At 47.0% G+C, this 115,343-nt stretch carries 112 protein-coding genes, 3 tRNA genes and 7 pseudogenes (1 of these 122 running past the window's edge); 86 read left to right on the top strand and 36 right to left on the bottom strand.

The window, feature by feature from the left end:
* The 5 genes from mnmG to BLS58_RS04355 form a co-directional block, all read left to right on the top strand.
* Positions 1-405, top strand: the end of a protein-coding gene (gene mnmG / locus BLS58_RS04375) for a tRNA uridine-5-carboxymethylaminomethyl(34) synthesis enzyme MnmG (RefSeq protein WP_090396357.1). Its footprint begins 1,494 nt before the window's first position; only the last 405 of its 1,899 coding nucleotides appear in the window; its start codon lies beyond the left edge, outside the window; its stop codon occupies positions 403-405.
* 165 nt (positions 406-570) lie between these two features.
* Entirely contained in the window at positions 571-1,278 is a 708-nt protein-coding gene (gene rsmG, locus BLS58_RS04370; RefSeq protein WP_090396355.1) for a 16S rRNA (guanine(527)-N(7))-methyltransferase RsmG, read from the top strand.
* Between the two features lie 78 nt (positions 1,279-1,356).
* Complete coding sequence (noc, locus tag BLS58_RS04365; RefSeq protein ID WP_090396353.1) at positions 1,357-2,214, top strand: nucleoid occlusion protein; 858 nt, start codon at positions 1,357-1,359, stop codon at positions 2,212-2,214.
* A 183-nt stretch (positions 2,215-2,397) separates the two neighbouring features.
* Positions 2,398-3,159: a ParA family protein gene (locus BLS58_RS04360; RefSeq protein WP_090396351.1), complete on the top strand. Its 762-nt coding sequence runs from the start codon at positions 2,398-2,400 to the stop codon at positions 3,157-3,159.
* Positions 3,152-4,006, top strand: a complete 855-nt coding sequence (locus BLS58_RS04355; RefSeq protein WP_090396349.1) for a ParB/RepB/Spo0J family partition protein — start codon at positions 3,152-3,154, stop codon at positions 4,004-4,006. The genes BLS58_RS04360 and BLS58_RS04355 overlap by 8 nt, the downstream gene beginning before the upstream one ends.
* A gap of 199 nt (positions 4,007-4,205) precedes the next feature.
* On the opposite strand, the gene BLS58_RS04350 is transcribed toward BLS58_RS04355, so the two are convergent.
* Positions 4,206-4,985 carry an enoyl-CoA hydratase/isomerase family protein gene (locus BLS58_RS04350; protein ID WP_245723045.1) on the bottom strand — a complete coding sequence of 260 codons (780 nt, stop codon included), beginning with the start codon at positions 4,983-4,985 and terminating at the stop codon, positions 4,206-4,208.
* A 20-nt stretch (positions 4,986-5,005) separates the two neighbouring features.
* Complete coding sequence (fadH, locus tag BLS58_RS04345) at positions 5,006-5,773, bottom strand: 2,4-dienoyl-CoA reductase (RefSeq protein ID WP_425433666.1); 768 nt, start codon at positions 5,771-5,773, stop codon at positions 5,006-5,008.
* Between the two features lie 131 nt (positions 5,774-5,904).
* On the opposite strand from fadH, the gene BLS58_RS04340 reads away from it, so the two are divergent.
* Positions 5,905-6,609, top strand: coding sequence for a DUF554 domain-containing protein (locus tag BLS58_RS04340; protein ID WP_090396344.1), 705 nt, complete (start codon positions 5,905-5,907; stop codon positions 6,607-6,609).
* A 12-nt stretch (positions 6,610-6,621) separates the two neighbouring features.
* On the opposite strand, the gene yyaC is transcribed toward BLS58_RS04340, so the two are convergent.
* A complete protein-coding gene (yyaC, locus tag BLS58_RS04335) occupies positions 6,622-7,278 on the bottom strand; it encodes a spore protease YyaC (RefSeq protein WP_090396343.1) in 657 nt (218 codons plus the stop codon).
* Between the two features lie 123 nt (positions 7,279-7,401).
* On the opposite strand from yyaC, the gene BLS58_RS04330 reads away from it, so the two are divergent.
* The 14 genes from BLS58_RS04330 (at position 7,402) to BLS58_RS04265 (ending at position 21,577) form a co-directional block, all read left to right on the top strand.
* Positions 7,402-8,418 carry a YkvI family membrane protein gene (locus BLS58_RS04330; protein WP_090396342.1) on the top strand — a complete coding sequence of 339 codons (1,017 nt, stop codon included), beginning with the start codon at positions 7,402-7,404 and terminating at the stop codon, positions 8,416-8,418.
* 102 nt (positions 8,419-8,520) lie between these two features.
* Positions 8,521-8,718, top strand: coding sequence for a DUF951 domain-containing protein (locus tag BLS58_RS04325; RefSeq protein WP_090396341.1), 198 nt, complete (start codon positions 8,521-8,523; stop codon positions 8,716-8,718).
* Between the two features lie 15 nt (positions 8,719-8,733).
* Complete coding sequence (ychF, locus tag BLS58_RS04320) at positions 8,734-9,834, top strand: redox-regulated ATPase YchF (protein ID WP_090396340.1); 1,101 nt, start codon at positions 8,734-8,736, stop codon at positions 9,832-9,834.
* A 536-nt stretch (positions 9,835-10,370) separates the two neighbouring features.
* Positions 10,371-11,510 carry a ParM/StbA family protein gene (locus BLS58_RS04315; RefSeq protein ID WP_090396338.1) on the top strand — a complete coding sequence of 380 codons (1,140 nt, stop codon included), beginning with the start codon at positions 10,371-10,373 and terminating at the stop codon, positions 11,508-11,510.
* Positions 11,511-11,518: 8 nt separating this feature from the next.
* The gene (locus tag BLS58_RS04310) at positions 11,519-11,884 is read left to right on the top strand and encodes a hypothetical protein (protein ID WP_090396336.1); all 366 of its coding nucleotides are present in this window, start codon (positions 11,519-11,521) and stop codon (positions 11,882-11,884) included.
* Positions 11,885-12,453: 569 nt separating this feature from the next.
* Positions 12,454-12,741 carry a 30S ribosomal protein S6 gene (gene rpsF, locus BLS58_RS04305; RefSeq protein ID WP_090396334.1) on the top strand — a complete coding sequence of 96 codons (288 nt, stop codon included), beginning with the start codon at positions 12,454-12,456 and terminating at the stop codon, positions 12,739-12,741.
* 31 nt (positions 12,742-12,772) lie between these two features.
* On the top strand, positions 12,773-13,279 hold the full coding sequence (ssb, locus tag BLS58_RS04300) for a single-stranded DNA-binding protein (RefSeq protein ID WP_090396332.1): 507 nt from the start codon (positions 12,773-12,775) through the stop codon (positions 13,277-13,279).
* Between the two features lie 36 nt (positions 13,280-13,315).
* Positions 13,316-13,543 carry a 30S ribosomal protein S18 gene (gene rpsR, locus BLS58_RS04295; protein WP_090396331.1) on the top strand — a complete coding sequence of 76 codons (228 nt, stop codon included), beginning with the start codon at positions 13,316-13,318 and terminating at the stop codon, positions 13,541-13,543.
* A 137-nt stretch (positions 13,544-13,680) separates the two neighbouring features.
* Positions 13,681-14,625 carry a YybS family protein gene (locus BLS58_RS04290; RefSeq protein WP_090396329.1) on the top strand — a complete coding sequence of 315 codons (945 nt, stop codon included), beginning with the start codon at positions 13,681-13,683 and terminating at the stop codon, positions 14,623-14,625.
* An 11-nt stretch (positions 14,626-14,636) separates the two neighbouring features.
* Positions 14,637-16,607 (top strand): DHH family phosphoesterase, encoded by a 1,971-nt coding sequence (locus BLS58_RS04285; protein ID WP_090396327.1) that lies wholly within the window; start codon positions 14,637-14,639, stop codon positions 16,605-16,607.
* Positions 16,604-17,050, top strand: a complete 447-nt coding sequence (rplI, locus tag BLS58_RS04280) for a 50S ribosomal protein L9 (RefSeq protein ID WP_090396325.1) — start codon at positions 16,604-16,606, stop codon at positions 17,048-17,050. Before BLS58_RS04285 ends, rplI begins: the two co-directional genes overlap by 4 nt.
* Positions 17,051-17,077: 27 nt before the next feature.
* The gene (gene dnaB, locus BLS58_RS04275; protein WP_090396323.1) at positions 17,078-18,439 is read left to right on the top strand and encodes a replicative DNA helicase; all 1,362 of its coding nucleotides are present in this window, start codon (positions 17,078-17,080) and stop codon (positions 18,437-18,439) included.
* 130 nt (positions 18,440-18,569) lie between these two features.
* The gene (locus BLS58_RS04270; protein ID WP_090396321.1) at positions 18,570-19,859 is read left to right on the top strand and encodes an adenylosuccinate synthase; all 1,290 of its coding nucleotides are present in this window, start codon (positions 18,570-18,572) and stop codon (positions 19,857-19,859) included.
* 308 nt (positions 19,860-20,167) lie between these two features.
* Positions 20,168-21,577 carry an NAD-dependent succinate-semialdehyde dehydrogenase gene (locus BLS58_RS04265; RefSeq protein ID WP_090396319.1) on the top strand — a complete coding sequence of 470 codons (1,410 nt, stop codon included), beginning with the start codon at positions 20,168-20,170 and terminating at the stop codon, positions 21,575-21,577.
* Positions 21,578-21,620: 43 nt separating this feature from the next.
* Here BLS58_RS04265 and BLS58_RS04260 read toward each other — a convergent pair whose 3' ends face one another.
* The 3 genes from BLS58_RS04260 to BLS58_RS04250 are packed head-to-tail and all read right to left on the bottom strand — an operon-like array spanning position 21,621 to position 23,790.
* Complete coding sequence (locus tag BLS58_RS04260; RefSeq protein ID WP_425433663.1) at positions 21,621-22,508, bottom strand: aldo/keto reductase; 888 nt, start codon at positions 22,506-22,508, stop codon at positions 21,621-21,623.
* A 1-nt stretch (position 22,509) separates the two neighbouring features.
* Positions 22,510-23,028 (bottom strand): GNAT family N-acetyltransferase, encoded by a 519-nt coding sequence (locus BLS58_RS04255; protein WP_090396315.1) that lies wholly within the window; start codon positions 23,026-23,028, stop codon positions 22,510-22,512.
* 42 nt (positions 23,029-23,070) lie between these two features.
* Complete coding sequence (locus BLS58_RS04250; RefSeq protein ID WP_090396313.1) at positions 23,071-23,790, bottom strand: YqjF family protein; 720 nt, start codon at positions 23,788-23,790, stop codon at positions 23,071-23,073.
* A gap of 118 nt (positions 23,791-23,908) precedes the next feature.
* On the opposite strand from BLS58_RS04250, the gene BLS58_RS04245 reads away from it, so the two are divergent.
* The 11 genes from BLS58_RS04245 to BLS58_RS04195 all read left to right on the top strand — a co-directional run bounded on the left by BLS58_RS04245 (position 23,909) and on the right by BLS58_RS04195 (position 32,584).
* Positions 23,909-23,984 (top strand) — tRNA-Lys (locus BLS58_RS04245).
* Positions 23,985-23,991: 7 nt separating this feature from the next.
* Positions 23,992-24,067 (top strand) — tRNA-Asp (locus tag BLS58_RS04240).
* A 10-nt stretch (positions 24,068-24,077) separates the two neighbouring features.
* Positions 24,078-24,153 (top strand) — tRNA-Phe (locus BLS58_RS04235).
* A 111-nt stretch (positions 24,154-24,264) separates the two neighbouring features.
* On the top strand, positions 24,265-24,969 hold the full coding sequence (gene yycF, locus BLS58_RS04230) for a response regulator YycF (RefSeq protein WP_090396310.1): 705 nt from the start codon (positions 24,265-24,267) through the stop codon (positions 24,967-24,969).
* Between the two features lie 6 nt (positions 24,970-24,975).
* The gene (walK, locus tag BLS58_RS04225) at positions 24,976-26,826 is read left to right on the top strand and encodes a cell wall metabolism sensor histidine kinase WalK (protein ID WP_090396309.1); all 1,851 of its coding nucleotides are present in this window, start codon (positions 24,976-24,978) and stop codon (positions 26,824-26,826) included.
* Positions 26,819-28,171: a YycH family regulatory protein gene (locus BLS58_RS04220; RefSeq protein WP_176764597.1), complete on the top strand. Its 1,353-nt coding sequence runs from the start codon at positions 26,819-26,821 to the stop codon at positions 28,169-28,171. The genes walK and BLS58_RS04220 overlap by 8 nt, the downstream gene beginning before the upstream one ends.
* Complete coding sequence (yycI, locus tag BLS58_RS04215) at positions 28,158-28,964, top strand: two-component system regulatory protein YycI (protein WP_090396306.1); 807 nt, start codon at positions 28,158-28,160, stop codon at positions 28,962-28,964. The genes BLS58_RS04220 and yycI overlap by 14 nt, the downstream gene beginning before the upstream one ends.
* An 11-nt stretch (positions 28,965-28,975) precedes the next feature.
* Positions 28,976-29,776: an MBL fold metallo-hydrolase gene (locus BLS58_RS04210; RefSeq protein WP_090396304.1), complete on the top strand. Its 801-nt coding sequence runs from the start codon at positions 28,976-28,978 to the stop codon at positions 29,774-29,776.
* Positions 29,777-29,950: 174 nt separating this feature from the next.
* A complete protein-coding gene (locus BLS58_RS04205) occupies positions 29,951-31,213 on the top strand; it encodes a S1C family serine protease (protein ID WP_090396302.1) in 1,263 nt (420 codons plus the stop codon).
* A gap of 162 nt (positions 31,214-31,375) precedes the next feature.
* Positions 31,376-31,855, top strand: coding sequence for a 23S rRNA (pseudouridine(1915)-N(3))-methyltransferase RlmH (gene rlmH / locus BLS58_RS04200; RefSeq protein ID WP_090396300.1), 480 nt, complete (start codon positions 31,376-31,378; stop codon positions 31,853-31,855).
* A gap of 36 nt (positions 31,856-31,891) precedes the next feature.
* Positions 31,892-32,584 carry a uracil-DNA glycosylase gene (locus BLS58_RS04195; RefSeq protein ID WP_090396298.1) on the top strand — a complete coding sequence of 231 codons (693 nt, stop codon included), beginning with the start codon at positions 31,892-31,894 and terminating at the stop codon, positions 32,582-32,584.
* Positions 32,585-32,589: 5 nt separating this feature from the next.
* Here BLS58_RS04195 and BLS58_RS04190 read toward each other — a convergent pair whose 3' ends face one another.
* A complete protein-coding gene (locus BLS58_RS04190; protein ID WP_090396296.1) occupies positions 32,590-33,084 on the bottom strand; it encodes a glutathione peroxidase in 495 nt (164 codons plus the stop codon).
* 139 nt (positions 33,085-33,223) lie between these two features.
* On the opposite strand from BLS58_RS04190, the gene BLS58_RS04185 reads away from it, so the two are divergent.
* The 4 genes from BLS58_RS04185 (at position 33,224) to BLS58_RS04170 (ending at position 36,146) form a co-directional block, all read left to right on the top strand.
* Positions 33,224-33,406 carry a hypothetical protein gene (locus BLS58_RS04185; protein WP_090396294.1) on the top strand — a complete coding sequence of 61 codons (183 nt, stop codon included), beginning with the start codon at positions 33,224-33,226 and terminating at the stop codon, positions 33,404-33,406.
* Between the two features lie 74 nt (positions 33,407-33,480).
* Positions 33,481-35,226 (top strand): M3 family oligoendopeptidase, encoded by a 1,746-nt coding sequence (locus BLS58_RS04180; RefSeq protein WP_090396292.1) that lies wholly within the window; start codon positions 33,481-33,483, stop codon positions 35,224-35,226.
* Positions 35,227-35,251: 25 nt separating this feature from the next.
* Positions 35,252-35,512: a DUF5327 family protein gene (locus BLS58_RS04175; protein ID WP_090396290.1), complete on the top strand. Its 261-nt coding sequence runs from the start codon at positions 35,252-35,254 to the stop codon at positions 35,510-35,512.
* Positions 35,513-35,774: 262 nt separating this feature from the next.
* Positions 35,775-36,146, top strand: coding sequence for a DUF423 domain-containing protein (locus BLS58_RS04170; RefSeq protein ID WP_090396288.1), 372 nt, complete (start codon positions 35,775-35,777; stop codon positions 36,144-36,146).
* 1 nt (position 36,147) lies between these two features.
* Here BLS58_RS04170 and BLS58_RS04165 read toward each other — a convergent pair whose 3' ends face one another.
* From BLS58_RS04165 to BLS58_RS04150, 4 genes are all read right to left on the bottom strand, one after another.
* A complete protein-coding gene (locus BLS58_RS04165; RefSeq protein WP_090396287.1) occupies positions 36,148-36,690 on the bottom strand; it encodes a small multi-drug export protein in 543 nt (180 codons plus the stop codon).
* 8 nt (positions 36,691-36,698) lie between these two features.
* Complete coding sequence (locus BLS58_RS04160; RefSeq protein WP_090396286.1) at positions 36,699-37,529, bottom strand: DUF368 domain-containing protein; 831 nt, start codon at positions 37,527-37,529, stop codon at positions 36,699-36,701.
* Between the two features lie 123 nt (positions 37,530-37,652).
* Positions 37,653-37,889: a ferredoxin family protein gene (locus BLS58_RS04155; protein WP_090396285.1), complete on the bottom strand. Its 237-nt coding sequence runs from the start codon at positions 37,887-37,889 to the stop codon at positions 37,653-37,655.
* Between the two features lie 168 nt (positions 37,890-38,057).
* The gene (locus BLS58_RS04150; protein WP_090396284.1) at positions 38,058-39,833 is read right to left on the bottom strand and encodes an ABC transporter ATP-binding protein; all 1,776 of its coding nucleotides are present in this window, start codon (positions 39,831-39,833) and stop codon (positions 38,058-38,060) included.
* A gap of 126 nt (positions 39,834-39,959) precedes the next feature.
* Here BLS58_RS04150 and BLS58_RS04145 point away from each other — a divergent pair, with 126 nt between their 5' ends.
* The 5 genes from BLS58_RS04145 to BLS58_RS04125 all read left to right on the top strand — a co-directional run bounded on the left by BLS58_RS04145 (position 39,960) and on the right by BLS58_RS04125 (position 43,506).
* The gene (locus BLS58_RS04145) at positions 39,960-40,409 is read left to right on the top strand and encodes a DUF2188 domain-containing protein (protein ID WP_090396283.1); all 450 of its coding nucleotides are present in this window, start codon (positions 39,960-39,962) and stop codon (positions 40,407-40,409) included.
* 137 nt (positions 40,410-40,546) lie between these two features.
* Positions 40,547-40,930 (top strand): GntR family transcriptional regulator, encoded by a 384-nt coding sequence (locus BLS58_RS04140; protein WP_090396282.1) that lies wholly within the window; start codon positions 40,547-40,549, stop codon positions 40,928-40,930.
* Positions 40,927-41,805, top strand: coding sequence for an ABC transporter ATP-binding protein (locus BLS58_RS04135; protein WP_090396281.1), 879 nt, complete (start codon positions 40,927-40,929; stop codon positions 41,803-41,805). Before BLS58_RS04140 ends, BLS58_RS04135 begins: the two co-directional genes overlap by 4 nt.
* On the top strand, positions 41,795-42,814 hold the full coding sequence (locus BLS58_RS04130) for a hypothetical protein (protein WP_090396280.1): 1,020 nt from the start codon (positions 41,795-41,797) through the stop codon (positions 42,812-42,814). Before BLS58_RS04135 ends, BLS58_RS04130 begins: the two co-directional genes overlap by 11 nt.
* 440 nt (positions 42,815-43,254) lie before the next feature.
* On the top strand, positions 43,255-43,506 hold the full coding sequence (locus tag BLS58_RS04125; protein ID WP_090396279.1) for a hypothetical protein: 252 nt from the start codon (positions 43,255-43,257) through the stop codon (positions 43,504-43,506).
* A gap of 334 nt (positions 43,507-43,840) precedes the next feature.
* Here the strand turns inward: BLS58_RS04125 and metE are convergent, their stop codons facing one another.
* Together metE and hemQ are read right to left on the bottom strand one after the other, a co-directional pair.
* Positions 43,841-46,105, bottom strand: coding sequence for a 5-methyltetrahydropteroyltriglutamate--homocysteine S-methyltransferase (gene metE / locus BLS58_RS04120; RefSeq protein WP_090396278.1), 2,265 nt, complete (start codon positions 46,103-46,105; stop codon positions 43,841-43,843).
* A 140-nt stretch (positions 46,106-46,245) separates the two neighbouring features.
* Positions 46,246-46,992, bottom strand: a complete 747-nt coding sequence (gene hemQ, locus BLS58_RS04115; protein ID WP_090396277.1) for a hydrogen peroxide-dependent heme synthase — start codon at positions 46,990-46,992, stop codon at positions 46,246-46,248.
* 219 nt (positions 46,993-47,211) lie between these two features.
* Here hemQ and BLS58_RS04110 point away from each other — a divergent pair, with 219 nt between their 5' ends.
* Complete coding sequence (locus BLS58_RS04110; protein WP_090396276.1) at positions 47,212-48,363, top strand: AimR family lysis-lysogeny pheromone receptor; 1,152 nt, start codon at positions 47,212-47,214, stop codon at positions 48,361-48,363.
* Between the two features lie 174 nt (positions 48,364-48,537).
* On the opposite strand, the gene BLS58_RS04105 is transcribed toward BLS58_RS04110, so the two are convergent.
* Entirely contained in the window at positions 48,538-49,365 is an 828-nt protein-coding gene (locus BLS58_RS04105; protein ID WP_090396275.1) for a lipoate--protein ligase family protein, read from the bottom strand.
* A 173-nt stretch (positions 49,366-49,538) separates the two neighbouring features.
* Here BLS58_RS04105 and BLS58_RS04100 point away from each other — a divergent pair, with 173 nt between their 5' ends.
* From BLS58_RS04100 to BLS58_RS04070, 7 genes are all read left to right on the top strand, one after another.
* Entirely contained in the window at positions 49,539-50,831 is a 1,293-nt protein-coding gene (locus BLS58_RS04100; protein ID WP_090396417.1) for an HD domain-containing protein, read from the top strand.
* 14 nt (positions 50,832-50,845) lie between these two features.
* Positions 50,846-51,355 carry a YwgA family protein gene (locus BLS58_RS04095; protein ID WP_090396274.1) on the top strand — a complete coding sequence of 170 codons (510 nt, stop codon included), beginning with the start codon at positions 50,846-50,848 and terminating at the stop codon, positions 51,353-51,355.
* Positions 51,356-51,779: 424 nt separating this feature from the next.
* Positions 51,780-52,913, top strand: coding sequence for a C40 family peptidase (locus tag BLS58_RS04090; RefSeq protein WP_090396273.1), 1,134 nt, complete (start codon positions 51,780-51,782; stop codon positions 52,911-52,913).
* Between the two features lie 170 nt (positions 52,914-53,083).
* Positions 53,084-53,641, top strand: coding sequence for a YwhD family protein (locus BLS58_RS04085; protein WP_090396272.1), 558 nt, complete (start codon positions 53,084-53,086; stop codon positions 53,639-53,641).
* Between the two features lie 235 nt (positions 53,642-53,876).
* Entirely contained in the window at positions 53,877-55,964 is a 2,088-nt protein-coding gene (locus BLS58_RS04080) for a glycoside hydrolase family 3 protein (protein ID WP_090396271.1), read from the top strand.
* A gap of 93 nt (positions 55,965-56,057) precedes the next feature.
* Positions 56,058-56,954 carry an N-acetylmuramic acid 6-phosphate etherase gene (gene murQ, locus BLS58_RS04075; RefSeq protein WP_090396270.1) on the top strand — a complete coding sequence of 299 codons (897 nt, stop codon included), beginning with the start codon at positions 56,058-56,060 and terminating at the stop codon, positions 56,952-56,954.
* The gene (locus BLS58_RS04070) at positions 56,955-58,316 is read left to right on the top strand and encodes a PTS transporter subunit EIIC (protein ID WP_090396269.1); all 1,362 of its coding nucleotides are present in this window, start codon (positions 56,955-56,957) and stop codon (positions 58,314-58,316) included.
* 119 nt (positions 58,317-58,435) lie between these two features.
* Here the strand turns inward: BLS58_RS04070 and nagE are convergent, their stop codons facing one another.
* A complete protein-coding gene (gene nagE, locus BLS58_RS04065) occupies positions 58,436-59,914 on the bottom strand; it encodes an N-acetylglucosamine-specific PTS transporter subunit IIBC (RefSeq protein WP_090396268.1) in 1,479 nt (492 codons plus the stop codon).
* A gap of 318 nt (positions 59,915-60,232) precedes the next feature.
* Positions 60,233-62,326: a transglycosylase domain-containing protein gene (locus tag BLS58_RS04060; RefSeq protein ID WP_090396267.1), complete on the bottom strand. Its 2,094-nt coding sequence runs from the start codon at positions 62,324-62,326 to the stop codon at positions 60,233-60,235.
* A 199-nt stretch (positions 62,327-62,525) separates the two neighbouring features.
* Here BLS58_RS04060 and BLS58_RS04055 point away from each other — a divergent pair, with 199 nt between their 5' ends.
* Positions 62,526-63,032 carry a DUF6773 family protein gene (locus BLS58_RS04055; RefSeq protein ID WP_090396266.1) on the top strand — a complete coding sequence of 169 codons (507 nt, stop codon included), beginning with the start codon at positions 62,526-62,528 and terminating at the stop codon, positions 63,030-63,032.
* Entirely contained in the window at positions 63,033-63,227 is a 195-nt protein-coding gene (locus tag BLS58_RS04050; RefSeq protein WP_090396265.1) for a helix-turn-helix transcriptional regulator, read from the top strand.
* A 49-nt stretch (positions 63,228-63,276) separates the two neighbouring features.
* On the opposite strand, the gene BLS58_RS04045 is transcribed toward BLS58_RS04050, so the two are convergent.
* Positions 63,277-63,792, bottom strand: coding sequence for a shikimate kinase (locus tag BLS58_RS04045; protein ID WP_090396264.1), 516 nt, complete (start codon positions 63,790-63,792; stop codon positions 63,277-63,279).
* A gap of 79 nt (positions 63,793-63,871) precedes the next feature.
* On the opposite strand from BLS58_RS04045, the gene aroD reads away from it, so the two are divergent.
* A complete protein-coding gene (gene aroD, locus BLS58_RS04040; RefSeq protein ID WP_090396263.1) occupies positions 63,872-64,636 on the top strand; it encodes a type I 3-dehydroquinate dehydratase in 765 nt (254 codons plus the stop codon).
* Positions 64,637-64,676: 40 nt separating this feature from the next.
* On the top strand, positions 64,677-66,044 hold the full coding sequence (locus BLS58_RS04035) for a hypothetical protein (RefSeq protein WP_090396262.1): 1,368 nt from the start codon (positions 64,677-64,679) through the stop codon (positions 66,042-66,044).
* Positions 66,045-66,686: 642 nt separating this feature from the next.
* On the opposite strand, the gene htpX is transcribed toward BLS58_RS04035, so the two are convergent.
* The 5 genes from htpX to BLS58_RS04010 form a co-directional block, all read right to left on the bottom strand.
* A complete protein-coding gene (htpX, locus tag BLS58_RS04030; RefSeq protein ID WP_090396261.1) occupies positions 66,687-67,601 on the bottom strand; it encodes a protease HtpX in 915 nt (304 codons plus the stop codon).
* Between the two features lie 501 nt (positions 67,602-68,102).
* The gene (locus BLS58_RS04025) at positions 68,103-69,143 is read right to left on the bottom strand and encodes a ribonucleotide-diphosphate reductase subunit beta (RefSeq protein ID WP_090396260.1); all 1,041 of its coding nucleotides are present in this window, start codon (positions 69,141-69,143) and stop codon (positions 68,103-68,105) included.
* Positions 69,136-69,600, bottom strand: coding sequence for a flavodoxin domain-containing protein (locus tag BLS58_RS04020; RefSeq protein ID WP_090396259.1), 465 nt, complete (start codon positions 69,598-69,600; stop codon positions 69,136-69,138). The genes BLS58_RS04025 and BLS58_RS04020 overlap by 8 nt, the downstream gene beginning before the upstream one ends.
* Positions 69,579-71,897: a ribonucleoside-diphosphate reductase subunit alpha gene (locus BLS58_RS04015; protein ID WP_090396258.1), complete on the bottom strand. Its 2,319-nt coding sequence runs from the start codon at positions 71,895-71,897 to the stop codon at positions 69,579-69,581. Before BLS58_RS04015 ends, BLS58_RS04020 begins: the two co-directional genes overlap by 22 nt.
* A 113-nt stretch (positions 71,898-72,010) precedes the next feature.
* Positions 72,011-72,217 (bottom strand): hypothetical protein, encoded by a 207-nt coding sequence (locus BLS58_RS04010; protein WP_090396257.1) that lies wholly within the window; start codon positions 72,215-72,217, stop codon positions 72,011-72,013.
* Positions 72,218-72,414: 197 nt separating this feature from the next.
* On the opposite strand from BLS58_RS04010, the gene BLS58_RS04005 reads away from it, so the two are divergent.
* From BLS58_RS04005 to BLS58_RS03935, 16 genes and pseudogenes are all read left to right on the top strand, one after another.
* Entirely contained in the window at positions 72,415-72,846 is a 432-nt protein-coding gene (locus BLS58_RS04005; RefSeq protein WP_090396256.1) for a YwiB family protein, read from the top strand.
* Positions 72,847-72,852: 6 nt separating this feature from the next.
* Entirely contained in the window at positions 72,853-74,529 is a 1,677-nt protein-coding gene (gene argS, locus BLS58_RS04000) for an arginine--tRNA ligase (RefSeq protein WP_090396255.1), read from the top strand.
* Between the two features lie 431 nt (positions 74,530-74,960).
* A complete protein-coding gene (locus tag BLS58_RS03995) occupies positions 74,961-75,410 on the top strand; it encodes a hypothetical protein (protein WP_090396254.1) in 450 nt (149 codons plus the stop codon).
* Positions 75,411-75,572: 162 nt separating this feature from the next.
* Positions 75,573-76,102: pseudogene (locus tag BLS58_RS03990) on the top strand (aminoglycoside 6-adenylyltransferase); the annotation flags it as partial.
* 274 nt (positions 76,103-76,376) lie between these two features.
* The gene (locus BLS58_RS03985) at positions 76,377-77,618 is read left to right on the top strand and encodes an Nramp family divalent metal transporter (protein WP_090396253.1); all 1,242 of its coding nucleotides are present in this window, start codon (positions 76,377-76,379) and stop codon (positions 77,616-77,618) included.
* Positions 77,619-77,669: 51 nt separating this feature from the next.
* Positions 77,670-78,437, top strand: coding sequence for an alpha/beta fold hydrolase (locus BLS58_RS03980; protein WP_176764595.1), 768 nt, complete (start codon positions 77,670-77,672; stop codon positions 78,435-78,437).
* Between the two features lie 190 nt (positions 78,438-78,627).
* Entirely contained in the window at positions 78,628-79,416 is a 789-nt protein-coding gene (locus BLS58_RS03975) for an ABC transporter ATP-binding protein (RefSeq protein ID WP_090396251.1), read from the top strand.
* A pseudogene (locus tag BLS58_RS03970) lies at positions 79,413-80,323 on the top strand (zinc-dependent alcohol dehydrogenase). Before BLS58_RS03975 ends, BLS58_RS03970 begins: the two are co-directional and overlap by 4 nt.
* Positions 80,324-80,392: 69 nt before the next feature.
* Entirely contained in the window at positions 80,393-80,650 is a 258-nt protein-coding gene (locus BLS58_RS03965) for a hypothetical protein (protein WP_090396250.1), read from the top strand.
* The gene (locus BLS58_RS03960; RefSeq protein WP_090396249.1) at positions 80,647-81,030 is read left to right on the top strand and encodes a retropepsin-like aspartic protease; all 384 of its coding nucleotides are present in this window, start codon (positions 80,647-80,649) and stop codon (positions 81,028-81,030) included. Before BLS58_RS03965 ends, BLS58_RS03960 begins: the two co-directional genes overlap by 4 nt.
* Before the next feature lie 263 nt (positions 81,031-81,293).
* Positions 81,294-81,464: a hypothetical protein gene (locus BLS58_RS17425; RefSeq protein WP_176764594.1), complete on the top strand. Its 171-nt coding sequence runs from the start codon at positions 81,294-81,296 to the stop codon at positions 81,462-81,464.
* Positions 81,465-81,506: 42 nt separating this feature from the next.
* Positions 81,507-81,785 (top strand): annotated as a pseudogene (locus tag BLS58_RS03955) (type II toxin-antitoxin system PemK/MazF family toxin); the annotation flags it as partial.
* Between the two features lie 42 nt (positions 81,786-81,827).
* A complete protein-coding gene (locus BLS58_RS03950) occupies positions 81,828-82,025 on the top strand; it encodes a hypothetical protein (RefSeq protein ID WP_090396248.1) in 198 nt (65 codons plus the stop codon).
* A 163-nt stretch (positions 82,026-82,188) separates the two neighbouring features.
* Positions 82,189-82,542: a DUF4870 domain-containing protein gene (locus BLS58_RS03945; protein WP_090396247.1), complete on the top strand. Its 354-nt coding sequence runs from the start codon at positions 82,189-82,191 to the stop codon at positions 82,540-82,542.
* A gap of 21 nt (positions 82,543-82,563) precedes the next feature.
* Positions 82,564-83,304, top strand: coding sequence for a MerR family transcriptional regulator (locus BLS58_RS03940; protein WP_090396246.1), 741 nt, complete (start codon positions 82,564-82,566; stop codon positions 83,302-83,304).
* Positions 83,305-83,547: 243 nt separating this feature from the next.
* Entirely contained in the window at positions 83,548-83,997 is a 450-nt protein-coding gene (locus BLS58_RS03935; RefSeq protein ID WP_090396245.1) for a DinB family protein, read from the top strand.
* Here BLS58_RS03935 and BLS58_RS03930 read toward each other — a convergent pair.
* Complete coding sequence (locus tag BLS58_RS03930) at positions 83,961-84,758, bottom strand: transposase (RefSeq protein WP_090396244.1); 798 nt, start codon at positions 84,756-84,758, stop codon at positions 83,961-83,963. The genes BLS58_RS03935 and BLS58_RS03930 overlap by 37 nt on opposite strands.
* 220 nt (positions 84,759-84,978) lie before the next feature.
* Complete coding sequence (locus BLS58_RS03925; protein ID WP_090396243.1) at positions 84,979-85,566, bottom strand: CHRD domain-containing protein; 588 nt, start codon at positions 85,564-85,566, stop codon at positions 84,979-84,981.
* Positions 85,567-85,904: 338 nt separating this feature from the next.
* On the opposite strand from BLS58_RS03925, the gene BLS58_RS03920 reads away from it, so the two are divergent.
* From BLS58_RS03920 to BLS58_RS03910, 3 genes and pseudogenes are all read left to right on the top strand, one after another.
* Positions 85,905-87,269 (top strand): copper amine oxidase, encoded by a 1,365-nt coding sequence (locus BLS58_RS03920; protein ID WP_176764593.1) that lies wholly within the window; start codon positions 85,905-85,907, stop codon positions 87,267-87,269.
* A 77-nt stretch (positions 87,270-87,346) separates the two neighbouring features.
* On the top strand, positions 87,347-88,330 hold the full coding sequence (locus tag BLS58_RS03915) for a class F sortase (RefSeq protein WP_176764592.1): 984 nt from the start codon (positions 87,347-87,349) through the stop codon (positions 88,328-88,330).
* A gap of 48 nt (positions 88,331-88,378) precedes the next feature.
* A pseudogene (locus BLS58_RS03910) lies at positions 88,379-88,564 on the top strand (hypothetical protein); the annotation flags it as partial.
* Positions 88,565-88,635: 71 nt separating this feature from the next.
* On the opposite strand, the gene BLS58_RS03905 reads toward BLS58_RS03910, so the two are convergent.
* From BLS58_RS03905 to BLS58_RS03895, 3 genes are all read right to left on the bottom strand, one after another.
* Positions 88,636-89,496, bottom strand: a complete 861-nt coding sequence (locus BLS58_RS03905) for an anti-sigma factor (RefSeq protein ID WP_090396416.1) — start codon at positions 89,494-89,496, stop codon at positions 88,636-88,638.
* Positions 89,493-90,077, bottom strand: coding sequence for an RNA polymerase sigma factor (locus tag BLS58_RS03900; RefSeq protein ID WP_090396241.1), 585 nt, complete (start codon positions 90,075-90,077; stop codon positions 89,493-89,495). Before BLS58_RS03900 ends, BLS58_RS03905 begins: the two co-directional genes overlap by 4 nt.
* Positions 90,078-90,619: 542 nt before the next feature.
* Positions 90,620-91,357, bottom strand: coding sequence for a Fic family protein (locus BLS58_RS03895; RefSeq protein WP_090396240.1), 738 nt, complete (start codon positions 91,355-91,357; stop codon positions 90,620-90,622).
* Between the two features lie 207 nt (positions 91,358-91,564).
* Between BLS58_RS03895 and BLS58_RS03890 the strand changes: the two genes are divergently transcribed.
* The gene (locus tag BLS58_RS03890) at positions 91,565-91,975 is read left to right on the top strand and encodes a GNAT family N-acetyltransferase (protein WP_090396239.1); all 411 of its coding nucleotides are present in this window, start codon (positions 91,565-91,567) and stop codon (positions 91,973-91,975) included.
* A 130-nt stretch (positions 91,976-92,105) separates the two neighbouring features.
* Here BLS58_RS03890 and BLS58_RS03885 read toward each other — a convergent pair.
* Together BLS58_RS03885 and BLS58_RS03880 are read right to left on the bottom strand one after the other, a co-directional pair.
* A pseudogene (locus tag BLS58_RS03885) lies at positions 92,106-92,231 on the bottom strand (MerR family DNA-binding transcriptional regulator); the annotation flags it as partial.
* Positions 92,232-92,480: 249 nt separating this feature from the next.
* Complete coding sequence (locus tag BLS58_RS03880; protein ID WP_090396238.1) at positions 92,481-93,572, bottom strand: RNA-guided endonuclease InsQ/TnpB family protein; 1,092 nt, start codon at positions 93,570-93,572, stop codon at positions 92,481-92,483.
* Positions 93,573-93,804: 232 nt separating this feature from the next.
* Here BLS58_RS03880 and BLS58_RS03875 point away from each other — a divergent pair, with 232 nt between their 5' ends.
* From BLS58_RS03875 to BLS58_RS03865, 3 genes are all read left to right on the top strand, one after another.
* Complete coding sequence (locus tag BLS58_RS03875; RefSeq protein WP_090396237.1) at positions 93,805-94,146, top strand: hypothetical protein; 342 nt, start codon at positions 93,805-93,807, stop codon at positions 94,144-94,146.
* Between the two features lie 130 nt (positions 94,147-94,276).
* Positions 94,277-94,675, top strand: coding sequence for an MOSC domain-containing protein (locus tag BLS58_RS03870; protein WP_245723044.1), 399 nt, complete (start codon positions 94,277-94,279; stop codon positions 94,673-94,675).
* Between the two features lie 2 nt (positions 94,676-94,677).
* A complete protein-coding gene (locus BLS58_RS03865) occupies positions 94,678-95,106 on the top strand; it encodes a GNAT family N-acetyltransferase (protein ID WP_425433662.1) in 429 nt (142 codons plus the stop codon).
* A 133-nt stretch (positions 95,107-95,239) separates the two neighbouring features.
* Here the strand turns inward: BLS58_RS03865 and BLS58_RS18315 are convergent.
* Together BLS58_RS18315 and BLS58_RS03850 are read right to left on the bottom strand one after the other, a co-directional pair.
* Positions 95,240-95,422: pseudogene (locus BLS58_RS18315) on the bottom strand (Uma2 family endonuclease); the annotation flags it as partial.
* Positions 95,423-95,827: 405 nt separating this feature from the next.
* Positions 95,828-96,763, bottom strand: a complete 936-nt coding sequence (locus BLS58_RS03850) for a S66 peptidase family protein (protein WP_090396233.1) — start codon at positions 96,761-96,763, stop codon at positions 95,828-95,830.
* 110 nt (positions 96,764-96,873) lie between these two features.
* Here BLS58_RS03850 and BLS58_RS03845 point away from each other — a divergent pair, with 110 nt between their 5' ends.
* The gene (locus tag BLS58_RS03845; protein WP_176764591.1) at positions 96,874-97,299 is read left to right on the top strand and encodes a pyridoxamine 5'-phosphate oxidase family protein; all 426 of its coding nucleotides are present in this window, start codon (positions 96,874-96,876) and stop codon (positions 97,297-97,299) included.
* 43 nt (positions 97,300-97,342) lie between these two features.
* Here BLS58_RS03845 and BLS58_RS03840 read toward each other — a convergent pair whose 3' ends face one another.
* The 4 genes and pseudogenes from BLS58_RS03840 to BLS58_RS03825 all read right to left on the bottom strand — a co-directional run bounded on the left by BLS58_RS03840 (position 97,343) and on the right by BLS58_RS03825 (position 102,562).
* Entirely contained in the window at positions 97,343-99,316 is a 1,974-nt protein-coding gene (locus tag BLS58_RS03840; protein WP_090396231.1) for a TRAP transporter permease, read from the bottom strand.
* A gap of 21 nt (positions 99,317-99,337) precedes the next feature.
* Complete coding sequence (locus BLS58_RS03835) at positions 99,338-99,862, bottom strand: DUF1850 domain-containing protein (RefSeq protein ID WP_090396230.1); 525 nt, start codon at positions 99,860-99,862, stop codon at positions 99,338-99,340.
* Positions 99,863-99,878: 16 nt separating this feature from the next.
* Positions 99,879-100,856 (bottom strand): annotated as a pseudogene (locus tag BLS58_RS03830) (TAXI family TRAP transporter solute-binding subunit).
* Between the two features lie 503 nt (positions 100,857-101,359).
* Positions 101,360-102,562, bottom strand: a complete 1,203-nt coding sequence (locus BLS58_RS03825; protein WP_090396229.1) for a phospholipase D-like domain-containing protein — start codon at positions 102,560-102,562, stop codon at positions 101,360-101,362.
* Positions 102,563-102,752: 190 nt separating this feature from the next.
* Here BLS58_RS03825 and BLS58_RS03820 point away from each other — a divergent pair, with 190 nt between their 5' ends.
* The 5 genes from BLS58_RS03820 to BLS58_RS03800 all read left to right on the top strand — a co-directional run bounded on the left by BLS58_RS03820 (position 102,753) and on the right by BLS58_RS03800 (position 109,593).
* Positions 102,753-104,870, top strand: coding sequence for a heterodisulfide reductase-related iron-sulfur binding cluster (locus BLS58_RS03820; RefSeq protein WP_245723042.1), 2,118 nt, complete (start codon positions 102,753-102,755; stop codon positions 104,868-104,870).
* A gap of 20 nt (positions 104,871-104,890) precedes the next feature.
* Complete coding sequence (locus tag BLS58_RS03815; protein WP_090396227.1) at positions 104,891-106,069, top strand: acetyl-CoA C-acetyltransferase; 1,179 nt, start codon at positions 104,891-104,893, stop codon at positions 106,067-106,069.
* A gap of 36 nt (positions 106,070-106,105) precedes the next feature.
* Positions 106,106-106,732 carry a TetR/AcrR family transcriptional regulator gene (locus BLS58_RS03810; RefSeq protein WP_090396226.1) on the top strand — a complete coding sequence of 209 codons (627 nt, stop codon included), beginning with the start codon at positions 106,106-106,108 and terminating at the stop codon, positions 106,730-106,732.
* A gap of 113 nt (positions 106,733-106,845) precedes the next feature.
* The gene (rpoE, locus tag BLS58_RS03805; protein WP_245723049.1) at positions 106,846-107,316 is read left to right on the top strand and encodes a DNA-directed RNA polymerase subunit delta; all 471 of its coding nucleotides are present in this window, start codon (positions 106,846-106,848) and stop codon (positions 107,314-107,316) included.
* 669 nt (positions 107,317-107,985) lie between these two features.
* Complete coding sequence (locus BLS58_RS03800) at positions 107,986-109,593, top strand: CTP synthase (RefSeq protein ID WP_090396224.1); 1,608 nt, start codon at positions 107,986-107,988, stop codon at positions 109,591-109,593.
* A gap of 1 nt (position 109,594) precedes the next feature.
* Here the strand turns inward: BLS58_RS03800 and BLS58_RS03795 are convergent, their stop codons facing one another.
* Positions 109,595-110,107 carry a DUF2529 family protein gene (locus BLS58_RS03795; RefSeq protein WP_176764589.1) on the bottom strand — a complete coding sequence of 171 codons (513 nt, stop codon included), beginning with the start codon at positions 110,105-110,107 and terminating at the stop codon, positions 109,595-109,597.
* Between the two features lie 107 nt (positions 110,108-110,214).
* Between BLS58_RS03795 and BLS58_RS03790 the strand changes: the two genes are divergently transcribed.
* From BLS58_RS03790 to rho, 5 genes are all read left to right on the top strand, one after another.
* The gene (locus tag BLS58_RS03790; protein WP_090396222.1) at positions 110,215-110,580 is read left to right on the top strand and encodes a response regulator; all 366 of its coding nucleotides are present in this window, start codon (positions 110,215-110,217) and stop codon (positions 110,578-110,580) included.
* A gap of 122 nt (positions 110,581-110,702) precedes the next feature.
* Positions 110,703-111,350, top strand: a complete 648-nt coding sequence (gene fsa, locus BLS58_RS03785; RefSeq protein ID WP_090396221.1) for a fructose-6-phosphate aldolase — start codon at positions 110,703-110,705, stop codon at positions 111,348-111,350.
* Between the two features lie 93 nt (positions 111,351-111,443).
* Complete coding sequence (locus BLS58_RS03780; RefSeq protein ID WP_090396220.1) at positions 111,444-112,730, top strand: UDP-N-acetylglucosamine 1-carboxyvinyltransferase; 1,287 nt, start codon at positions 111,444-111,446, stop codon at positions 112,728-112,730.
* A gap of 14 nt (positions 112,731-112,744) precedes the next feature.
* On the top strand, positions 112,745-113,713 hold the full coding sequence (gene glpX, locus BLS58_RS03775; RefSeq protein ID WP_090396219.1) for a class II fructose-bisphosphatase: 969 nt from the start codon (positions 112,745-112,747) through the stop codon (positions 113,711-113,713).
* A 207-nt stretch (positions 113,714-113,920) separates the two neighbouring features.
* On the top strand, positions 113,921-115,216 hold the full coding sequence (rho, locus tag BLS58_RS03770; RefSeq protein ID WP_090396218.1) for a transcription termination factor Rho: 1,296 nt from the start codon (positions 113,921-113,923) through the stop codon (positions 115,214-115,216).
* Positions 115,217-115,343 lie beyond the last annotated feature (127 nt).

Here is a 115,343-nt window from a genome sequence, read left to right as displayed (position 1 = left end):
GCCTCCGCCCCGTTAAAAGAAGCGGTTTCCGGCACGCAACTCCTTAAAAGACCGGAAATAACGTATGCGGATATCGAAGCGATTATCCCACCGGAGCGTGAGTTGCCGGCTGATGTTAAGGAACAGGTCGACATCCAGACAAAATACGAAGGCTATATCGCCAAACAGATGGAACAGGTGGATAAAAGGAAGAAAATGGAGAATAAGTGGATTCCGGAATGGATCGATTATAGTCAAATTACCGGTCTTGCCATGGAAGCCCGTCAAAAGCTCGAGGAAGTGCGGCCTTTATCCGTGGGGCAAGCATCTCGCGTGGCAGGTGTGAATCCTGCGGACATCTCGATTTTGCTCGTGTATATTGAGCAAGGGCGACAGATGTCGCAAAAAGAGGCGGCAACGTCATAAGGGCAAAAGGATGAAAAGCAGGCTGAACCTTTGGAACGGCCTGCTTTCCTAGGCAGATAAGGAAGTATAACTTTCTTATCATGCATAAGTACAGCTAAGGCTTTCGCCAGGCTTGGCGATAAGCCAAGTTTTCTTTACCCGGGAAACGGAAAGGCGGTCACCCTTATGAAGGAATGGGAAAAATGGTTAAAGGATATTGACCTTTCCCTGGCGGACAGGCAAAAAGAACAGTTTAAACGTTATTATGAGCTCCTCGTGGACTGGAATAAGCACATGAATTTAACAGCGATCAGCGATGAGCATGAGGTGTATGAAAAGCATTTTTACGATTCGCTCCTGGCGACTTGTTGCTATCCGTTTGAGGCCGTTTCATCGCTGGCTGATATCGGCGGGGGCGCGGGTTTTCCCGGCATCCCCCTAAAGATTTGCTTTCCTCATTTGCATCTGACCGTCATCGAGGCGACGAAAAAACGGGTGCAATTTCTCGAAGAGCTTACGAAGGCATTGTCGCTGGAAGATGTGCATCTTATACATACACGCGCCGAGGATGCGGCCAGAGAAGAACACCATCGCGATCGGTACGACATCGTCATCGCGCGGGCGGTGGCCAAAATGCCGGTATTGGCAGAACTTTGTCTCCCGTTCGTTCACAAACACGAGGTATGGATGGCCTTAAAGGGGAAGAGCGGGGAAGAGGAGCTGGCAACGGCCCGGGAAGCGATCCGTGTGCTCAATGGCGGAGACATCGACCGGCATTATTTTGAGCTGCCGACAGAAGCAAGCGAGCGATCTATTTATGTGATCGGCAAGAAGGAAAGCACACCGAAAAGTTATCCCCGCAACGCCGGAATCATTAAGAAAAAACCTTTGTAATAAGCAACAGCGTAGACAAATGTGACAGTCATGATAAAATAAAGAAAAGAGCCATGACTTAAAAAAGGGGGGGAGACGGTGAGAAATTCCATCCAACGTTTTTTCGGTCTAGGCGATGAAGTAAAAAGAGAAAATCCCGAGGAAGGCGCAGGTCACAGTGAGGAAGTTCGCTTATTACCCATCACTGCCATCGTACCGAATCCGTTCCAACCCCGTACCATTTTTTCAGAAGAAACCATTGATGAGTTGGCAAGGACGATCCAGACACACGGAATGCTGCAACCGATTATCGTCAGAGAGCGAGAAAACAATTACGAACTCATTGCCGGAGAACGCAGGTGGCGTGCCGCCCAAAAATTGGAATGGTCGGAAGTCCCTTCGATCGTTAAGGAATTCAACGATGCCCAGACAGCATCTCTGGCTCTCATAGAGAATTTACAACGAGAAGAATTAACGGTTATCGAAGAAGCCAGAGCTTACGAGCAGTTGATTCATTGGCACAAGCTTACGCAGGAGAGCCTGGCACAGCGACTGGGCAAAGGGCAGTCCACCATTGCCAACAAGCTCAGATTGTTGTCCTTGCCTGAAGAGGTGCAAACCGCGCTTCTGCAGCGGGATATATCCGAACGCCACGCACGAACGCTCATTCGACTTAAGGATGAATCCTTGCAAATACAATTGCTGCGCGCGATTATCGATCATTCCCTGAGTGTAAAAGAAACGGAAGCATACGCGGAGCGCTGGCTGGAGAATACGGAAAAACCCGAAGAGAAGAAACGTACAAAGAAACAGCACTTTCCAAAAGATCTGCGTATCGCCATGAATACGATTCGACAATCACTGGAAATGGTCGAAAAATCCGGGATGCAAGTCGAACGTCAGGAAGAAGAACTCGATGATTATTATCAATTTACCATTCGCATCCCCAAAAAATAATCTATCATTCTTTCATGGTAGATTATTTTTTGCAGATAAGTAAGTATAACTTTCTTATCATGCATAAGTGCAACTAAGGCTTTCGCCAGGATTGGCGAAAAGCCAAGTTTACTAATCTGGAAAACGTGCTAAAATATAATTACATATATTCGAGCAACCGCAAGGGAAAGGTTGTGAACGATTTTGGCTAAAGTGATTACGATCGCCAATCAAAAAGGCGGTGTTGGAAAAACGACAAGCGCCGTTAATCTAAGCGCTTGTTTATCCTATATCGGTCATCGGGTTTTACTCGTTGATATCGACCCACAAGGGAACGCAACAAGCGGGGCCGGCATTGAAAAAGGTGATGTCGACGCCTGTATCTATAATTTACTCGTAGAAGACGTTAACGCCCGCGATATCATTTATTCTTCCCCGGTGGAAAACCTCTCTGTCCTACCGGCGACGATACAGTTATCCGGAGCGGAAATCGAGCTTGTCCCGACGATTTCCCGGGAAGTCCGTTTGAAAAAAGGATTGAGCAGTGTCCAGGACGACTATGATTATATTATTATTGATTGTCCGCCATCGCTCGGTCTTTTGACGATCAATGCCCTTACGGCGGCAGAGGCGGTGTTAATTCCGGTTCAATGCGAGTATTACGCCCTCGAGGGGTTAAGCCAGCTCCTCAATACGATCCGACTTGTCCAAAAGCATTTAAACACAGACTTGCGAATTGAAGGTGTCTTACTCACGATGTTGGATGCCCGTACCAATTTAGGGGTACAAGTCATCGAAGAAGTGAAGAAATACTTTCAGGATAAAGTGTTCGGAACAATTGTACCGAGAAATGTACGGCTTGGAGAAGCCCCCAGTTACGGAATGCCTATCGTCTTGTATGCCCCCAAATCGAGGGGAGCCAACGTATACCTAGAACTTGCAAAGGAAGTGGTTGCGGGTGCCTAAAGGATTAGGAAGAGGCCTCAATGCTCTTTTTCCGGATGAACTGGAGACGAGCGAGGAAGCGGTGCATAATATTGCTCTTGAGGATTTGCGCGTCAACCCCTATCAGCCGAGGAAGCAGTTTAATGAACAAGCGATCGACGATTTAAGTGCCTCCATCAAACGCCATGGAATTCTGCAACCGCTCATCGTACGAAAGAGCATTAAAGGTTACGAGATTGTGGCGGGGGAACGTCGTTTTCGGGCGGCACAGAACAGTCAGCTTGAAGCCGTTCCTGCCATCGTCAAGGATTTGACGGATGATCGGATGATGGAAATTGCGTTGATTGAAAACTTACAACGGGAAGATCTCAATCCGCTGGAAGAATCACGGGCGTACGCGAAGCTAATGGATCATTTTGACTTCACGCAAGAACAACTGGCCAAACAGCTTGGCAAAAGCCGTCCTCATATCGCTAATCACCTGCGGCTGCTGCAATTGCCCAAAACGATTCAACAAGCGATTGGCGACGGGGAATTATCGATGGGGCATGGACGTGCCCTTCTCGGCATCAAGCAGGAAAAAGAAGTACCGGATGCCGTGAAAGCCGTCAAGGAGCAAGCACTCAATGTCCGCCAGACGGAAGAACTTGTGCAGCGGGTCAACAACCGGGGTCCTACCAGCAAGCCAAAGAAAAAAGAGAAACAGCCATCGGCTTATATCCGCGAACAGGAACACACGCTTCAGACGTATTTTGGCACATCCGTCCATATTAAAAAGGGCAAAAAGCGAGGCAAAATAGAAATAGAATTTTTAACGGATGAAGACTTGGAACGCATCCTCGAATTGTTGGACCACGATAAAGCATAACCGTTGTAAAAGGGGCCGATCGGCCCCTTTTTCTTATCCATTCTTTACAAACATTTCTCCGGTTGCAAGTTTAGTGCATATGAGCATCCTATTCGGACAATTTTTAACGTTTGATACTGTTTGTGTCCGAATGAATGATCGATAAGGACATTTTTCACCGATCATCCAGTGGATTTGTCCGAATAGACGGTTGTCCAAGTTATTCCCCCTGAAAGTTGGGTTTACGCTTTTCCAAAAAGGCCTGGATGCCTTCTTCGACATCTTTCGTCGCGAAACAACGTTTAATATAGGCATATTCCTGTTTTAATAGCGCCGAAAGTTCAGCGTCCGCGTCTGCGGTCAGAAGCCTTTTGGAGAAGGTTAGGGCGATCGGGGGGCCTGCGGTTATTTCCCGGGAAATGTCCATGACACGATCATGAAATGCCTCATCGGGAAAGACTTCGTTGACCAGTCCCGTGCGCTCAGCTTCGTCAGGGTAAATATCTCGGCCTGTAAAAATCATTTGCGCGGCTTTGGCTTGACCGATCAAGCGAGGTAAAAAATAACTCATGCCGGCATCGGGACTTAGGCCGCGCCGGACATAACCGGTCGTGACCCGTGTCTGGTCCGACATGAAGCGCATATCACAAGCCAGGGCAAGTGATAACCCAGCCCCCGCGGCAATGCCGTTCACGGCAGCAATAACGGGTTTGTCACAGTGGACGATACTGAGCGCCTGCCGCCCGACCCAGCCCAGTTCATCCAACTGTTCATGCCGACTGCCAAACGCATCCGACATTTCCGAAAGATCGAGTCCTGAGCAAAACGCTCGGCCTTTACCGGTGATAACGACGACTCGAACGTCATCATCGGCGGAAGCGTCAGCAAACGCTTGCTCGATTTGCAAACTGATATCATCATTAATCGCATTCATACGTTCGGGACGGTTGATCGTGATCGTTCGTATGCCTTCCTGTGTATCGATCATAAGTGGTTCCATTCTTTTACCCTCCCCCGGAATCATAAATATCGGCTCTGAGCAAGCCATTGACCGCCATCTACGGTCATGCAGTCTCCGTTGACAAAACGGGATTGACTGGAGACGAGAAATTCCGCAGCATCAGCAACGTCATCCAGCTTGCCGATATCAGTGAGAGGATTGATCTTTTTCATTTGTTTAACGGCGTCTTCCGAAGCAAATAGCTTGTCTGCGCCGCCGGTATTTTCGATGGGTCCCGGTGCCATCGCGTTAACACGAATGTCATATTCCCCCCACTCCACGGCCAGGGATTTGGTTAAAGCGAGGATTCCCCCTTTAGCGGCTGCCGAGTGAACGACGCCGGCCGAACCGGTCCAGGCGTATGTAGCGATCATGTTGAGAATGGCTCCACCTCGTTTGTGAGCGATCATTTCCCGGCCGATAAGCTGAGTACAATTCCAAGTTCCATTCAAGCAAATGTCAATGACCGCTTTCCAGCCATTTTCGGATAAATCTTCTGCCGGTGAAATGAAATTGCCCGCAGCGTTATTAACGAGAATGTCGATGGGGCCGAAGGTATCTTTTGTTTCATCGATGGTTCGCTGTACATCCTCACGGTCTCGGACATCCATTTGCACGGTTAGAACGCCTGCATTGCTTTCGCCTAGAATGTCTGTTTTCGCCTCTTGAAGTCGCTCTTCGCTGCGCCCGGTAATGACGACATGAGCGCCTTGAGAAGCAAAACGCGTAGCCATCGCCTTCCCCATACCATTGCTGCCTCCGGTTATAATGGCCGTTTTTCCTGCCAGTGACATAATCATCACCCTTTCTGAAACTGAATGAATATTCATTTTGTATTATAGCATGATATTAAGTGAAGTGTTAATATAGAATAATATTGTTTTTCGTTCACAGTAGATAAAAGGGGATCAAAAGAAGAATGGTTTTACTCGGGACATTGGTGAATGGCGTTGCGATTATCATCGGTTCGCTGCTGGGCTTAATTTTTAAACGTATTCCGGAAAGAGTGAAAACGACAGTTATGCAGGCCATCGCGTTGGCTGTTATTTTGCTGGGGATCGGTATGGGGCTGGAAAGCGAGCAATTTCTGATTACCATTGGCAGCCTTGTTATCGGAGGCGCCCTCGGGGAATGGTGGCGCATTGAGGATCATTTGAACGCGTTTGGGCGCTGGATTGAAAAAAGGGTAGGAAGTCGTGACGGAGAAGGGTTATTCGCCAAGGGTTTTGTCACCGCCTCCCTCGTCTACGTCGTCGGTGCCATGGCGGTGCTCGGTGCGCTTGATAGCGGGCTCCGCCTGGACCACAGTTTACTCTATACCAAAGCGATGCTTGATGGCTTTTCATCGCTGTTTTTTGCATCCATGCTGGGGGTCGGTGTGTTGTTTTCAGTTATTCCGGTTGTGCTGTATCAGGGAACGATTGCTTTGTTAGCCGGCCTGATCAATCGCGTCATTCCCGGCCCGCTGCTGGAAATGTTCATCACGGAGATGACGGCGGCAGGAGGCGTGATGATCGTCGCTATTGGGCTGCGGCTGCTCGGTATTGTCGATATTAAGGTTGCCAACCTTTTGCCGGCGATTCTCGTCGTGTTCGTTATCACATCCTTGCTATATGCCTTCTGATTGATGTCCGCCTTATTCATTGGATGGGGCGGACAACTCCTGTGCAGACGGGTGGATGATGGAGTGGTGGCGCCGCGAGGGTGTGGCAGTGCTCGGCGGTTGATACAACCAGCGATCCGCTTTTAATATAGCCTCTGACGTTCGTTCGGCGAGTTTCATGACGAGGTTTAGACGTGTATTCTGCAGGACGAAGTATTCCATCATTCCTCCGACATTGACGGTAGCTGTGATGTGCATATGGCCGATGTCCGGAAGCTGCTTGTTAACGGCACTTCCCGGGCTTACCGGCCCTGATGCAAAAGTGATCCGACCAACGTTTTGCGGTTTTCCCATGCTGGCATCTATGGCAATGATCAATGGCTGCCTGTATTCAGCCATGATATGATTTATTGTTTCCTGCAAATTCAATGCATGGACAGGATGGTGGAGGGTTCCATAGACGTCCAGACTGCGTGGACTGTTCTCAGTGATCATCGTTCCTGTTAACGGGCCGAAAGAATCTCCTGTGGAACGATCCGTCCCGATACAGACGATAACGATATCGGTATGTAAAGAAAGATGTTTTATTTTTTGAAAAAATTGATCCGCGAAAGGGTGCACCATCTCATCATCGACATGATACTGACATTGAAAGGTGCGTTCTTTTGAAAAAGATCTTTTATAAGACATACCCAGCTCTCCTTTTTCATACTAGTCCCAGTATAAGGGAATCTTGACCGTTCTATACGTCTTGGATCAGAACAATGATGTCCAGGCAATAACGAACGTTCTAAGACAAGGGAGAGACATTGAATGATCGGACGTGGGTTAAAATGGATGTTTCTGCTGACGGGAACGATGATTGGTGCCGGTTATGCGTCCGGACGGGAAATATGGCAATTCTTTGGTGAAGATAGCGTGGTTGCCATTATACTGTTTAGCATTCTTTTTACGATCAGTTCTGCTATCATTTTAAAACTGAGTATTCAGCAGGGGGCGGAAAATTATGTGAGCGTGTTGGAGACGTTGTTGGGCAAGCGTGTGTCTAAATTTTATGATGCAATGATTATTATATATTTATTTACGACTACAGGAATCATGATATCCGGTGGGGGAGCGACGCTGGAAACGTTTGAATTTCCTTATTGGAGCGGCGTGATGCTCATGTGTGGTTTGCTGGTCGTGTTGTTCATCTGGGACCTGAACGGATTAACTTCTGTCAATAATATACTTACGCCGGCGCTGATTGCTGCTTTAATCGGGATTCTGGTTTTATTTCAAATGTCCAATGATGGTGGCTTTGTACTCGAATGGGGAGCGCAAACCAACTGGCCTTCGGCACTTATGTTTATGGGACTGAATTTGTTGCCTATCGTTGCCGTTCTCGCGGTGATCGGAACGAGAATTCAGCATGAAGGGGAAATCTGGATTGCCACCGTAGGCAGCGGCTTGATGCTCGGTGGGGTTTCTTATTTGTACAACCAGTCGTTACTCGTTGTAGCTGATGATATTTTACTTTATGAAATCCCATTGTTTTCGATATTGAGCACTTATCCGTCTATCCTTATTCTGGCTATGACTGTCCTTTTATTCACTGCGATATTTACGACTGCGGCCGCGAATATCATCGGTTTAATCAGTCGTTTTCGCCGTGTGCTCAATGGGCCGGCCTGGATACTCGCGTTAGTGATCATTTTTCCTCTTCTGCCGATGACAATTTTTGGATTTTCTACGCTTGTAGGGTTTCTTTACCCGCTTTACGGTGTTGTCAATCTCTATTTACTCGGGGCGGTTCTCCTGCACCCGTTTATATCTGACAATCTGGAATGATCACGTTCATAGCTTGCAGCGGTAATCCCTCCCTATTCTGCGAAAAGTATGATATAATACACACTGTCCTTTTAGCCAGCCATTGTGAAAGGAGCGGGAACGTTGTCGGACAAAACCTTTCAACTCAATGATATCGTCGAAATGAAAAAACCACATCCGTGCGGAGAAAATCGCTGGAAAATTATTCGCATGGGCATGGATATCCGCATCAAATGTCAGGGATGTGGACACAGTGTTTTGATCCCGCGCAAGACGTTCACCCGTAAAATGAAAAAAGTACTGGAAACAGCTGAAGAATAGGAAGGGAAAAAGACTATGGCGTTAACAACAGGCATCGTGGGGTTGCCCAATGTAGGCAAGTCCACGTTATTTAATGCAATTACACAGGCCGGAGCTGAAGCGGCCAATTATCCGTTTGCCACGATTGATCCGAATGTGGGGATCGTTGATGTACCTGATGAACGTTTACACGTTTTAACCGACTTGGTGAATCCAAAAAAAACGATTCCGACGGGCTTCGAATTTACGGACATTGCCGGCATCGTAAAGGGTGCAAACCGTGGCGAAGGGTTGGGAAATCAATTTCTCTCGAATATTCGGGAAGTAGATGCGATATCACATGTCGTCCGCTGTTTCGACGATGGAGATATTACGCACGTATCCGGTAGTGTGGATCCGGTGAGAGATATCGAAGTGATTAATTTGGAGCTGATTTTGGCCGATTTGGAAACGGTAAGCAAGCGCCTGGACAAAGTCGGCAAACAGGCAAAATCAAAGGATAAAGAAGCGATCGCCGAACAGGCGGTATTGGAAAAGATAATGACAGCGCTGGAAGCGGAAAAGCCCGCGCGCAGTGTAAGTTTAAATCAAGATGAAGAAAAGATTGCAAAAGGATTCCAACTGCTCACGAAAAAACCGATTTTATACGTGGCGAACGTGAATGAAGAGAGCCTGCTCGAAGAAGAAGAAAACGACTACGTTAAGCAGGTTAGGGCAGTGGCGGCTGAAGAAGGAGCAGAAGTGATTACCATCTGTGCGGATATTGAAGCAGAGATCGCAGAGCTTGATGGAGAAGATCGTCAATCATTTCTAGACGATCTTGGCCTGACTGAGCCTGGCTTAAACCGTTTAATTAGAACATCTTATGAATTACTCGGGTTGAATACGTATTTTACCGCCGGTGAACCCGAGGTGCGTGCCTGGACGATCAAAGAGGGGACGAAAGCGCCGCAGGCAGCCGGAGTGATCCATTCTGATTTTGAACGAGGGTTTATCCGTGCCGAGGTTGTGTCATTTACTGACCTGCAATATTATGGCTCAACGGCTCGGGCAAAAGAAGCAGGTAAGGTTCGCCTGGAGGGTAAGGACTATATCGTCCAGGACGGCGATGTCATCCATTTTCGATTCAACGTTTAAGAGCGGATCAACACCCGCTCTTTTTTTGCAGATAAGAAAGTATAACTTTTGTATGAAAACAACCATTATTGGAGCAGCGCAAACCAATCAGTATAACCAACATATGTCACGATTATACTTTTTGCGCTAAATCAGTTGTTTTCATGATAGATGGTGGCGGTATGCTCAGCCGCCATGATGGTTTCTTATCATGCATAAGTGCAACTAAGGCTTTCGCAGGCTTGGCGATAAGCCAAGTTTTCTTTATGGATAAAGCGATAGGGGAGGGGGAGCTTTTTACGATAACTTTTTGCTAATCTATTTTTTGCATAGTATAATCTATTTAATCAAGCAAACTAGTGTTAAAATAAGAGGAAGGCTTAAAGAAACCTAAAAGAATTAAAAATGGACCCACAAAGAATTCTTTCGGGTGTTTTAGCGGAAACTCAGCGAGGGATCTGCCTCTATATCTGCAAAAAGAACCCGCAAAGAATTCTTCAGGAATCCTTTAAGAACCCACAAAGAATCCAATCTTTAAAAACGGGAGAGGGTATACAATGTTAATGGCAGCGGATATCGGAAATTCAGAGACGAAGATGTACATAGAGGATCGCTTTTTAACGCAACCTTCCGTCGTAAAGAGAGTCAACCAAATTCCGGAAACAGCAGATACCAATCTTGCGCAAAGCATCGCTCGCATCGAAGAGGATTTGCTTATCCACGTAACGAGCGATGCGATCAAAAAAAACGGCGCATATTTTGTCGGACAACGCGCGAGCCGCATTAACGATATGGTGGAAAATATCAATATTAAACTCGGAAACAAGTATAAACATGATATTCCTGTTATCGTTTGTCTCGGTATGATCGCAGGTCATGAGGTTAAAAACTATTATGAATCACATGAAGAACTTCCGCAGGTGTTGGAGGTGGACGCTAATCTGTCAACGGCGATCCCGGCTTCAGAGCATACAAATGAGAGAGCCAAACATCTGCAACAACGCCTGGAAGGACGTACCCACACCGTTATTATTTATGTCGCGGATCAACTGGTCACTGTGATGGTCAAATTTAATGAGGTGAACGTAACGACGGAAGGCGTACCCGCGCTCTATACGCTCTTAACCGCAAAAGAGGATATTTTAAAAAATCACGATGCAGAATATGAGTCGAAAATGAAACCGAAGGATATGGCGAACCAGAATATTTTACACGCCGATATCGGGGATGGGACGACCGAATATATCTATACGGAAGAGAAAAATGCCGTTCTTGACCTCTGTGACGGAAAAAGACACGGTGTAGGTCATGCGACGGAAGAAGCGATTAAACTTCTTAAAGACGAGGTAGGAGGCCATCTGTCCCTGAACCGCCAACAATTTATGAACATCTATCAAGATGAAACGAACAATTTACACGAAACAGCTGTTCAATCCCTGGATGAAGCAAGATATTTACAGGCACAACTCATATTGGAAGATTTACAGGAAAGAGCGATGAACACGGCCGGGCGAGTGGATAAAATCATGGTCTACGGCGGCGGAAGCATTCAATTTCGCGATGATATGTATGAAGATCTGCTGGATTATGCCAATGAAGCGAAGATAGAAATCATCTGGGTACCGGAAGCCTATGCGGTGAATATGAATATTGAGGGTTTGAAAGTTCTTAACGAAAAACTTCTATATACTGAATAGGTGATACCATGACGAAGCAGCGAGTGACGTATACGTGGAAAATTAATACCGAACGAAATCCGGAATCGATCAATGAGTGGTTGGATGCGCAATCGAATATCCGGGATTCACTTTCGTTTCTCGTCCAGGTGATGCAGGAGCGTTTCGGAAATGTTGACGTACGCGATATCGAGGCATCGAAGGAACTGCTGCAATTCATGCATCATCAGGAGACGAAAAACGAAGAAAAAGACCCGGTGACGGAAAGGGAGCAATCCGCACCAGAGCGAGATACACAAGAGAACATGTCTACTGAAGAGGATTTCGAACAGGAAACGGGAGGAGATGACATATTTTCAGGAATCGACGATAAAGCGATATTTACGAGGCGCTAAAGATATGGTTTCCTCTGGAAGCAGGTATAGTCTAACCGAGGCTATGCCTGTTTCGCTGTTATAATTTCGATCATATTTTAGAAGAATTTGGTGGAATTGGATCGGTCATGACGACCTAAAGCCCGTGTATACTGTGGGTTAAGTCATCAAAAGTGGGTTATGATGACCTAGCGCCCGTGCATGCTTCGAGTTAGGTCATCAAAAGTGGTTTATGACGACCTAAAGCCCGTGTATACCTTGGGTTAAGGCATCAAATTGGCTCATGGGCCAACCTCGGGTTAGGCTACAGAGTTCACGTGAAATTGCGTGGTCGTTGCAATTTCGTTTTTTTATAATTTTTGCTTGCCTTTCTTGCTGACCATGATATACTGTATTTAACAGAAGCAAACATGTGATCGTCAATATCAAATTACAGCGAAACTCACAACAAAATACGTCCAGGCTATTGTCTATAGGAGGTGTACCTGTTACAATACTATGATGTGAGTAAATAGAGGGCAAACGCCCGGTTTTTGCTCCTTGCTCCCGTCATGGATGGGGGCCGCTTAGACCAAAAGGAGGTGACACGCGTGCGTAATTACGAGATTCTGTATATCGTTAAACCGACATTGGACGAGGATGCGATCAAAGCGTTGATCGAACGTTTGAACCAAATCCTTTCCGATAATGGAGCGGAAGTCACGGATGTCGATGAAAAAGGGAGACGTCGTCTCGCTTATGAAATCAATGATTTCCGTGAAGGTTACTATGTCGTTTTAAAGCTACAGGCAACACCCGATGCCATCAATGAGTTTGACCGCCGGGTTAAACTTTCCGATGATGTCATCCGAACGCTCGTTGTTCGAGATGATGACTAGTGGAATCTTCAAATAAATGGGAGGGGTTGGAATGATTAATCGCGTCGTACTTGTCGGACGTCTCACCCGTGACCCTGAATTGCGGTACACCCCAAACGGTATAGCAGTGGCGAACTTCGGCATCGCCGTTAATCGGCCGTTTACCAACCAGCACGGAGAACGGGAAGCTGATTTTTTAAACTGCGTCGTTTGGAGAAAACAGGCGGAAAATGTCGCCAATTATTTAAAAAAAGGAAGTTTGGCGGGCATTGACGGCCGCGTACAAAGTCGTAGTTTTGAAAATCAGGAGGGGCGCCGTGTGAACATGGTGGAAGTTCAGGCGGAAAGCGTGCAATTTTTAGAGCCCCGTAATGTTACCGCGAACCGGGGTGGTTCCGAGCAAGGCATGGGTCAAGGCTCTGCTCCCGCTAGTTCCGGGTCGTACAATCAACAAGGTTATGGTCAGGAATCGCGGGGAAACACGTCTAACTTGAATGACGATCCTATCTCCAATGACGGAGAACCGATCGATATTTCCGACGACGATTTACCTTTCTAGCCTCTTTGCCGAAAACTGACAGAAGGAGGGAGACCAATGGCACGTCGTAGAGGCAAGCGTAGAAAAGTATGTTACTTTACCGTTAATAAAATCGAAAAAATCGATTATAAAGATGTGGATCTTCTCCGTAAGTTCATCTCTGATCGAGGAAAGATTTTGCCTAGACGGGTAACAGGAACATCCGCAAAGTATCAACGCAAATTGACGACAGCGATTAAACGTGCTCGTCAAGCTGCATTGCTCCCATATGCCAAAGAGGATTAATGGGTATCACGAACACTGCCGAACCGATGGCAGTGTTCTTCTTTCATTTTAAAGATGTATGGGCTACAATAGACCAGTAAAACATAAAGTGAAATGGCTGGTTGAACCTGAATGGCCAAGTTTCAAGGGGTGGCTGCATGAATCAATCACGAAAATTAACTGAGGGAGCCGTAATGACTGCCCTTTTCGCAGTTTTGACGGCGGCAACCGTTTACATCCCTGTGTTGGGGATCATATTCGTCTGGATCCTTCCCCTTCCCCTTCTGATTTACACGATCCGTTTTGGGCCGAAGCCCGGAGCGATGGTTCTTGCTGTCAGTTTTGTTGTCAGCTTATTAATTGCTTCGGCGTTTGCCATTCCACTCGTGCTTCTTTTTGCCGTCGGCGGTTATGTCGTCGGGATCAGTTACTATCGTAAACGCTCAGCCTTTCAGACCCTCTACGCAGGCAGTATCAGCTACATTTTTACACTTGTACTTCTATTCGTCGGTTCGGTTGTGATTCTGGATATCCATCCTTTTGAAGCGTTGCAAAGCGGGATGGAAGATTCGGTTGATTCGGCTGAACAAGTATTAACGTCCCTTGATCAGGAAGTAGATGAGGAACAGCTGGATATGTATCGCGATAATATCGGACAAATCCCGCAAGTGGCCCCATTAATTATGGTTATGACAGGCATTGGGTATGCTTTTTTGACACAGGTTATTTCCCATCAATTTTTGCGAAGGTTCACCTCTCGCGCTTATCGGTTTCCGCCACTGCGTGAATGGTCTCTGCCAAGGTTTTTTCTTTGGTTCTACCTGGCCGGCATTATTATGAGCCTGGCGGTCATCGAAGATCAGGGTACAACGATGCATATGATTGTATCCAATATTTTTCCATTACTGGAATTTGCCATGATCATTCAGGGTGCATCGGTCATGTTCCAGTTTGTCTATATGCGAAATATAACAAGAGCGCTTCCAATCCTGATCCTTTTTCCGGGATTAATGCTTCCGCTCGTCCAAGTGTTCGTACGAATTCTTGGGATATTGGATATCGGCCTTGATTTAAAAAACCGGATCAAATCTGAAAAGAAGTAGGGGTTGTACAGATGCCCAATCTTTTAAAAAAGCATTGGTATTATTATCCGATTGTGTTCGTTTTCGTCATAGCGGTTGTTATGAACACGATACTTGCTTTCTTTCAATGGCAACTGGCATTGGTAGGGTTTGCTATTCTCATCGGTTTTGGGTGGCTTGCCTACTATGTGCTCAAACAAGTGCAGGCGGATTTGGCAAAATACATTTCAACGTTAAGCCATCGTGTCAATCGTGCGGGAGAGAAGGCTGTCACAAATTTGCCTGTCGGTATTTTATTGTATGATCAAAACGAACACATTCAATGGGTTAATCCATATCTGCATGCTTATCTACCGGATGAATATTTGGGAAAATCCATTACCGCCCTTTCCAGCGATTTGCCCGGCTTACTTCAAAACAAGCAGACAGAACATCACCTGCAAATGAATGATCGTGAGTATTATGTGTATCAACGGGCGGAAGAGCGGCTTTTATATTTTTTTGATATGACGGAAACGGTTCAAACACAGGAATTATACGACCAGGAACAAATGGTTATCGCTCATATTTTGTTGGACAATTATGATGACGTGACACAGGGATTGGATGATCAGGTGACGAGTCGTCTGCGGGGAGGGGTGCTTTCCCTGCTCAATCAATGGGCGAATGAGCATAATATCTTCTTAAGAAGTGTGGCTGATGACCGGTTTATCGCGCTGCTGGATTATCAAATCCTTACCGATATTGAGACGAATCGTTTTCAAATCATCGACGATATCCGCGAGCGGACGTCAAAGGAAAATGTCGCGCTCACACTCAGCATCGGCATCGGCAGTGGCGAAAAGACCCCCCGAGAACTCGGGGCACTTGCCCAGTCCAGCCTGGACCTCGCCCTCGGACGAGGCGGAGATCAGGTGGTTATTAAAGAAAGGAACGGGCAAGTCCGTTTTTACGGCGGCAAATCAAATGCGATCGAAAAAAGAACCCGCGTGCGTGCCCGTGTCATTTCCCACGCGCTTCGCGATTTCGTGCTTGAAAGTGACCAGGTGATCGTCATGGGCCACAAAAACCCTGATATGGACGCGATCGGCGCCGGCATTGGCGTATTGAAAGTCGCGGAAGTGAATGAAAAAGATGCCTATATCGTCGTTGATCCCGATGAAGTCAGTCCGGATGTGCAAAAGCTTATGGATGAAGTGGAACAACACGAATATCTCTGGTCGCGATTTATAACGCCAAGCGAATCTCTGGAGCATTTAACAAGGCAAACGCTCCTCGTCGTCGTGGACACCCATAAACCGTCGCTCGTGATTGAACCGAAGCTGCTTAATCGTGTTCATCGTGTCGTCGTGCTCGACCATCACCGCCGGGGCGAGGAGTTCATCGATGACCCTGCCCTCGTCTATATGGAACCCTATGCCTCTTCGGCGTCGGAGCTGGTCACGGAACTTTTGGAGTATCAGCCGAAGCGGGTATCGATGGATGCCCTGGAAGCAACCGCCATGCTCGCCGGGATGATGGTGGACACGAAAAATTTCAGTATCCGCACCGGGTCCCGCACCTTTGATGCCGCCTCCTATCTTAAGGCCAACGGCGCCGACACGACAGCTGTGCAACTGCTGTTAAAAGAAGACCTTGATCAATATATACAGCGCTCCCGACTGATTGAGAAAGCCTATATCTATCATGACGGCATGGCGATTGCGCGTAACGAAGATGAGGCATATTACCATCAAGTACTCATCGCGCAGACGGCGGATACGTTGCTCACGATGAACGGTATCAAGGGATCTTTTGTGATTTCAAAGCTGAAAGATCAACGTGTCAGCATCAGCGCCCGTTCGTTGGGAGATGTAAATGTTCAGATCATTATGGAAAAATTAGGCGGTGGCGGTCATCTTACCAATGCCGCTGTCCAATTGGATACGGTTTCTTTATCGGAAGCTGAGAACCGTTTGCAAACGGCCATCGATGAATATTTGGAAGGAGGAAGTACAGATTGAAAGTCATTTTTCAAAAAGATGTTAAAGGCAAAGGGAAAAAAGGCGAAGTTAAAGACGTATCCGAAGGTTATGCCCGTAATTATCTATTTAAGAATGACCTTGCTGTCGAAGCCACAAAAAGCAATCTCAAACAACTGGAAAAGAAAAAAGAACAGGATGAACGAAAAGCCCAACAGGAGCTCGAAAATGCGCAGCTGAAAAAGATGGAACTGGAAGAGACGACCGTGGAGATTTCCGCGAAGGCAGGCGAAGCAGGCCGTCTCTTCGGAGCGGTATCTACCAAGCAAATTACAGAGGCGCTCAAACAAAAAGGGTTCGATATAGATAAGCGCAAAATCGATTTGAAAGAGCCCATCCGTACGCTTGGGGTAACAAAAGTCGGGATCAAGATTCATCCGCAAATCATCGCTACGGTTGATGTTCATGTTAAAGCGCAAAACTAGACATGAGTGGGGAAAGGAGGCTGTGTGTTGAGTGATTTATTGACCGGGGACAGGACCCCGCCACAAAATATAGCAGCTGAACAAGCCGTATTAGGTGCGATTTTCCTTGAAGCCGAATCCCTTGCCAGCGCTCTTGATCGTCTAAAGCCCGATGATTTTTACCGGGCTGCCCACCAACGGATTTTCCGGACCATGAGCGATCTTTCCGAAAAGGGAGAGCCTATTGATCTTGTAACGGTCACCTCGCAATTACAGGATTATGAATGGCTGGAAGAAGCGGGTGGAATCTCTTATCTCACCGATCTCGCCAATGCTGTTCCCACGGCCGCCAATGTCGGTTATTACGCACGGATCATTGAGGAAAAAGCGCTATTACGTCGGCTCATCCGCGCGGCAACGTCTATCGTTTCCGAAGGGTACACGGAAGAACAAGAAGTGGAAGATGTGCTCGGGGATGCGGAACGAAAGATTCTGGAGGTGTCGAACCGCCGAGCTCCGGGGGCGTTTCAATCCATCAAGGAAGTGCTCATGGAGACCTATGACAACCTGGAAATGCTGCAGAGTCGCAGTGATGCCCTCACGGGGGTCGCCAGTGGTTTCCAGGAGCTGGACCGCATGACCGCGGGTTTTCAGAACAGTGATTTAATCATCGTTGCCGCCCGGCCTTCCATGGGAAAAACAGCCTTTGCCCTCAATATCACACAAAATATCGCGACGAAAACCGATGAGAATGTGGCGATCTTCAGCCTGGAAATGGGGGCGTCACAGCTCGTACAACGCATGCTTTGCGCAGAAGGAAATATCGACGGTTCCCGTCTGCGCACGGGCCAACTGCTGGAAGAAGATTGGGAAAAACTGACGATGGCGATGGGCACACTTTCGCGTGCCGGTGTTTATATCGATGATTCTCCCGGGATTAAAGTCGCGGATATCCGTGCCAAGTGTCGGCGTTTGCAGCAGGAGAAAGGGCTTGGCATGGTTTTAATCGATTACCTGCAACTTATTCAGGGACGGGGGTCGGAAAGCCGTCAACAAGAAGTGTCGGAAATCTCACGTAACCTTAAAGCGATCGCCCGCGAGTTGAATGTGCCGGTCATTGCTCTGTCGCAGCTTTCCAGGGGCGTGGAGTCACGCCAGGATAAACGCCCGATGATGTCGGATTTGCGGGAGTCCGGGAGCATTGAGCAAGACGCGGATATCGTTGCTTTTTTATACAGGGAAGATTATTACGATCAGGAAGCCGAAAATCAAAACATCATTGAAATTATTATTTCCAAGCAAAGAAACGGCCCCGTAGGAAACGTCGAGCTTGCGTTTATTAAGGAATACAACAAATTTGTGAACCTCGATCGCAAATACGACGAAAATGTAGCGCCGCCCGGAGCATAATGACGAACGAAAGAGTGGACGATGGTTGAAACCGTTCGGAAATTTTGACGGCATTTACTCATTTTGATACAATAAAGTCCGGTTTTATGATAAAACATGAACAATAGTCATACGGGAAGAGGTGAGTCTTTTGCCATCCATCGTTATCGTAGGAACACAGTGGGGGGACGAAGGCAAAGGGAAGATCACGGATTATCTATCGGAAAACGCGGAAGTGATTGCCCGTTATCAAGGGGGCAATAACGCGGGGCATACGATCAAGTTCGACGGTGAAACGTACAAATTGCATCTCGTGCCCTCCGGGATATTTTCTGAGCAAAAGATCTGTGTCATCGGTAACGGGATGGTGATTGACCCGAAGGCATTGGTCGAAGAGCTGGAAGGGCTTCAGGCTCGCGGCATTGATACGAGCAATTTGCGCATCAGCAACCGGGCGCACGTCATTCTGCCCTATCACATTAAACTCGATATCGTCGAAGAGGAAAGCAAGGGCGCGAGCAAGATCGGGACGACGAAAAAGGGTATTGGGCCCGCCTATATGGATAAAGCCGCCCGTGTCGGCATTCGCATCGCCGACCTTATGGAAAAAGGAGAATTCGCCGACAAACTCGCGCGTAATCTGCGTGAAAAAAACCGTCTACTGGAAAAAATCTATGAAACGGAAGGGTTTCAGGTGGATGATATTCTCGATGAATATTATGATTACGGCCAACGTCTCGCCGAATATGTCTGCGACACGTCCGTCGTTTTGAATGATGCCATCGACCAGGGGCGGCGTGTCCTGTTCGAAGGGGCACAAGGTGTGATGCTGGATATCGATCAAGGCACATACCCGTTTGTGACGTCTTCGAACCCGATTGCCGGTGGTGTCACGATCGGCTCCGGGGTCGGTCCGTCAAAAATCCAGCACGTTGTCGGCGTATCAAAGGCATATACGACGAGAGTAGGCGACGGTCCGTTTCCAACCGAATTGACCGATGAAACGGGCGAATGGATTCGCGAAAGAGGCCATGAATACGGGACAACGACCGGACGCCCCCGCCGCGTCGGCTGGTTTGATTCCGTCGTCGTTCGGCATGCGCGTCGGGTAAGCGGAATCACTGACTTGTCCCTGAATTGTCTCGATGTCCTATCGGGGCTGGAGACGGTGAGAATTTGTGTCGCTTACGAATACAGGGGCGAACGTCTCGAAGAGTTCCCGGCGAGTTTGAACGTGCTGGCAGAGTGCACACCGATCTACGAGGAAATGCCGGGATGGAGCGAAGATATTACCAACGCGCGGAGTCTCGGTGATCTCCCGCCGCGCGCCCGCCATTACGCAGAGCGCGTCGCCCAGCTTACGAATATCCCTTTATCCATTTTCTCCGTCGGACCCGACCGCGCGCAAACGAACGAAGTGCGCGGGGTGTGGGGTGTATAGGTGAAGAGCTAGTGCAGGTTGGGGTAAATGACCCGGTCCCACCGGGCTCAAGCAAGAACGCACTCCCGCGACCCTTAAAATGAAAAAGTGATCAAAATGGGGGGTGCTGGCGCTTGCTGCGCCCCCCAAAATGCAAGAATGATCCAAATGGGGGGCGCTGGCAGTTCCAGCGCCCCTTAAAATGACGGAATGGTCCATTTGGGGTGCGCGGCTCTCGCCCTGCCCTCTGCCATCATTTGCGGCCGATGTTTCAACTTTTGCTCATTTGGGGATAGATAAGAAAAAGCAAAAGGAGGAGACGCACGACGATGCAATTACTTATCAATGGCCAATGGACAGGCGAGAGCCTTGAACAAACCGATGTGACCAATCCTGCAACGGGAGACGTTCTTGATACCGTTCCGAAAGGGAGCAAAAATGAGGCAGAGAAAGCGGCTAACGCGGCATATGAAGCATTTCCGGGTTGGTCTAAACTTACGGCGCAGGATCGAAGCGACAAACTGGAGAAATGGTTTCAGCTGATCGGCGAGAACCATGAGGAACTCGCGCGCACGATGACAAAAGAACAGGGGAAATCAATTAAGGAAGCGCGCGGAGAGATTAGTTACGCGAATTCATTTATCAAATGGTACGCGGAAGAAGGAAAACGTGCCTACGGGGAGACAATCCCGGCTTCAGCACCGGACAAGCGCTTGTTTGTCACACAGCAACCTGTCGGTGTCGTCGCCGCCATCACCCCGTGGAACTTTCCGGCAGCCATGATCACGCGAAAAATAGCGCCGGCACTCGCGGTCGGATGTACAGCCGTCATCAAGCCTGCCGGACAAACGCCGCTCACAGCCCTCAAACTTGCGGAATTGGCGGGTGAGGCAGGCATCCCCGAAGGTGTCATCAATGTTGTGACCGGTTCAGCCAGCGAAATTTCCGAGGCTTGGCAAAAAGACAAACGCGTGCGTAAGCTCACCTTCACCGGCTCCACAGAAGTCGGAAAAACATTGATGAGCGGTGCTGCCGAAACGATGAAGAAAATTTCCCTTGAACTCGGCGGCCATGCGCCTTTAATCGTGCTTGAAGACGCGGACATCGATAACGCGGTTGAACAGGCGGTCACATCCAAATTCCGCAACGGCGGGCAAACGTGTGTCTGCGCGAACCGTATTTATGTTGCCGAGTCCATTGAAGAAACATTTACGAGCAAATTCAAAAAAGCGGTTGAAGATCTAAATGTCGGAAACGGACTGGACGAAGCCACCGATATCGGTCCGATGATCGATGGGGATGCGGTCGACAAGGTGCTTTCGCATATTGAAGATGCCGAGAAGCAAGGCGCAAAAGTCGTTACCGGTGGTAAAAAGTCCGACGGTCTATTCCTCACCCCCACAGTGATGAATGGGATAACCGAGGACATGGCCTGTATGAATGAAGAAACGTTCGGCCCTCTCGCCCCGATCTCCACGTTTAAAACCGAGGAGGAAGCCATTGAACGGGCGAACAATACGATCTATGGCCTGGCTTCGTATCTGTTTACGAGCGATGTATCCAAAGCGATCCGCTTGAGCGAACAACTCGAATACGGCATCGTCGGCTTAAACGACGGCGGCCCTTCCACGGCGCAAGCCCCCTTCGGTGGCTGGAAAGAAAGCGGTATCGGCCGTGAGGGCGGTCACCAGGGAATGGATGAGTTTCTGGAGACGAAATATATTTCCCTTAAACTATAAAGTGCACGACCCCGGTGCTTGCAAGCATGCCGGGGTCGTTCTTTTAAATGATATCCAGGGGCATTTTTTGCTCCGGTTTTGGGAAAACCTCGTCGATCTTTTCCAGGTCAGCCGCTGACAACTCGATCGTGGCGGCTTCGGCATTTTCAATCACATGAGTGGGGCTCGTCCCTTTCGGTATGGCGATGACGTCATTGGTCCGAATCGTCCATGCCAGTGCGATTTGCAGTGGTTTTGCCTCATGCTTTTCAGCTATTTCCTTAATGGTCAGGTTGTTCGTCAGTTGGCTGATGAGTGAACCGCCCTGTCCAAGCGGGCTGTAGGCCATCATCGGCATCTGCTGTTCCCGGTGCCATGGGCGTAAATCATAATCAATGCCCCGTGATCCTAAATGATACAACACTTGATTCGTGGCACAATGACTGCCATTTTTGATCTCCAGCAGTTCTTTCATATCCGGAGTGTCAAAGTTGGATACCCCCCACCTTGAAATTTTGCCTTCCTCGCGGAGAGCTTCCAATCCCTCGACGGTGTCCTCAAGGGACCCTGAAAATCCTCGCCAGTGCAAAAGGTACATGTCCAGATAATCAGTTCTCAAGCGACGCAAACTGTTTTCACAAGCCGTGCGGATGTTTCCTGAACCTGCATTGTGGGGATACACTTTCGAGACGAGAAAAGCTTCATCCCTGCGTTGGTGGAGGGCCTCGCCGATGACTCGTTCAGACTGTCCATCTCCATACATTTCCGCTGTGTCAATGACATTCATCCCTAAATCAAGGCCGATCTGCAAGGCTTTGATTTCATCAGCCTTTTTGTCGGGGTGCTCTCCCATTTTCCATGTGCCTTGCCCAATGCTGGGAAGTAAAGTGCCATCGGGCAATGGAACCGTGCGATTGTGCAAGGCGTTTCTGATACGTTCTGAACGTTCCATGTTATCCTGCCTCCTCATCGGTTAATACTTTCTCATAATAATAAAACGGTTGCGTTCTGTCGGTCCCTCCACGCGAATATCCGACGAGGTTGTAACCGAGACGTTCGAATAGATGGCGCGCTTTTTTGTTAAGGGCGTACGTATCAATTTTCATCGCTTTTAAGCCTTCATCCTGACATTTAGCTTCGGCAAAACGGATAAGCTCTGCGGCCACGCCGATATTGCGAACAGCCGGATCGACGGCAAGCCGGTGAAACGTTCCGGCTTCATGATCAGGATAGCTCCATGATAGATGTTCAAAGCGCTGAGGTATATCCTGGTCAATCGTGATAAAACCGACCGTACGCTGGTCGTTTTCCATTACGAACAATGTGTGCTCCTCGATGTCCTGCAAAAAATGCTCCACTGTTGGATACGACTCGTTCCATTGATCGCTTCCCTCCGCGTTCATCACCTGGACAGCTTTGGATGCGATGGCCATTATTGCTTCTATGTCTTCATTGCTCGCTTGTCGTATCATTTGTGTTAAGGCTCCTATCGTCAAAAGGTCACTATCAGCATATCAGGTGCAACGGTGCAGAGGCCAGAAGAACACTTTTTGCTTTCTGGCATAATGGAGCAACGGTTTTGTATCGGGTAAGGACAGCCCCTGGCCGGCGGCGATGGTATTTACGTGAATATTGGCTTCGGCTTGTTGCAGCGGCCAGGGGACGTGATGGATATCGAGAGCGTATAACTTGTTTTTATGGGTTGTGTACAAACGATAGCGTTCCGTAAGCCAGTGATCCAGCGTTTGCTTTCCGGCTGTATAAATGGGTGAAGCCGGTTGATAAGTAGCTTCAAAACCATTATCTTCTCGTACGCTGCGATAATCGGTGGTTTCTTTATTCTTTTTCACCTTTATATCGGCATAATCATAAGGAAGGTGGAAAAATGTGCGTGCCGCAAAGACCGCGGGGCGATGAGCAGCACTCAGGCTGAAAAAATAGACCCCCGGTTGGCCATTAAAGGTGACGTACGTTCTAACATTAATTTCGGGAAACGAATGAGCAAAGGGCACGGGTGGCAGAAAATGAGCCCGTAATTGCACGAGGTCAAACGGGATAATCCCGATCCAGGCTTGCCGATCAAAAGTATCAATCTCCAGGGGATCCGGAATTTTAGTTTGCAGATATTCCGGAGAAACGGGCCAATGGGCGAATAATACCTCTTTCCATGTCTGCGTCATTAACCAGGGCTCATCAGGGAGCGGGAAAGGCCGGTGTAAGGTTCTTTTGAACATCGTTATCCTCCTCGTCATTGGGTTGCTGTTGAATAGGATTTTCTAACGATCAAGCTTTCATGCCCCATTGCATTTAAAGCCTGTACATGCTAAGATAAGTTTTGTCTTTAGGTGTTATGAGCCATTAGCTCAGTTGGCAGAGCATCTGACTTTTAATCAGAGGGTCGGAGGTTCGAATCCTCCATGGCTCACCACTTTCACGGGCCTGTGGTGTAGCGGTTAACATGCCTGCCTGTCACGCAGGAGATCGCGGGTTCGATTCCCGTCAGGCCCGCCATTTACATATTGGCTCGATAGCTCAGTCGGTAGAGCAGTAGACTGAAAATCTACGTGTCGGCGGTTCGATTCCGCCTCGAGCCACCACTTTATAAATGACGCCCCGGAGTGATCCGGGGTTTTTTGTAGTGATAAATCATTTCTTGTGCCACTATGTTACAATAAACGAGAATAAAGCAGAAATGGGGAGAGTAGAACATGAATGAAAAAATACTCGTTGTTGATGACGAACAACCGATCGCTGATATTCTTGAGTTTTCCCTGCAAAAAGAGGGCTTTAAAATAGAAGTGGCATATGATGGCACAGAAGCGCTGGAAAAAGTCCATGAATTTGTTCCTGACCTCATTTTACTGGATATTATGCTGCCGAATAAAGACGGCATGGAAGTTTGTCGTGAAGTTCGCAAAAAATATGATATGCCGATTATCATGCTTACGGCGAAAGACTCGGAGATCGACAAAGTGCTCGGCCTTGAACTCGGAGCCGATGACTATGTCACGAAACCGTTCAGCACCCGTGAACTGCTGGCGCGCGTAAAGGCAAATATCCGCAGGCTACAGGTCGTACCCGAAACCGAACGACAAAACACGGACATTAAACACATCGGCGATTTAACGATTGACCCTGAGGCCTATCTCGTTCGTAAGCGTGGGGACCCGATTGAATTGACGCATCGGGAATTTGAGCTCATTCATTATTTAGGACGTCATATTGGACAAGTGATGTCCAGGGAACACCTTTTGCAAGCCGTCTGGGGATATGATTATTTTGGCGATGTACGAACCGTTGACGTAACGATACGTCGGTTGCGGGAGAAGGTGGAAGATAACCCGAGTTATCCGGCCTGGATTGTGACGAGGAGAGGCGTAGGCTATTATTTACGACATCCCGAACAGGAGTAATCGCCCATGGAGAAATTAAAGGGTTTCTTCAAATCTTTTCAATTTAAGCTCATCTTTATATATGTCATGCTCTTGTTTATCGCGCTGCAAGTGATCGGCGTATTCTTTATGGATCGCCTCGAGGAGCAGTTTGTTGAAAATCATCGGGAAGCCCTTGAAGATCAGATGAGCTTGCTTTCATACAATACGGAGCAAGTGTTGATGCAGGCCGATGGAGATGATGAGAATGAGACGGATATCAGCGAAGAGCTTAACGATCTATTCTCCCGTTATGCCGTAAACGAGGTAAGCGGGACGGGCACGACGATTCAAGTCGTGGATAGCCAACAGAATATCTTGGCCCACAACCAACCCGGCACGCAAAATGATGGCTTGCTCAATACGGAAATACGCGTCTCCCAGGCATTGCTCGATGAAGATACGAATGAAATCATGTTGGACTCCGATACCGGTCATCGGATCCGCGTCATCACGGAACCATTGCATGACAACGATGATCAGGTTATCGGCGCCATTCATTTGGAAGCTTCCATGGAAGATATGTACGGCGAAGTAGCCCAAATTAATAACATTCTTATGACGAGTGGAGGCGTAGCGCTGGCTATAACAGCTGCGCTCGGCATTCTTTTGTCCAGAACGGTTACCCGGCCCATTAAGGATATGCAGAAACAGTCGGCGGTCATGAGTGAAGGGGACTATAGTCGTCGCGTCCGGGTTTACGGGAATGATGAGATCGGTGAGCTTGCTTCCTCCTTTAATACGTTAGCGATGAATCTGAAAGAAGCAAATGCAACGACAGAAGGTGAACGTCGAAAACTCAGTTCTGTTCTTTCCAATATGACAGATGGCGTCATCGCGACCAATGAACTCGGCCATATCATCCTTCTCAACAAACGAGCCGAGATTTTGTTGTCATTGAACAGCGAAGAAGCGAAAGGAAAACCGCTTCCCGAAATCCTGCACCTATCCGAACGGCTTTCGCCGAGCGATCTCTACGATTATTCGGAACCGGTCGTCCTTGATTTCAGTGATGAAGGCGAGGATTTCGTATTGGAAGCCAGTTTTTCGGAAATTCGAAACAAAAACGGGGCGATCACCGGATTGATCAGCGTGCTCCATGATATTACCGAACAGGAAAAGTTGGATCGAGACAGACGGGAATTCGTGGCCAATGTTTCCCATGAGTTGCGGACGCCGTTAACAACGTTGAAAAGTTATATGGAAGCATTGGAAGAAGGTGCCATGGCGGATGAAAATCTTGCTCCCCGTTTTCTGGGCGTCATACAAGTAGAGACGGATCGAATGATTCGACTCGTTAATGACCTATTACAACTTTCCAGGATGGATGTGCAGGGTCATTCCATTCAAACGCTCGAGTATGATTTGGTGAGCTGGTTGCACGATGTCGTTGATCGATTCGAAATGTTGACCAGGGACCGGAATATGACTTTGGTTAGAGATTTTATACAAATGCCTTTACAGGTGAATATTGACAGTGACAAAATGACACAAGTCCTTGATAACATCATTTCCAATGCGCTTAAGTTCTCCCCTGAGGGCGGCACGATTACAGTCGGAGCCGATCTAACAGGGGAAAAGGCTCTCGTTTATATCGAGGATGAAGGACAGGGCATTCCCAAAAAGGATGAGCACAAAATCTTTGAGCGCTTCTATCGCCTGGACAAGGCTCGTGCCAGGAGCCTGGGCGGCACCGGGCTCGGGCTTGCCATCGCGAAAGAGTTGGTTGAAGCTCACGGCGGCTCGATCTGGGCGTCCGGGGCCTCCGGGCAAGGGACGAGAATCACGCTATCCTTGCCCTACAATTCCTATCCGGAGGTAGGTGAGAGCAGTGATTGAACAAATCAAATCAGTGATTCTGTCGATATTGATTATCTCCAGTCTCATTCTCACCTGGCAAGTATGGACTTACCAGCCTGATTTAGAGGCCCTGGAGGATGAAAGTGTGGAAGAGAGTGAGCCTCTCGCTGATCAAGTGGAAATGAACGAGGTTATCGCTCCGGTGGCTATGACCTTTCATCGCAACAATGAACCCTGGATGAGTACCGCTGACGATGAAGATTTTATCGATGAGGTTATGGAAGACCTTCTTTCCTCTTCATGGGGTGATTTCGAAATGCTTGAAGATATTGATCAAGAGCAGATTTATGAAGGTCAAGAGGATAAAATAGAGCTTATTTTGCCGACGGAGATTCCCTTGCAGCTGATCGATGACTTTCTGGAAGATGATGAAGTCCTCCTCGAGGAGTATGAAGATACGTTTACATTTGAACGGGTGCTGATCGCAGAAGAAGGAGAAAATGTGCGTGTTCAGTTCGTTTCTTTTGAAGAGCAGCAGGTGCTGGAAGGTTATGTAGATATGGCAACGGTCCAGTTTCAGGAGTACATGGACCATATGGACGACAGTAGTGTCTATTATGCCGTTGAAGAACATGTCGGAGACTACGACGGGCCTTTACAAAAACCGGTGTATTTGCCCTCTGAGTCTGTCACATATCCTTCCCTTCAGTACAGATCCATTGATATTAATGAAGAAATGCTTCTTCCCTATTTATTTGGGGATCCGGAATCTTTGCTCAATGCGGAAGAGGAAACCGTCGGAGAAGAAGAGCTCTATTACTCCAGTGATCGACAAATGAGAGTCAGTAGCCTCGGTAATTTCATTGAGTATGATTACCCGCAAAATCAGACGTCCGCAAATAGTGACGATGATATTATTCGCTCTGCTTATGAATTCGTTAATGCGCACGGCGGGTTTACAAATAGCTATCAGCTTTATGATTGGAATGTATCCGGAGAAAGCGAATTCGCTCAATTCCGAATGATGGTGGAGGGTCTGCCTGTGTTGGATACGGGATCCTCTCCCCATGACTATGCCTCGATCGACGTCGTGCAGGAAAATAGTGAGATCTCCGGATATGATCGGCCTGCTTTTAGTTTTAACGATCAGGAACCTTACGACGAGAATACGGAAGAACTTCCTGATGGTGAAACCGTACTGGCGGCCGTTGATGAAAACGATCATCTGCAGATGAGTGATATCCAGGATATACGGATCGGCTATGATATGGAAAGAGTCGACACTTTTGTTGAGATTACTCCCCATTGGTATGCAAGAAGTGATGACAGTTGGTATCGATTGGATGCTGATGATCGGGAGGAAGAGATAAATGGACTGGAATAGAACAAAGACGATTTTTATTTTCACTTTTTTGCTGTTGAACACGTTCCTGATCTTTCAACTGATGGATAATATGGAAAATCACGCGATGAACGAGGAGACCGGAGAAAGCTTACAGGAGCACATTGACCGCCAGAATATCGAGATTGATACCGACCTTCCTGATGACGACGAGTCTCTGTCTGTCGTTCGTAGCAGCATACTTGATGACCTTCCTGCTGAATTCGACATCTATGAGGAACAGGATGTATTCAGCGATGCGGAATTTGAGGAAGGAGAAATCACGGTTTGGCTGGAGGAACCTTACGATATCGAGGAGGATAATGCCTGGGCCGAACGGCGGGATTTCATCGATAACTACGTGTATGAAGGCGAAGAGTATCGCTTCGCCAACAGAGATGAATCGCAAGTGAATTACTACTACCATCATGAAGGGAGAACCCTTATCGCTCCGGGGAATACCCATCTTTCCCTTTATGAAAATGAAAACGGAGAGATTGAGTCCTTTTCCCAACAATTGATTTACACGGAAAACATGGCAGAACAGCCAACGGACTCCGCAATGGAAGCGATTGACATCTTGATTGAGGAAAACGAAATGACGAACAATTCAACGGTGGTAAACGTTGACCATGTGTATTACAGCGCGTTGTCTGAAGAATTCGCGAGTGATGAGGTTATGTTTTCTCCTTACTATCGGATTGTCGTCCGTGAACAGTATGAGAACGAAGAGCAGCTTCCGGATGTCTATCTCGTTTCGGCCGTTGAAGGGGAAGTGAGAATACAAGAGCCGTAGGAGGAATCGGTATGGGGATGGCCTTTAGTGTTTTAGCCAGTGGCAGCACGGGAAACGCCATGTATGTGGAGACGAGTAAGACCCGGCTTTTAATCGACGCCGGACTCACCGGCAAAAAAATAGAGAAAATGTTTGCGCAGATCGATCGTTCGATTGCCGATATTGACGGCGTGCTTGTAACCCATGAACATAGCGATCATGTCAAAGGGGTCGGTGTCCTGGCCCGCAAATACCAAATCCCGGTCTATGCGAATGAAAAAACCTGGAAGCGGATGGCTGAAGATCTCGGGCCTGTCGACACCTCCCAATGCTTTCATATCGAAACGGGAGGTGTTTATCCTTTTTCCGATCTGGATGTAGAGACTTTCGCAGTATCGCACGACGCTGTCGACCCGATGTTTTTTGTCTTCCATCATGAAAATAAAAAAATAGCCCTGGCCACCGACATGGGTTATGTCAGTCAGCATATCAAGGGGGTACTCGCGGATGCCGATGCCCTTATCTTCGAAGCGAACCACGACATGAATATGCTGAGAATGGGGCGGTACCCCTGGAATGTTAAACGCAGAATTCTCGGAGATACCGGGCACGTATCAAATGATGACGCGGCGAAAGCCTTAACATCGATCATCGGGGATCGGACAAGGTACGTTTATCTGGCCCACTTGAGCCAGGATAATAATTTGAAGCAACTGGCAAGAATGACCGTTGAACAAACGTTGGGAACATATGAATTTGATTGTACGACAAACGGCGTACAAATTCGTGACACAGACCCCTATATGCCGACACCCATCCAGAAATTAATGTGAAATTATGAGTGAAAATCGTTCATTTCGGGTAGATTAAAATAGGTGCTAATATAACTGGAAACGACAGTTTTTTTCTGCAGATAAGTGCAACTAAGGCTTTCGCCAGGCTTGGCGATAAGCCAAGTTTTCTTTAATTTCATTAGAGAAACAGAAAAAGAAAGGTGGAGGGAGTAGATGGGCTACTATGACGATCACGTGGACAATAAAAGCAAAGAGAATCAAAAACGTCGCCGTGGCATGGGGCTATCCGGTTTTGTCGGGGCCATCCTTGGCGCGCTTGTCGTGGGCGCGTCCGTTGCTCTCATGCAAACCGATGACGCAGCAGACCCGGGGGCTCAAGACTCTGCTGAAGAAGGTTCTACAAATGACGATTACTTTGCCGGTGATACGGAGCAGGTAGACTTTGATATTAACACGGATGTTACAGAAGCCGTGGAAGGCGTTTCTGATGCCGTTGTCGGCGTCTTTAATATGCAGGAAGAAAACTTTTGGGGTGGCGGCGGCGGTCCCCAGGGAGAACCTGGCGGTGAAGGCGAAGGCATCGAGGCCGGCACCGGTTCCGGGGTGATTTACAATGTGGCAGATGGCCAGGCTTTTATCGTGACGAATGAGCACGTGATACGGGAATCCGATCAAGTGGAAGTCAGTTTGAGCGAAGGCCAGCGCGTGGAAGCTGAAATTGTCGGCGAGGACATATGGACGGATCTCGCTGTATTAAGTATTTCTACCGAGGATGTTGAGGATGACATTGATACCGTCGCCGACTTTGGCGATTCGGATAATCTGACGCCCGGGGAGCCGGCGATCGCGATCGGGAATCCTTTGGGGCCGACGTTTGCTCGTACCGTTACGCAAGGCATTGTTAGTGGGGTAGACCGTTCCATTCCGGTTGACCTGACAGGCGATGGCCAGATTGACTGGAATTCGGAAGTCATTCAGACAGATGCTGCGATTAACCAGGGCAATAGCGGCGGCCCGTTGCTGAACGCTCAAGGTGAAGTCGTCGGCATTAATTCCATGGAAATCGCCCAGGGAGAAGGGATGGGTTTCGCGATTCCATCATCCATTGCCCTGCCTGTCATTGAAGATATCGAGAACGTGGGTGAAGTGCAGCGGCCTGAGTTAGGGGTCGAGATGGGCTCCATCAGTGATATTCCAAGTTATCATTGGCAGGAAACGCTTAATTTACCGGAGGATGTCACCGCAGGTGTCTTTATTACGAACGTGATTCAAGGCTCTTCGGCTGATAACGGCGGCCTACAGGAATATGATGTGATCGTGGCCATGGATGAACAAGAGATCGAGTTTGCCCACGATCTGCGTATGTATCTCTATACGGAACTCTCCGTAGGCGATGAAGTCACGATATCTTTCTATCGCGATGGTGAATTACAGGAAACAACGATCGAACTCGAAGAACAACAAGACAGTATTTAAGGGCAGCTGATAAAGGAGTCCTCAAGGTTTTGGGGATTCCTTTGCACGTTTCTGTCCACACGCAAGGTAACATATAAGCCGAAGATTCACAGGAAACAGAAGAAAAACCAACAGGTTTTTGTTAATATGTGGATAACTTTTGTGGATAAGGGGTCTGGCAGGATGAACATTCAGTTGCTCGTCGTTGGGAAATGCAAGGAAAAATACTTACTGGCAGGCATCGAGGAATATGAAAAGCGTCTGAAAAAAGACGTGAAATTCTCGATGACCGAGGTTGCAGATGAACGTGCGCCGGAACGTTTCAGCGAGAAAGAAGCGCAGCAGGTGATGAAAAAAGAAGGAGAACGCCTATGGCAACATGTAAAGCCGCAATCGTATGTCATTGCCCTGGATCGTAAAGGCAAAATGTTCAGCTCGGAAGAAATGGCGTCTCATATCGATCAACTTGCCTTGCACGGACGAAGCCATCTTACGTTTATCATCGGCGGTTCACTTGGTCTCAGCGATGACGTTTTACAGCAAGCCGATTTACGTTGGTCATTTTCAACGCTCACTTTTCCTCATCAGCTCATGCGCTTAATGGTTGTAGAACAAATTTATCGAGCACTGCAAATTCAAAAAGGCACGCCTTATCATAAATAGACCAGGCATGTTTCACGTGAAACAAGGGGAGGAGGAATGAACACATTGAAGGTGCCTCTGGACAACGATTGGTCCGAACATTTGCATGAAGAGTTTACAAAAGATTATTACCAACAACTTCGCGCCTTTTTAAAAAAAGAGTACGCGGAAAAATCGATTTATCCGGATATGTTTGATATTTTTAACGCGCTGCATTATACATCCTATGAAAATACGAAAGTCGTGATTCTGGGCCAGGACCCTTATCACGGACCGATGCAAGCACATGGTTTAAGCTTTTCCGTGCAGCCGGGGGTGAAACTTCCTCCGTCCCTTCGGAACATATTCCAGGAACTGGTCAGCGATATAGGGTGTGAAATGCCGGAAAACGGGGATTTGCGCGGGTGGGCCCGACAAGGGGTATTGCTTTTGAACACGGTTTTGACCGTTCGAGCCCATGAAGCGGCTTCCCATCAAGGCAAAGGCTGGGAAACGTTTACGGATCAAGTGATTAAATGCGTGAGCGCAAAAACAGATCCGGTCGTTTTTATTCTATGGGGGCGGCATGCCCAAAAAAAAGTGACCTTCATCGAAAGTCAGCATGCCGTTTTGCGATCTCCTCATCCGAGTCCTTTAGCTGCTCATAATGGCTTTTTTGGCAGCCGACCGTTTTCCAAAACCAACGCGTTTCTGGAACGGTCCGGCCGAGAGACGATTCAATGGTGTGCGAGCGGGGTAGAAGAAGGCTAACGCCTTCATTCCTGTTCGAGGCCCCGTTCGATCATTTGCTTGATCTGTGGGTCATCCGGGCGGGTGGCGCTTTTAAAACTGCCGAGGATTTCGCCGTTTCTGGAGATAATGAACTTCTCAAAATTCCAGTCGATTTGGCCGCCGGGGTTTGACTTGTCGAGCAACCATTGGTAGAGGGGATGCTGAGCCTGCCCGCGTGCATGAACCTTGTCAAACACTTCGAACTCGACACCATAATTTTCTTCGCAAAACGCCGCGATGTCTTCATTGCTCCCGGGCTCTTGCCCGCCGAAATCGTTGGACGGAAAAGCGAGGACTTCAAACCCCCGGTCCCGATATTCTTCGTAGATGTCTTCCAGTTGTTCATATTGAGGCGTGAATCCGCACTCGGAGGCAACATTCACGATCAGCAATACGTTTCCCTGGTAGTCACCGAGACTTATCTCTTCTCCGTTGGCTTTTTTCACGTTCATTCGGAAAAGACCTGAATCTGAGCTCATGATTGACAACTCCTTCTAGGGTGATGGTTCCTATCAGAATGATACCCACAAATGGATATGTAAAAACGTTCATTTAGCCTGTTTATCGTTTTCCGATTACGGGAAAACCTAAATACACCATATGTCCGGAGGTGAAACGATGATTAAAATCGATGATATGCAAATCCCGGCAGAGCGATACGAAGATGTTGATCGCGCTCGGGAGGCATTGCAACAAGATGAAGTGATCGTCAAGGATAATGAAGGCAGCTATTGGATCGTGGATAATGAAAATTTCCCCAAAATCGAACCTTATGGATATGAGCGAGTGCAACCACGTTGACACTTTAACCGGGAATAGGACCTTATGGGAAGGTCCTTTTTATCGGTGAATTTTTTATATGGGATGGTGTAGAGATGTCAAAACTACAGTGGGATTTATCGTCCATTTTTGACGGAGGAAGCGTAGATTCTTCGGAGTTCACATCTTTTGTTGAACAGTTGGAAACGGATATTAAGGGTTTGCAGCAACGAGTGGAATCGCTCGCAAAAGGGGATGTCGAGACGTTTGCAGACCACTTTCTTGAATTGGAGAAGCTGATGGCAAAGCTGCAGGAAGCATTTGCCTTTACCACATGTCTTGTCAGTGCCAATGTGAAGGATCAAAGGGCAAAACAGTGGAAGGCAGATCTTAAGCCATTGCGCACACAATTGCAAGCTCATCTTTTACATATATCGGACAAAGACTGGCAGAAGCTTTTGGCACGTCCGGACATGGCGAAGCGTTCCTTTCCGCTTACCGAACGCCGGGAACGAATCAAGAAAAAGATGAAACCGGAACAGGAACAACTTGCCGAGGCATTAGGCCAGGATGGCTATCACGGTTGGAACGACATGTACAGTACGCTGGTGGCGCAAATGCGTGTAACCGTAGATGGGGAAACACTTTCTGTCGGCCAGGCGAATAATAAAACGGGGAGTAGCGATCGTGCAATACGGGAAAAGTGGTCGCGAGCCCTCGCTGACAAATGGGAAGAGCATGAAGATTTATTCGCCGAAACGATCAATCATTTAGCGGGTTTCCGTCTCGGCCTTTATGAACAAAGGGGTTGGGAGGATCCTTTGAAAGAACCATTGATGATTAACCGTATGCAAAAAGAAACGCTGGACGCCATGTGGAGCGCGATTGAAGAGGTGAAACCGACGATTGTTGATTTTATCCGCCGTAAAAAAGCCTGGCTCGGCATTGAGTCGTTAAACATGCATGATATTTCGGCGCCGATAGAGACAGACGTCGGAAGCGAAGAGATTCCATATGATGAAGCTGCGAACGAGATCGAAACACGTTTTCGCAACGTCAGTCCGGCCATGGCTGATTTTGCCCGGAAAGCATTTGACAAACAATGGATCGAAGCCGAAGACCGTGACAACAAAGGCCCGGGCGGCTTTTGTACATCCTTTCCCGTCTCCGGCGAGAGTCGTATTTTTATGACGTATGACGGGTCGCCGGGCAGTGTACAGACATTGGCACACGAGCTGGGTCATGCTTTTCATCAACACGCGATGGAGGAGTTGCCGCACTTTACGACGAAATACGCGATGAATGTCGCCGAAACCGCTTCAACCTTCGCCGAGCAAATCATTGCTGAGGCCGCCGTTCAGGAGGCCGAAACCAGAGAAGAAAAAATCAAGCTCCTCGATACAAAAATCAATCGCAGTTGTGCCTTTTTCATGAATATCCACGCCCGGTTTTTATTTGAAAAACGTTTTTATGAACAGCGAAAACAGGGGTGGTTAAGCGCGGATGACTTGAAAGCGCTCATGGTAGAGGCTCAAAAAGAAGCGTATCGTGAAGAGTTGGATGAATATGATCCCCACTTTTGGGCGTCGAAACTGCATTTTTTTATCACGCAAACGCCGTTTTATAATTTTCCTTATACGTTCGGGTATTTGTTCAGTTTAGGGGTTTACCAACGCCTGCGGGAAGATCAGGATGACTTTGAGGCGGCCTATATTTCTTTGTTAAAAGATACGGCGGCTATGCCCGTTGAAAAATTGGCCGAGAAACACTTGAATGCAGATATTACGAAAAAAGACTTCTGGCTTGAAGCCACGCGTCCGATTGTGGATGATATTGAACAATTTCTCGAGTTAACCGAATAGCCGGGGAACGATGAGGGGGGATTTGATGCACGTCTCTGCAGAAACGTTGATAGCGAAAATCAAGCGGGAAACAGAGCAACTTGAGCGTACGGTTGCCGATGGGGCTTCAGCTGAAAAGATACGGGAACATGCGCGGCTGCTGCGTGCATACAGCGAGTTGCTGGCAGAGGGCAGTGAGACTTCGGTAAAAGCGGAACCAGCGGATGCGGATGGCCCCGTGTCCATTCATCGCCCGCGGGAGGAGCAAGAAGGATCGAATAACAGCAGGAATTTACTGGAATTTTGATCATGAAAACGCGTTAGGGTGTCAATAATGGCAGATGACGTCCTAACGTATCGTGTCATCTGCCGTTAGGTCGTCAACGTTGGCCAATGGTGCCCTAACGCGTTGTATCGTAAGGCGTAAGGTCGTCAACCCTGGCTAATGAAGCCCTAACGTATTGTATCGTAAGCCTTTAGGTCCTCAACGTTGCTGTATGCACCCTTAACGTATCATTGTGGTAGGGCAGAACGAAAAAACATGCTCGCGAAAGTGTGGTGAAAATAAAATGGCAAGAATTATATTGGCCATCGGAACCATAATGGCAGCGCTCGCGGTAGCCATAGGCGCATTCGGTGCCCACGGCCTGGAAGGAAGGGTCAGCGAGCGAATGCTGGAAAACTACCAAACCGGCGTCCAGTATCATATGTTTCACGCGTTGGGAATGATCGCTGCTGGGCTGACAGCAGCGCTGGCTGGGGGTAATGCCCTCCTCGGTTGGTCGGGAGGATTGATGTTTTTCGGCATCATTGTCTTTTCCGGGAGCCTTTACACGATGGCATTGACCGGAATGACCTGGCTCGGCGCGATTACACCGATCGGCGGCGTAGCTTTTATCGTCGGGTGGATTTTGTTAACGGTGGCTGTATTTAAGATTTGAACTAACGAAAAAACGCATCCATCCCCAGGTGAACCGCAACACCGGTAACGATCGACCAAATGGCAAGACTAATGATCATCCATATCGATACGTAGGCGCGGTTGCCTCCAAAAGTACAAGCCATAAGGGCTGTTAAATGGCTGCTGAGCAAGCCGGTCCCAAGGATCGCGAGCCCTGGCAATCCATATTTGTCCCATAATTTATAGGCTTTTTGGGTTTGTTTGCTTGAGTACTTTTCATACGCGGAGGTTTCGGCGGTATCGTCGGCTTCCGTTTCCATGTGCTCAACACTATCTTCTTCAGCAGCTTCAGCAGGCTCGGGAACAGGAGCCTTTTCCCTTCTTCTTTTCCTTATGAGCTCGCGCACCTTGTCCACGAGTAAGATGAGCAGAAGCACGGTGGCTAAATTTCCGAGAAAGGCGATTATAATAATTGGTATGGTCGGTAACCCGACAATAATACCGATGGGAATAACGACCATATATTCGATAAGAGGGATCGCAGCTCCCACGAATACGATAAGCAGATAGATCAAATAGTCCATAAGTCACCTCATTGCTTGTGTTCGACTCTTCCGAGAAAAAAGGCAACAGAAAAGCCCAGGATAAAGGCGATCAATGAAGCCAATAGTCCACTAACGCCGGCAGGTATCCCCTGAAATATCACCGACACAGACCCTAATACCATGCCGGTGACCACCGCGTATGTCCCCACCGGAAATTGTTTCAAAAAGAAATGCACGATTTTACTTGTAATCAGGACACCGATACCGATGCCTGCGATCAGGGTCAGCAAAATCGGGAAATGAAAGTTTTCCAGTGCATCAATAATCGTCCTGTAATAGCCGAACAACAGTAAAATCAGGGAGCCGCTTAATCCCGGCAGAATCATGGCCGAACTGGCGACCCAGCCGAGAAAAAAGATGGCTATATAATTCTGGGTAGTGAGCGAATCAAGCATACTCATTTGTCCGCCGGGATTCTGTACAAACCCAAACCAAACGATCAAGGCAAAGGAAATAAATAAGATAAAATAATGAATACCTGAAAAGGACCGTTTATAATCAATACTTTTCAAAAGAAAAGGCACAACCCCGATGATTAATCCGAGAAAAAAAAATGAAAGTTGATTCGGGTAATTTTCAAAAAGCCAACTAATCGCCTGGGCGCTTGAAAAGACAGCCAATAAAATGCCGGCTATAAGCGGCACAAGAAAAGCGAGACTATCTTTCCATTGTCGTGTCGACAATCCATTAATCGAGGCGATTAAACGTTCATAAATGCCGAGAACGATGGCGATGGTCCCGCTGCTGACCCCGGGAACCGTTTCAAATCCCCCCATGATTAATCCGCGCCAGAGGTTATGCAAATCAACCTTCCCCATATGTATGAATCCCCCTCACTTTAACTGTTATACCACGCCAGCCCTAAAAAAATCCACCGGGAAAAAAAGCAGATGCTGACAACCTGTAAGGTTGCCCGCACCTGTACCGAAAAAAGTATCTGACTATCCTTCATAAAAAGCGCGGTTTATTTCGATGTATTGAGCTTCTTCTTCCGGTACTTCATCGTCTGGATAAATAGCTTCCACCGGACATACGGGCTCACATGCACCGCAATCTATACAGATATCCGGATCAATGTAGAACATGTCCTTACCTTCTTCGATGCAATCAACCGGACATACTTCTACACAAGATCCGTTTTTTTCTCCTATACAGGGTGAAGTAATGACGAATGGCATCTGTATCTCACCTCCCTAACGTGATTATAACGGATAAATGAAAGTGAATAAAACACTTTATAGCAAAAAATCCTATATTGATAACCATCAATCAGACGTTGCCCCGTATTGTAACATATCTGTGTCCCTAAAAGGGCAAATACATGTCAAAATCGTTGATCTCGATGTTCAGCTAAACACTTGCTGCTGAAACTGCGACTGATACAGACGTCGATAATGGCCGTTTTTTTCCAGCAATTCCCTATGCGTTCCTTGTTCGATCATACGCCCTTCATCAAGGACGATAATGTGATCGGCATTTTGGATCGTTGAAAGACGGTGGGCGATAACAAGCGTTGTGCGATCCTGAAGCAATTCCGCCAGGCCAGCCTGAATCGTCTTTTCCGCTTCGGTATCAAGGGCAGAGGTGGCTTCATCGAGCAAAATGATGCTCGGGTCTTTTAGCAGGGCGCGGGCAATGGAGATCCGCTGTTTCTGCCCCCCGGAGAGCTTCACGCCCCGTTCGCCGACAGTGGCTTCATATCCATCCGCCAGCTCTTCGATAAAACTATCCGCGTAAGCCACGCGCGCGGCTTGCCTGATGTCGTCAAAACTGGCTTGTGTCTGGCCGTAGGCAATGTTGTCATAAATCGTGCCATTGAACAGGACGACATCCTGGCTGACGACACCGATTTGCGAGCGCAGAGACGAAAGCGTGACCTCGTCAATGCGCGTGCCATCTATAGTAATGTGACCGTCTGTAGGATCGTAAAACCGACTGATCAGCTGCGTAAGGGTAGTTTTTCCCGAACCCGAAGGACCGACGATTGCGGTTGTTTTTCCGGCATGAAAGTGGGCATCGACCTCTTTGAGCACAAGGTTATCTTCATAAGCGAAAGAGACATGATGAAAATGAATATCCCCGTGGCGAATGTCTAACGGTTTAGCGTGGGCGGGATCCTGTATGACCGGTTTCGTCTCCAGGACCGCCATAATCCGGTCATAGGCTGCCGCCGCCTGTTGAATCGTGTTCATCAAGCGACTCACCCGTCTGATGGGGTTTTGTAAAAGACGCACATACACGATAAAGGTGGCGATCATGCCGACGGTCATTTCCCCGCCGATCGTTTGCCAGGCGCCAACGACAATCACGATGGCCATGCCTAGGTAATTGACAAAATTCACGAGAGGTCCAAACAACGAGAAGTTTTTGGCAGCATGAATGTTCGCCTTACGGTTTGATTCGTTGCGTCTGGAAAATTGCTCCTCTTCATGGCCTTCCATGGCAAACGATTTGACGAGGCGAATGCCCGAAAAGGTGTCCTGCAAATGATTATTCATGTCAGCCAGGGTTCCCTGGACCTCCCAATAAGCCCTTCGTATCCGTTTGGCAAAATAACGGGTGAGAAAAAAGAGAAGGGGAAACGTCAACAAAATAAGCGTGGCCAGCTGCCAATTGACATAAAACATATACGTGGAAATCGCGATAAAGATGAAAATATCCGTCATCAAATTTAAAAGGCCCGAAGACAGCAACTGCTGCAACATATTGACGTCGTTCGTCATCCGCGACATTAAATCCCCGGTGCGGTTACGGTCAAAAAAGGAAACATCCGCGTGCTGCATATGGCTATAAAGATCATTTCGCAGCGTATAAAGAGCCCGTTGACCGACGATCGCCATCAGATAGCTCCCCGTAAACTGAAAACCTATGAGAAGGGTGGCCCCGCCAATGACACCGACGATAATCCAGATGAGCATATCCAGCTGCTGTTCAGGAATGACGACATCAATCGTGTATTGTATAAATTGCGGAAGAGCAAACTCAATCAACGCCACAAACAGTACGGCGATCAGCGCGATCAAAGTCAAGCGCCAATGCGGCCGAACCCTGGAAAATAAATCAGCAAACATTTGACGCACACTTTGTTTCCGCGGTTTTTCTTCCAAAGCACTTCCCTTCATCGACGGGACTCCTCCTTTGACGTACAAAGAGCGTATCGGAAAATAAGTCAGCTTGTCAAAGCTATAGCTTGCGTTTAACATATATAGCTTTCGGAAATAGTCATTAAAAACGAAAGGTGGATTACCATGGCCTGGAATATGAATGACTATCCCTCTTCATTGAAGAACCTTGATAAAGCAGTTAAAAAGAAGGCCATTGAAATCGGGAATGCCATGCTCGAGGATGGATATGATGAGGGAAGGGCGATACCGATCGCTACTGAACAAGCGAAGGAGTGGCATGAGAATGCTACCGATAAGGAGATTCAGCAATTTTTAAAAGAAGGAGATACGAGTGTGGAAGGCGATCGGGATAACAGCCGTCCCGAATTGCTCGAGCGCCCGCAGTTTGTGACTCCGCATCAAGACGGCGGTTGGGCTGTCCAGGCGGAAGGCGCTTATCAGCCATCCGAAGTGTTTGCCAATAAAAAAGAAGCGGTTAAACGTGGCCGCGAGATCGCGCGTAATAAGGGAACACAACTGGTGATCCATCGCCAGGATGAAAGTGTGGAAGAAAAACAGAATTATGAACGATAATCAGGATTGTTGAAGTATATTATGCAAATCTCAGCCGAAATGGCTGAGATTTTTAATTGACAACTTTAGAGGCCTTTTTTATACTAATTGTATTAGTTTAACTAATACATATAGATGACCCCCAGAGGAGGGCATATATGCTTACCATTGATGCGAGGAGTACGGAGCCGATCTATCGTCAGATTATCAATCAAATTAAGGAACAAGTGGCCCGGGGGATTTTAAAAGTTGATGATAAAATTCCTTCTGTTCGGGAATTATCTTCACAAATCGTCGTCAACCCGAACACGGTCAGCAAAGCGTATCAAGAGTTGGAAAGGGAAGGGATTATTGTCACGATGCGCGGGAGGGGCACATTTATTAACGAGTATATCCCAGACGAAATTCCTACTAAAGCTATCGAACATGTCAGAACACAAATCAAACAAATCGTTCTGGAAGGATACTACGCCGGAATTGAAAAAGAAGTCATGCAGGACTGGGTTGCATGTTACTACAATCAGCTTGGGGGAAAGTCATGATACAGGTGCAAAACGTTTCCAAAACGATAGGACAACAACAAGTTTTAACGGATGTAACATTTACTGTGGGGAAAGGAACTATTACCGGAATCGTAGGTCGAAATGGAGCCGGCAAAACGACATTATTACGGACGATGGTTACCATTGTAGATCCCGACCAAGGAACAATTTCTGTGAATGGCAAGGATGTGCTTGCACATCCTGAAACAAAAGGACCTATTATGTACGTGGAGGATAGTGTTGAGGCTTTAAAAAATTATTCAGTTTCCGGCATTGTGTCATTATACGCTGATATTTATCCGAAATTTGACCATGCTTATTTTCAGGAATTGATGGATCGGTTTCAAATGACGAGAGCGAAAAAGGTGAAACAATACTCGAAAGGTCGAAAAGCGTTGTTCTCTCTCATTCTCGCTTTTGCGACTAAGCCTCAATACGTACTCCTTGATGAGCCAACCGATGGCCTTGATGTCATCGCAAAAAAAGAGCTTATGCGTTTCATGCTTTATGAAGTGGCGAAAGAAGAGATTTCTATCATAATCGCCACCCATCGACTCGATGAATTGGAAAGCTTGGCTGATCAACTGTTGGTCATCAAGGAAGGGGAGATCGCTGAAACGTTCCTATTGGATGACTTGCGTGACACTTATAAAAAATGGCAGGTTGTTTACCGTGAAAAAATGCCGGATTCGCTTTGGGATCAACTTTATATCTTGCAACAATCAGGGCGAGCGTATACGTGTCTGGCAGTCGGGAATCTTCAAGAGTTGGAAACCGAGTTGCAGAAAACTGACCCCTTGTTATACGAAGAACTTCCTTTAACCCTCGAAGATCTATTCGTGGCTAAGTTAGGGGGCGAAGAGATTGCTGAATAAAGCTTTACTTAAAAAAGACTTCAAGCTCTCAGCGATGGTGATATTGGTTTTAACGATGATTTTCGTGATTGCATATCCTTTGAGAACAATCATGGAACTGAACCAACTAAGGGTGTTCGATGATTATCAAACGCAAACGCATATGTTTGAGCAATCTTATCATGGTTTTGTAGAAAACATTTTCATGAACAATCCGCTAACGATGTTCAGTGTTATTGGCGTTGTCGTATTGGGAGGGGTGTTGATCGGTTTAGAACGCAACACACGCCGTCATGTTTTTAACCTTTCTCTCCCGTTTGCCCGCCGAAAACTATTCGGTACGAAGGCCATTATTGGCTTGGTGTCTATAACAACTATGATGACGTTAAGTGTTTTGGCCGCCTATAGTATTATCTGGTCATCCGAATATAGCGAGCTCCTTACTGAATTCCATTTAGTGGATATGCTCGTCATTCCATTACTTACGTATTTAGCGATTTTCGCCTTCACTCTATTTACGGGAACTGTTGCAGGGGAGATGATTTCCCAGATCGTCTTAAGCTTCATCTTTTTGATTTTTCCGTATGGGTTTCTGATTTTGACCAGCCTTTTTCTAAGGACACATGGGATGGTCTCGCCCCCGATCCACACAAACGAATGGATTAATGATATGGTTATGAGTTTAGTCTTGCCATTACAGTTAGGGGAGAGCGGATATATACACGAATATCAATGGCTGATAACGTTAATCTTTCTCGTAGTCTCCTTATTTCTTGGAAACGCTCTATATAAAAAAGGGAAAAGTGAACGCAACGGTGAGTTTTTGTTATTTCCATCATTAAAACCTTTCTTTATGATTGGTATTGTCGGTTGTTCCGCATTGTTAGGAGGCATGATTTTTAGTGCCTTCGGACAGCCCGCAGGAGCAGCGATTCCTTTTTATTGGCTAGGTGCGATTGTTGTTGGTGGGTTAGCTTTTTGGATCACAAGGCGCTTGTTGCAGATGAATGTCACAATGAAAAATAATTAAGAAAAAGAAAACGAAAAAGAAAAAGCTCTTCACCAAAATCTATCGTTGATATCTGTGAATATTTATGGTAATAACACTAGCTAGCGGAGGAAAAACACGGAGACTCCTGTGGGAAAGCGCAGTGGGAAGACCCCGCAGAAAAAAGCGAATTTCTTTTTTCGAGGAGGCTGAGCGCAAGCCCACGGAAAGCGTAGTGTTTTTCCGTAGCTGTTACCATCGTTCATGATTATATCTTTTTTTAACCATAGATTTTAGTGTTGACCCTCAATTTATTATTGAAAACGAGCATGTGGAAATAAGGAACATACAAATCACGGCTGGATTTGGAAGTACGGTTGCTTTAATTGTGTATGAGCGCATTTAAATATAAAGAATAGCGCATACGTTGAGCCAATATTTTATGGCAAGGGACATATGATGAAGAGGGAGGGTGATAGCGAATGATTCATAAAACACATGTCACATGGACGAAAAAGGAAACCAAAGAAGAATCGGAGGCTACCAAGCACGCACTTAAAAATGATTATCTTCTTAATCAATCTATACAAGCGGTGAAAGATGACCTTGTAAAGAAAGGTGTGATCTCAAAAAGCAGCCAGGATGTCCGCGTCAGTTTCGAAGTGGACGGGGAGATATACAGCGAGAAAGAGGAGGACGAATTGACGTTCAACTTGAAGTTAAACTCACGCTAATCCCCTTCACCAACGAATAATAGCTACCCAGAGTTTTTATACTTTAGGGTAGCTATTAGTTAATCATCCCCCAAAAGCGAAGAGAGCCATGGCGGGAGGTACGATAAAGGGATAATCATACCCCAAAAGCGAAGAGAGCCATGGCGGGAGGTATGATAAAGGGATAATCATACCCCAAAAGCGGAACGTGCCCTCGCGCGAGGTATGATAAAATCATAATCGTACCCCGAATTAGCTGAGGAATCTACAGACGGTGTTTTTGCTAATGCTCCTGACGAAACCGAGGAAGAACGAAAATAGCCGCAGTCTCCAAATTGAAGACTGCGGCTATTCGTTAACCGGTTATTTCTGCTCTTGCCTTTTGGGCGGCATTTACCATTTTTTTCAGTGCCGCGATCGTTTCTTCCTCGCCGCGCGTCTTCAGGCCGCAATCCGGATTGACCCAGAAAAGGTCGGCCGGGAGGACGTTGAGGGCGCGATGAAGGATATGGAGCATTTCGTCTTCGGATGGTACGCGCGGACTGTGAATGTCATAGACGCCCAGGCCAATGCCTTTGTCATACACGTTGTCTTCAAACGTTTCCAGGATGTCTCCCTGGCTGCGAGAAGTTTCAATGGAAATGACGTCGGCGTCCAGGGCGCTGATCGTCGTAATAATGTCCTGGAATTCACTGTAGCACATGTGCGTGTGAATCTGGGTGGTATTTTTCACATGGGAAGAGCTGAGTCTAAACGCATGCACGGCCCAATCCAAATACGTCTGCCAATCTTCGCGTTTCAGAGGCAACCCCTCGCGTAAGGCAGGTTCATCGATTTGGATCATCTCAATACCCGCTTCTTCGAGCGCGCTTACTTCCTCTTTAATCGCTTCGGCAATTTGAAAAGCGACTTGCTGTTTCGGTAAATCGTCACGTTCGAAAGACCAGTTAAGAATCGTCACGGGACCGGTGAGCATGCCTTTTACAGGTTTATCGGTCAACGATTGCGCATAGACGGTTTCTTCAACGGTCATGGGTTCCTTGAAGCGAACATCGCCGTAAATAATCGGAGGCTTGACCCCGCGGGAGCCATATGATTGCACCCAGGCATGTTTCGTAAAGGCGAAACCTTCCAAACGTTCCCCGAAAAATTCCACCATATCGTTACGTTCGAATTCGCCGTGAACAAGTACGTCCAGGCCGATGTCTTCCTGGTGCTCGATCCATGTCCTGATATGGGACTGAATGGCCGATTGATATTCCTCCTGAGACAGTTCTCCTTTTTTATACCGCGCCCGCAGGCGACGAACATCTCTCGTTTGCGGGAAGCTGCCGATCGTTGTCGTCGGAAGCGTGGGCAATGGCCACTTCTCAAGTTGTTTTTCCCGCCGTTCTTCATAGCTTAACGGACGGCTGACTTCCTGGAAGGCAGAGTTATCAGGCTCTTCCTTGCGCCAACCCTTTGTTTTAAGGTCTGCAAAAATCTGTTCATTGTCTTCCAGTATTTTGGCATTCGCTTCAGATTCGCCTGCAGCTAAATTGTGCAATGTAATAAGCTCTTCCATTTTCTCATCCGCGAATGAAAGGGCGCGTTTTAAAGTTTCGTCAAGGTCGGGCTCATTTTCCACGGTGACAGGTGTGTGTAATAAACTCGCGGAAGGCTGCAGCCACACGTTATCTTCATCTACAACGATTTGAATCTCCTGCAATAATACGCGTTTATCCCGCAATTTTGCTTTCCAGATATTGCGCCCGTCAATGATGCCCGCCGCGAGCACTTTATCTTCCGGGAAGCCGTGTGTTTGCAGGGCGTGAAGGTTTTTGCCCTGATCATGGACGAAGTCCAGGCCGAACCCGGCTACGGGAAGTTGAATGACTTTTTCATAATGACTGACTGCATCAAAGTACGTTTGCAAAAGAAGGTTGAGCTGCGGCACTTCTTTTTGCAAAGTTTCATAAGCTTTGGCGACGAGAGTGAGGTCTTCCTCCGGAATCGTTGTGACAAGGGATGGTTCGTCCACCTGCACCCATTGCACCCCTGCATCAGCCAGCTCCGTAAAGAGTTGCGTGTACACGTTGGTCAACTGCTCAAGCAGTTCGGGAAAGGCTTCGCTCTCGTAATGTTTTGCCAATTTAAGAAAGGAATAAGGCCCGATAACGACCGGTTTGCCTTCTATGCCGAGTTCTTCCCTGGCTTCTTTATAGGCTTCGAGCAGGTAGTTCTCTTTCAGGGACGGCGTTGTATTGCCGATTTCCGGAACGATGTAGTGATAATTCGTGTTGTACCATTTCGTCATTTCCGAGGCGTGCACATCTTTATTGCCGCGGGCCATGGCAAAGTACGTATCCAACGGGACTTTCCCGCCCTCGTAGGTGAAACGCTCCGGGATAAACCCGAACATAGTGGCTGCGTCCAGAATATGGTCGTAATAAGTAAAGTCGCCAACAGGGATATATTCAATGCCGGCATCCTGTTGTTTTTTCAGATGGTTCAAGCGGATTTTTTTCATCTCGGCATGGAGATCTTCAGCGCTCAGATTGCCGGCCCAATGGTCTTCCAGCGCTTTTTTCCATTCTCGCTTTTCTCCGATGCGAGGATAGCCTAATAGACTCGTGTTCACCAGTATCGCCTCCTGTTAAAAAATGGATATTTCCACCCTCAATGGAAGGTAAAAATATCCATTGTTATGCATGTTCTTTTTTATTGGATACTTTAAAAGATAAAAGAAGCGCCGGCATTTGTCAAGGTTTATTCCGATAATTATACTTGGAAATAATCGGCGATCGCGTCCTTTTCCAATACATTCCCGACGTAAAAAGCGCCAAATTGGGCAAAACGTGCCGATGCTTCATCAAAACGCATCTCATATACGAGCTTCTTGAATTGAATAACATCGTGTGCGAATAACGTAACGCCCCATTCCCAATCATCAAATCCGACGGAGCCGGTAATGACTTGCTTGACGTATCCCGAGTATTTGCGGCCGACCATCCCGTGGCCATACATTAATTGCCCTCGCTCTTTCGCGGGCATCATGTACCAATTGTCATCGCCTTCTCGTTTTTTATCCATCGGGTAAAAGCAAATGTGTTCCCATTTCGGCAAAATCGGGAAGACGCGCTCGCGAACGCTCGGATCCTCGAGGGGGTCTCCTTCTCCGCGAAACATGTATTTGCCGAGTTCAACGACGGAGATGTACGAATAAGCCGGGATTGTATATTCGGCGAATCGTGTCTGGTTAAAGGCTTTCTCAATCCGCTCCAACTCCTGCATGGTCGGACGGAGCAACATAAACATGAGATCCGCTTTTTGGCCGACGATAGAATAAAGGGCGTAACTGCCTTCTTCTTTTTGTTCATTGTCTATCCAGTCTTCGACCATGGAAATGAATTCCGCGAGGATCTGGTGTCGTTCATCTTCCGGTACCCGTTTCCACGACGTCCAGTCAATGGAACGAAAATCGTGTAGGCAATACCAGCCATCAATGGTTTCTGCAGGCTCAGGCATAGGGGCATGCTCCTTTCACTATGTGATACAAGTCCTATCATAGCACATTTGTAAGCTGTAATGAAAAAGAGCGTATGCAGGCGTATTATGTCAAACTATGTCATAAAATGAAAAATTTACTTATTTTTCTATCAAAAGGCTTGTCAATCCGACAAGTTTCCGGTACAGTAATGTCAAATCAAAAAGAAAAAAAGGGGGGGTTGTCGAAGAGGTGAGAATGTGAGTTATTTTAAACAGAAACTAAAAGAAGCACTGGAGAATGATCGGACCCTCGCGCAAACATTGGTGACCGTCACCGGCTTTTCCAACCCGACACCGATTTACAAATTTGTTAATCAACCCGGGCGAGAATTCCAGTCCTTTAGCACTATATTGGAAATTATAGAGACAGTCTTTCCGGGACGGGAACGGGAAATGATGGCCAGCTATATCCCGACGCTTGATCCCAACGGGAAAAATGCAAGAGTATCGCTGGAGTATACAACGAAAGAATTAAAAGACATGCATGAGGGCCATATTGAACGCATCTTAAATGCAGACAATGATGAAAGCCGGTTATGGGCGCAATATTATGTACTTAATCAAAAGAGACGCAAAAACCAAATCGATGGACTCGAATTTATCACACAAGTGTCGGAACTCCCTGCCCATAGTTCGGAGCTGCAAATTCTGAAGTACCTCTCATTGACGTATATATTTCATTCGAAGCATGTACAGCCTCTCGTTAAGGAATATGCGATAAAAGCGATGCAACTGGTGGACGACATTTCCGATCCATACATTAAGGCCAATTACAATGCTCGACTCCATATCGCGTTGGGGGATGGCTGTTTAAAAGAAAATGATATTCAGAGTGCGCGTCATTACCTGTTCAGGATCAAGGATATGGAAAGAAACGGGATGATACACTTAGTTAATTTACAACTTGGAAAATCATTTATCCTTTCTGATTACGACAAGGCTGAGCATTTGTTTAAAGAAGCATTGGCAAATGTAATCGATGAACAAAGTGCTCATCGACAGGAAATCAAAAAGAGTTTAAATTTTTTGTACTCTTATTGGGGCGTCGATAGGCATCATTCTTTACACGATAAAAATGCAGGGAATATAGCATCGCTGATTTATTATTTAATAAGTCGAAATAAAGAGAAAGAAGCCCGGCATTACTTAAACCAGTTAAACTTTGCCGACTTGAATAATTGGGAAAGAGCCTTTTGTCTCTATTATGAGTATAGACTGTCGGGAAACGTTGATTATTTGTATCAGTCCATTGAATGTTTTAAACAGTCCGGGGAGCGTTATTATCGGCAAATCAGCCTCAGGCCGTTACAAGATAAAAATCCCTATTTATTGGGGGCTTTGCAAGTATAAAATTGAATGGAGGAATCGGAAAATGAAAAAACTGCTCATGACGCTTATGGTGGCCGCTTGTGTTGCGGGAAGTGGATTTAGTGTCGGCATGGTCGATGTACATGAACAAGCTAATCCAAGTGATAATATTGAACCTTGATCGACGTAAAAAGAAACCCTGCGATGGGTTTCTTTTTACGTCATCAACACTTTTTGATTCCGTTCATAGACGAGATGTAATCTTTTTCGGAAACGTGTTTCTTCAATAGATGAAAGCTGAGTTTCTGCCAGCGTGATCCCGTAATCATTGAACACGCGTTTCATCCGAGCCTCGCTGTCAGGGGTAGTCATGGCCTGATGATAAATCTCCGATAACGAAGCCATCGTTTCCGGTCGGACATCCGGTGTCGAGGGCCTATACTCTCCACCGGCGGTTTGATAAAAGTCACGGATGATCGCTGCCCGTTCGGAGCCGAGGCCGGTAATGGCCAGATATACTTGCACGGCTATCCCGTTTCGCAGCCGCCGTTGCGATACCCCCGCGAATTTCTTGCCTTCAATGCTAAGATCATAGTTTCCCGGACAGTAAGATCCGACGATTTCCCCGGCGCTAATTTTTTGGCTTGCATCATCATACATTTCCTGCACGAATGTCCACATTAATGTATAAGCCGCATCGATGGTGAGGGCTTTTGTATCTTTCATAATCAGGGAGATATTCAGTATTCCCGGATCAAGAAAGACGGCGAGGCCTCCGGAATTGCGAACGATCGTTTCAATCCCTTTTGCTTTTTGTTCCGTCATCGCCTCCTGAAGATAAGGCAAGCGGCTATCCAGCGTGCCGAGGACAATGGTCGGCTGATGGATCCATGTATGGACGATCGGGGCAGAATATTCTTCACCGACACTTTCACAAAGCGTGTCGTCATAAGCAAATGAATAAAGGGGATTGTAGTTAAGCCCCTTTTCTGAATGGTTTAGCCAACGCCACTGTGCTCCCGGTAACGAATTTAAGGTTGTCATGCGCCGCTCTCCGTTCAAAATTATTCTCTTTTTCCATTATAACATTAAAATAAGCGGGCTTGACGAACGAACAATTGTTTGATATCATATATATGCATAGCCGTTATCCGTTTCCTTGTAGGCCGTCTTTCGTTATAATAAAGGAAAAGATGGAAAGGCTGGCTTTGACGCCTATGAGCAAAGGCAATGCAATGTTACAGGAAGAAAAAGTCTTCAAAGACCCGGTGCATCGCTATATTCATGTCCGTGACCAGTTGATCTGGGATTTGATCGGTACGAAAGAATTTCAACGTCTGCGGCGTGTACGGCAGCTCGGCACGACGTTTCTCACCTTTCACGGCGCGGAACATACACGTTTTAACCATTCCCTCGGTGTCTACGAAGTGACAAGGCGCATGATAGAAGTGTTTAAAGGCCACCCCCACTGGAATGAAGATGATCGTTTACTTTGTCTAACAGCCGCACTGCTCCATGACATTGGGCATGGACCGTTTTCCCATTCGTTTGAAAAAGTTTTTGAAACCGACCATGAACACTGGACACGGGCGATCATCCTGGGAGATACGGGCGTAAACGCGGTCCTTCGCCGCATGGGGGATGAATTTCCCCGTGAAGTGGCGGATGTCATTGAAAAGATACATCCGAACAAACTCGTCGTCAGTATGATTTCCAGCCAAATCGATGCCGATCGCATGGATTATTTACAGCGTGATGCGTTTTATACAGGCGTGAGTTACGGTCATTTTGATATGGAGCGGATTCTCAGGGTGATGAGACCGCTGGAGGATCAGGTCGTGATCAAAAACACCGGCATGCACGCGGTGGAAGACTATATCATGAGTCGCTATCAAATGTACTGGCAAGTTTATTTTCACCCTGTCACCAGAAGTGCCGAGGTGATTTTAAACAAAATTTTACGAAGGGCGAAAGCCCTTTATCTGGACGGGTATGCGTTCAAACAGACCCCTGTCCACTTTATCCCGTTTTTTGACGGGAATCCGACGATAGCCGATTATTTAAAGCTCGATGAAATGATTGTATTCTATTATTTTCACACTTGGGAAGAAGAAACAGATGCCATTCTTGCCGATTTATGCCGTCGGTTTTTGCATCGGCGTTTGTTTCAATATGTCGAATTTACGCAGCATTTTATTATGAATGAATGGTCAGGGCTTAAAGAGCGATTTAAGGCGATTGGTGTCGATCCGGACTATTATCTCGTCGTTGATTTTTCTTCCGATCTTCCCTATGATTTCTATCGGCCGGGAGAGGAAGAAGAGCGTATGCCGATTCATTTGCTTATGAATGACCGAAACCTTCACGAGTTATCAAGGGAATCGGAGATTGTCGAAGCGATATCCGGTAAAAAACGGACGGATCATAAGCTGTATTATCCGCAGGACATTCTGCACACGCCTGGTCAGGAAGATACAAAACGTGAAATCCTGGAAATTTTGTCAAATTGAAGAGAGGAGGCGACGTGTTGGAGCAACATATAAAGGTCATGTCGCTATTGCAAAAGGCTGGAGACATTACCGGACGGAAAAAGCTGCAAAAAATGATTTATATCGGCAAAAAGTTAGGTATGCCTTTTTATGAAAAATACGACTTTCGCCGTTACGGACCGTATTCGGAAGAATTGAGCCTACGCCTTGAGGAATTACATCAATTCGGCTTCATTTCGGAAGTAAGAGAGGAAAAAGCGGGTTATCATCAATATCGCTACGAGCTGGCACCTATGGGGGAACATTTTCTTGCCGGCAAAGCCGAACGCGCGACATTTGCGGAGCAAGAAACGATCATTACGGAAATGAACGCCTGCTCCTCCAAATTTCTGGAGTTGATCTCCACCGTTCTTTTCCTGGAACCTGCACGAAAAGAAGAAGTGATCAGGAAAGTACATACCTTAAAGAAAACCCAGAATTACTCCGGCGAAGACATCGATCGCGCTTATTCCTACATTGAGCGCTGGAAACAACAGGCAAAATAAAACCCAATGGTGAGGTATTCCATTTGGGTTTTTTTGTGGGGGAAACAAATCATTTCAAAGAGATTACAAACAAATTACGACATATACCGGCATCATTTTCCATTATACTCGAAAAGTATTAAAAAACCTTTAGTTAGGCATTTTCACTGGCATTATATGAAAGATAGATGTAAAAACTAGCAATTCCCTTCATTACATTTAGACTACAAATGCGTAATAGATATTGTCATTCCCAAGATTAAATTCTATAATTCAACCTGTAGAGTTAATAGCGGTTAAGAACAAGACAAAACGCATAATTACAGGGAGGTGACCATTCACTCATATCGATCGTTCGTCCTAGATTTATGGGCTTACATAAACGACAATAACAGAGGAAATCTAGTTTTCTACGTGTTACGAACTATAGATGAGTGAATAATCTATGAAAAAATTTGCTTTAAGCACGGTAGTGGCCGCAGGGTTAGTGTTCGCACCAAACGCCGCTGATGCATTCAGTGTAGAAGCCGATTCAATGTCTGAAGGGGATGTCAATGATTCCGTCAACGCCCTACAGCTTGAACTCAAAGACCAGGGTTATTTTGAGGGATCGACAGGTTCTACGTTTGGACCGAGAACGTTAAGCGCCGTTAAAGCGTATCAGGAAGATCATGGCATTTCTTCCCCGGCCGGCAATTTCTTCGGGGTAGCAGGTCCGCAAACGCAAGCATCGCTTGAGGACGATAATGCCTCCAATGAAACGGCAGAATCCAATGGATCTTTGGAACGTGGAGCTGTCAGTGATGCCGTAAGTAATCTACAAACACAGCTACAGGATCTCGGATACTATGACGGACAAGTAGATTCCATATTCGGAACGCGAACGGAAAGCGCAGTTCAGGCTTATCAGGAAGACCATGGCATTTCTTCCCCGGCCGGTAATTTCTTCGGGGTAGCAGGACCGGCGACGATGAGCTCTCTTGAAGGACAGCCGAGCGGCGATTCCGGCGGCAGTGACAACTCCGAGGACAACTCATCCGAAGGAAGCAGCAATGCCGAAGACAACTCAGACGACAATGCGTCCGGTGGAGACAATAACTCCGGTGGCAGCTCCGACGATGGCTCTTCTGATGAAGGAGAGGTTGTCGCGTCCGCTTCAAACGATAATAATTCCGGCGGCAACGAGTCCAGTGACGACGATAACTCCGGTAGCACTGGTGACGTCAGCGGCTTGATCGATACAGCCATGGCACAACTGGGCACACCATACGAATGGGGAGCAACAGGCCCGAACACTTTTGATTGCAGCGGCTTCATCAACTATGTGTTCGACCAGAACGGAGAAGGTTTTGATCATCGCGCTGACACATCTTCTCTATACAACATGGGCACCCCCGTATCGAATCCGAGTGAAGGTGATGTCGTCTTCTTCGATACCAGCGGCGGTGTATCCCACGCGGGCATCTATATCGGCAATGGTGATTTCATCCACGCAAGTGTTTCCAACGGCGTAACAATCGACAGCATCGATGACCCTCACTATTGGGGAGACAAATACCTCGGAGCCAGAAGCTTCTAAACTTCGCAAGTGAACGGAATAGTTAACTTTACCCTCTGACAATAACGTTAAACGTTATGTCAGGGGGTAAATTTTGTTTGGCGAAGGCGAAAACGTTTGGTTGTTTATGGACCGGGCTGGTGTGATACACTGGATAAAAGCAGAATGTCTTCAGTGAGGAGAGGATTCTCGTGGAACTTTTTAATAAAAATACAGAGAAACGTAAAAGTTCAGGTTTCAATATATTAAGCGGCGACTCGACCGATGGACATGGAGGTTACGGTGTGGGTTCGCTCAGTCTGGACAATTTAACACCGGTCATTATCGACCCGGTTGAGGAGCGCGTGTTCATCGACATGGGAGCGATCCACGCCCGCTCTGAAATTGAGAAAAAGATTAAGCTGCTGGAAAATAAAGATGATCTTAATGATCCGAAAGAATACTGGATGGTGTGGGTGACGACTGCCCATACCGAAGATGGTGAGCCAAAGTATGACGGCATCGGTGCCTGCCGATTTTATCGGGAAGAAGAACCGCCCGAAGGAAGTCGTTTTAAGAGAGGCTACAAAAGCATGCCCGAACACGTGAACAACCTGGACAAAGCATTGAAAGGCCGCGTGGTTATCGACAATATGGATGAAAAATCCCGCTACATGTTGGGAGAATACTTGAAAGGCTTTAGCGAGGAGTATTGGAACAACTCCGCAGATGAGCTGAGAGAAGCATTCGCGGATGAAGCGAAGGAATAAAAAATCACCCCTTGTATTATGATGGCTGTTTATGTACAATAATCGACAAGACCTTATATATACAAGGTTCTCAAGACACTAAAGTGCGCGAGGGTACCCACCCCCTTGCGCGTTTTAGTGTCTTTTTTTAGCAGGTAAGGCTTTCGCCATCTTGGCGAAAAGCCAAGTTTTCTAACATAATCCTTACAGAATGGGGGACGTTAAAACTGTTTGGCACATAAAAAGGAGATTCCGAATGAGACTATTTGTAAAAAACAGTGTCCTTCTCGTATTAATGGCTTGCCTGGCTTTTGCAGGCGGGTCACTGAGCTTCTCGCAGGCTGAAAATCAAAACGATGGTAAAGACTTGATTCTGTATGAAAATATTGAGCAAGTGGATGTCCTATCGCCTGAGGAGATTAGCTTTCAGGCTATGAATGTTTATGAGGACGGGGATTTTACTTTTGTCAATGACGGTATTGCGTGGCACTCCAATAATGAAGATGTGGCCACGGTGGATGAACACGGAGATATTGAATGGACGGGGCAGCCGGGAAGAACATACATAGAAGCGTCGAATGGGAGCGATCAGGACCAAATTGTCCTCCATTATAAACCGGACGAAGAAGGCGGACCTGACATCGTCAAGCAGACGGATGAACGGCATGCACTCGTGGAAGATGCTATCAACGGTATGACGATTGAAGAGAAGGTCGGGCAGATGCTCATGCCTGAGTTTCGCACGTGGCATAACGAAAAAGTAACGAAAATGCTCCCGGCCATCGAGCAACTTGTTGAACGTTATCACTTGGGTGGGGTCGTTTTATTCGGAGAAAATGTGCAAACGCCCGCACAAACGGTGGAGTTGATCTCGGATTATCAAGCGGCCAGCGATAAATACGGGATGCTTATCACGAGTGATCAAGAGGGAGGGCTTGTGACCAGGCTCTCATTCGGAACCGGAATGCCGGGCAATATGGCTCTTGGAGCCGGGAATAACCCAGCCATGTCGAAACGAGTAGGGAGAACGATAGGAGCCGAACTGGAAGCTCTCGGTATCAATATGAATCTGGCTCCGAGTTTTGATGTTAATAACAATCCCGACAATCCCGTCATTGGTGTTCGCTCTTTCGGCGAAGATCCTGTGGCGGTAGCCAGGCATGGAGTGGCGGTTATGGAGGGCACGCAGGAGGCCGGTGTCGCGGTGACCGCGAAACATTTCCCCGGCCATGGCGATACGGATGTAGACTCTCACATTGGCTCTCCGGAAGTGCCCCACGATCGCGATCGTCTGTCTGATGTTGAATGGCATCCTTTTCAGGAAGCGATTAATCACGATGTGGACGCGATAATGACCGCCCATGTCGCACTTCCGGCCATTGAAAACAGCGGAAAAGAAATAACCCTTCCCGCCACGTTATCAGAAAAAGTGCTCACCGGCCTCATGCGTGAGGAAATGGGGTATGAAGGAGTCATTTATACGGATTCGCTACAAATGAATGCGATTGCTTCGCACTTTACCCCTGTCGAAGCGGCTATTCGGGCCATCCAGGCCGGGTCCGACATTGTGCTCATGCCTGTAGATGTTGAAGAGGTCGCTGAATGGCTCATCACAGCCGTGCAGGAAGGGGAGATTTCAGAAGAACGCATTGATGACTCCGTGGAGCGGATATTGACATTAAAACTCAAACGGGGCATTGTCAAAGAAGAACACCCCTTTCCGGTGGAAGAAAAAATCGAGCAGGCGGAAGCAACGGTAAGGTCAGATGAACATCTGCAAGTCGAAAAGCAGGCGGCCGAGCAAGGGGTAACCGTCGTTAAGAACGAGGATAATGCCCTTCCGATCGATCCACTAGAGGGAGAAACGGTAGTAGTCCTCGGCACTAAATACGCGGGGAAACTGGCCAACGCGCTGGCAAGCCACCATCCCGAGGTCGAAGCCATCGCTTTACCGGAAAACGGTAAGTTGAGTACTGCCCACCGCCAAAAAGTGCAACAGGCAGATGTTGTGATTGCAGAGACCCATACGTCGGATGCAGACATGAGGCAGGCCGATCATCCGCAAATGGAAATGGTTCGCCAACTACAAAACGAGATCAGTAGCCCTCTTATTTCCATCGGGATTCGTAACCCGTATGATCTGATGGCGTACCCGGAAGCGGATGTCTATGTAGCTCAATATGGCTCATTCGATGCCAACTTTGCTGCGACGGCCAATGTGCTATTCGGAAAAGTAAACCCGGTTGGCCGCCTGCCGGTCACGATCCCGTCTGCAGAAGGCGGCGTGCTGTATGAAACGGGGCATGGGTTGTCTTATCAGGATGATGAGGAATTTCCTTTTTAGAAACGTCAATGGGGTTATTTTTTGCGTGGGTGTTGATATTTTTTGTACTTTATTATAGTGTGTAAGCGGCTTCATTTTTTTGGGAGGTTTTATATGTTTGATCATTTAGGAACGGAAGGAAGAAATGACAAAAGCCAACGGTTAGACGAAATCTCCATCAGCGAAGTTCTTACGACGATGAACGAAGAAGATCTGTCTGTGCCTGAGGCAGTAAAGGATGCCATTCCTGCCATCGAGCCTCTAGTCAAAGAGGTCATTCACGTTTTGCAGCGGGAAGGGCGGCTCATTTACGTCGGCGCGGGAACGAGCGGTCGGCTCGGTGTGCTTGACGCGGTGGAGTGCCGCCCGACTTTTGGTGTTCCCTCTTCGGTCGTTATCGGACAAATGGCCGGAGGATCATCGGCCTTCACGGAAGCGGTAGAGGGGGCGGAAGATTCGCCGCAGGCAGCGGCAGAAGATTTAAAAGAATGGGAATTAACATCAAATGACGTTGTCATCGGACTTGCCGCGAGCGGGCGTACCCCTTACGTCGTCGGGGCCTTGCAGTATGCCCGCCGGTGCGAGGCGGTCACCGGGAGTGTCGCCTGTAACGTCGCCGCGGTCATAAGTGAATACGCGGATTATCCGATTGAAGTGAACACAGGGGCGGAAGTCCTTACGGGATCCACGCGCCTGAAAGCCGGAACCGCCCAGAAACTGGTCCTGAACATGATCTCTACGTCCGCGATGGTCGGAATAGGGAAAGTCTATGAAAATTTGATGGTGGACGTACAGGCGACGAATGAAAAGCTCTACAAACGTTCTCATCGTATTATTATGGAAGCCACCGGGGTAGAAGAAGAGACGGCGGTTGCTACATTTGAAGCTTCCGGCCAACACGTCAAGACCGCCATCGTAATGATTCTCGCAGATGTCACGGCTAAGGATGCCCGAAACATGCTTAATGAGGCCAATGGGTTTATCAAAAAGGCGATACGAGGGGGAGCCTAAATGAATAAAGAAGAAGCGATTGTTCAAGATCTCCTGCCCTTGTTGGGCGGAGAAGATAACATTACCTCGCTTTCCAATTGTATGACGCGGCTGCGGCTGAACTTTAAAGATTATGACAAAGTTCAGCTGGAGGAGATCCGCAATTTGGGCGATGTGTTAGGGGTCGTCGAAGACGAAACCTTGCAAGTCGTTCTTGGCCCCGGAACCGCGAATAAAGTGGCGATTGCACTTTCGGAAAAAACGGGGCTCACAGCAGGGGAAGACGAGGACAGTCATGTGGCTGAAGATACGAAAGCGCAAATGAAACAACGACAAAATAGAACACCGGTTAAAAATTTTCTAAAACGTATCGGAAATATTTTTATTCCTCTTATTCCGGCATTGATCGCATCCGGACTTATTAACGGAGGGGCTGGCCTCGCGGAAAACCTCGGAGTAGATGAACAGACGACCTGGCTGCAAATGGCACAAGTCATAGGCGGAGGACTTTTTGCCTTTCTGAGCATCCTTGTCGGTTGGACGACAGCTCGGGAATTCGGGGGAACACCGGCGCTCGGTGCCGTTGCCGGTATTTTAATTATCAATCCTGAACTGGAAGCCATCACGCTTTTTGGAGAGGAACTTGTCGCCGGCCAGGGCGGGGTGTTCGCTGCCTTGTTAGCGGCTTGGGTCATGGCTATGGTCGAACGGTTCGTTCGCAAATTTATACCCTCGGCTCTGGATATTCTCCTTACGCCGTTTATTACCGTTCTCATCGTTGGATTTGCGACGCTTATCGTTTTGCAACCGATCGCGGCTGGCTTTTCTGATGTGGTACAAATGGGCATTAACTTTCTGCTGGAGATCGGTGGTCCAATCGCCGGGGCTATACTCGCCGGATTTTTCCTTCCGCTCGTCATGATCGGCATGCACCATGGATTGACGCCCATTCATCTCGATTTCATCGAAACGATCGGGCATACGCCGATTCTTACCATTCTCGGCATGGCCGGAGGCGGCCAGGTAGGTGCGGCCCTTGCCGTTTATGTGAAAACGCGAAGCCAGAAGTTAAAAGACAGGGTTAAAGGTACGGTACCGGCCGGCTTTCTCGGTGTCGGGGAGCCGTTATTATTCGGTGTAACCTTGCCGCTCGGGCGTCCATTCGTGACCGCCTGTTTAGGGGCAGCCGTCGGCGGCGCTTTCCAGGCCGTCATGGGCACCGGGGCTACAGGCATCGGCATTTCCGGTTTATCCATGATCCCGATCATCGCCGAAGGGCAATATATCTCGTATATTATCGGGCTTGTGATTGCGTATGTGTTTGGCTTTTTGTTCACGTACTGGTTCGGTTTCAAGGAAGATATGGTGAGAAATCTGGATTAGAAGTAAAGGAGGAGGTCCCTTCGGGGGCCTCTGTTTTGAAGGTCCAGTATGTTTTATCGGTGACCTCGGGAAAAAATCAGCGAACAGGGTAAACCCTGTTCGCTTTCATAATTGATCCGTTATTCGCGATTCCGCAGTTTAATGATTTCGTCGGCGACGAATTGGACCTGGGTGCCGACAACCACCTGGATATTATGCTTGCCGACAACATTAACGCCCGGCACGCCGGTGGCTTTTATTTTCGCTTGATCGACTTTGTCCATATCGTCCACCTCAATGCGCAAACGGGAGACGCAGTTATCGATGGAGGCAACGTTGTCGTCTCCGCCCAAACCTGCATAAATCTTTTCGGCCATTACAGCCGTTTCATCTTTTGCAGAAGCAGCGGTTCCTTCAGAACCGGAATCACTTTCTTCACCAGCTGTTTCCTCAACTACATCGTCATCTTCTCGTCCCGGTGTTTTCATATCAAATTTTTGAATCAGAAAACGGAACAGGAAGTAGTAAACAACAGCAAACCCTACCCCTTGGACGAGCAGCATGAACGGTTGGTTGGCAATCGGCACCGCTAAACTTAAGGTATAATCCACAAATCCGGCACTAAAGCTGAACCCGGCCGTCCACTGGAATGTTGCCGCGATAAATAGCGAAAGTCCCGTCAAAGCCGCGTGCACGACAAACAGAAGCGGAGCAAGGAACATGAAAGAGAATTCAAGCGGCTCAGTGACACCGGTAAAGAAAGAAGCGAATGCGGCAGCCATTAATAAGGATGCTGTAGTCTTTCGCTGTTTCGTTTTCGCAGTGTGATACATGGCCAAAGCGGCTGCAGGCAGTCCGAACATCATGATCGGGAAGAACCCTGCCAGATAGCGGCCGGTAATTCCCTGCTCCCCTTCACTCGCCCAAAAATTTCCAATGTCGTTGATGCCGGCCAGATCAAACCAGAAAACATTATTTAACGCATGATGCAATCCTGTTGGAATGAGCAAGCGATTAAAAAACCCGTACAAACCTGCGCCGGTAGGACCCAAATTAGCAATCCAGGTACCAAATCCTACCAGACCGGAATAAACCGCCGGCCATACGAAAAACAATACAGCTGATATAAGCAACATCGCTCCCGCGCTCATAATGGGAACAAGTCGCTTGCCGCTGAAGAAGGCGAGCGCGTCTGGCAACCTCACGTGACTAAAACGATTGTACATGACAGATGCAATAAGTCCGGATAAAATACCAGTGAACACGTTGTCAAGGTAGATGGCGTCAAAGGCCGGATTGACAGCCCCTTCTTCAACGCCCAGTAATGAGCCAACTTCTCCCGGTTGCAGCGTAAATGTCACAACCAAAAAAGCGGTAAGACCACTCAAGGCGGCCGCGCCATGTTGATCTTTCGACATGCCGATCGCAACACCGACCGCAAACAGGATACCGAGATTGCCAAGAATAGCATCAGCGCCGAACATCATGTAATTGGCGATCACATTCTCGCCAAACCATTCGATAATCCAGTGAGCAAGACCGGCCAGAATGGCAGCGACGGGCAATACCGCGACGGGCAGCATCAATGAGCGACCGAGATTCTGCAAATACTTCATCATTGCAATGTTCCCCCAAACGATATTTTTCTTTTGCAAATGAAAAAACATGCCAATAAAAGTGTTATAGGGTGCTCATTTTTATTGGGTAGGCATCACCTCTTATATCGAAATGAAAGCGATTTCCTATAAAGTTCTACAGGGCTGCCCATTAAAAAGACATGACGGCGTTATTAAAGGGCATACCCTTTCCAATGTACCACCATGCCTAAGTTTTAATGGCTTATCCCTCTTATACTGGCTATATCATACCATGTAAGTGGTTAGAAAACAATTAAATATGTACGGTATTGAAAAAAGAGAGCGATAACGCTCTCTTTCCTACATTTCCACTTCATCACTGCCAAACCAGCGTTTCAATTTATCCGTGAGCTTTTCTTTTTCTTTATTTTTACGCTCTTCATGGGCATCTTCTTCCGCTTCCTCATCATCAAGATACTCCACGCACGATTCTTCCGGTTCAGTATCTTCCTGGAAAGCAACCGTATAGGAAGGGCCGCAAGCTTCATCGGCCAACAATCCTGTTTCCAGGTCAATGTTGACTTCCTCGACGCCATCAGGGGTTGAAAAGTCCTGTTTGAGCTCATCCTGCAACCCGCTCTCAAGGGCATTGACCCAGATACGTTTCGCGATCTGACCGTGTTCACCGTGATCCAGCGCGGTATTGTCATCATAACCGACCCATACGCCGGTGACGAGTTGGGGGGTGTATCCGACCATCCAGCTATCAGATGGGGTTGAGCCGCTTTTTCCGGCAGCCGGACGCTGGAGAAGATGTGCAATCGAATGCCCGGTGACCGAAGCATAATCGTTTATGGTCGGATTAAACATCTCCTTCATCATATCCGTCGCGATATAGGAAAGATCAGGGTTAAAAACTTGTTCCCTTTCCGGTTCGGTTTCCAGCAATACGTTGCCATCGTGGTCTTCCACACGCTCAACCAAGCGATGGTCTACCCGTTCCCCGCCATTTGCAAACGGACTGTAAGCATTAGTCAGCTCCAGTACGTTCACTTCCGAGGTACCGAGGGCAAGGGACAAGTTTGCTGATAATGGACTTTCGATACCGGCGGCCTGGGCGGTTTCGACAAGGGCATCCGGTTCTTGCAGGACGTTGGTTTTCACTGCGTAGATGTTATCTGAATAGGCCATCGCTTGTGCCATGGTGATAAAGTCGTTCGCGTAATTCTCATTGAAGTTTCCGGGCTCATAACTCTGGTCTCCGTCCGGATCCGGAAAAGATGTCGGTTCACTTTTCAGTGGTGTAGCTGCTGTAAAACCATTTTCAAGCGCAGCGTAATAAAGAAACGGTTTAAAAACAGAACCGGGGGCGCGCTGTGCATCGACCGCACGATTAAATGGGCTTTCGTTATAATCTTTTCCTCCCACCATCGCTTTCACATCGCCGTTCCTGGGATCGATGGAAACAGCAGCCCCCTGCAATGGATCATCTTTCGGGAGCTCTGCTTCCACGTATCGTTCAGCCGCTTCTTGTAGATCAGGGTCAAGCGTCGTATAAATATTTAAGCCGCCGGCTTCCAGCACCTCGGGATCGAGATCATAACGTTCAACGAGCTCACGTTCTACTGTATCCTGAAAATAGGGTGCAGATGTCGCCTGTTCTTCTTCCTCCTCCGATTCATACGTTAAATCATAGGCGAGCGCTTCTTCGTATTCCGCCTGGCTAAGGGCATCCTGTTCATTCATCATGGATAAAATGAGCTGTTGCCGATCTTCAGCCCGATCCGGATGACTATAAGGAGAGTAGTAAGAAGGCCCCCGTGGCAGACCGGCGAGCAAGGCCGATTGCGCCGCGTTCAACTCGGATGCCGGAATGTCAAAATACATCTGGGCGGCTTGCTCAATACCATATGCCCCGTGACCAAAATTAATCGTATTGATATAGCCCGCAAGGATGTCTTCTTTAGGGACATGCCACTCCAGACGCAACGTATAAAAGGCTTCCCGGATTTTACGGTCCCACGTCTGATCATGACTCAAAAACAGATTTCGCGCGTATTGTTGCGTGATGGTACTTGCCCCTTCTGATAAGGCCAACGATCGGACGTTGTTCAATACAGCTGCACCGATCCGTGTGTAATCAAATCCGTGATGGTCGTAAAATTTACGATCTTCCACGGCAACGAAAGCGTCCATCACATGCGGGGAAACATCATCCAAGTCCGTCCACTCCCGTTGTTGGCCCTGATGCTGTTCGTTGATCACTTCCCTCTCATCGCTGTAAATCGTCGTCGATTGTGATGTTTCCATCGGTGGGGGTCCCATCATATACGCAAGGCCGAAAATAACGAGCAAAATGAACGCACCGAGAATCCCAAACCCGAGCGTTAGACGAAAAAGCCAGCGCCATTTGCTTCTGCGCCGATTGGCCTGCTGCCTCGTTGCTATCTCCACTGCCAGCACCTCATCTATCAGAGATATATAAGTCTGCTATCAGTGTCGGTTTTTTGAGAGGAAAATAAACACAAGTGTGTAAGGTTTTTTTATTGATCAGATGAAGAAAAAAGACATAAATATTTAACTATATGACAAATATATGTTGCAAAACGCCACCATGGATGTATAATAATATTAAAAAGGGGGGCGTAAATAAATGTTTTTTACCGGCAGTAAAAGCGGGAAAGATGAGCGAATCATCCAGATGCAGAATAAAATTTACAGGGAATTGTATTGGGTTGTCGTCTTTATATGTTTTCTTTCCATGGCTATCAAGATTTCTGTCTTTGGATGGGGAGGGGTGACGATCGTAACTGAATTCGCAATCGTATTGGCATGTGGAATATATTATCTTATCCGTTCTTCCTATTTAGGGTTATTTTCAGACGAAGTCGAAACCTATAATGAAAAAAGTAAATTTTCTACTGACACAAAATTGGTCTTTTTTATAGGCATTGCCGGAGTTGCGCTCGCTCTTTACATGGGGATCAATAGTGCCGTGCAGTATGCGGAGGGAACGGCTCAATCATGGGCTTATTTTGGATCAGTTTTCTTGGTAAGTATTGTGATGTATCTTGGTTTTTTCACATTTTTGATAGGGATCCCTTATTTGCTGGCCAAATCGAACAGCAAGCGGATAGCGAATAAAAACGAGGAAGAGTAAATGAAGAATATTAAAATGAAGGTTGCAAGAGTGGAAAAGGACCTGTCCCAAGCGCAGTTGGCAAAATTGGTCGGCGTCTCGCGCCAGACGATTGGTTTGATTGAGCTGGGGAAGTATAATCCAAGTCTCGCGCTATGCATCTCGATCTGCAAAGCGTTATCCAAGACGTTGGATGACTTGTTTTGGGAAGAGTGAATCCTCCCTACCAAAAGAGGGAGGAGAATTCCCGAATGGCTGATAAATTTCAAATCACTTCAATAATTTTATCGCTGGCTTCTTCGGCATCGAGATAGTCCACAGTTATGCTATGATGGTGGTGGGCATAAATGGCTTGCCGCTCTTCATAGAGCTTGTAGATGTCCGATATCGTTTTGCCGTGCAGCACAGGCCGCGTCGCAACAATCATATCCATACGATCAAGCCACGCATCCCAGGAGATATGTAGAAAGACGACCGTCGCCTTTTGCAGGCAAAGGTCACGGGTTTCTTCCTGGAGGAAGGCACCGCCACCTACGGATATCACCGCGTTGTTGTCGGCATGCAAATAATCGGTGATTTCTTTTTTTTCTTTAGCGCGAAAGGCCGCCTCGCCCTCATTTTTGAAAATGTCCTTTATGGGCATGCCTTCTTTATTTTCAATAATTTTATCAATATCCGCGAACGGTTTGTTAAGCTTTTTGGCCAGGGCTTCACCGATCATCGTTTTGCCGGAGCCCATGAAGCCCGTGAGAAGAATGTTTTCGTCTATAGATGTTGCCACGTGAACAACCCCGCTTTCATAACTTAATTAATTGCTATTGTAGCAAATCATACTTGAAAAGCAACGAGGAGGATCTGAGATGAAGCAAGGGTTACAATTGCAAGCACGACAAGACGACGAAGCCATCCAGCCAAAAATTTGTGTTCCGTTGGTTGGTGAAAGCGCAACAGCATTGCGAAAACAACTTAAACAGGGATCCAAACAATCGCCAGAAGTCTTCGAGTGGCGGGTGGATTATTTCGAAAAAATCAAGAACATAAAAACCGTCACCAAAATGGCAAAAGACATAAACAGAAAAACAAAACGCCCGCTACTGTTCACGAGACGATCGGAAGCAGAAGGGGGGCAAGCGACTCCGCTCGCCGAAAAAGAAGTGGTGAACCTTTACGAAGCCGTCATCAAAAACAAGGCTGTGCAAGGCATCGATATTGAATTAAGCCAGCGGGAGAAGGACATTCGCCATCTACAAGGGCAGGCGCAAGAGAAAGGGATTGACGTCGTTCTCTCCTATCATAATTTTATGGAAACGCCCCCGTCGGAAGTGTTAAAGGAAAAAATCAATAACGCTGTCGATCTTGGAGCAGATGTTGCCAAAATCGCGGTTATGCCCCAATCAAAAGCGGATGTTCTCAAACTGTTGCAAGTCACAGAAGAGATGAGCCGCGAGATCCCCCTCCCACTGATTTCGATGGCCATGGGCGGGGATGGTATGATTTCCAGATTGGCGGGAGGCATATTCGGCTCTGCGCTGACGTTTGCGTCGGGATCGCAATCTTCCGCCCCGGGGCAACTCCCGCTCGCGGACGTTGAGCAAGTCCTTCGTATTCTGGATCGGAATATGTAATCATATAATATATGGATATCCAGATTTCAAAGTTAAGCAGGTGTCACATATATTTTATTTATTTATCATCCTCGTGGGCAGTTACTTATTGAATGAAGTCTTTGCACTGGAAGCATTGCAAAATGTCATTGGCATCACTTCAATAGCCATCATCTTATTAACGGTAAAAAAAGCGGGTCCGCTGTATACATGGGTGGGCCTGTCTTTCTTGTTGCTGGCGATTATTTCTTATGTGACCGTGATGCCGATTGATGAGCCCTTTTTGTCATTATTCGGGTCACTCGGGGGATTATTATCCTTGCTGTTTTTATTGCCGTGTATGAGCGTGGTCATATCTATTGGCCGCTATGATCAAGCCTTGGGGAACATAATCAGTCACGGGCCGCGGCCCACGGCCACAACGCTTTACCGGCGAACGTCTTTGGTCACCTATATGCTCACTTTATTCCTGAACGTGGCGACGGTACCGGTGGTCGTTTCCGCGGTGAATAATAAAATCAAGTCATTGGGAAAAGAAAAAATCCAGCAATTTTTTTCCCACAGCTTACTCCGGGCGTACGCCTTTGTATTGTTGTGGAGCCCAACGGAGATGCTGGTGGCGGCGACCATTGACATAACCGGGCAAAACTTTTTGACATTACTGCCAACGTTACTTGTGATCAGCATTCTGTTCATGAGTGTCGATTGGTATTTGCACAGCAGGCGATACAAAGGGATCAACATTGATGCCCTTGAAGCGGGCGAAGGAAACGGGCAAAAACATGTAACGAAAAAACTTTTGCAGATGGGACTCGCGATCACTACTTTTATTGTGCTCGTGCTTCTGTTTAACACGCTAAGTACACAGACCTTTTTGTTTATCGTAACGACCTTGATTGTGCCTTTTACGTACGGCTGGGCGTTGTTCATAAAAAGGGGAAAGAGGTTTCGGACGCTGGCTTTTACGCGGGTGAAGGGAAATGCCGGGCAAATGCACGGGTTGTTCTTTTTGTTTTTGTCGGCCGGTTTCTTCGTCGAGGTTTTCCCGTACACGGGCGTGTTTGAACAGTTGCAGATGATGCTTCAGCACGTGTATGACAATTATACGGTTTTGCTTTTTTATGCCATCATTGGCTTCTTTATTTTCGGGCTCGCCCTTATCGGTTTTCATCCATTGATTTCGATTGCGTTAATCACACCGTTTCTCGGAGATGTGGTTGCGGCCTACCCCTATGGTGTAAGTATATTGCTCATCGGGGGAGGGCTTTGCACAATCATGATCGGACCGCTCAATGTTACGCCGACCATTCTCGCAATGCAGTTAAGGGTGTCTCCGTTCGCGATCATTAAAAGAAATATCCCGTTTGCACTCGTTTTTCTCACGTTTATCATTTTGGTCGCTTATGGTTTTTCGGTGCTCATGAGTTGAACAGTGGCGTAGGCTCTAGCGCCGTACTCGAACACCTTTCTAAACTGTGCGCATGTCGTCCATACGGACAAAAGCAGGGGTTGATCAGCATAAATTGTCCGAATGAGAGGCTCATATGGACATAACCAGCATCGATCGGCAAAAAAATGTCCGAAAGAGTCGTTTATACGGACAAACCGAGTGTTCAAGCGGTAGAAATTGTCCGTAATAATCTTGGCCAGGGGCGACCGGGCCATTTGACCGCCCTGCGCTTCGTTCGTATAGTAAGGTAGCATATTTTTAACAGTTGTTGTATAATACTGTATAGGGAGAAGGGGAAGGTCCCCTTCTGGTGAATATGGCGATTGATTCAATCTTTGAACCAATCGGCGCATTGTAAGGCAAGCCGGCGCAAGGCTTGTCTTACTTTCTTTCTGTCCCATACTGCTTGTACAAGCAAGTATAGCAACAGTAGAAATAACGCCTCTGCCAATATTCTCACCCCCTTTCTATCGGGAGTGATAGCCGTTCCCTACACAGTAACCGGCTACAGCTATAGTATAGTACATGCAGTATATTTTTCCATGAGCAAATTTTACTTAACCAAGTCATAATAATAAAGGGAGACCCCCACCAGTGGTTGGTGAAAGCCTCCTTTTTTCACTACATCCGCTCTAGTTGCGCAATGCGGTCTTCCAAATCCGGGTGGGAGGAAAACAGGTGCGCGACGCCGCCTTTGTTGTTAATTTTCATCGTTTGCAGCGCGGAGTCGTCGGTCCGGTCATCCACTTGTGCCCGGTTGACATGTTGCTGCAGCGAGCGCAGGGCATGGGTCATTTTGTCCTTGCCGGCAAAATCGGCTCCGCCGCGATCGGCGTGGTATTCCCTGCGGCGCGAGAACGCGTTGACGACCAGGCTGCCGAGGATGGAAAAGAGGATTTGCAAAATAATAATGGCCGCAAACCGTACGATAAACTGCAGCTCCGAGCGTACTAACCGTGAGAGTATAATGGCGGCCACGCGAGACAAGAAGACGACAAAGGTGTTGACGATCCCTTGCAGTAACGTCATCGTGACCATGTCACCGTTGTCCACGTGGGCTACCTCGTGAGCAATAACCCCTTCGACGGCATCTTCATCCATCTCCTGCAACAAGCCGGCTGATACAGCGATAAGCGAACGTTTTTTGGTAGGGCCGGTGGCGAAAGCGTTCACTTCTTTCGATTGATATACCCCGACTTCCGGCATATGCACAAGCCCTGCTGCACGCGCCATGCGATGTACTTTTTCCACAACCGCGCGTTCCGCCTGGCTCAAATTATCCTCAGGATCCAGCACTTTCACCCGCATCATTTTCTTCGCCATCCAGCGGGACATGGCGAGGGAGATCAGGGCGCCCCCAAATCCAAGCAACAAACTAAAAATCATCAGCGATAAAACATTAATACCCAGAACACCGTCGCTCGTCTGAAAAGAGCCGTCGATATCCGTAAATGATACGATCAACGACCATACGATGGCGACGGTGGTTAATACAAGAATATTCGTTAAAATAAACAGTCCGAGTCTTTTCCCCACTTTAATGCAGCACCTCCGATAAACATTCTAGCTCCTATTATAACAATTGCATCAATATACCACCACCTGTACGTTCTTATTGTTCCGCTCTATAAAAGAAAAACTTTTTTGGCAGATAAGAAACAATGTGGCTACGCTGCCCGTAGCCACCAAAGTTGTGTTATGGCTGAACTCAATGTCGTCGCTTATGGTAAACATCTTGCATAGCTTTAAGGTTACAAAAACGTCTGGACTGTGGGGTCTGGACGTTTTTTTGTATATTTTTTTCGATTTTTGTTGGACACGCATCGGATGAACCCGTCTAATGCACGGATTTTTATCGCCCGGAGTGTCCATTTCTTTGTTGTTTCGGCTTTTTTTCTTCGTCGTCTACTTATGGCAATCACCTCCTTGCTCATGAGGTGATTGGGTTGTCACTGTCTTTCAGCCTGCGGGCTCCTGAACAAATTATACCATGGATAAACAGGGCTGTCCGGCATTGGACAGCCCTTCCTTTCATTTTTACAGTTCATCAAACTCATTATCGGCATCCACTTTCTCATAGCTGCGGTTGCGGGCTTCGAAGAAGTCGGTTTTCGTTTCGTCGAAATTGTCGACGAAGGCTTTAATCCAAGGCATGCCGTTTTCCAGGGCGTCGGGATAGATCGGGTCGATGCCGAGCATTTTCAGCATTTTGTTGGCGCGGTATTTAATATACGTGTGCATTTCATCGAGGTCGATGCCGACGATGCCATCGAGGACTTCATTGGACCAGGCGATTTCGGATTCAACGGCTTCCTGGAACTCGGTTTCGATGAACTCGGTGAGCGCTTCATCGTTCAGATTCGGGTTTTCCCCGAGAATGGCGCGCAACAGTTCAGACATGAATTTGCCGTGCACGAGTTCATCGCGATTGATAAAGCTGATGATCTGGGCGGTCGCGTTCATCTTTTGTTGTCTGGCCAGGTTATAGAAGAAGGCAAAACCGCTGTAAAAGAAGATGCCTTCAAGAATGAGCGAATAGACGATCACGCGGACGAGCTTTTCTTCGGTCGGGTTTTGAATGAAATCATCGTATGCCTGCATGATCCGTTCATTGCGGGCGATGATCGTTGGGTGGCGCCGCGCGTCATCGAAGATTTCTTTTTGCTCTTCAAAGCTGAACAAGGTGGAGAGGGCGTACGAATAACTTTCATTGTGCACCACTTCCTGCTGGGCGATAATGGCCGCGATAGCATGGACGCTGTCATCGCTCACGTATTCGCTCACGCCGTGAATGAGCCGTGCCTGGGGCGTATCCAATGTGGCCAGCAGACCGATCGTTAATTTATACGCGCGCAGTTCTTCATCGGACAATTCCATAATGGACTTGGTATCAGGGCCCATATTGACTTCCTGCGGGATCCAGAAATTCGATAAGAGTTCGCGGTACGTCCGGTAAAAAGAAGGATAAGCAATATCATTCCAATTTAAAATGCCGCTGGATTTCCCGTGAATAATGCCCGTTGATTTTACCGGGTTGGCCGGTTCCATAATCGCTACTTTTTGCATAAGTTTAGTCATCACTAATCGCCTCCAGCCATTTTTCAATTTTTTCCTGGTCACTGCCCGAGGGCATCTGCTCGATGTCCAATACGGAAAAGGGGCTTTGATAATGCCTGGCGATCGTATAGGCCGCCAGGCAATACGTCTCTCCCCACTGCGTGTCCCCGGTACCGAAGGCAGCAACTTGCTTGTCGGATAACGTGTGTGTGTCCATCAACTCTTCCAGCGGTTCCGGGGGGAGGTGCTTGTCGTCGGTGTAGGAACCGATCATAATCGTTCGGTATGGTTTCAGGATGTCTTCGGCCTCTTCATAGGAAAGATCGAGAAAAGACCGAAGGTGGATGCGTTCGGTTGCAGCGCCGGCTTCTTCCAATAAATCCTGTATCACCGCGGCGAGTTGCGCGGTGTTGCCGCTCAACGATTCGTAAAGGATGAGGGCGCGTCGGACAGGCGTCAACTTTGACACCACTCGCATTCGCGGATGTCCACTTTGCTGCTGCGTACATAATAGGTCGTTTTCAGTCCTGATTTCCAGGCCGTTAAATGCAGGTCGAGCAACGTTTTCGCCTTGATGGAGGCCGGAACATACAGGTTAAAGGACTGTGATTGGTCCACGTGTTTTTGGCGCGCGGCATTGTGGCGGATGCTCGCGAATTGATCTTGCTGGAACGCTGTTTTCTCATAGAATTTGTAGTTTTCCCCGTCGATATCCGGGGCTGTCACCGTAATTCTGTAGTCTTTTTTCTCTTCCACGTAGCTAGGTCCGAAGGTCGGGTCGATACCGGCGGTGCTTCCGGCGATCGTCGCAGTGCTGCTGTTGGGAGCAACCGCGAGCAGATAACCGTTGCGGATCCCGGTGTCCTGAACTTGTTTGGCGAGTGCTTTCCAATGATCGTTGCTGCCGAACGAGGCATCTTCATCCTCATCAAAATAACCATGCCGTTCAAAGTAGCGCCCGTTTTCCCATTCCGAACCGGGATAGGCGGGATAAGCGCCTTTTTCAATCGCAAGGTCCGCGCTCGCCTGAATCGTCCGATAAGCGATGTCTTCGTAGATCCGGTCCGCGAGTTTTTCCGCTTCCGGATCATCCCACGCGATGCGATGCTGGGTGAGCAGGTGATGCCAGCCGAAGGTTCCGAGGCCGATGGCGCGATATTTATGGTTGGTCATCTGTGCCTGAACGACCGGCAGATTGTTGATACCGATAACGTTATCAAGCATCCGCACTTGTATCGGAATTAGTCGCGGGAGTACATCGGCTTTTACCGCTCGTCCGAGATTGACCGAAGAAAGGTTGCAAACGACGAAGTCCCCGGGTTTTTTACGGACGACGATTTCGCCGTTGTCCTCGATTTGCTCGATAACGACCGTCTCTGACATATTTTGCATGATTTCCGTGCAGAGATTGGAGCTGTAGATGATCCCTTCATGTTTGTTTGCGTTCATGCGATTGACTTCATCGCGATAGAACATGTAGGGGGTGCCGGTTTCCAGTTGCGATTGCATGATCCGTTTCATGATGTCGATGGCTTTCACTTTTTTCTTGCTGTTCAGTTCGTTGGACTGCACGCATTGCTCATAGCGCTCACGGAACGTGCCGTTGCCTTTTTCTTCGTCATAACTGTCTTCCAGCGACCAGCCGAAGACTTTGCGTACTTCGTGCGGGTCGAACAGATACCAGTCGCCGCGCGCTTCGACTGTTTCCATAAACACGTCGGGCAAGGTGACGCCGGTAAAAACATCATGGGCACGCATACGCTCATCTCCGTTGTTCAGTCGCAAATCAAGAAACTCAAAAATATCCGCGTGCCACACATCGAGATAAACGGCAACAGCGCCCGCGCGTGTGCCGAGTTGATCGACGTTCACGGCTGTGTTGTTGATTTGGCGGATCCAGGGAACTACGCCAGAAGACGTATTCTTATACCCGCGAATATCTGAATTGGCCGCTCTGACTTTGCCGATATAAACCCCAACGCCGCCACCGTACTTGCTGACATTGGCGATGTCGGTGTTACTGTCGTAAATGCCCTGCAGGCTGTCATCCACCGTATCGATAAAGCAGCTGGAAAGCTGTCCCGCTTTCTTGCCGGCGTTGGCGAGAGTCGGCGTGGCCACGGTCATATACAGGTTGGACAGAGCCCAATACGCCTCTTTTACGAGTTCAAGGCGATGGGAACGGTCTTCCTGGGACATGAGCGTAAGCGCGATCGTGAGCCACCGTTCCTGGGGCAGTTCGTAGACTTCCTTCCCATCATAGCCTTTTGCGAGATAACGATCGCTTAACGTTCGCAAACCGGCATATGTAAGAAGGTGGTCTTTGTCAGGATCGATATAACTGGCGGCTTCTTCGATTTCCTCGCGCGTGTAGTCCCGGAGAATGGTCGGATCATAGATCCCCAAATGGCCCAGGCGTTTCTGCAGGCCGTAGTAACTGCCGTATTTCTGCCCGGGATCGTAGCTGCGGTTGTACGCGGCTTTTTTGTACAGATCCCGCAGAAAAATCTTCGCGGCCGTGTACGTCCATTGCGGCATATCGATATCGTTATTTTCCGCGGCGGTTAAGAGTAACAGTTGGGTCACTTCTTCAGCGGAAAATTGTTCTTTTGCTTCGATGGTTTTGATAACTTTTTCCTTATACTGATCAACATAGGATTGAATGGGAATATCGACGGTGACTTCGTCAATGAATGCATAAAGACGTTCGGGATCAAACGGCATGGTACGCGCGCCGTCGTCCTTTGTAATCTTCGTCGTAACTGTCGTCATCATGTGCCACTTCCAATCTTTCGATTATATGTTTATTTTACCACATATAGTGGGTGATTTAAACATCTCATACTACAAATTGTGTTTATGCGCTTGTCACGGCGGTTTCGAGTGCTTTACAAATACAAAAAAGATAAGACGATCAATGTTAGGCCCAACAATAAATAAACAATCGCTACAAACCATTCCCGCTTCGTCTGCCTGAAGTAATGAATGCTCAATACACAAAGCGCGAGTCCGAAGAGGATAATGCCGGTAATCATATGTAAAAAAGCCAGGAGGAAAGAGAAAATGATCGCGGCGATGCCTATGTATTTGAACAAAATGACAGCCTCCTCTTTATTCGCCAGAGCTATTTTACCATAAGGGCCTAAGAAAGTGGCGGGAATTGTCGATTTGTTTTTATTCATTTTTTTTTTTGCAGAGCAGGATTTCATCATGGGTAGCGGCGAACCTGTTCGGTAGCACTTGCAAGCGGCGAGCAGAGTGGATAAACTCTATATAGGAAAGGGGAACCCCAATGGCGACCGAAGGCATTCCCATTCATGTTACGATGAAAACCGAAGTACAACAAGGCGGCGAACAAAAAGATATACACGTGAGCGGCGAGGGAGAGTTCGTGGAAAAAGAGCATAGTACCTACGTGACGTTTACGGAACAGCTGCAGGACATCGGTGAAGTAAAAACGGTGATTAAAATTCAACAGGAACCAGCGCTTACGATTATTCGCTCCGGGGCGGTGTCCATGCGGCAAGCCTATGCCGAAGGGGAGGAGAAAAAAGGCTCCTACGGCACCCCATACGGCACGTTTCAAACGTTGGCAAAGACGAAACGCGTGCAAGTGGCGTACCCGGAAGATTTATTGATGAACATAAAGCTGGAATATGATCTGGAATTACAAGGACAACTCGCCGGACATTATCAGGTGGCGATTGCCGTTAAGGAGACTTAGAAAAACATGAACATCCTGGAAGAAACAAAACAAAACATCAGAGAAGCCTTGCGCGAAGCTGTATTGGCGAATGGTTTCGCGAAGGAAGAAGAGATCCCGACGATTATACTGGAAACCCCACGGGACAAAAACCATGGCGATTATGCCTCGAACCTCGCGATGCAACTTGCGCGTGTGGCGAAGAAAAATCCGCGGGAGATTGCAGAGGGGATCGTTGCCCACTTTGATAAAGAGAAGGCTTCCGCGCGTACCCTTGAAGTAGCAGGCCCGGGCTTTATAAATATTTTCCTGGACCCGCGCTTCCTTCGCCAGGTGATTCCCGCGGTTCTTCGTGACGGGGCGGCGTATGGACGCTCGGAAGCAGGGGAAGGAACCTCCGTATTGGTGGAATTCGTGTCGGCGAATCCGACGGGAGCCCTGCATCTCGGTCACGCACGCGGGGCCGCTGTCGGGGATTCCCTCTGCAACATTCTCGATATGGCCGGATACAAGGTCGAGCGGGAATACTACATTAATGATGCCGGCAATCAGATCGACAAATTGGCCCTGTCTCTGGACATCCGTTATTTGCAGGCGCTTGGGCAGAACGTGGAAATGCCTGAAGACGCCTATCAGGGACCGGATATTATGAGGATCGCGGACGCAATCGTGAACGATCACGGAGACGCATTCGTGTCCTTGCCGGAAAAAGAAAGACGAGAGAAGTTTCGCGAGCTCGGCCTCGATTACTTATTGGAAAAATTGAAGGCGGACCTGAAGGATTTCCGTGTGTCTTTTGATACCTGGTTTTCGGAAACGTCCCTTTACATGTCGGGAAAAGTGGAGGAAACGCTTGAGACACTGCGGGCAAATGGTGAAGTCTACGAGGAAGACGGCGCTACCTGGTTTCAGTCCACCCGCTATGGCGATGACAAGGACCGTGTGCTTGTAAAAAATGACGGTGCATACACGTATCTGCTCCCCGACATCGCCTATCATAAAGACAAGCTGGACCGCGGATTTGATACGCTCGTCGACTTGTTCGGTGCCGATCACCATGGTTATATCGCCCGTATGCACGCGGCCATTCAGGCGCTCGGTTTCCCGAAAGAAAAACTTGAATTCCAGGTCGGGCAAAATGTAAATCTCGTCAAAGGCGGCGAACGGGTCAAGATGAGTAAACGCACCGGGAACGCGGTAACGATGCGGGAGCTCGCCGAGGATGTAGGGCTGGATGCCACGCGCTATTTCTTCGCCATGCGCAGCGTGGATACACACTTGGATTTTGATATGGACCTCGCCGTCGAGGAATCCAATGAGAACCCCGTTTACTACGTGCAATACGCCCATGCCCGGGTGAGCAGTTTATTTGCGCAAGCCGCGGAAAAAGGCGTCGCTTACGATCCGGAAGGCGAGCTTGACTTAACGCTCATCGATTCGGAAAAAGCGTACGAGCTATTGAAAAAAATCGGCGAATTCCCGGAGATGGTCGCCGGCGCCGCCGAACAATACGCCCAACACCGCATCCCGAATTATTTACATGAGCTGTCATCGGCCTTCCATAGCTATTATAATGCGGAAAGAATCGTGGACCCGGAGGCGCCGGCTTTGACACAAGTTAGGTTAGCGCTCGCGAATGCTACGCAAACAGTATTGCGAAACGGCCTCACACTCGTCGGCGTGCACGCGCCGGAGCAGATGTGAGGGTGAAGGAGGATATGAATAGCAAAACTCGGTTATGGCGACCTAACGTAGGTGGATCTTTCGGGTTAGGTCGTCAACAGGGGCTTATGACGACCTAACGCCGGTGTATGCTTCGAGTTAGGTCATCAAAAGAGGTTTTTGGCGACCTAATGCCTGTGTTTGGCTCCGATTAGGTCTTCAAAGGTGGTCATGAAGCAGACAGGCAAAGGGTAAGAAGAAGTTATATTAAAGTAAAACGCCCAGATTGAGGGATCTGGGCGATAGGCTCTACAGGGAGCCCTGTGGCAAGTTTCATGCTACCAGCAGTTAGGCGTTGAGATCACAAAACCCAACGTGTATACGATTATTATAATGTAAGAAGACGTTTTTGAAAATTAAATAAGGGGTAAAAGGTGATTAAGTGTCCTGGCTTTGAGTTTGGAGTCATACCTATGAAATCCCTTGTGAAGAAGATAAAAAATTATTTAACGTCCACTGTTTTTACACCGACTATCGATCGTTTTATCGGAGTCGGGTTTGCTTTTATCGGAGCTTTTACTGGTAGTTTTTTGAGTGGGACTATCCCTTTTTGGCAAATGGTTTTATACTTCCTTGCTTTTTGTGTGGTTTTTATCCCGATACTCAAATTTGCAGGGAAGCAATGGAGAGAGGCAAAAAATTTAGACAAAAAGGAATTAAAACCATCCATCCGGGCAGAGCGTATCCTATCAAACGCACTCGTAGGTCTTGCCGTTGTTTTGTTAATATTTACACTTGTTGTGAATATATTAGATGAAACATTCAATTGGATATGGTTTGGAATTATTTTGTTTGTTGTTCTATGGAGTTTTTTATGGCGTTATATCAACGTCCGGAGGTTAAGGGGAATATTTCCTTCATAAACTGTTAGCCGTTAAGTACAAGATTATGCGCATAGAATACCAAATGACAGAAAATGTGTGCGAAGTGCCAGATTACGCATACAAAGTACCAGAATACGAACACAAAGTGACAGATTAAGTGGGAAAAGTGACAGAATCATCCTGCAAAGGAGAGAGAATACGTTGCGCTCAGAGCAAGAAATCATGGACTTAGTTTTAAGTGTAGCCAAGGAAGATCATAGGGTTCGCACTGTTGGTATGAATGGTTCGCGAACGGACTCGAATGTACCGAAAGACCCTTTTCAAGATTATGACATTGCCTACCTTGTCGAGGATATAAAATCCTTTATAGACGATCCGCAATGGATCGATATATTTGGCAAACGGATGATAACACAAACTCCGGAAAATATGGCGATGTTTCCTCCCGAGTTAGGGGGACGTTTTTCTTATTTGATGCTATTTACAGATGGGAATCATATTGATTTAACGCTTGTTCCTATAGAGGAAAAAGATGAGTATTGTTATGAAGATGGATTGACCGTCATACTACTGGATAAAGATAATCGCTTACCATCTATCCCATCACCTACGGACAAAGAGTATTGGGTAAAAAAACCTTCTTCTCAAATCTTTACGGACTGCTGCAATGAATTTTGGTGGGGTCGACATACGTAGCGAAGGGACTATGGAGGAAAGAGACTCTGTATGCTGAGGAACAAGAACCGCGAAGTAATACCCCAAAAGTCAGGATGGATGCTGCGAGAGGAACAAGAACCGCGAAGTAATACCCCAAAAGCCAGGATGGATGCTCCGAGAGGAACAAGAATCGCGAAGTAATACCTCAAAGGCCGGGAAGCGCCATCCGAGAGGTACAAGAACCCCCGAACTGATCCCCTTCAAATGCAATGATTTGCATTAAATATTTCCATTCATCTAAGATATATTGATATACTATGGAAAACTAAACGAGAGGGATGCCGGAAGATGGAAAATAATACTTTATTCTCGCGCTTTCTATCAAAACTAAAAGTCATCGGTCCGGGAGCGATTATTTCCGCCTCTTTTATCGGGCCTGGTACTGTTTCAACCGCGACGGAAGCGGGCGCTTCCTTCGGATATGCCCTCCTGTGGGCTATTCTGTTTTCGATCGTCACGACGATGATTTTACAGGAAATGGCGGCACGGATTGGCATTGTTTCCGGAAGTGGCTTGGGGGAAGCGCTTCGCGAACAGTTTACACGCCCTGTACTGAAATATGCCACGATCACGATCGTGGGCTTATCGATCGGGGTCGGCTGTGCGGCTTACATGGCCGGTGATTTAACGGGCGGTGCTCTCGGCATATCGTTGTTAACCGGTATTCCGCAAAACTACATTGCCCCGATTCTCGGTATTATCATTCTCATTCTTGGTCTCATGGGGACATATAAGTTTTTCGAAAAAATACTGATCGTTCTCGTCGGCATCATGAGTATCACTTTTATTACGACGATGGTTGTCGTGCGGCCTAATGTGCTTGATATTTTTGAAGGAGGCTTTGTGCCGTCTATTCCGAGTGGTTCCATTGTGGTGATTGTTGCTTTGATCGGCACGACGGTTGTACCCTATAATCTTTTCCTGCACGCCTCGGGCGCTCATGAACGCTGGAGCAACACTGCTGACCTGAAAAAATCCCGTTTGGATATTCTTATTACGATCAGCGTCGGGGGATTGATCACTGCTGCGGTTTTGATTACCTCGGCAACGGTGATTCGCGGCACGGATGTGACAGGCATCGAGGAACTCGCGCTCGCCCTTGAACCTACCCTTGGCGAATGGGCAACAGTGTTTATCAGCATTGGGATGCTGGCCGCCGGTTTTTCCTCGGCGACCGCGGCTTCGATGGGTGCTGCTTATACGATTGGTGGCGTTGCGAATTGGGGCACGGGCTTTGATAACTCCCGCTTTAAAATGATTTTTGTCATTGTGATCTCAATAGGGATTATTACCTCGGCAACCGGATTTGAGCCGTTGGAATTGATTTTGTTTGCGCAGGCGCTGAATGGACTGATTTTGCCTGTCATCGCGATTTTTGTGCTGATTGTGGTGAATAATAAAAATTTGCTCGGCCAGTATGTCAATTCGGTAAAACTGAATATCATCGGTGGGATTATTGTAGTGATTGCCAGTGGACTCGGTATTTACAGTCTTGTTGAAGCGATTATTGGTTTTATCACCGACGTTTAGCAACGAATAAGCTGCCTCATCCCGGAAACCTTATGATTAGGGGTGAGCAGCTTGTTTTTATTTAAAAGTTTCGACGGCACGCAGCTACATTATGATAAAAAAGGCGATGGGTGGCGGACACCGCTTTATTTTTTTCATCCGCCGGGGGTGGGAGCGGCGATCTTCCGGGAACAAAGGCCGCTGGCGAAAAAAAGGAAGGTTGTCGCTTTGAACGCGCGTGGTCATGGGGCGAGCGAAATTGGTTATCGACCACTGACGAACGAACAGTGGGCTGATGATACATACGCCCTCGCCAAGCATGAGGGCGACGATCGAATCGTCGTATGCGGATACTCCCAAGGGTCGCTGGGCGCCCTCGCGTTCGCGCTTCGCTACCCCGAGCGGACAGCGGGTGTGGTGTTGATCGGAGGATATCCATTCGTCGATACGTTTGTATTGAAGCAAGCCCTTCGCTTAGGGGTCTGGACGTCTGCTCTGAACTGGCAACCGCTGATATCCCTTGCCCTGTCGCGCATACATACGAAAAATAAAACGACCCGCAGCATGATCGCTGCGAGCGTTAGAAGTGTAAGGGCGGAAGTGCTGAAGCGTTGGTTCGAATTAGGTGAAATAACCGATTATCACGATCGCCTGCATCACATCGCCGCACCCCTGCTTTTAATCTACGGAGAACACGATCCTTATGTTCGCGGATACCAGGAGATCTTTTATTCCCGTGTCAAACGCACGCCTGTCCAATCTGTGTATATTGAAGGCGTCGGCCACCAGGTGCCGACGAAGCGCTCTGCGGAATTGAACGCGATCCTGGAGCGTTTCTAATCAAGCTGGTTGGTAAAACCTCTCATCCAGGGTCCTCAAGTCAGTGTCCCCAAAAAAGCTTTGAAAATGCGTCTGGTATGACGTTCATAATATTCACCCTCTTGGACTCATTATAACACAATGGCGCAATTGACAAATGGTCAAATTCCTTTACCATCAGGGATATAGACGAAGGAGAGGATGGAAAACGATGCTCATAGATATTGAGAACCTTACGCTTACGAGGGATAAAAATATTCTTAAAGATGTGAATTGGCAAGTCCGGCGCGGGGAGCACTGGGCGATGCTCGGGATGAACGGAGCCGGAAAGACAGCGCTTTTGAACGCCATTTGTGGTTATGAATTCCCGACTAAAGGCACGGTACGTGTGCTTGGAGAAGCATTCGGAAAGTATCCGTGGCAGGACATACGCAAGCAAATCGGCTGGGTCAGTTTTTCTTTTTCAGAAATGATGCACGACCAATTGCAAAATATCGGCCTGGAAGTCGTGCTAAGTGGTAAGTTTGCTTCGATCGGGTTGCACGAGTATCCGGCTGATGAGGATTTTGCAACGGCCAGGACGATTATGCAAAACTTGGGTGTCGACTACCTTGAAAAACAACCTTATGCCCACATGTCCCAAGGGGAAAAACAGCGGCTGCTCATCGGACGAGCCCTTATGGCCGAGCCTGACATTCTTTTGCTTGATGAACCGTGCAACGGGCTTGATTTTTTCGCGAAAGCGCAATTGTTGCACACGGTCGAACAGCTCGCAGAGCGGCAGGAAACGACGATCATTTATGTGACCCATCAAGTCGATGAAATTCTGCCCGTGTTTGAGAAGACACTTCTCATTCGCGATGGAGAAGTGTTCGATGCCGGGAGAACGGATGAACTGTTGACCTCCGAGACATTAACCGCATTTTGCCGGGCGCCGGTTCAGGTGCAGCATAAGAATGGCCGCTATGTGCTCGAGGTAGAGGAAGAGCAGCCATTATGAAACAGAATTTTCTCGTCTTATGTGGGAAAGAACAGCTTGAGTGGCGAACGAGAGATCTACCGCCTTTAGAGAACGATGAGGTATTGGTTAAAACGATATTGGGTTCCATCAGTATTAGCGCAGAACTGCCGCAGTACAATGAAACGGACTTGACCGAGCTCCCTCCTGAATATCCGAAAAACACGGGTTATGAAAGTTATGGAGAAGTGATAAAGGTTGGAAAAGATGTACAGTCAGTACAGATGGGTGACCGCGTCATTTCTTTCTATGGTCATAAAGATGTCGCGATCATTAAAGAAAATAAAGCCATTCCTGTCCCCAAAACTATATATGGCCCTCGTGCGTTGCTAACCATTTTATCCTGTGACGCAGCAAAAGGCGTTTTTAAGGTGAACCTGAAACGAAACGATAAGGCTCTCGTCACCGGCATGGGGCCGATAGGGCTGCTAACCGCTCACTTTCTCAAACATTATATGAAGATCAATGATATAGATATAGTGGAGCCAGACCCTCACAGGCGTGAAATAGCCAAAGTTTTTGGCGCTGGTACTAACGTTTGTATGGAAAACGGCTATAATATAGGCTTCGAGTGTTCAGGGAAAATCATGCGTTTCAGCAATTGCAAGAGAGCATGAAACAACAAGGAAAGATCTGTATTTTATCCGATGGAAATAAAGAACAACTCCAACTACAACCAACATTTTATGAAAAAGAATTGCATATCATTGGTTCAAGTGATGGATGGGACTATCAAAAACACGCCCGGTGGTTTTTCCAATACACTCCCAATATTCCTTACATAGATAAGTTGTTTGAATATGAAATTAATAAAAACGCACTTATCAAATGCTTTGATGACTTAAATAACGGAATAATTAATCCATTAAAGGTATTAGTCCGGTATTGAAGCTTCTTTTGAAAAAGTCATTAGGGATCCTCTGTGATATAATAAGGGCAAATGGGACGGAGGGGTAAAATGCGTTGGCAGGAAGTAAAAAAACGATTCCCGAATGAATGGGTTGTTCTGGAAGTGATAAAGGCGCACTCAGAAAATGGATATAGGTATATTGAAGACGTAGTAATTATAGATAGATTCGAAAATTCTTTAGAAGCAATGGAGCGGTATGAGGAATTACGAAAAGATCAACCACAACGAGAATATTGTTTTTTCCATACTTCTAGACAAAATTTAGTGGCTCGTGAAAGGTATGCAGGGATTCGAGGCCCAAGATGAAAATTAACATTCAGTATGGACTTCCATTTGTCGGACTTGAAGTGACATTTCGTGGAAAGAAATTGAGATTAGATAACGTATTATTGGATACAGGATCCGCAGGAACAACTTTCAATGCAAATGTTGTAGAAAATATAGGCGTTGTACCTGAAAAAAATGATATTGTTGATACAATTAGAGGTGTTGGCGGTGTAGAATACGTTTACGTAAAAAATTTTGATTTGATTCAGCTCGAAGAAATTAGCCAAAATGACTTTGAAGTTGAAATTGGAAATATGGATTATGGGATGACAATGGACGGTATCTTAGGATTTGATTTTATCAGTTCTGCAAAGCTCATTGTTGATACGAATAAAATGCTAGTTTATACGTCGAAATAATATGGGGATATGCTAAGATTAGCTTTTTATTGAGAGCAAGTAATTCATAATATAAATAAGTTGAGGAAAGCTTGATAGTAAAAATTGTCAAAACAATAAATAAAATTAACTCTAAAACAATACATGCTAATATCAGGGGGCAACTATTCCTTAAATGAAGCGCATATCAGAGCGCAGAAGTATTTCTCTGTATGTGCCCGTGAACACTTTAGCTCAGATCGAATTCAATGAGAATATATCTTAACTTAATGGAGGTGTGTCGTATGTCTATTCCAGATAAAATTATCAAGGAAATTGACATGTTGAGTGAGCAAGAAAGACAAAAGGTGCTCGATAAAATTAAAGAAAAATATATGTCTAAAGATGTTATTTTACTAAGTGAAAATTATGCTTGGTGGGATAATGAGGAGGATAACATTTACAATGAGCAGTAAGGTGAAACAGGGTGAGGTTTAGTTGGCAGAAGTAAGCAGCGCCCTGTTATTATTGTCGGAAATGAATTGGCAATAGATGTGGATGTCATCATTGCCCCAGTTACCAGCCAACAGCCCAGAAATCAATTTGATGTTGTTTTGAAGTATTGGGAAGAATCCGGATTGCTAAAGCCATCCGTAGCACGCACCTCAAATATTATTTCTGTGCATGGATCCGAATTGAAACGTCATATAGGCAAATTACATAAGCATGATCTTGAACGAGTGCTCCATATGTGCAGAAAAACTTTTACAATTTTAATTTTTGTTCTATTCAGCTAAAGAGGCGCATGAGTAAGCGTAGTAATGTCAGGAGGTGTTTTCATGGTTCACCCATTAATGGCTTTACTTATAATTGCTGCTGCTACCTACGGAGGTTATTGTATCTTTAAAGAGGATCTTAAAAAAACAGGATGGTTAGAAAAGATGTCTATGGCAGGAAAGATCGCAATATTTTCTGTATTTATTATACTCGCAGGAGCGTTTTATGTAATCATTAGTTGGCAATACATTAGTTTTTAAATAGCCCAAAAAACGATTGTTTTTAAGTGAATGCTTTTGCATTTAACGAAGCGCTTATCATGAATAAGCATCAGAATTAATTTATTTTGATAAAAACGTTGAACCTCTACCTGCGTCATCTTTTACACTCAGAGAGTAAGAGATAATGTAGGAGGGGATGACAATGAGTCAGCCATCAAAAAAAGAAATGCTTTTTGCACAAATTATGCTTATCACTTCTATTCCTTTGGGATTTTTCCCACCTCTGATTATGTTTTTAATCACTAAAAACAGATCTGAATTCTACAGAGAAACGAGCCGTAAAGCACTCAATTTTCATTTAACGTTAATACCTTTGTTTTCAATGGTATTTATTTTTGAATTACATTTTATGTATTCTTTTATTTTGTTAGGATTTGAAACGATAGTTTTGCTGAACGCTGTTATCAAAGTTTTTCTGAATAAGCCGTACTCATATCCTGCGATTCCATTTATAAGATCCAAAGTTCTTACAGGTAGAATGCAAGCTAATAGTTGAAGATGAAAAGAGGATAATTGCATGACGGATCAGCAACTCACGATAGGTCAACTATCAGAGAAAACAAGCGTAACTATCCGCACGTTACGGTATTATGACAAAATTGGATTGTTAAAACCAAGTGATTATAAAGAAGGAGGTCATAGGCTCTACAATGCTTATGAACTTCTTCGGTTACAACAAATCCAGGCTTTAAAATTTATTGGGTTTTCCCTCAAGGATATTGCGAACATGCTAGATGAGCAATGGATTGATCAAAACCACCTTAAACAGACCATCAATTTCAAACGGAAAGAACTTATGGCTCAATTAGATGACATTCAAAAAACCATTGATCAGCTTGACCATATGGATATGGTGACTGAAGAACCACAGCGTGTAGATTTAAGAGTGTTCTGTTTTATGATCAACGCCATCATTTGGGAAGAAAAACATATGAATGAGCATGATAATCTCAAAAAGATTTATAATCATTCTCGTAGTGAAAGAATCAAACTTGACCAGAAGTATTTTAATGTGTTCACCGAAATAAAGCATTTAGTGGCATTAAACATCAGCCCTTCTTCTACTCAAGCACAGGCATGTGTTAAAAAAATTGTAGAACTTAGTAGTGAAACGATGTCAGGATCATCAGATGAAGATATAAAGCAAATTAAAGAGCAGAATTTGGTTAATGAGTTTAATGTCCTTAAACCTTTTACACACGAAGAACAAGAATTTCTTGAACGTTCGATGAGTTTTTATTATAACAGTACAAAATAGCATCGGGTTATATCTATACTCACAAGTTGAGTAAGCATCCATTAACTGTTTATGCCGCAATACGATCGAAGCGCGATTGTTGAATAACAGGGATTGCGCTCTCCTAAATATGCTGGACGAAAGTAGGGGTAAATGAGAGATGAAAAATCGAACATGGAATATCATTTTCCTTAAACGGAACGCAAGAATTTAATAGCGATAGAATGTTTCAGTAGTTTGTTCCACGAGAGGGGAGACTAAGTTATGAACTATTTAATCAAAGGATTAGTCGGAGAAAATTCTCACGTCAACACATTGACTATTTTTGATGGACTAGGTATCAATCAAGCAGGTGAGGTGGTTCTTAACCAGCATTCAATCTGGCAAATTTTAAATCATATGATCTACTGGCAAGAATATATTTTACGTATTCTGAAGGGAGAAGAGACAGTCCCGCCAAAACATGCTTCAGAGACATGGCTTACAGAGGTAAAACCACCTGACAAAAACAATTGGGAGCTGGCTGTAAACAAATTTACAGATGGTTTAAAGGGAGCGATACGTTTTGCAGAAAATAAGCATGGTGTTTCAAATTACCAAACGGAACATCTTTTATCGTTAATGAGTCATAATAGTTATCATTCCGGACAAGTTGTAATCATCAGACGCTATCTGAATCAGTGGCCGCCTCCTATGGGTGGCGATACGTGGTAAAAGCATATTATTGAAATGACCAATATTAGTAGCACAGTCTTACGAACGAGTCGATCTTCGCCCGAATAATCATCAAAGACCCTGGAATGTTTCGATGTCACACGAGGAATAGGCTCCCTCTCTTCGGTATAGATGGACTTTTTCAAGCGAATAACAAAGCCTTTGTCATCGTCTTCAAGTCCATCAAAATCACGGATGGTGGCATAAGCCCGGTCTCGAACCGTCGTGATCAGTTGGTGGGCAAAGGAATCGGCAATGGCCGCATCATGCGTCAATCCTTTTGAGGCCTCCACTTGGATCGGAAGTAGCGTATCTACGCGAAAAAATGTATGCATTTTAACGCCGGAACGTTTTCCGTGATAAGGCGTCCAGGGGAGCTTGTTTTCTCCTACAGTCATCGTCGTTGAATCAAGCGCTCCCAAAGAAACCGGTAAATCCAGGGCGTGGCGGGTCTCGCGATTGAAACGGGAGCCTAAAAGCTCCAGGATTTCTTTGACGGCTTCATAGGGAATGACGCGGGCCTTTTTCGCTAACGTCGTGCGATCAACGGCTTTGAGCTCCGGGACACATTTGAGTTTGTTCTCACTTTCACGATAGTGTTGCCATTCTTCGCTTGAGGCCAGTAGCCAAAAGAAAATATGATCTGGGCCTTTCCAATCTCGCGCGACCTCTTGATAATCGTGAGAACAAAGAATATCTTTGATTCCCTCAATGGATACGAAGGATTTAAATACGTCTAAAAGTGTGTTAGATTGTCCCATGAAGGCATCGCTCCTTTGGTAGGGTTTACCTTTATGGTATTAGCGGTGCCTTCATTTTTTAAATATTTTGCTTGGTTAATACTGGATAATCAACGCGCCTGGATAGAGGGGTTTCCGTAATACGATCAAGGCGCTTTAACAGAATAAGGAACCATATAGAAATCATCCCCATTGAAGAACAGGGATGATTTTTAAACTTTTACTCAATGTATTATACAATTTAGTTAAAAAGAAAAGAGGTAATACTGTTCCATAAGTTTTTAAACCAGCCATCATTGCTGGTTCCACCCATGCCTGTTTGAGGCATTTCATCCGGCATCATGGCTGCTTCTTCTGCATCTCCATCTAATTGTCCGCGAATTTCACCGTCCGGATTTTCCTCTGTGTGAAGGTTTACATATACTTCACCAGCTACAAGCCCCATCGAAAACTCTTCCCAAGTCATATCTCCTACCAAGTCTTCTTCTGTCAATGTACCAGTGGCTACTTCGCCGTCATAATCCATCGGCTCGTCATTTTCAAACAAGAACAATTCTACAGGCCCATCTTCGCCTACCGCACCACTATGCAAATGCCCTTCAACTGCATCCTCCAAATCCCAAGCATGCACTGAATATTCAAGTGTTTCCCCATCTTCACTAACTTCAAAATGGGCTTCACCCGTCGCATAACTTTCTACTTCATGAACTTCCTGATCAGGAGTCATCTCAACCAAAAACTCTCGTCCTTCATGATCGGCGGATGCTGTGACTGCAAAAGTCGAAAAGGCAAACAAGCCAGCTAACGGGGTAACAAGTGCTTTTTTCATAAAACAGATCTCCTCTCTAAAATATTGTTCCCGTGCCATACACGAATGAAGTATCTAATTCTCCCTCCTTCCTTTTGTAACTAATAGTACGGAAAAAAAATCAAAATGGATCACCTCATTTTAAAATTTTTTAATACATGATTTTTCAGCAAAGAAAAACAAGCAGTAACTCTCGTGATTCTCATTCATGTCTGGCTTTTTAATGGGGTATCGATATATTGCATGAAAAACATAACTCCATTTTCGTTTTTTGAAAAAAACATACAAGTATGTAATCCAACATGATCTTTTGTACGTAGTAGTAAGTGAGTATCATCAAAAAGGAGTGTGGAAGACATATGAAAGTAAACAGAATATTGATGTTGGTCATGAGTCTGTTATTATTGGTTCCTTCATTTGCTATGGCAGCAGATCATGATGATGAAGGCTATGAAGGGGATGAAGAGGCGGATGTTGCAACTCCGGCTGGTGATTTGAGGGCAGATTTGGACTATCTCCTTTCTGAACACGCCTATTTAGCCGTTGTGGCCATGCAAAAAGGTGTTGATGAATCGGAAGATTTTGAAGAAGCTGTCGAAGCGCTTGACGGAAACACCGAAGATTTAACAGAGGCGATCACGGATGTTTATGGAGAAGAAGCCGGGCAAACGTTCAATGATATGTGGAACGATCACATTGATTTCTTTGTCGATTATGTCACAGCCACTGCGGAAGATGATGAAGAATCCCGCCAGGAGGCTCTGGATAATCTTGAACAGTATCGTGATGATTTCTCCGAATTTTTATCTGAAGCAACCGAAGGGGATTTGCCTGCAGGTGACTTGGCTGATGGCCTTCAAGCGCATGTGGATGACCTGATAGGCGCATTTGATAACTATGTGGAAGAGGATTTTGAAGCCGCATATCAAGACATAAGAGATGCGTACGCCCACATGTTTCATCTTAGCGAAGATCTAGCCGGGACAATCACTGAACAGTTTCCCGAAGACTTTGATAACACAACCGTTAATACGCCGGCTGTAGACCTTCGTTCCGAGTTAAACCACGCGTTTTCCGAACATGCGGCTTTAGCCATCTTGACGATGCAGAAAGGCATTGATGGTGAAGAAGACTTTGATGAGGCTGCTTGGGCCTTGGACGAAAATACAGCAGACTTAACTGCTGCCGTCGAAGATGTATATGGAGAAGAAGCCGGTGCTGAATTCCAAGAGATGTGGGATGAACACATTGACTTTTTCGTTGATTATGTCAACGCAACAGCTGAAGATGACCAGCAAGGCCAAGAAGAAGCCTTAAACAGCCTTGAGAACTATCGTGACGATTTCTCTGCTTTTCTTTCTGAAGCAACGGAAGGCAACATGCCTCAAGAAGAATTGGCTGATGGATTGCAAGCACACGTTGATCAGCTGATCACGGCTTTTGACAGTTATGTGGAAGGTGACTTTGATACCGCTTATGATAATGTCCGGGAAGGCATCCACCATATGTATATGCCGGCTGAAGGATTAGCCGCAGCGGTGGTTACTCAATTCCCTGAGGACTTCGATGGTGAAGCGATGCCCGATGAGATGCCGGAAACCGGTATGGGAGGTGCAACCTCCGGTGACTCAGGAGCTACTATGATTTGGATCACACTCGGGGCATTCTTTACCTTGGCCGCAGGATTTATCTTGTTTCGCAACCGCCTGGGACATCGACAATAAAAAGAAGAATATAAGGGAGGATGATTCCTCCCTTTAGTTTCATGACTGGTTTTGGTCAAGAAATGAGGGTCACCAATATGAGCATACAATTGAAAAAAAAGATTCTCATGCTTTTATCGATGAGTCTGCTCGTACTCTTGCCCATGGGTTTTCAAATGGGTATCTTCCCATTTGTTGATGCAGAGGAAGAGGAAGAATGGGGTGAAGATAATCAGGGTGAACGTATAGATATTTCCACGGAACTCGAAGGGACACTTTCCGAAGAATTTAACAGATTAGATGCAACCGCAAGTGATTCGCAACAACCTGATCAAAATAATGAAGGTATCACCCCTGCATCCATTGACATTCCTGCCATTGATGTAGAAACTGACATCGAAGAGGTGGGGATCCTTGATAATGGGCAAATGGGCGTGCCTTCGGATGAGGATGGCGTGGCCTGGTTCGAGCCCGGAACAAAGCCCGGGGCAACCGGCAATGCTGTGATGGCAGGTCACGTGGATAGCTATGAGGGGCCGGCCATTTTCTTTGATTTAGAGGATTTGGCGGACGGAGATGAGATTATCGTGAGCGATGAAGAAGGAAAAGCATTAATCTTTACCGTCAGGACACAAGAAAGTTATCCCCTGGGGGAAGCCCCCATGGATGATATTTTTGGTTCCAGCGGCGACACAAGTCATTTAAACTTGATTACTTGCGCTGGAACATTTAACGAAGAGGAAGGAACACACGATGAGCGGCTCGTGGTTTATGCGGAATTGGATGAAGAAAAAAGCGATATTGAACAGGAAGCGCCGGATGCTCCTACAAATGTGGAAGTGAATGATTCATTTGTTTCCTGGCACGCCGTCGACAATGACGATGTGGCCGGCTATCGCGTTTATCGGGGTGAGCTAGGAGATGACAAAGGTGAATTTGAACAAGTGGAAAGCGTCTCTGTCCATGAACGCAAGCGCATCTCTGACACGGCAGCTGATCCTTCCGAACACAGCTATTATATCACTTCCGTTGACATTCACGGCCAAGAGTCGGAGCCCTCTGAGAAAGTAAGTGAAGAGTAGGAAGGTACGAGTTTTTGACTTGTCTGGAATGAGGTGAAAGATAATGAAAGAACGAGTTTCATCATTGCACACAGGCTGTCCACGACTCGCGACGCAGCTCTGATCTTGGTCATGAACCAAGGAAAAATCATCGAGCAAGGCAGCCATGAGGAACTGCTCTCAAAAGGCGGTTTCTATAAAGAACTCCAAGACAGTCAGTTCTCGAAGGAGGAGAGAGCACAAGTAAGTGTATAAAATAAATCGGGGAAAACCCTTTTCAGACCAAATGCCGTAACCATAGTTGTCATGGTTACGGCATTTTTAAATCACAATTCCTCGGTCAATTCTGCTGCCAATATCATATCGCCTCTAGGTTCATCGCCGTCTGCGTCAGGTTCAAGAGTAATGGCAATCGTATCGTAATTATCTTGTTCAAACGTATAATGTAGGGCTCCCTGGCCTGCTTCCGTATGGAAGGTTCCGGCATTCACCGGCTGCCCATCTTCCATCAACCATACTTGAAAAGCTTCATTGCCTTCCAACTCTGGCATGTCGTCCGCCTGCACCATTAAGTGCGTCCCGTCGGAATCGACGACAATCGTAGCCAAACCTTCCGCCACAATGTCCTCAGCTGCTGGGGCTAACTCGACAACATCGTTGAACTGCATGGGGTCATCCAGGGAAACGACCGCTTCATCCAACTCTTCTTGCGTCTGGCTTAATTGCTCCTCTGTTGCCAATAAATCGGTTTGGGCGTCCTCGAGTTCATTTTCGGTCGCCGCAAGTTCCTGCTGAAGTTCATTGATTTGTCCTTGTTGTTGTACGGAAAAAATGCCTAACAGAAGCGCTGCTGCACTTACACCGATCACCCCGAATCGTCCCCAATGACTCCTACGGGCGGATGTCTTTACAGGAGAGGAAGGGGTAGCTCTCTCTTGGTCTTCATCAACGTCGTCTTGTTGATCATCTCCTAATACGTGGCCAAGCACACGGTCTTTCATCCCGGGTGGAGGTTCCACAGGCTCTGACGTAAGCGGCAATAAACCAACGACGTCTTGAAATTCACGAACTTTTTCTTGACATTCCGAACAGCTCTGCAGATGATCTTCAAATGTTTGTTGTTCTTCGTCTGTCAATCCACCTAGAACGTACATTTCCACATTTTCCGATTGTTGATGGTGACTCATGCCCTTCCCCTCCCTTCTTTTTGGTTTGGAGCCATATGCTTCTGGAGATTTTTGAGGGCTAGCCTTGCTCTGCTTTTTACGGTTCCTAATGGGATAGCGTATGTGTCAGCCACTTCCTGTTGTGTGTACCCTTGAAAATAGATCCATTCTACAATGTCTTGTTGCTGGCCATTTAATGCTTGTAGCGCTTCTTTAATGTCATCCGCCAGCATTTGATCCTCCATGTGCTCTTCAACATTTTGCGAAGTATCTTTGACGGTCTGGAGTGTTTGATCCTCTACGGGATGATCTGAAACTCTTCTTCCCTTCTTTCGGATAAGATCAATGGAAATGTTCCGCGTTAATGTGAACATCCATGTACTGAATTTGGCTTTATCCGAATCATACCGATAGGCCGAGTTCCATACACGTAAAAATAATTCTTGCATCACTTCTTCAGCCATCATCTCTTCTCCTACCAGTCGGTAAGCAAAAGCATAAATCGGCCGTTCATACCGATGATAAAGCTGTTCGAGTGCTTGAGGATCCTTATTGACGATTTGCTCAATTAATTGCTGCTCAGAAGGTTCCTCACTCGCCATAAGAAAGCTCTCCTTTCTTCACCTCCCTACCGATAATTCGTTTGTTTGATAGGAATGGATGACTTTTATTAAAAATAAGATCGATATCGCTGGTTGTGTAGACCGTTAACTAATCCCAGACGTCCAATTAGATGATAGTGGAATATTTGGGGCAAAGTATTAATTCCGCCTCACGCTAATAAGAGATCTTGGCTTATTCAAGAAACGAGCGCTTATGCGGAACAAGGATGACGCATTCCTCTGCTAGTCTGTGAGTGATATTGTTAGGCATCCATCCATTTGTTAATCTTTGATACGAAAGGGTGAGGATTATTAATGGGGGGGGCAGCTATTTTGCAAATCATTTATTTCTCCATTGTCGTAGCTTTTACAGTCGGTATCGGAATATTGATCGTGCAAAGCATTATTTTTTTGCACCGTAAAAATAAACAATTAAAGGAATAATATCAAAGGACTATTCCGTTAACGGGTACCTTAATTGAATAAAAGCGCCCGTCACAATGGGTAGATCGCTCTTAATGACAGAGATGCTGACTCTAGCATTATAACAATTCCAAATACTTCTCTAATGCACCTACTTCTAAAGATGCCACCATATCAATAAGCATCGTATAGTCATTGTTCACACCAGCATGATCCAGTGCCTCATAATATTTTTCCCGATCATCCACTTGGATGATAACCGGGAGGTATCCAGCTCTCATTAGCTCAAAATTCATCAACAGACGCCCCGTTCGTCCATTGCCATCCAAGAAAGGATGGATGTTTACGAACTTGCTATGAAGCATGGACGCAATTTCAATGGGATGGTCATGCTTGTTCTTTACGGCGGAGGTATACCAACGTATCAGTTCCTCCATGTCCTCAGCTATTTTAACATGTGCAGTGACCGAGTGTGATGCGCCTGTAATGACCACGTCTTGACGGCGGTACGCTCCCGCATGATCCGTATCAATCCCTCTTAAAATCAAGGAATGGATATTACGAATGAGGTATTCTGTCAGTGGTCGCGTGATCACACTTTCTACGTACTGAATGGCATCCCGATGGTTAATGACTTCCATATGCTCTCGGAGTGTCTTTCCGTTTCCAACGGTTATGCCATCCTCAAGGATCGCTTTTGTTTCATAAATCGTCAGTGTGTTTCCTTCAATTGCATTGCTGTGATATGTGTTTCTAATGAAAAAGTCCTCTTTCAAGCGCTGAACGGTTACAGCATCAAGAGGTCGTTGACGATCCAATTGTTCCTTGAGTTCAGTAGCCTGCTTTATATTTTGCATTTTACTAACCTCCATATTTTTGTCTCTGGCCACGTATGTTTTCCAGAGTATATCCATACTATCACTGTTTTTGAAATATTCCTATAGGAGTATTGTTCCTTGAACAGGCGCGTTAATCGAATTCACGATTGCGCTCTTTCTTTGTGTGAGACTATCATGTAAACTACCATATGGACGATCAACCTGAGTATACGGAGGAAAACAACAATGAACGACAAATTCACAATCAGCAAAGAACCGCCGGATCCTACTGAATATAACGATTTGCGTTTGGAAGGTGGCATAAGTGTAAAGTCACAGGAAGCCGCAACCGTTGGTCTGAAAAATTCATTGTGTGCAGTATGTATATACGATCAAAAAACATTGATTGGGATGGGTCGAGTCATCGGTGACGGCGGCGCTTTTTTTCAGATCGTTGATATCGTCGTAAAACCAAGCTATCAGGGGCAGGGGCTAGCAAAGGTGATTATGACGGAGCTCATGGACTTTCTGGAGCAAAATACATATCCCGGTTCTTATGTCAGTCTGATCGCTGATGGCTCAGCCAACAAACTTTATGAACAATTTGGATTTAAGAACACCTATCCCGGATCACAGGGGATGTTTAGAAAGTATTAGAGGGCATGAGTTCGAGGATCCGGAAGGAAATATGATTGAGTTGCTGTATAAGCCGGAATAAGTGAATGTTCAGCAACATGCACTTATTCCATCTTCGTCTATTTTTTACCCAAATAAATCAAAATCGCGTCCCGTAAATTCGATAACCGGAGGAATTTATACGGGCCGGCTTGAGCAATCCGATTTGATCATAGTAGCGAATCGTTCGACCACTAACACTTGACAATCGCGCCAATTTGTTCACTGTATATTCCATGGAGCACCCCCTGACAATCATCATCATAAACCATGACGCTACGTGACATCCTCTCGGTATTAAAATACCGAGCATCCATGTGGATGAAAAGGGGGTTGCTCGCTCCTGTGGAGGGCACATACCGTTCAGGCTAGTAGCCCCGTTGTTCCCTTTCGGACCCACATTCGACGCGACAACCATACCTCATGCCACAGTGAGGCTCCTATGTCAGCTTGTACTGCATAGGCACTTGGTCTATCGGACTTAGTCCTACACCGCCAAGCTCGTGCTTGTTGCTATATTATTCGCAGCATTCATATCAGCGTGCGCTTTATGCCCGCAGCTTGTGCATTGGAATCTATCCCGATGTCGATTGTCTTTTTCTGCATGCCCACATCCAAAACAGGTTTGGCTGGTTTTGTATGGATTTATATCAACCACAGGGATGTTATGCTTGGCCGCCCGCTCTTTAATGAACCGTTTCAATTGATAAAACGCCCAGGAATGAATCGTTCTATCCGCTTTTTTCATTGATTTTGCGGTTTTGCGGATATCATCCAAAGCTTCCATTTTAATGAGCGGTCGATCAAATTGCATAGCAAAATCGACAATGGCTTTGGCTAATTTCCGATTATAGTCTTTCATCCAGCGTTTCTCTTTTTGACCTACACGTTCAATGGCTCGCTGAGCCTTCTTCTTACCTAACGAACGTCGCAGGGAACGGAAGTGACGACGGATATAACCCACTTCTTTACCGGAGAAAAATTGTCGCTGGCCTGATATCGGTTCGGAAAGCACAGCCAGATGTCTTAAACCGACATCTACACCGATAGGGGTATAGGCCTGCAGATTTATGTCTCGATCTAATGGAGAAGATACTTGGATAGGGATCGCCATATACCAATGACGGCCTTTCCTCAACAACTGGATCGTGCCACGATAATCATTATGTTTTTTGGTTAACCATGGGAAAAATGTCTTTACGTCGCTACTTTCCACAACCGGAAGGGTTTTCTTTCCTTGATTGCCGGTGAAGGACATATACCAGCGACCATTCTTTTCGACGGTGTTCCAATTCTGGCCATTAATCCTAACACCTAGAGAGTTTTTAAAAGTAGGAATGTTTTTTGCCTTTTGCTCTTTGAAGTCAGTGACAGCTTGTTTAGCTAAACGAATCGCTTCATTTTTAATGGCGGCCTTTAAATCGGCATCCACATTTTTGGACGAGAGTTTTTCACCATTATTTATTCTCTCCACGCATGTATTTACCGTGGAAGCAAATACTTGTTGTTCATATAACCATTGCTTTTGTTTCGATTTTGACGGGTTTTTCAGTTGAACGAGGATGGTTTGAATCGCCATGGTTGTTCACCTCCCTTTAACAACCATTATACCAAACTATTGTTCGTAACACAACCTAAATAACTGATTTTTCAACGTTGTATTCAAAAAGACCTTGCCATTCATCCCCTTATTTCAATAAGGGGCGTTCTGGCAATTGCCCGTAAACCTCAAGAGGGATTTTTATGCATAAAATGACTCCTTTTGACATAATATACACCCTACAAATTTCATGTATAAGGGTGTAAAAATCATGAACAAATTTGTGGCCGGTGACCGTGTTCTTTTGGCCCGACAATTTTTTGGCGTGGCAGATAATATTTTTCATTCCATTTTTACGGTTGAAGAAGTCAGAATGATCGGGATCGGTGTCTGGTATGACATAAGGTCGGAACGGAATAAAGGGGAGCTGGTCCCATGGATCCCTGAAAGAGAGCTTGAAAAAGTTCACTCCCATTTAGAAACGCGTGAGCAGATTGACGCATTACTGGACGAATATAAAGATATTATAGCTTTGCGAGATCATTTCCAGGATTCACAATACGAGGAAAAGGCAAAGCGAATAGAAGACAAAATAAATCGTTTATTAGAATGAATCACTCCCTGCAAATGTTGCAGGGAGTTTTTGCCCGTTATAAGATGAGAGGAAAGAATTCTTAAGGAGCAGGTATGGTATGCACAGTCAACTTAGAAACATATGGATTAAACGCGTGAAGGGAGGGCCCATGGACCAAGTCGAAGAAGCGATTTTGGAAAAAGATAAGGGGATCGCGGGAAATGCCAATCAGGGAGGCCGTCGTCAGGTGACGATCATTGAAGAGGAGATATGGGAGAAAATGATGAACGAATTGGGCGCCTCTCTGGATCCTTCGCGTCGACGCGCCAATTTGCTGATTAGTGGCGTGTCTCTGCAGGAAAGTCGTGGAAAAATTCTTCGTATCGGAGATAGCAGCATTGAGATATATGGAGAAACCAAACCTTGTCGGCAAATGGATGAAGCCCTTCCCGGTTTAAAGGATACGATGTTTCCGGAGTGGCGTGGCGGTGCTTTCGGAAAAGTATTGAGTGATGGTCTGATTCGACGGGGCGACAAAATCGAGTTACTGGATGATCAGGGGATATGAGTGTGGAGGTCAGAAAAGCAACGGTAAATGATGCAGCTGAATGTGCTGAATTGATGCAACATTTGGGGTATCCGACCACGGCGCAAAAAATGGAAACGAGATTACGTGAGATCACATCCCACCCTGATTATCATACCTTAATCGCTGTACATGACGGTAAAACTGTCGGGATGATCGGGTTAATCAAAAGCTTTTTCTATGAAAGGGATGGCATCTATGTTCGTATCGTAGTGAATGTAGTAGATAACAACTATCAAAATTTGGGAATAGGAAAATCACTCATGCAAGCAGCAGAACATTGGGCGAAAACAATAGGAGCAGATGTGATGGCCTTAAATAGTGGGGATCGATCAGAGCGTTCAAATGCGCACATGTTTTATAAAAAATATGGCTTCGCGGAAAAGAGTGTTGGATTTGTGAAAAGCCTTTGAAAGGGTGGCAAGGTTCACTCTTCTGTGATCTCTGGGATATTTTCCAATATGTCATTGATGGTAAAGGAAACACACTGGAGTTGTTCTGATTGAATGTCGTCATCCCCGGTGTATACATAAGGTATTGTTCAAGCGCCTCATTTGCGGGGTCGACGATCCAGAATTCCGGGACTTTGTAAGTGGCATAGGAGCGCATCTTGCTTTCCCTGTCTCTTTTTACGGAAGAAGGTGATAAAATTTCCACGACAAGATTGGGAGCTCCGATGAGGCCTCTTTTTTTCACTACTTCAGAAAAGCGGTCTCGGTGAACCAGCACTAAATCCGGTTATCTTTCATTGCATTCACCTCCAGTATCACCATGATAGCATAAAATAATAGCGAGATTTTTGTGTTAGATTTAGATCCGCACCGCTGCGTCCACGGGTTTCATAAAGGATCCTTTCGATATGTACGAATCATTTGTAGGAACCAAGTTGGCTATTCGGACAATTCCACTGATGATCGGTGAAAACTGTCCGAATAGAGCGCTCATTCGGACAAAAGAAGGGGCTGATCAAGTCAAGATTGTCCGAATGGGAGGATCATACGGACACAACCAAGATCATTCGGCAAAAAAATGTCCGAATCCGAAAGACGCGTTTTTCGACCACATCACCAGATTTTTTGTCTTGATATAGGTCTTCAGTTCCGCTATTTGCGCACGTTTATATTACATCCCGCCTTAGATCACCACGCTTTCCAGGATATCGATATGTTTATTCGTCGCATCTACCCGGGTGCCAGCCCCGAGTGGTAGTGTAAGTTGGAAGTCCCCGTGGCCGGCTTGCACATTATAAATCGTCGGCTTGCCGTAGGGGGCGAGGATGCGTTCACATACCGCGAGCACGTTTTCGCCCTGTGGATAAGCTGTGGACGTACAATCCTTGCACGTTCCGAGAATGAATCCCGCTGCCTCATCAAGTTTTCCCGCTAATGCCAATTGCGTAAGCGCCCGATCCACCCGATATGGTTCCTCGCCCACATCTTCAAGAAAAAGCACCTTTCCGCGTGTATCAATTTCAAAAGGTGTGCCCATCAATCCGACAAGAACGCTTAGATTCCCGCCGGTTAAAATGCCCGTTGCCATCCCATGAACAAGGGTTTTCATCGGATAGTGTTCCGGATTCACCAATCGCTGCGGCCAGCTTTCAGCTCGCAGGCTTTGCAAAAAATGCTCGACCGTAAAAGGGGGAGCCTCAAGCAGGTCCGTCGCTGCCATTGGTCCATGCAACGTGATCATTTTACTATTTTGCTGGAGCGCAATGTGCAGGGCGGTGATATCGCTATAACCGATCAATAGTTTCGGATGTTTTGCAATCAATGAATAATCCAGGTGAGGGAGAAGGCCCGGGGTTCCATACCCTCCGCGTAAACAAAGAATCCCGTCGACTTCAGGATCGACAAAAAGCTGGTGCAATTCGCCGACACGACTGCTGATATCGCCGGCCAGAAAATGAGGGTTATTTTTTTCAAAACGACGGGCCAGTTGGGTATGAAAACCAAGATTTTCAATCACAGCGATTGCCTTATCCAACGCTTCCTTTTTAACAGGGCTCGCGGGCATGGCGAGCCCGAGTGTATGTCCGGGGCGAAGCGCACGGCTTTTTATTTTTTTCAAAGCAGTCAGCTCCTTCCAAGGCCGTTATTCATCCATATGCTGTAAGGTGAGTAAAAATAAGAACTTTCGGGTATGGTAACGATAGCCAATATTTGAAGGGGGAAACTATCGTGTCCAGGGAAGAATTGCAAGAACGCGTGGCCGAAGTATTGAAATTGAACCGCATAGGCGTATTATCCACGATTAAGGATAATCAGCCTTATGCCCGGTATATGACGTTTCACCATGAAGGGTTTACCCTTTTTACCCCTACAGCGGAAGATACCCACAAAGTGGAGGATATTGAAGATAACCCGCACGTTCATATTTTGCTCGGGTATGAAGAACGTGAACGCGGTGAAGCTTTCCTTGAAATTGAGGCGGAAGCGGAAATCGCTACTAATCCCGACGACCGCAAGAAAGCCTGGTCAGAAAAAGTCGCCGAAAAATATAGTGGACCGGAGGATGATCGTTTTATCGTCCTCATCTGCCGACCGACCGTGATCCGTTATCGTAATGATGACGAGCTGGAGACGCCGCAGGAAATTACGTTATAAAATGAAGAGGCTTGCGCACAGTCAGCGCAAGCCTTCACTAATGTTAATAAGCTGTGGATAAGTCGGGTGTCCCTTGCCGCTTTCGAGTAATGAATTGAATAGCTAGAATCGCCACAAGAATGGCCAACGAAATAACGTCTGACATCACGCCCGGGTAGAGGAACATGATCCCTCCAACGGCCATTAATGCGCTGAACAAGAGATTAAGCTTGTAGAGAAAATATCTTTCTGCCGCGATACCAATCATTAGTACCCCAACGGTAGCGGTTATGATAACGAGGATGCTGTTCAGTAAGGCTGTGTCAATCAATAATAGCGACTCGTTATACACAAACATAAACGGAACGACAAACCCGGCCAAGGCTAATTTCAGCGCGTGGAAACCTGTTCGCATCGGGCTGCCTCCTGATAAACCGGCGGCAGCAAAGGCTGCGAGCGCCACAGGCGGCGTGATGTTGGCGAAAATGCCGAAATAGAAGACGAACAAGTGCGCCACAACCGGCTGAACGCCGAGTTGAACGAGAGCGGGAGCGGCCATTGTCGCCGTAATGATATAGGCGGGAATACTTGGCATCCCCATGCCGAGAACAATACAAGCCACCATCGTGAATAGAAGGGTTAAGAACAAGCTTTCGCCGCCGATGGCCACGATCGCATTGGCGAGGTTAATGCCGAATCCCGTTAAACTGGAAATACCGACGATAAACCCGACTGTGGCACAGGCAACGGCAACGGTAACCGTCGTGCGTGCTCCCGTTTCCAACGCATCAATCATATCTCTAATGTTCATACGTGTGGATTTGCGGAACGCGCTAACGACGACGGTAACGACAATGGTCCAGGCCGCGGCATAAATCACCGTCACTCCGGCGATGAACAGCATATAAATAAGAAAGAAAATCGGCAACAGCAAGTGCCCACGCTCTTTCAGAACGTCGATGATGTTTGGTAGTTCAGCGCGTGGAATCCCGGATAGATTGTCTTTGGTCGCACGCACATGCACTTGCGTGAGAATGCCGAGATAATAGAGTAGGGCCGGTAAAATGGCAATTAAGGCAATTTCCGCGTAAGGCACGCCCAGTGTCTCCGCCATAATAAAAGCGGCAGCCCCCATAATGGGCGGCAGAAGTTGACCGCCCACCGAAGCGGAAGACTCCACAGCCCCGGCGAAGTTGCGGTGATAGCCGATTTTCTTCATTAAGGGAATCGTAAAGTTACCGGTAGTAACCGTATTCGCGATCGCCGAACCCTGAATGCTGCCGAGAAAACCGGTGGCTATGACCGATACTTTCGCGGGGCCGCCTTTCTGTTTCCCGGTAATAGCTAAAGCGAGATCATTGAAAAGTTGCCCCATTCCCGATTTTAATAAAAAAGCACCAAAGATAATAAAGAGAATAATATAAGTGGATGATACCCCAACAGGCGTACCAAAAATCCCTTCCGTCGTCATATAAAACTGCTCGGCTAATTGTGACCAATCATAACCCCGGTGTGTAAAAATCCCCGGCAAATCCTGGCCAAACATCGCGTAAAGAATAAAAAGTAATGCGAGAATCGGCAGGGCAGCGCCGGTTACCCGTCGGCCGGCTTCAAAAACAAGGATGACCAGTAACGTCCCCATAATGATATCTTCGGTAATGGGCAATCCACCACGGGTAACAATGTCCTCATAATTGACGAATAAATAAATCGTGGAAGGGATAGATAAAAGGGCCAGTCCAATATCATAAAAAGGCAGACGATCTCTTCTTGCTTTTTTCGTCGGCGGAAAAAGAATAAAAACAAGGATGAGTATAAAGGAAACGTGTAAGGCACGATGGACGAGTGTTGGGACGGGTGGTCCGGTAAAAGCGGTAATAAGATGATACAGCGACATGGATACGGCAATAACTGTAACAAGGATCACGAGAAAACGGTTATTAAAGCTGCGGAGACGGGATTCCGTATCATATTTTTCAAGTACTTCTTCCTGGTTTTGATCCAGCTGTTCATCAGTTCGCGCATTTTCCTGATTCATGATGTTCGTTCACCCTTTCTGTCAGAAGAAGCTAGATACGAACGGCACCTCCCTTTCCACTTTCATTTCCATCGGTGTCTGATCGGGAAGCGCGGTGGTTTCAATGGTTGTCCGGTCATTAATCGAGATGGTGTAATCCACGTTATAGGAATGAAACCAATGGTAGGCCTCAAACGTTTCGTGTAAATCCGTGATGATCATAAATCCGTCTTCCACCCTTAATGTACCGTCTGTGTCCTCCGGTGTGCCAGCGCCATACGATTTAAACCGTGTTTCGGTCAAGATCAAGTGGTCTTCTTCGTTGATCCGAAACGTTTCGATCCATGGTGTGTGTTCGACGGAGTGAATCCAGCCGATTTCCACTTCATCGCCTGCTTCGACCGGTTTTTGTAAAACAACTTCATCCGTACGCTGGGAAGAGAAGGTGAGGTACGTTTGTTGCGGAAGAAAATACCAGAAAGCGAAAATAAGGATAACAAGCGTAAGCGTTCCGATTATTATTTTTTTCATAAAGAACATGAGGGAGCGGACATACCGCCCCCTCATCCCCCTCGCTTTCTTTTTATTCGTCGAGAACGCCTTCTTCTTCGAAGTACTGTTCAGCTCCCGGATGCATAGGCACGTTTAATCCTTCTTCGACGTCTTCAATGTCAATATCTTCAGCAGCATCGTGGGAGGCGTGAATATCATCCAGGTTTTCATAGAATGCACGGGTGAGTTCATAGACTTCTTCGTCGGATAGATCGGGATTAGGGATTAATTGATTCGTGATGGCAGCTGTCTGAATGTCTTCATCATTGTCATACGTATCGGCCGGAACTTCGTGTTCAAGGAAAGATTCATAGTTTTCCTCCAAATACTCCATGCCGTCGTCTTCGACTTCGACAACAGTGACATCATTGGTGCTGCTCAAATCCATAGCCGCCGGGTTGGGAAGGCCACTGGTGACGAACGCGGCATCGATGACGCCGTTACGGATTTGGTCGATCGCTTCCCCATAATCCAAATAATCTTCATTGATATCGTCATAGCTCATGTCATGAGCTTCGAACATCATACGCGCGTTTAATTCTACACCGGAATTGGCATCGCCGATAGCTACATCTGCGCCTTCAAGGTCGGAAAACGTTTCAATGCCTGACCCCTCCGTTGTAATGATTTGAACAACATTCGGATATAAACCGCCGATGCCGACCAGGTTATCCATGGGCTCTTCATCCTCGAATGGGCCGAAGCCTTCTTACGCTTGCTCGGTGGCATCGGCCATCACAATGGCAAGCTCTGCCTGATCGCTTTGCAACAGGTTAATGTTTTCAACCGAAGCTCCTGTCGCCTGGACAGATGTATCGATCCCTTCGTCTTCATAGATATTGGACATGGCGCCGGCAATCTGATAATAAACGCCTTCCGTCCCACCGGCAGCAATGGTCACGAACAAGTCTTCCACATCTTCGCCGTCATCTCCGTTTTCACCGGCATCTTCGTCTCCGTTGCAAGCGGATACAAGTAAAGCCGTTGTGATGACCCCAAGGAACTTCATCATCGATGTTTTTCTCATGCTATTATTCCCCCTATTATAAAAAATTAATAATGTATAATTATAAATCAACACATTGTATTCAGCAAGTTTTAATTGTATGTCCCTGCACTGAACACCTCCCCAGAATTCAGCCTAAAAAAACCAGTCTACTCTTTCGTGCACGATCTTTTGCACTGGGCAGTAAACTGGCTGATAACATAACCCTAGAACCTATCCGGGCGCTGGATAGGGTAAGATCTAATCAGTTTATCGTGTTCAAAGATTATCATTGGAAGCGATTTCAGTCAAGTGCTTTAAAGCGCTACTTGATTATGTGGAAAACAGTGTCAGCAAACGGTTAAAAATGAGTGATCTCCTGTAGCTGTGAATTGGTTTATGACGCCCTAACTCGTTAAGGAGAGAGTCGTTAAGTCGTCAACATTGATTTTTGGAGCCCTAACTTGTTAAGACGGAAGTCGTTAGGTCGTCAACGTTGGTTTATGGCGCCCTAACTCGTGCGACCGTCACAAAAGATCCGAAATCCACGTAGCGACTTTCGTCTTCGCTTTTTCAAACCATGTGCGCTGTTCAATGTCCTGCATCGTGATTTGTTTGGCTGATGACATATCTTCCCGCACGATGGCTTCAGCGTCGGCTATCATGTGTCCGGGTTCATGAAAGAAAAGATCCAACTCATCATTTAAGAAAAAGCTGCGCTTATCGAATTTCGCTGAACCGATATTCAGGAATGTTCCGTCGATGATAATCGCTTTGCCGTGGAAAAACCCGGGAGTGTACTCATAAATATTGACATTAGCTTGCAATAGTTTGCGAAAGTAGGCATAGGCTCCGTCCTTAACAAGCGGGTGATCTTCTTTTCGTGGAAGCAAAATGTCGACTTGTACTCCCCGTTTGCCCATGTCGACGACCGCACTCTGAATGAGATTGCCGGGAACGTAATAGGGGCTGGCAATAAGGACATAATTCTCGGCCGACTCGAACCATTCAGCGAGGTGGTCAGCATGGCCAAGCCCTTCGGTTGCGAATAACTGCAATGGCTCTGATCCTTGCTCCCGGGTTGCGGGCAAAATATTATTCGGAACGGTCCCGCCTGCTTCTGCCCAATCGTCCAGAAAGACTTCCTGTAAATCGGCGACACCTTCTTTTTGTAATCGTACATGGTAATCCCGCCAGTATCCCATTTGTTCTTTTCCCACGTATTCATCCCCAACATTAAAGCCTCCGCAATAGGCGATCTGTCCGTCGATAACGGTGATTTTACGATGGTAGCGACGGTTCCCGCTATAGAAGATAAACGGAAATCCCGGCTTATGCGCATAGGCAAAAGAAACGCCCGAAGCTTGTATGCGTTTGATCGTAGCTTTACCGAGTCTGCTGCCAAAGCGGTCCACGAGCAGGCGCACCTGTATGCCGTCTCGTGCTTTCCGTTCCAATAGCGCCAATAGTTGCGTGCCGATACCTGGTTCCTTGATAATAAAAGTGGACATATGAATATGGTTTTGCGCCTGCTCGATATCGGCAAACAAGTATTGAAAATACTTGCGGCCATCCTTGAGCAATTGGGCCTCCCCGTGGCGGCGGTGAAATACTTTTGCTGTCGACGCAAGGTGTTGATGCCGTTCGCGGCCATATCGAAAATCAATGATGAACCAAATGGCGATGATCAGCACAACGACGATGATCGTGATCAGGATCGTCATGAACATAACTGCTGCCTCCGTTCTTTTGTACTCCTTTTTAATATGCCCTTTATTATTGTTGTCATGAACATTTTTATGCTGTTAAGGTCCCTTCTATATTTCACGGAAGTGAAAAAATGAATGGATATTCAGTCTGTTTTTTGTTATACTTGTCTCAAATCATAAAGATAAACATATGGGAAAGGGGAAGTTGAGAGTGGGAGACATCCTTTATTGGTTACATGTAATCGCTTTCCTGGCGGTGACACTCTATGCCCTGTTTTTATTTTATAGAGCGGTGAAAACAAGGGTTGATTTCATACGCCTTGGCGATAAACCGAATTTTATTTATTCTCTGAAGGAACGGTGGAAAGCAGTGCTGGTCAATGTGTTTGGCCAGAAGAAATTGTTAAAGGATAAGAAAAGTGGCATTATCCACGTGATTTTCTTCTACGGGTTTATCATCGTTCAGTTCAGTGCGATTGATGTCATTTGGAAGGGTTTAAATACGGGGGGAAGCTTGCCGTTTGGCCCGTTGTATCCATTTTTTACATTGTCACAGGAAATTGTCGTACTCATCATTCTTTTCGGTGTCGTCTGGGCGTTTTATCGCCGGTATATCGAGAAGATCGTCCGTTTGAAGCGCGGCTGGAAAGCCGGCCTTGTCCTTATCCTCCTCAGTGGGGTCATGGTGTTTAAACTGGCTGCAAAGGGAGCGGAAACGGTTTGGCTGGCAGGCAGCACGGCGAGTATTTATGAGCCGGCCTCTTCTGTGATTGCCCTTGCGATTGAGCCGCTGGGAGCAACCGCTGCCGGTGTGTTATTCTACGTTTTCTGGTGGGCACATTTACTGTTTTTGCTTACATTCCTCGTCTATATTCCGCAATCGAAGCACGCCCACTTGATCGCGGCTCCGGCCAATGTGTTTGTGGGACCGACGAAGCCGACCGGTAAACTAGAATCGATTGATTTTGAAGATGAAACAAAAGAAGAGTTCGGCAAGAACAAAATTGAAGATTTTGATCAGAAACAGTTATTGGACTTGTATGCCTGTGTGGAATGCGGGCGTTGTACGAATGTGTGCCCGGCGACCGGGAGCGGGAAGATGCTGTCGCCGATGGACTTGCTGATCAAGATGCGCGATCATTTGACGGAAAAGGGCGCCGCGATCACCTCGCAATCCCCCTGGATGCCCGCGTACGCGTTTAGTGATGCGACAGGGAACCAGCTGGCCGACCAGGGTGGGAATGATGAAGTGGCCGCAACGAAAGATGTGCACAGCATGAATCTGATCGGCGATGTCATCACCGAAGAAGAACTATGGGCTTGCACGACGTGCCGCAATTGCGAGGATGCCTGTCCGGTGGCGAACGAGCATGTCGATAAAATCCTTGATATGAGACGCTATCTCGTTCTAACAGAAGGAAAAATGGACCAGGATGCGCAGCGCGCGATGATGAACATCGAGCGCCAGGGCAACCCGTGGGGCATTAACCGTAAAGAACGGGAGAACTGGAAAGACAGTCGTGAAGATATCGAAGTACCAACGGTTAAGGACTTGAAGAAAAAAGACGAATCGTTCGATTATCTCTTTTTCGTCGGTTCGATGGGCTCCTATGATAAGCGCAGCCAGAAAATCGCAGCGTCGTTTGCGAAATTGCTCAACGAAGCAGGCATTTCCTTTGCCATCCTCGGCAACAAGGAAAGAAATTCTGGGGACACACCGAGACGGATCGGCAATGAGTTTCTTTTTCAGGAGCTTGCGACCAAGAATATCGAGGAATTCGCCAAAAATGATGTGAAACGTATTATCACCATCGACCCGCATGCGTACAATCTCTTTAAAAATGAATATCCGGAGTTCGGTTTGGAAGATGTGGAAATCTATCACCATACGGAATTTCTTATGCAGCTTTTGGAGGAAGGAAAAATTCAGCCTACCCATGAGGTGAATGAGACGATCACTTACCACGATTCTTGCTATCTCGGGCGTTATAATGAAGTATATGATCCACCGCGGGAAATCCTGCGCGCCGTTCCCGGACTTAACGTCGTGGAAATGGCACGGAATCGCGAAGAAGGTATGTGCTGCGGTGCCGGAGGCGGCTTGATGTGGATGGAAGAAGAAGCCGGCCAGAGGGTCAATGTCGCGCGTACCGAGCAGGCATTGGAAGTGGATCCGTCGATGATCGGCAGCGCCTGTCCTTATTGCTTGACGATGCTCAGTGACGGTACGAAAGATAAAGGGCTCGAAGATGATATCGAGACGCTTGACGTTGTGGAAATCCTCGAACGTTCCGTTGTCGGGACAGGTTTAAAGGAAGCATCCGCATAATTCAATCAGGGGGGATTAAAATGGCAGAAACAGTAATTGTATCAGGGGCAAGAACGCCTTTTGGCAAGATGGGCGGCGCGCTGGCTTCGTTATCGGCGATGGATCTGGGCGGTCACGTTTTAAAAGCAGCGATGACGCGTGCCGGAATGGAATCGAACCAACTAGATGAAGTCGTGATGGGCCACGTGCTCCAGGGCGGCCAGGGTCAGTTGCCTTCAAGGCAGGCCGCACGTGCCGCTGACATTCCGTGGGATGTCAAAACGGAAACGATCAATAAAGTGTGCGCTTCCGGGATGCGGAGTGTGACGCTTGCCGATCAAATCATCCGCAGCGGCGATGGCAAACGGATCGCCGCCGGCGGGATGGAATCCATGAGCCAGGCACCGCATTTTCTGCCGAGTTTACGTTTTGGCCAGAAAATGGGGGATGCGAAGCTCGTGGATGGCATGGTCCATGATGGCTTGACGTGTGCCTTTGAAGGCGTGCACATGGGTGTTTACGGGAATCGCAATGCATTTGAGTTTAATATCAGCCGCGAGGCCCAGGATGAATGGGCTGCGCGCAGTCATGAACGTGCACAGCAAGCGACGGAGAGCGGACGATTTCAAGATGAAATCGCTGCGGTAACGGTTCCGCAAAAACGCGGTGACGACGTCGTCATCGACCGGGACGAAGCGATTCGCGAAAACGTATCTGCAGAGACATTGGCGCAACTGCCCCCGGCCTTTGACAAAGACGGGACGATTACAGCCGGCAATGCTCCGGGGGTAAACGATGGGGCCAGTGCCTTAATCATTATGGAGCGGGAAGCGGCGCGTGCCGATAACCTTGAACCGTTGGCGACGATCGTCGGGCACACGGCGATCGCTGTGGAAACAGAACGCTTCCCGCAGACACCGGGGCTTATCATCGATAAACTTTTGCAAAAAACCGGCTATCGCCGTGGCGATATTGATTTGTTTGAAATGAATGAAGCGTTCGCGGTCGTCGCCCTTCTCGGGGAGCAGCTATCCGGCGTGGATGCTGATAAAATCAACGTTAACGGCGGCGCAGTCGCCCTTGGACACCCGATTGGAGCCAGCGGCAACCGCATTTTGCTGACGCTTGCCCACGAGTTGCGACGACGCGGCGGCGGCCTCGGCATCGCGGCGATTTGCAGCGGTGGCGGTCAAGGAGATGCCGTTCTTTTGCAAGTGTAGAATAAATGTTATTAGCGGAATAAGGAAGTGTGACCGATGGACAAAAAACAAGTCCCCGCGATGGTCAAGGATGAACAATTGATTCAAAAACGGCGCGACCAAATGGTGAGAAGCGCCGTCAAGCTTTTTCAGGAAAAAGGCTTTCACCGTACGACTACACGGGAGATAGCCCGCTCATCAGGCTTTAGCGTCGGCACGTTATACGAATATATCGGTGCCAAGGAGGATATCTTATATCTCGTCTGTGATGCCGTTTATGATGAGGTGACGGTCCGTTTTAACCGCTTGCTGGACCAAAGCTTGCCTGCCGCTGAACGGTTCCGGCACATGGTGACGGTTCTTTTTCAAGTGATGGATGAAATGCAGGATGAGGTTCTCGTCATGTACCAGGAGGCGAAATCCTTACCGAAAGAGTCATTGCGTTACGTCTTAAAAAAAGACGAGAGTATGACCGCCGATATACGGAAAATGATTCATGAATGCCGGGATGAAGGTTTTTTGCATGTTAGTGATGAATACGCGCACTTCATGGCTGAAAATATTACAGTGAAAGGCCACATGTGGACGTTTAGACGGTGGGCATTAAGGAAACATTATACATTGGAAGAATACACCCGTTTGCAGCTTGATATGCTGTTATCCAAAACGGATGCAAAGATCTAGCCATTTTTATGGCATAAACAGTGAAATTATGTTTATAATGGTTGATATGCATCTTAATGCCGACAGTTTTTAAGAAAAAACGTTCTTTTGAAAGGGTGTCTGACACTGTGACGATGAGTGAACTTAAACGCGAGCAGGTAGAGGAAATGTCGGCCGTGGAGCTCGCTTACAGAGTACTGAAAGAAAAAGGGGAACCTGTTCATTATAAAGACTTGTTTTCGAAAATTGCGCAGGTCAAGGAAATTGAGACCGATCAGCTTGATGATCGCCGTGCCAAACTGTTCACGGATCTGAACATCGGCGGAAGCTTTGTTCATTTGGGTGCCAATCATTGGGGCCTCAAAGCCTGGTATCCGGTGGACCAATCGGAAGAAGATTTGAGTCGAACCATACAGGCACCTACGCAAAACACCGAGAGTGAGGACAACACGGAAGGCACTGATGATGACCTGGAAGATATCGAAGATGAACTCGACGCGCTTGCCAACGAGGATGACGCCGAAAGCAACGAAAACAATGAATTTGACGGATTTGACAGTGATGAAGACGTTGAGAACGAGGAAGCTGAAGACGACGAGGGTTAATACCTAAAAAATGTGTCCCGCCTATAGGCGGGACACATTTTTTACCGTAAAAGGGTGGTGGGAAAACGTAAGTAAAAGATCTGTCGCCTGGAGATATCTTACGGTAAACGCAAGGTAAAGTCAAAGTCCAACAATTTATTAACAGAAATAACATCCGTCTTTCCACTCTGTGAACCCTCAAGTGGAAGTATTGCCTCTTCGAGAGGGATCAGAAGCGCGAAGTAATCCCTCTGACGGTGATCACACTACCCCGAGAGGGATCAGAAGCGCGAAGTAATCCCTCAAACGGAGTTCGCACTACCCCGAGAGGTACAAGAAACGCGAAGTAATCCCTCAAACGGAGGGAATTGGTATTTTTCGTCTCTACACGCCCGGACATAAGTGATTATATTAACTTTGACGATGCCCTGATGGTAAACGTCTATAATCTTGACTTTTAATTTCGGCGTAGGTAAAATAATTTTTGGGCTTGTTCCGTATACTAAGAGACTAAAAAGTGTGCCCCACCCCGTCGGTGGTCGGCCACACTTTTTTTGTTTTACGGCTTCTAACTTCTCACCTTAAAGAAAACTTGGCTTATCGCCAAGCCTGGCGAAAGCCTTAGTTGCACTTATGCATGATAAGAAAGTTATACTTTCTTATCTGCCAGTAAAGGAGATGGCATCTGGCATGTCTGTAAAATATATATTCGTGACCGGGGGCGTTGTCTCTTCCCTTGGCAAAGGGATTACGGCAGCATCCCTCGGCAGGCTGTTGAAAAATAGAGGCCTAAACGTCACCATTCAAAAGTTCGACCCGTACATCAATATTGATCCGGGGACGATGAGTCCTTATCAGCACGGGGAAGTATTCGTAACGGACGATGGCGCGGAAACTGATCTGGATCTTGGCCATTATGAACGTTTTATCGATATTAATCTCAATCAAAACAGCAATGTGACGACGGGGAAAGTTTATTCAACCGTCATTCGCAAGGAGCGGCGCGGAGACTATCTCGGAGGAACCGTTCAGGTCATCCCCCACGTAACCGATGAGATTAAAGACCGTGTCTACCGCGCGGGGAGCGAATCGAACGTTGATGTCGTGATTACGGAAATCGGCGGAACGGTCGGGGACATCGAAAGTTTGCCGTTTCTGGAAGCTATCCGCCAGATCAAAAGCGATGTTGGTGTGGAAAATGTCATGTATCTTCATTGCACATTGATTCCCGTTCTGAATGCGGCCGGGGAAATGAAATCGAAGCCGACCCAGCACAGTGTAAAAGAATTGCGTTCCCTCGGCATACAGCCGAATGTGATCGTTGTCCGCACGGAACAATCTGTGCCTGCTGATATGAAAGAAAAAATCGCCCTTTTTTGTGACATCGACAAAGACGCGGTCATTGAATGCCGGGATGCGGAGATTCTTTATCAGGTCACCCTCGATTTACAGGCACAAAACCTGGATGCGATCGCCTGTGAACACTTGCATTTGGAAACCCCGAAACCGGAAGCGGACATGACGGAATGGAAGGCGCTTGTGGAAAGGGTCGGTCATCTCTCCAGGAAGATAACGATTGGTATTGTCGGCAAGTATGTGGCCTTGCCCGATGCTTATCTTTCCATTGCCGAAGCCCTTAAACATGCCGGATATGTGTATGACGCGGACGTGGATATCCGCTGGTATAACTCGGAGGATATTACCGACGATAATGCCGCCGATCAGTTTAAAGACGTTGACAGCATTCTTGTCCCTTACGGTTTTGGACATCGCGGCATCGAAGGAAAAATCAGCGCGATTCGCTATGCACGTGAGCATCACATTCCGTTTTTTGGTATTTGTCTCGGTATGCAGCTCGCTTCCGTCGAGTTTGCCCGCAACGTGCTTGGGTATGAGGATGCCGACTCGGCAGAGTTCATCCAGGATACGGAGCATCCCATTATCGATTTACTTCCGGAGCAAAAAGAGATCGAAGATTTGGGAGGCACCCTTCGACTCGGTCTATATCCGTGCAAGCTTAAAGAAGGTTCGGTGGCCAGAGCGGCTTACAGCGAAGAAATTGTCTATGAACGCCACCGGCATCGTTATGAATTTAACAACGCCTACCGGGAAGAATTTGAGCAGGCAGGGCTCATTCTTTCGGGGCAGAGTCCCGACAATCGTCTCGTGGAGATTATCGAATTAAACGATCACCCTTTTTTTGTGGCTGCACAGTTCCACCCGGAATTTGTGTCCAGGCCAACACGGCCGCAACCGCTTTTCCGGACCTTTATCCATGCGGCGTTGCCGGAAGAATGATTCAATCAATCATATCCAGGATCTCAAATATAATCGCTTGATACGCGTATATGATCGCGATTTCTGTAGGATAACCGCGCCTGTCTCCATCATAATCGGGAACGATGGGAGAGGAAGGAGTTGTGATCACGATGGGATCTTCCATGCCTTCGACAAAAGTGAGACGTGGATGGGCCGGTCCCAAAAATACGAGGGGAATATAAGCTTCCAGCAATTGTTGTAATTGGCTTGTATCCTCCTCTGTTTCCGATCCATCTGTAAGGACGAGCAAACGATCGGCAGCGGTTGCTTGTTCTTTTTTATACCAGGGTATAAAATGGATGCGCCCAGGTGTATCTTGATTATGCACGATCGTTTCTGCAAGTGACGCAAAGGGCTTGCCTGCACATACATAGATGTTTCCATTTCCCACAAGTGCTTGTGCCAAAAGACGCGCGCCGTCGGCGATCGTTTCTTCCTCGTTACGAATGGTCGTAAAAACATGTTGCAATTGGGTCGTATAACTCTTTAACATTGAATCATCCCCTTCTTCTCTCACTGTAACAAAAATTTTGTGAAAGGTGTGGTCAATAAACTGACGACAGGATTCTGTGTATACCCTACACATATGAGGAGAGGCCTATGCGAAAAGTAATGGTCGTTGATGACAAGGAAGGCATTCGCACATTGCTCAAAGAAGTTTTACAGGAAGAAGGGTATCAGGTCGAGGAAGCCGCAAATGGTTGGGACGCCCTCGAAAGCGTGAGGAAAACCAAGTATGACCTCATCCTGCTAGACGTAAAAATACCGGGGATTAACGGCGTTGAAGTCTTAAAGAAAATGCGCGCGGAAGATATCATGACAAGGGTCATGATCATGACAGCTTATGAAGAAATGAACACATACGGAGATTTGAAAGAACTCGGGGTGAGTCAAGTATTTTCCAAACCGTTTGATATCCGGGAGGTGCTCCGTAAAGTGAATCAACACATGGCTGCTCGAGAATGAATTTCCAAACACAGTAGTAAAAAAATAGACAAAATGTGTTACAATTGAGCTGGTGGGACACTGATGTTATGACGTTAGTCTGGCGTATGAATACATAAAAGCATTCACTTAGGAGGGATCTTATGAAATTTTTTGTTGATACAGTTAATATAGATGACATTCGGTTGGCCCATGATCTTGGCATTCTCAGCGGGGTAACGACGAATCCGAGTCTCGTTGCCAAGGAAGGCGTTGACTTCAGGTCGCGTTTACAGGAAATCACGGCCATCGTCAATGGGTCTGTCAGTGCGGAAGTGATTGCCACCGAGGCTGAAGATATGTATAAAGAAGGAAAAGAACTGGCGGCGATTGCGCCGAATATTACCGTAAAGGTGCCGATGACGCTCGATGGCTTAAAAGCCGTAAAAGCCTTTAAGGAAGAAGGCATCGAAACGAATGTGACCCTGGTCTTTTCAGGCGCTCAGGCCCTTTTGGCAGCCAGAGCGGGAGCTACGTACGTATCCCCTTTCATCGGTCGCCTCGATGACATTGGTCATAGCGGCGTCAGCCTTATCGGTGAGATCGCAAATATTTTTAATGTCCATAACATTGATACACAGATTATCGCAGCCTCCGTCCGTCATCCCATGCATGTGACGGAAGTGGCCAAACAAGGAGCGAACATTGCAACGATTCCACCGAAAATCATTCACCAGCTCATCCAGCACCCATTGACCGACAAAGGGCTCGATGCGTTCCTTGCCGATTGGGAAAAAGCGAAAGGCGATTGAATGCCGAAGCAAGTCTACAAGAATGGTGCATTGTCTATACTGGAAATATTTGAGGATTGAGTAATAATAGGTGGACGAGGAAGTGACACAGCGATGGAGAAGCTAATGGTAGAGGGAGGGCATGCCCTGTCCGGTCAAGTTCATATTAGCGGGGCAAAAAACAGCGCGGTTGCTTTAATACCGGCTGCTATATTATCGGATTATCCGGTTACGGTCGATAACCTCCCGTTGATCTCGGATGTTGAAATTCTGTCGGATCTGCTCCAGTATATCGGGGCAGATGTGGATCTGAACGGTGAAGCCATAACCATTGATCCCCGCGAGATTAGCCCTATGCCATTGCCGAACGGTCATGTGAAAAAAATGCGGGCTTCCTATTATATGATGGGAGCCATGCTGGGGAAGTTTAAAGAAGCTGAGATCGGTCTCCCCGGTGGCTGCAATCTTGGCCCTCGACCTATCGATCAGCATATTAAAGGATTTGAAGCGCTCGGAGCGTTTGTTTCCAACGAGCAAGGATCGATTTACTTACGGGCTAATGAACTTAGGGGAGCAAGAATTTACCTTGACGTCGTCAGTGTGGGGGCTACGATTAATATCATGCTGGCGGCCGCGCGGGCAAAGGGTCGAACCGTGATCGAAAACGCAGCAAAAGAACCGGAAATTATTGATGTTGCGACGATTCTATCCAGCATGGGTGCGGTCATCAAAGGAGCAGGAACGGATGTGATCCGCATCGAGGGTATCGAAGAATTGCAGGGATGCGCCCATACGATTATTCCCGACCGCATCGAAGCGGGCACATACATGATTACGGCTGCGACGATGGGGAGAGAAGTGACGATCGAGAATATTATTCCCGATCATTTGGAATCGCTTACGGCCAAATTACAGGAAATGGGCGTTGAAGTCGTAGCCAAAGATGATGCTATGGTTGTGCGTTCCCACACGAATCTCAAAGGGGTAGATATTAAAACGCTTGTGCATCCGGGCTTTCCCACTGACTTACAACAGCCGGCAACCGCGTTACTGGCGAAAGCCAATGGCACGAGCATTATCACGGATACGATCTACAATGCACGTTTCAAGCATATTGATGAATTGCGGCGAATGGGTGCTGATATAAAAGTGGAAGGACGTTCCGCAATGGTGAATGGCGGCATAAAATTGGAAGGGGCACGTGTAAAAGCCAGCGATTTGCGGGCAGGTGCTTCCCTCGTGATCGCGGGTCTCTTCGCCGAGGGAATAACGGAAATTTCCGGTGTGCATCACATTGATCGGGGATATGAAGCTTTTGAGGACAAACTCATCGGATTAGGCGCGCGTCTTTGGCGAGAAGAAATGACAGATGAAGAACAGGAGCAACTGAAAAGTTCGTAATGGGGGAGAGGTAAATGGAAAGAAGTTTATCGATGGAGCTCGTACGTGTCACCGAAGCAGCCGCACTTTCGGCTGCGAGATGGATGGGCCGCGGTATGAAAGAGGAAGCGGATGATGCGGCGACTAGCGCCATGCGCGATGTCTTCGATACGATTCCTATGAAAGGAACCGTCGTTATTGGGGAAGGGGAAAAAGATGAAGCCCCGATGCTCTATATCGGTGAAAAGCTCGGAACGGGTTTTGGCCCTCGTGTCGATGTGGCCGTCGATCCCGTCGAAGGGACGAATATCGTTGCCAACGGGCAATGGAATGCCCTGGCCGTCATCGCGATCGCCGATAACGGGGAATTGTTACACGCACCTGATATGTATATGGATAAAATCGCCGTCGGTCCGGAAGCTGTCGGGGCGATCGATTTAAATAAGTCGGTAACGGACAATCTCACTGCTGTGGCAAAAGCGCGCGGAAAAGACGTTGATGACCTCGTCGTAAGCATCTTAAACCGAGAACGTCATCGGGACATTATCGAAGAAGTCCGATCAGCCGGTGCGCGCATCAAGCTGATACAGGATGGCGACGTGGCGGCCGCTATTAATACCGCGTTTAACGAAACCGGCATGGATATGTTAATCGGGGCCGGCGGCGCTCCGGAAGGCGTGATTTCAGCGGTAGCTTTAAAGTGTCTCGGCGGGGACATTCAGGGCTGTCTGCTCCCGAAAGACGAAGCCGAAGCCGAGCGTTGCCGTCGGATGGGCATTGAAGACACAGGGAAAATTCTGAAAATGGATGACCTCGTCGGCGGCGAGGACTGTATTTTTGCCGCGACGGGCATAACGGACGGCGAATTGCTCAAAGGGGTCCATTATAAAAGTACAAAAGCATCGACGCAATCGGTCGTTATGCGGGCAAAATCCGGCACGGTCCGCTTTGTGGACGGCAAGCATAATGTCGATAAGAAACCGGACTTTGTGTTTAAATCATGATGAGTCGCTTCTATTTTTGTCTTACTTTGTCAGAGTGGTTTTTTTAAGCACCGTGATATGTTACCTTGAATTTACCTTTACAGACCGTCCAACTTTACGGGAACTGCCTCGATTCCTTCAGCAAAAAATGGACTGCTGTATTTGCCTCTCCTCATTTATTCCTTATAAAGCCCGTGTTAGTAAAAATATAGAAAGTAGTGATGAATATTGAGTTTATCCCTTGCCGAGCTTGAAGATAAGACGTTGCGCGATCTTTACCGGCTCGCGAAAGAGTATAAAATATCTTATTATAGCAAGTTGACAAAGCAAGAGCTCATCTTCGCGATTTTAAAAGGACAAGCGGAACAGGACGGTCTCATGTTCATGGAAGGTGTCCTTGAAATTATTCAAACCGAAGGTTATGGATTTTTGCGACCGATTAATTATTTGCCGAGTTCCCAGGATATTTACATTTCAGCTTCACAAATCCGCCGGTTTGATTTGCGCAATGGCGACCGGGTTTCCGGAAAGGTTCGCAAACCTAAAGATAATGAGCGTTACCACGGGTTGTTGCAAGTGGCAGCGGTCAATGGCGATGAACCCGACACAGCGAAGGAGCGCCCGCATTTTCCGGCTTTAACCCCGTTGTTTCCGAATGAACGCATGCAGCTGGAAACAAATCCCGGCCGGCTATCGGCCCGGATTATGGATATTATTACCCCTGTGGGTTTCGGACAGCGTGGTTTGATCGTGGCGCCTCCGAAAGCGGGTAAAACATCTTTGCTCAAACAAGTGGCCAACAGCATCACGGAAAACCATCCCCAGTCGGAATTAATTATGCTGCTTATCGATGAGCGGCCCGAGGAAGTAACGGATATCGAGCGTTCCGTCGATGGTGAGGTCGTTCATTCCACCTTCGATGAAGTGCCGGAAAATCATGTCAAAGTGACCGAGCTCGTGTTGGAACGGGCGATGCGGCTTGTGGAACAAAAGAAAGATGTCGTTATTTTAATGGACAGCATCACACGGCTCGCGCGGGCGTATAACCTGGTCATTCCGCCGAGCGGACGAACGCTGTCCGGCGGTATTGATCCCGCGGCTTTCCACCGTCCGAAACGCTTCTTCGGCGCTGCACGCAATATCGAGGAAGGCGGCAGCATGACGATTTTGGCTACAGCTCTTGTAGATACTGGTTCCCGCATGGACGATGTCATTTATGAAGAATTTAAGGGCACGGGTAATATGGAGCTGCACCTGGACCGTCGCCTCTCCGAAAGACGTATTTTCCCATCCATCGATATCAGGCGCTCCAGTACGCGTAAAGAGGAACTTCTCATGCCCAAGAGTCAACTTGAAAGTTTATGGGCGATGCGTAATACGATGAACGATTCCCCGGAATTCATCGACCATTTCATTCGCCGCATCAAAGATACGAAAACGAACGATGAGTTCTTTGAACGCATGGAAGAAGATAAAGCGAAGGCCAATACCAAAACAAGAGTAAGCAGCTATTCTTCGAGTTAAGGATGATCGGCGAATACACGGTTCCGTCAAAGTCCAAATATATTCGCGGATATCCGAGGGAACGGAGATCGCTCCGATCTTTATGACACTTGAAGCGTGTTGTTATACCCCAAAGGCAGGGTATCTC

This window comes from Natribacillus halophilus (assembly GCF_900100185.1).
GTDB lineage: Bacteria > Bacillota > Bacilli > Bacillales > Marinococcaceae > Natribacillus > Natribacillus halophilus.
The sequence above is the reverse complement of the archived record's forward strand: the minus strand, read 5'-3'. Positions and strand labels throughout refer to the sequence as shown.

Bases quoted from the DNA above. Each gene is read 5' to 3' on its own strand.
- BLS58_RS04135 (WP_090396281.1), top strand. From the start codon at position 40,927: ATGATACAGGTGCAAAACGTTTCCAAAACGATAGGACAACAACAAGTT.
- BLS58_RS04100 (WP_090396417.1), top strand. From the start codon at position 49,539: ATGAGCAAAGGCAATGCAATGTTACAGGAAGAAAAAGTCTTCAAAGAC.
- BLS58_RS04055 (WP_090396266.1), top strand. From the start codon at position 62,526: ATGTTTTTTACCGGCAGTAAAAGCGGGAAAGATGAGCGAATCATCCAG.
- rpoE (WP_245723049.1), top strand. From the start codon at position 106,846: ATGAGTGAACTTAAACGCGAGCAGGTAGAGGAAATGTCGGCCGTGGAG.
- BLS58_RS03780 (WP_090396220.1), top strand. From the start codon at position 111,444: ATGGAGAAGCTAATGGTAGAGGGAGGGCATGCCCTGTCCGGTCAAGTT.
- BLS58_RS04315 (WP_090396338.1), top strand. From the start codon at position 10,371: ATGTTAATGGCAGCGGATATCGGAAATTCAGAGACGAAGATGTACATA.
- BLS58_RS04080 (WP_090396271.1), top strand. From the start codon at position 53,877: ATGAGACTATTTGTAAAAAACAGTGTCCTTCTCGTATTAATGGCTTGC.
- BLS58_RS04090 (WP_090396273.1), top strand. From the start codon at position 51,780: ATGAAAAAATTTGCTTTAAGCACGGTAGTGGCCGCAGGGTTAGTGTTC.
- BLS58_RS03870 (WP_245723044.1), top strand. From the start codon at position 94,277: ATGGACCAAGTCGAAGAAGCGATTTTGGAAAAAGATAAGGGGATCGCG.
- BLS58_RS04255 (WP_090396315.1), bottom strand. From the start codon at position 23,028: ATGATACGACAAGCGAGCAATGAAGACATAGAAGCAATAATGGCCATC.
- glpX (WP_090396219.1), top strand. From the start codon at position 112,745: ATGGAAAGAAGTTTATCGATGGAGCTCGTACGTGTCACCGAAGCAGCC.
- ychF (WP_090396340.1), top strand. From the start codon at position 8,734: ATGGCGTTAACAACAGGCATCGTGGGGTTGCCCAATGTAGGCAAGTCC.
- BLS58_RS04105 (WP_090396275.1), bottom strand. From the start codon at position 49,365: ATGACAACCTTAAATTCGTTACCGGGAGCACAGTGGCGTTGGCTAAAC.
- BLS58_RS04005 (WP_090396256.1), top strand. From the start codon at position 72,415: ATGGCGACCGAAGGCATTCCCATTCATGTTACGATGAAAACCGAAGTA.
- BLS58_RS03840 (WP_090396231.1), bottom strand. From the start codon at position 99,316: ATGAATCAGGAAAATGCGCGAACTGATGAACAGCTGGATCAAAACCAG.
- BLS58_RS04290 (WP_090396329.1), top strand. From the start codon at position 13,681: ATGAATCAATCACGAAAATTAACTGAGGGAGCCGTAATGACTGCCCTT.
- BLS58_RS03905 (WP_090396416.1), bottom strand. From the start codon at position 89,496: ATGAGTCACCATCAACAATCGGAAAATGTGGAAATGTACGTTCTAGGT.
- BLS58_RS03790 (WP_090396222.1), top strand. From the start codon at position 110,215: ATGCGAAAAGTAATGGTCGTTGATGACAAGGAAGGCATTCGCACATTG.
- BLS58_RS03935 (WP_090396245.1), top strand. From the start codon at position 83,548: ATGAACTATTTAATCAAAGGATTAGTCGGAGAAAATTCTCACGTCAAC.
- BLS58_RS03960 (WP_090396249.1), top strand. From the start codon at position 80,647: ATGAAAATTAACATTCAGTATGGACTTCCATTTGTCGGACTTGAAGTG.
- walK (WP_090396309.1), top strand. From the start codon at position 24,976: ATGGAGAAATTAAAGGGTTTCTTCAAATCTTTTCAATTTAAGCTCATC.
- BLS58_RS04070 (WP_090396269.1), top strand. From the start codon at position 56,955: ATGAATAAAGAAGAAGCGATTGTTCAAGATCTCCTGCCCTTGTTGGGC.
- BLS58_RS03895 (WP_090396240.1), bottom strand. From the start codon at position 91,357: ATGCAAAATATAAAGCAGGCTACTGAACTCAAGGAACAATTGGATCGT.
- rlmH (WP_090396300.1), top strand. From the start codon at position 31,376: ATGAACATTCAGTTGCTCGTCGTTGGGAAATGCAAGGAAAAATACTTA.
- murQ (WP_090396270.1), top strand. From the start codon at position 56,058: ATGTTTGATCATTTAGGAACGGAAGGAAGAAATGACAAAAGCCAACGG.
- argS (WP_090396255.1), top strand. From the start codon at position 72,853: ATGAACATCCTGGAAGAAACAAAACAAAACATCAGAGAAGCCTTGCGC.
- rsmG (WP_090396355.1), top strand. From the start codon at position 571: ATGAAGGAATGGGAAAAATGGTTAAAGGATATTGACCTTTCCCTGGCG.
- BLS58_RS04190 (WP_090396296.1), bottom strand. From the start codon at position 33,084: ATGAGCTCAGATTCAGGTCTTTTCCGAATGAACGTGAAAAAAGCCAAC.
- ssb (WP_090396332.1), top strand. From the start codon at position 12,773: ATGATTAATCGCGTCGTACTTGTCGGACGTCTCACCCGTGACCCTGAA.
- BLS58_RS04195 (WP_090396298.1), top strand. From the start codon at position 31,892: ATGAACACATTGAAGGTGCCTCTGGACAACGATTGGTCCGAACATTTG.
- hemQ (WP_090396277.1), bottom strand. From the start codon at position 46,992: ATGCCTGAGCCTGCAGAAACCATTGATGGCTGGTATTGCCTACACGAT.
- BLS58_RS03810 (WP_090396226.1), top strand. From the start codon at position 106,106: ATGGACAAAAAACAAGTCCCCGCGATGGTCAAGGATGAACAATTGATT.
- yycI (WP_090396306.1), top strand. From the start codon at position 28,158: ATGGACTGGAATAGAACAAAGACGATTTTTATTTTCACTTTTTTGCTG.
- BLS58_RS04205 (WP_090396302.1), top strand. From the start codon at position 29,951: ATGGGCTACTATGACGATCACGTGGACAATAAAAGCAAAGAGAATCAA.
- BLS58_RS03930 (WP_090396244.1), bottom strand. From the start codon at position 84,758: ATGGGACAATCTAACACACTTTTAGACGTATTTAAATCCTTCGTATCC.
- BLS58_RS03995 (WP_090396254.1), top strand. From the start codon at position 74,961: ATGAAATCCCTTGTGAAGAAGATAAAAAATTATTTAACGTCCACTGTT.
- BLS58_RS04015 (WP_090396258.1), bottom strand. From the start codon at position 71,897: ATGATGACGACAGTTACGACGAAGATTACAAAGGACGACGGCGCGCGT.
- BLS58_RS04250 (WP_090396313.1), bottom strand. From the start codon at position 23,790: ATGTTCAAAAGAACCTTACACCGGCCTTTCCCGCTCCCTGATGAGCCC.
- rpsR (WP_090396331.1), top strand. From the start codon at position 13,316: ATGGCACGTCGTAGAGGCAAGCGTAGAAAAGTATGTTACTTTACCGTT.
- BLS58_RS04310 (WP_090396336.1), top strand. From the start codon at position 11,519: ATGACGAAGCAGCGAGTGACGTATACGTGGAAAATTAATACCGAACGA.
- BLS58_RS04140 (WP_090396282.1), top strand. From the start codon at position 40,547: ATGCTTACCATTGATGCGAGGAGTACGGAGCCGATCTATCGTCAGATT.
- nagE (WP_090396268.1), bottom strand. From the start codon at position 59,914: ATGATGAAGTATTTGCAGAATCTCGGTCGCTCATTGATGCTGCCCGTC.
- BLS58_RS04340 (WP_090396344.1), top strand. From the start codon at position 5,905: ATGGTTTTACTCGGGACATTGGTGAATGGCGTTGCGATTATCATCGGT.
- BLS58_RS04185 (WP_090396294.1), top strand. From the start codon at position 33,224: ATGATTAAAATCGATGATATGCAAATCCCGGCAGAGCGATACGAAGAT.
- BLS58_RS03965 (WP_090396250.1), top strand. From the start codon at position 80,393: ATGCGTTGGCAGGAAGTAAAAAAACGATTCCCGAATGAATGGGTTGTT.
- BLS58_RS03900 (WP_090396241.1), bottom strand. From the start codon at position 90,077: ATGGCGAGTGAGGAACCTTCTGAGCAGCAATTAATTGAGCAAATCGTC.
- BLS58_RS04025 (WP_090396260.1), bottom strand. From the start codon at position 69,143: ATGACTAAACTTATGCAAAAAGTAGCGATTATGGAACCGGCCAACCCG.
- BLS58_RS04165 (WP_090396287.1), bottom strand. From the start codon at position 36,690: ATGGACTATTTGATCTATCTGCTTATCGTATTCGTGGGAGCTGCGATC.
- BLS58_RS03950 (WP_090396248.1), top strand. From the start codon at position 81,828: ATGGTTCACCCATTAATGGCTTTACTTATAATTGCTGCTGCTACCTAC.
- BLS58_RS04260 (WP_425433663.1), bottom strand. From the start codon at position 22,508: ATGGAACGTTCAGAACGTATCAGAAACGCCTTGCACAATCGCACGGTT.
- BLS58_RS03925 (WP_090396243.1), bottom strand. From the start codon at position 85,566: ATGAAAAAAGCACTTGTTACCCCGTTAGCTGGCTTGTTTGCCTTTTCG.
- BLS58_RS04210 (WP_090396304.1), top strand. From the start codon at position 28,976: ATGGGGATGGCCTTTAGTGTTTTAGCCAGTGGCAGCACGGGAAACGCC.
- BLS58_RS04180 (WP_090396292.1), top strand. From the start codon at position 33,481: ATGTCAAAACTACAGTGGGATTTATCGTCCATTTTTGACGGAGGAAGC.
- yyaC (WP_090396343.1), bottom strand. From the start codon at position 7,278: ATGTCTTATAAAAGATCTTTTTCAAAAGAACGCACCTTTCAATGTCAG.
- fsa (WP_090396221.1), top strand. From the start codon at position 110,703: ATGAAATTTTTTGTTGATACAGTTAATATAGATGACATTCGGTTGGCC.
- BLS58_RS03880 (WP_090396238.1), bottom strand. From the start codon at position 93,572: ATGGCGATTCAAACCATCCTCGTTCAACTGAAAAACCCGTCAAAATCG.
- BLS58_RS04160 (WP_090396286.1), bottom strand. From the start codon at position 37,529: ATGGGGAAGGTTGATTTGCATAACCTCTGGCGCGGATTAATCATGGGG.
- BLS58_RS04155 (WP_090396285.1), bottom strand. From the start codon at position 37,889: ATGCCATTCGTCATTACTTCACCCTGTATAGGAGAAAAAAACGGATCT.
- aroD (WP_090396263.1), top strand. From the start codon at position 63,872: ATGAAGCAAGGGTTACAATTGCAAGCACGACAAGACGACGAAGCCATC.
- BLS58_RS03920 (WP_176764593.1), top strand. From the start codon at position 85,905: ATGAAAGTAAACAGAATATTGATGTTGGTCATGAGTCTGTTATTATTG.
- BLS58_RS03985 (WP_090396253.1), top strand. From the start codon at position 76,377: ATGGAAAATAATACTTTATTCTCGCGCTTTCTATCAAAACTAAAAGTC.
- BLS58_RS03795 (WP_176764589.1), bottom strand. From the start codon at position 110,107: ATGTTAAAGAGTTATACGACCCAATTGCAACATGTTTTTACGACCATT.
- BLS58_RS04150 (WP_090396284.1), bottom strand. From the start codon at position 39,833: ATGAAGGGAAGTGCTTTGGAAGAAAAACCGCGGAAACAAAGTGTGCGT.
- BLS58_RS03835 (WP_090396230.1), bottom strand. From the start codon at position 99,862: ATGAGGGGGCGGTATGTCCGCTCCCTCATGTTCTTTATGAAAAAAATA.
- BLS58_RS17425 (WP_176764594.1), top strand. From the start codon at position 81,294: ATGTCTATTCCAGATAAAATTATCAAGGAAATTGACATGTTGAGTGAG.
- yycF (WP_090396310.1), top strand. From the start codon at position 24,265: ATGAATGAAAAAATACTCGTTGTTGATGACGAACAACCGATCGCTGAT.
- BLS58_RS04050 (WP_090396265.1), top strand. From the start codon at position 63,033: ATGAAGAATATTAAAATGAAGGTTGCAAGAGTGGAAAAGGACCTGTCC.
- BLS58_RS04285 (WP_090396327.1), top strand. From the start codon at position 14,637: ATGCCCAATCTTTTAAAAAAGCATTGGTATTATTATCCGATTGTGTTC.
- BLS58_RS03815 (WP_090396227.1), top strand. From the start codon at position 104,891: ATGGCAGAAACAGTAATTGTATCAGGGGCAAGAACGCCTTTTGGCAAG.
- BLS58_RS03825 (WP_090396229.1), bottom strand. From the start codon at position 102,562: ATGTTCATGACGATCCTGATCACGATCATCGTCGTTGTGCTGATCATC.
- BLS58_RS03890 (WP_090396239.1), top strand. From the start codon at position 91,565: ATGAACGACAAATTCACAATCAGCAAAGAACCGCCGGATCCTACTGAA.
- BLS58_RS03940 (WP_090396246.1), top strand. From the start codon at position 82,564: ATGACGGATCAGCAACTCACGATAGGTCAACTATCAGAGAAAACAAGC.
- BLS58_RS04265 (WP_090396319.1), top strand. From the start codon at position 20,168: ATGCAATTACTTATCAATGGCCAATGGACAGGCGAGAGCCTTGAACAA.
- BLS58_RS04330 (WP_090396342.1), top strand. From the start codon at position 7,402: ATGATCGGACGTGGGTTAAAATGGATGTTTCTGCTGACGGGAACGATG.
- BLS58_RS04125 (WP_090396279.1), top strand. From the start codon at position 43,255: ATGATTCATAAAACACATGTCACATGGACGAAAAAGGAAACCAAAGAA.
- BLS58_RS03945 (WP_090396247.1), top strand. From the start codon at position 82,189: ATGAGTCAGCCATCAAAAAAAGAAATGCTTTTTGCACAAATTATGCTT.
- BLS58_RS04020 (WP_090396259.1), bottom strand. From the start codon at position 69,600: ATGCGAGTGGTGTCAAAGTTGACGCCTGTCCGACGCGCCCTCATCCTT.
- BLS58_RS04145 (WP_090396283.1), top strand. From the start codon at position 39,960: ATGGCCTGGAATATGAATGACTATCCCTCTTCATTGAAGAACCTTGAT.
- BLS58_RS04175 (WP_090396290.1), top strand. From the start codon at position 35,252: ATGCACGTCTCTGCAGAAACGTTGATAGCGAAAATCAAGCGGGAAACA.
- BLS58_RS03915 (WP_176764592.1), top strand. From the start codon at position 87,347: ATGAGCATACAATTGAAAAAAAAGATTCTCATGCTTTTATCGATGAGT.
- BLS58_RS04350 (WP_245723045.1), bottom strand. From the start codon at position 4,985: ATGGAACCACTTATGATCGATACACAGGAAGGCATACGAACGATCACG.
- BLS58_RS04170 (WP_090396288.1), top strand. From the start codon at position 35,775: ATGGCAAGAATTATATTGGCCATCGGAACCATAATGGCAGCGCTCGCG.
- BLS58_RS03875 (WP_090396237.1), top strand. From the start codon at position 93,805: ATGAACAAATTTGTGGCCGGTGACCGTGTTCTTTTGGCCCGACAATTT.
- BLS58_RS03975 (WP_090396251.1), top strand. From the start codon at position 78,628: ATGCTCATAGATATTGAGAACCTTACGCTTACGAGGGATAAAAATATT.
- BLS58_RS03800 (WP_090396224.1), top strand. From the start codon at position 107,986: ATGTCTGTAAAATATATATTCGTGACCGGGGGCGTTGTCTCTTCCCTT.